This window comes from Shewanella sp. (genome assembly GCF_047975355.1).
Lineage (GTDB): Bacteria > Pseudomonadota > Gammaproteobacteria > Enterobacterales > Shewanellaceae > Shewanella.
Genome location: NZ_JBKEDJ010000017.1, coordinates 1 through 104,118 on the forward strand (window position 1 = coordinate 1; position 104,118 = coordinate 104,118).

Sequence of the window (104,118 nt, forward strand, 5' to 3'; positions counted from 1 at the left end):
AATTAAGCGATGACTTGATGGTAAGTTTCCACATGAAAAGACTCGACTAAATCCGGCATCACCTGATGGAAATAATGCTGAATGGCATTCTTAGCGCAGTGCTCATCGAACGCGGCGATATCGACAAACTTCTCCACAAAGGTCACACGGCGCGGTTCATCACGGCTAACGTTAAGTTCATAACGGATGCAGCCCGCTTCGCGGCGTGTATCGGGAATAAGAGAAGCAAGCGCCGCGATAAGCGCCTCAGTTTTGCCTTCCTTAGCTAAAAAGCTTGCGACACAAACGATTTGTTGTTGATTGATTTTATAGTCCGTAACTGTAGCCATTTAATTTCCTTAATATGATGTAAATTCAAACATTAAAAAACTGTTCACTCAGGTTGGTAGCGCATATCAATATGGGGAATGCCATCTTCCAAATACATTTCGGAACAGGCGTTAAACCCGAGTTTTTGGTAGAAGCTTTTCAGATAATCCTGAGCACCGATTTGGATCCCCGCTGTGGGCCAAGTACTGAGTGCAGCTTCAATCGAGCGTTGCATCAAAGGCGTTGCCAATCCCTTACCTCGTCCAGCAGATGACACCACCACTCTGCCAATGCTGGCCTCGGGATAACTGAGTCCCGGAGGCAAAATGCGGGCATAGGTGAGTAACTCCCCCGTTGGCGATAGGCCAATTAAATGCTGAGTTTCAGGGTGTCTATCTTTATCATCTAACTCTGGATAAGCACAGGCCTGCTCGACCACAAACACATCGACTCGCAGTTTGAGAACTTCATACAAAGTGTTGGCAGTTAATTGATTAAATTTGAGATTTTGCCACTCAACTGAATTTTGTATCGACATTAAAAGGCCTGCTTACGACTGAAAAGAGCTCGAGTCTATCACAGCGTTCAGCGCATAAAAAAGCGCCTAAATTCTGGGAGGATTAAGGCGCAAGGGTTACGCATTGCGAAAACGAAATGAGTCAGTCTTATTCGATCGCCGCATCGTGGGCGACTGGCCCTTGTGGTTTACGGATAAGCAGCACAGCCACCACGGCAATTAACAACAAGGCACCCATAATCAAAAATACATCGTTATAGGCTTGAATATAGGCCTGCTGACTCATGGTTTGCCCTAACAGAGCCTTGGCCTGCATGGAGGCGGTATAGGGATCCGAGCCGCCCTGTTGCAACATACTGGCACTCTGATTCAAATAGTCCTGCGCCTGTGTGCTGACCGCAGGTAAAGACTCCTTCACATGGGCCAAATGGCTGCGGGCCAAGTTATCGGTTAAGGTCGCCACCAGCGCGATACCAAAGGCGCCGCCTAAGTTACGCATGACGTTCAATACGGTCGAAGCCGAAGGATTCTCATGGGGCTTTAAATGGGCCGTCGCCAACATACCAATGGGCACTAGGATAAATGGCTGGCCTAAGGCGCGCACCACTTGAGAGGCAATCATCTGCGGCCCGGCGTAATCGGCGGTCATTTGGCTATTCATGTAATAACTTAGGGCAAACATAAAAAAGCCGAAGGCGGCTAAGTAACGCCCGTCGAAACGTTGCATTAAACGCGGCACTAATGGCAATACCAAGAGCTGCGGGAAACCCATCCACATAATAACTTCGCCGATTTCCAGCGGCGTATAATCATGCACTTGGGACAAATAAAGTGGGATCAAATAGATAGCGCCAAAGAGTGCCATCCCCAGCAAAAAGTAAGCGATTGTCGAAAGCACAAAATCGCGTTTACCGAGCAGACGTAAATTCACTAAAGGGTCTTTGCGTTTAAGCTGGATCCACACAAACAGCACTAAATTCACTGCGGCAATGATGGCGAGATTACGGATCAAATCCGAGCCAAACCAATCCTTGCGGTTACCTTCCTCTAGCACCACTTCGAGGCAGCCCATACCCAGCGCCATGGTGACAATGCCCGCTAAGTCGGCATTTTTCAGTTTGTCCCACACCACAGGGCGCTTTTCGAGACCATAGGCCAACATCGCCATTACCAGCAATCCGGGCGGCACGTTGATATAAAACAGGTAATGCCAACTAAAATGCTCAGTTAACCAACCACCTAAGGTTGGGCCAATCGAGGGAGCAAATGTCGCAGTCACCCCGAATAACGCCATCCCCACAGCACGTTTATTCTCGGGTAAAAATTCTAAGATCAGCCGAAAAGCTAGCGGGATCAACGCGCCACCAAAGAAGCCCTGCAACGCCCGAAAGGCGATCATGGCCTCGAGGTTCCACGAAATAGAACACAGGATAGAAGCAAAGATAAAGGCAGCTGTGGTCCACAGCAGATAACGCCTGACCGAAAGCCCTGTGCTTAACCAGCCCGAGAGCGGAATCGCAATCATCTCGGCAACAAGATAAGCCGTTGAAATCCAACTGCCTTCTTCCAGCGTTGCGCCTAGGCTGCCTTGGATTTCCTTCATCGAGGCATTGGTGATTTGAATATCGAGGATCGCCATAAAGGCGCCAATCAAACCACCAAAAACGGCAATCCAGGAACGGCGGCTACCGCGCCCATAATCGCTCGGTGCACTGGCTGTTCCCGCAGCCATGGCCGCGGGCAGCGCTTCTGTCCTGCTCATCTTAACGACCGATGTTTGCGGCGATAGCCGTTGCCGGATGAGACGCAGTATCGACCTTCACCACCGCACTTAAACCGGGGACGACACGCGCCACCTCTTCTGAGAGATCTAAACGGATCCGCACCGGGATACGTTGCACAATTTTCGTGAAGTTACCCGTGGCATTTTCGGCTGGCAGCAGACTAAATTTGGCTCCGGACGCCGGTGACAGACTATCGATAACACCTGTAAAGGTTTTGTCGGGAAACGCATCGAGACTGACCTGTACCGACTGTCCGGGTTGCATATGTTGGATTTGGGTTTCTTTAAAGTTCGCCGTGATCCATACAGCCCCATCCGGAACCAAACTGTAGAGTGCTTGGCCGGGCTGAACGTATTGCCCCACCATAGCGCCGCGTTTACCAATCACCCCAGAGAAAGGTGCGGTCACACGGGTATCATTGAGCTGAATTTTAGCCAGCTCCAATGCCGCATTTGACTGTTCAACGACTGAGCTTGCTTGGTTGAGCTGGGCATTAAACACAGCTAATTCACGCTCTTTGGCAATTAACAGCGCCTTGGCCTCATCGAGATGAGCAGTGGCAGAATCAAACCCAGCCTGCAATTGGTCAACATCGTCCTGTGAGCTGTAATTGCTGACTTTTAACTTTTTAGACCGGCTCAACTGTTGCTCGGCACGAAGTTTGTCGGCCTGCGCCGCAACCACGCCCGCACTCGCTTGGCTGATGAGCGCACGCTGCAATTCCACCTTAGCGGCTAAGGTTTGCAGATCGGCCTTAGCACTGGCGAGTGACGCCTCGGCTTGGCTGACTTTAGCGCTAAACTGGTTATCTTCAAGCTGCGCCAATAACTCCCCCTTACGCACATGTTGGTTATCGGTCACATCGGATAACACCACATAGCCCGGGACTTTCACGCTCACATGGGAGATATCGGCCTCAACATAAGCATTATCAGTAGATTCAATAAAACGTACTTGCGTCCACCAGTAATAACCGCCACCCGCAACGGCGGCGAGTAATAGTGGAACGGCGATGATGAGTTTACTTTTGGACATGAATGACTCCTTGATTAGTGGGTGCTAGTGTACTACTGTCTCATCAGGTTTATTAGATAGTTAAAAATCAACCCACTGTTTCACAGGTGTAACAATCATGGATCTCAATCGCGTGCAAATATTTGCTCAAGTGGTCGAGCAAGGCAGCTTCACCGGCGCCGCCAAGGCGCTTGGCTTAACTAAGGCCACTGTCAGTCGCAAGATTGCCGAACTGGAGTCAGATACTGGCACCCAGTTGTTATTCCGAACAACCCGAGCCCTTAAACTCACCGAGGCGGGTTCGAGTTACTACAATCGAATCAATAAGATCTTGAGCGATCTGCAGAGCGCCGAAAATCAACTCAGCGCTCACCAACAATTGATTAAAGGCAACCTAAAAATAGTGTGCCCCATCGAATTAGGCCAATTGTTCCTAGGGCCAATCTTCGCCCAGTTTTTAACCCTTTATCCCGATATCACCATTGAGGCAGAACTCACTAACCGCAAAGTGGATGTGATAGAAGAAGGTATCGATTTGTTATTTCAGATCGCCGACTCCCATGACAACCGATTGCAGAGTTATTCCTTGGTTAATGCCTACAAATCATTAATGGCCAGCCCCAGTTATTTAGCCGAACACGGCACCCCAAAAGTGCCACAGGACTTAGCCAAGCATAAAGCCATTCGCTTACAATCGGCCCATATTGAAGGTGCCTGGAAACTGTTTGATGGCAAGTCTTGGGTAGTGATAGAACCAGTAACACAACTGACAGTAAACAATGTCACCATTGCCCGCGAAGCCGCCATTGCAGGGCTTGGCATTACGGCTGTGCCATCGATTATTGCCCATGAGGCGATAGAAAAAGGCTATTTAGTCCCCCTGCTCGACGAATACCCTATGGTGCAAACCAAAGTGGTGCTCAGTTATCCCAAGCGGGCTTATTTGCCGCGCAAGTATCGTGTGTTTATCGAATTTATCTACTCAGCCCTGTTTAAACGCTGGGGTTCACAGGTATTAGAAGTGCCAGAATTTATCGATCAGCAAGAACCAAGCAACTCTCGCCCGACTTAACAAATGTAACCTTTGCGCGGTAAAATTGAACAACACAGGATAAATCCTGAATGACAGAATTGCCTTAATCCTTAAGCCCCTATAAGCTGGGCAAGGTAACAGGCAGCAAAAGACCCTTAGGTTCCCTGATACACTTCACACAATAAAATTTAACATTTAATTTTTAATTTCGGAGGAAACCTGATGAGCTTAATTAAAGAGTTCAAGGCTTTTGCATCCCGTGGCAATGTGATCGATATGGCGGTGGGTATTATCATCGGTGCCGCCTTTGGCAAGATAGTTTCATCCTTTGTGGCTGATATTATTATGCCGCCGATTGGGATCATCTTAGGGGGCGTGAATTTCAGCGATCTGAGCATAGTGTTGCAAGCCGCCCAAGGCGACGCACCTGCGGTGGTGATTGCTTACGGTAAATTCATCCAAACCGTTATCGACTTTACCATTATTGCCTTTGCGATTTTTATGGGCTTAAAAGCCATTAACAGCCTAAAACGTAAACAGGAAGAAGCGCCTAAAGCACCACCAGCGCCAACCAAAGATCAAGAGCTGTTATCTGAGATCCGCGATCTGCTTAAAACACAGCAAGAAAAATAAGTTAACTTAGCTTTCTTATCTTTACTGATTGATATTAAAAACCCATCGATATTGATGGGTTTTGTTTTTATACAAGCACTTAGATTACTCGGGTACGTCGTGCACTGTTTCGCTATAGTCTTGCACCACTTCGGCGACGCGGATGCGATAGGAATTAAACAAACAGGGTACAATACCCGTCTGTTCAGCAATGCTGTGGGCCATTTGATTACGCCACTGGGTAATCGAGGCCATATCTTCCCAAAACGACAGGCTCAACACCTTGCCATCGTCGGTTAAGCTCTGAAACCGTTCAATTGAAATCAGCCCTTGGCGTCCTTCCAAATATTGGCGCATTTCGGCGGCCACGTGCAAATATTCTTCCTTGCCTTCTTTCGTGGGAACGACTTCAAAAATGACTGCGATCATAATGCTCTCCAGAGATAGTAATCCTTAATACCAGAGCTAAGCCTAGCCTATATCGCGCACTATAGCTCACTGATTTTTAACTTTAACATTGAACCTTGCCACAAAATGAGGTCAAGGCTCTGAACCCCACTAGTCGGGCGACTTATCGTGGCGATATAACCAGCGATATAGGGTCGGCAATACCAATAACGTCAGTGCCGTAGAACTAAACAGCCCACCGATAATCACCACCGCCAGCGGCTTTTGGATTTCACTGCCCACACCCGATGAAACCAAGATTGGGATCAAGCCTAATGCCGAGGTCAAGGCAGTCATCAATACAGGGCGCAGACGCCCAACCGTGCCTTCGTAAACCGAGTCATAGAGCGACTCGCCACTCTGCCGGCGCTGGTTGATCGAATCCACTAACACCACGCCATTGAGCACCGCCACCCCAAACAAAGTAATAAAGCCAATGGAGCTTGGCACAGACAGATAGGTACCGCTGACATAAAGCGCCACAATACCGCCGATAAGTGCCAGAGGGACGTTCGCCATGATCAGAAAGACCTGTTTCATCGCGCCAAAGGAAAAGTACAACAGCAAGGCAATCAAGGCGATGGAGACTGGCACCACCAACATCAGCTTTTGTTGTGCCCTTTGCTGATTCTCGTACTGACCGCCCACCATCACAGTGTATCCTGCGGGCAAATCGGCCTGAGGCACTAGCGCATAGATATCTTTAACCACTGAGCCCATGTCACGCCCCGCCACGTTGGCTTGCACCACCACGCGGCGCTGCACATCATCACGGCGAATATTCGGCGGCGCCATTTCAACTTCTACACTCGCCACCTCGCCTAAACGCACGGTTGCGCCATTGCTGCCACTGAGGAGTAAATCTTTAATCACATCTGGGCTGCGACGAAACTGCCCCGCAAGACGCAGATTAATATCGTATCTCGCGTTACCGTCGATCACTTGTCCGGCGCTCGCACCACCAATCCCTTGACTAACTAGCGACATCACTTGATCGACACTGATGCCATAACGGGCAAGCTGTGCGCGGTCAGGCCGCACCACCAGCTGCGCCTCACCACTCACCTGTTCGAGGGACACATCCACGGCACCGGGGATTTTCGCCACCAGATCGCTAAGTACTTGCCCCTTTTGTGATAACACATCTAAATCGGGGCCAAAAAGCTTAATCGCTAATTGTGCCTTCACTCCCGAGAGTAACTCGTCTACCCGAGTCGCAATAGGTTGGGAGAAGGTGAGCAGCAGCCCGGGGAAAACACTGAGTTTTTCTTCCATCAGCCGTTGCAGCTCCAAACGCGAGCTGGCCGATTGCCATTCTTCGATAGGTTTAAGGCCGATGTAGACCTCGATATTGCTCACAGGCTCAGGATCGCCGCCTAATTCGGGCGCACCGATACGGCTTAAGGCATATTCCACCTCGGGGAACTCCAGCAGCAAGGCCTCAAGTTTAGGCGCCACATCCAAGGAAGTACCAAGGCTCGCGGTTGGTGCCAGCGTCACCCTCAAGTTGATTGTGCCTTCTTCAAGTTCAGGCACAAACTCAGTACCCAGCCTTGGCAGCAGCACCATACTCATCGCAAACATCAGTACCGCGCTAATCATCACCAGTTTTGGTCGCGCTAGGGTTGCACTCAGCAGTTTGCGATAGGCTGCATCCAAAGGTGCTAACACCACGCTTTCCTTCAGTACCACCCCACGTTTAAACAGATAAACCGCTAGCGCAGGCACGGCAATCAAGGCCACCAACAAGGCAGAAATCATCGCTAAGATAATGCTGATCGCCATAGGTTGGAACAGCTTGCCCTCAACCCCTTCCAGCGCAAATAGCGGCGCAAACACCACAATGATGATGGCGGTCGCGAAGAAAATAGGACTACAGACTTCTTTCGCCGCCAGCATAATGCGCACGGCCATGCTGTTATCCGCTTCAACGCCGCCAGCACTGCCATCCTCATCGCCATGGTAAGGGTCGGCTTCGCCATCGGCGCGCGTTCTCGCTTGGGCTAAGTGGCGGCGATCTGGCTGAGTTAAATGTTTGAAAATATTCTCAACCATCACCACAGAGCCATCGACTAACATACCAATGGCCACCGCCAATCCGCCAAGGGACATCAAATTGGCGGAAAGCCCATAGTAAGACATCACCATCAACGCCAAACCAATGGACACAGGAATAGACAACAGCACCAACAAAGTTGCGCGGATATTAACGAGGAACAGCGCCAAGATAACCACGATAAACACAAAGGCCATCAACAGTGCATCGCGCACAGTGGCAACGGCTTTATCCACTAAATCCGCTTGGTCGTAAAACACCTCGAAAGACACGCCTTTGGGCAGTGCCTGCTCAATCAGATTAATCCGCGCATCGATATCATCGATCGTCGCCTTAGTGTTGGCGCCCATGCGTTTAAGCACTACGCCAGCCACAACTTCACCCAAGGCTTGCGCCTGACCCGCCTCATCGCGGCGCGTCATAGTCACGGCCCCAACGCGGATCTCACTGCCAAAATCGACCTTAGCAATATCCCCCACTCGCACCGGTGTGCCACGTACTTCGGTAAGCGGAATTTGAGCGATAGCAGCAAGCCCTGCCTCACCTGCGGGTAACATGCCATAACCCCGCACCACCAATTGCTCCTGGCCTTGGTCCATAAACCAACCTCCAGCGTTGCGGTTATTGCTCTCAAGCGCCTCACTCACCTGCGCCATCGACAAGCCATAGGCTCGCAACTTGTTAGGGTCGACCTGCACTTGATACTGACGCACCTCGCCGCCAAAAGATAAAACATCGGTCACGCCGCCAACGGGCATCATGATCAGTTTAACAAGATAATCGTTAAGGCTACGCAGCTCGGCGGCATTGATGCCCGAGCTAGGGTCAGCCCGCAGAATATACTGATAAATCTGCCCCAAACCTGAAGTGTTAGGGCCAATTTCTGGCACGCCCACCCCGCTTGGGATCATCTCCCGCGCCGCCTGTAACTGCTCAAACACTTGCTGTCGGGCAAAGTAAATATCTGTGCCCTCGGCAAATACCACGGTCACGATAGACAAGCCAGTGCGCGAAAGTGAGCGCACCTCGGTCACCGCCGGCAAGGCATACATGGCCGACTCGACCGGATAACTGATGAGTTTTTCCACTTCTTCGGCGGCCAGTCCTTCGGCTGCGGTATTGATAGTCACCTGCACATTGGTGACATCGGGAAAGGCATCTAGATTCAGTTTGGGCAACATAGCCACACTGGCGGCCACCACCGCAAGCAGTGCCAGCACCACTAATAGCCGATTTTTAATCGCGGCTTCGATTGCTTTTTGCAACATAATAATTCCTCGCGCGTTAGCCCTAAACCTTTAAAAAAGCTATCAAAATAGGGCTTGAGAAGGGTTAGCTAAACAGCTTACATATCAGCACAGCCATTAGTGGGCATGAATATCAAAGCCGGCTTTAGCCTGCTCCGACGCTAAGAAAAACGCGCCCTCTATCACCACTTTCTGTTGTGCCTGCCGCGCCTTATCTAACTCGTCTCCACGCACTAGGCTTAAGCCGCGTTGACGCTGAACCACTTCTACCTCAATGGCCTCAAAACCATCTTCGTCTTGAATAAAGATCTGCCAATCGCCGTCACCGCTGCGTGTTAGCGCTGCATCGGGTAGGACGATCCCTGATGAGAAGCCTGATGAAACGCCCGATGAGGAAGCACTTCCATCTGCACTGGCTGGCGTATCGGCAAAGTAAAGTTCGGCAAATTGCCCCGCGTGCAACAGCTGCTCCGGGTTTGGCATGCTGACTAAGACCTGCTCGGTGCGCGTCACGCTATCCAACTCATGGGAGCGGCCGATAATCTTGCCTGCCAAGGTTTTATCACCCACTTGTACTAACGCCGGACCGCCGACATTCAAATTGGCCGCCTGTGCTGGCGTTAATTGCGCCTCCACCCAAAGGTGCGACTCATCGGTGAGTTGCATCAATGGCGTTCCCGCAATAAATATTTGCCCTAACATAGCGATGTCCTGTTGCACTCGGCCATCGATAGGCGCCAATAATTGATAACTGCCGATGGCTTCGGGGGTCGACTCTAAGGTACGAATTTGTTCCGGCGTCATTTTGATCGCCTCCAGAATTGCCCGCTTAAGTTCGGCATCAACTTGCGCCTGCATTCTGCGACTCACGCTCACGGCGCCCTCACCCATACGACGGACTCGGCTCCATTCGGCGGCGGCATTGATATATTCCGCCTGCGCTTTCGCGACTTCTGCACCACCTAAGGTCAGTAAGGGCTCACCTTTTTTTACTTCTTGCCCCGGCACCACATGGCGAGCCTTTACGCGTACATCGAGCTGTGGCGCTAAGGTTGCGGTTCTATCACGGTCCACTACTAAGCTCGCCGTCGCCATAGTATTGAGATTGATATTGCTAAAACTTAAGCTGTCGCTGTTAAGGGGTAATAGACGGATCCCTGCGAGTTCCAACTGCACAGGCGTCAGAGTGAGTGCCTGCTCACCATGGTCATCTTCTGTAGCGTTTGCACTCTTTTCAGCTGTATTTGCCACCTTTTCGGCGCCGTGGTCATCACCTTCACCGGCGAATGTTGGCGCAGTCATAGTTAAGGAAGTGAGCATCAGCGCCAGCGCTAAACGAGAAGGAGTAAACAATGATCTTAAGCCCGTGGCAGGCGCAGTAGAGAAAGAATGGAAAAAAGATTTTTGAGTAATTGAATTCATTAGTATTACCTCACGATTTACTTTGCTGGCACGGCGTTTGTGATAGTAGTGGGCGTTGATTTGTCGGCTAACTTATCGGTCATGGGCAGCAGTTGACCGCTGTCGCCCATCCAAGTTAACCAACTCTGATAAATTGCCGTTTCGAGGGTTAAACCGACCAAATAACTGGCCGCGAGTTGTCGCCGACTCTGCAAATACTCGCTGGTACTCACATCGCCCGAACGCCACAGCTCACTTAAGGATTTAGCGGCTTTCCCCCCCGAGGCTTCGACTCGCTCACGCCAGTCTTGGTAGCGCGCCAGTAAACGGGGTAAGGCACTGTTGAATTGCGCCTGTTTCGCCGTAAGCACTCGCTCACGGGCTAAGTAGTTCTGCTCCGCGATTGCGATGCCCTTGTCAGCAACCGACTGTAACTCACTGTAGTTATTACGAACCTGCAAAGGGATCGCTACGCCGATGCCAACCTTGTTGTCATCACCTTCTTTTTCAACACCTAGGTTGATGGTGGGATCAGCCGCCGTATCCGCCTTAACCTTCATGGCATTAGCCTTAGCCAGCAACACCTGTTGACGGGCACTGGTCAAGGCGGGTAAATCTGCTTTCAGGGACATCTTCGACACAAATTGGCCAATCTCGGGGATAAACTCCTTAAACTTGAGCTTGTCGACGCCGAGTAACTCGATCACTTTGCCATCGGCCACTAAGGCAGCTTGCTCGGCCATAGCATAGTCAGCGGTGTTACTCGCCAGTTCGAGTTTCAGCAGTTGTAACTCAACATCGGATAAATCCCCTGCCTCAAAACGCTGCTCGGCAATATTCAGTTGTGCCTGAGTAAACCTTAATTGCTGCTCGGCAAAGGTGAGCGCCTTATTGCTTTGCGCCTGCTCGGCCAGAGCCAATAGGCGCTCGGCCAACATTTGACTGCGCTCTAAGCTAATGTCCGCTAACAGAATTTGCGCTTCGAGCTGGGCAAGTTGCGTAGCGACACCACGCTTATCACCCCAATCTAATGTCTGGCTCAGCTCCAAACTGTATACATCGGTATCGGCATTTTGATAATTCAGCCCAAGCTCGGGGTTATAAACGGCGCGATCCGCCGCGGCTATAGCCAGCTCCGCCTGTTGCTGCCGAGCAATTTGTGCCTGTACCTCTGGCAACTGATTAATTTTCTTGAGTAATTCAGGCAACCATTGATTGAGTGTGGCCTGGGTCTCTGGGATTAATAGGTCGTCTTGCGCCAACGAAGGGCCATCGGCCGATGAGGAGAGTGAATCGGCCTTAAGCGCTTTGGCTTCTAGTTCTGGGGTAGCTGCAACAGCATAGTTGACCTGTCCGCCGACCAGCACAAGCGTGCTAAACAGACCGAACAAGGTCTGGGCGATAATGGTTTTCTTCATCGCAATTCCTAACAATATCTAAATAGGATTGGCACCACGCAATGGGCGTATGGATACCAATCGAATACTCCCCACAGGCTAAATATCGATTAAGCTCAAAGCGCTAGCGCGAGCCATGGCAGTTCGAGGCCAATAAAACCGATACTTTGGGGATAAATTAAGGGCTTATAGCGGTACGCGCTAACAAAGCGATACGTGATCAGCGATAAGCAGATATTGAAAGTTAAACGATGGGAGGGCGATATTCAGGTAATTGTTCTGGTGGAAAATAGGCTAAATCCGTTGGCACATAAGCAGTTTCAAAGGCCGTCAGAGTTTCAGTCTCAGAATGGGATAACAAGGCCACGTGACCGCCGTGACATTTGCAATCGAGGCATAAATCAAAATCTTGAATTTCAGTGGTTTGCACTAAGTGTGAATGACCTGTAGCACTAGCAGCCGAAACGCTCACATTGAATGCGGCTTCGCCAAACGCCTCGGCACTGAATCCAAGTGTCTGCTCATTTGGGCACACACAATCCAAGCATTGAGCTAAGGTGGTCACGGGAGCACTAAATTGTAGATGGGGATGATGTTCAGCTTCTTCGGCGCCATTACCCGCGTGTAACTGATGCGCACCCAAATTCGCGCCCGCAAATTGCAGCACGATAATGGCTATCAGTAGGGTGACCATTCGGCTAAAGAATGGCTTGGCGGTCGAAATCAAATATCACCTTTGGACAATTCAGTCAGTAATTTAGCAATAGCTGGTGCAAACATCAGACAGGGATTTTAAGCATAAGTTCACAGCTTGCAAGTAAAAAATAAACCAAGCTGTGACACTATTCGCTTGAAAAGTTTACTTAAACACGCAGTGTTTAGCGTAATCGGCCGCTTCGTTCGCCGTCCAATCACCCGAAGGTTTATCCTTCATTTGCTTACACCAAGCTTCACTGCCCACCTCTGGCGCACAGGCACTTAAGCCAGCGGTAAAGGCCAACACTAAGGCGATAGCGCCTAATTTAGCGGTCGGTTTGACAGTCATAGATTTCAACAAAGACATAGTTAATTCCTTATAAGTAATACCCACCATGGGTCGTTAAAAAGTTGAACGTTTCGCAATCCAGTCGATGGCTTTGGCTTTTTGCTCTAAGGGGAACCAAGCCACTTCGCCCTGCATAAAGGGGCCGAGTAAACGCACCGCATTACCCACCCAATCTGGGCCACCGACAAATACTAGGGCTTCAAAGTTCGGGAGTTGGACTTCACCGCTGCCCGTTAGCGACTCAAACTCCCAGCCTTCGAGTAAGACGTCCGCCTCGATATACAGGCAAACCTGTCCCCAATCCTTGCGGTAACTCTTAATGGCCGGCTGTAAACGGGTACGATAATCGGTTGAAGAGAGTCGACCACTGGCGAAAAGACTGATAACACCCTTAGCAATATCGGGGATTTGGCATAACATAAAGGCACTCCGAAACGAGAACACTATTTTGCAAACGGGCAAACACGCCTGTCCAGCAAGAATGCGCCGATGATAACAAATCTATTGAAAAGCCATAAGCAGTTATTGCTCGCTTTTCAAAGCAATTGGACAAAACCCTAAGTCTGCCATGATAAAAATCTCAAACCGTGTGGAACTTCCGGAAAATGAAATCGAGTGGCAATTTATCCGCTCAAGCGGGGCTGGCGGACAGAATGTCAATAAAGTCTCCACCGCCGCCCAATTGATTTTTGATATCAGAAACTCATCTTTACCCGAGTTTTATCAGCAGCGCCTGCTACAAAAAGCCGATCATCGCATCACTGCTAGCGGCAAAATTATTATCAAATGTCAGGCGAGCCGCAGCCAAGAGGCGAATAGGCAAACCGCGTTGGATCAATTTATCGCCCTAGTTGCCAGCGTGGCCGAAGTACACAAAAAACGCATTCCGACCCGAGCGACCAAAAGCAGCCAAACCAAGCGCTTAGATGCGAAAAAACAACGCGGCGCCACTAAGACCATGCGACAGATTAAGTTTGATTAAACCCGCCGACAGCGCGGCGACATTCATAATGCAAAATCTGTCCGAACAGGTTAAGTTAATGGCATTCAACCCGTTAAGGTATGCCGTAAAAGGAAAGCGTAATGAATCATAAAGTTCTGCTCATCAATGGCCCCAATTTAAATCTCCTTGGCCGCCGCGAGCCCAGTGTTTACGGTCATCAAACCTTAGCCGATATTGTTGCCCTGTTAACTGAACAAGCGCAGGCAGCGGGCGTACAACTTGAGCATATTCAATCCAATGCCGAATTTGAGCTGATCAACGCTATCCATGCCACCGATGCACAGATGATCATTATCAACCCAGCGGCCTTTACCCACACCAGCGTCGCCCTGCGTGACGCACTGCTTGGGGTGGATATTCCCTTCTTTGAAGTGCATTTATCCAATGTTCACGCCCGCGAGCCCTTCCGCCACCATTCCTATTTGTCCGATAAGGCCATTGGGGTGATTTGTGGTTTCGGCGCCCAAGGTTATGAGTTTGCCCTCGCGGCGGCGATAAAGAGAATGAAGGCATAAACGCGCTTGAGCGTGAGTGCAGGGAGTCACAAGAGATGGCCGTTGACCTTCGAAAAATCAAAAAACTGATTGAATTAGTGCAGGAATCTGGGATTGCAGAGCTGGCTATTACCGAAGGGGAAGAGTCGATTCGTATCACCCGGTACAGCCCGCACACCGCAAGCGCACTTGAGGGCGCGCACAATCCTGTGCCCTCTCCTGCACTGACGCCAAAGCCAGCGAAATCCCGTAAGGCCCCGCCTGTGATTGAAGGCTTTGTACAGGTTTCTCCTATGGTCGGTACCTTCCATGTATCACAAGCTCAAGCCGAGGCGCCGCTGGTGCGAGTCGGCCAAAAAGTGACTCGCGGCGACACACTTTGCATTATCGAAGCCATGCGGATGCAAAATCCCATTGAGGCCGAGCGTGACGGCATAGTCGGTGCCATTTGGGTGAAAGAGGGAGAAGAAGTCGCCTTCGACCAGCCCTTATTTACCCTGATCGAAGCTGAGACTTCAACATAGAATTAAGAGGTAAAAATGATACTGATAACTGGCGCAAGCAGTGGCTTAGGCGCGGCATTAGCCGCCCTTTATGCCAAGGATAACCAAGCACTTACGCTTACCGGACGCGATGCCAACCGCCTGCACACTGTGGCCAATGCCCTCAGTCCATTTTCGAACCAAAGCATTAGCGCCATCAGTGCCGATTTAGCGGACGAAGCGAGTGTCGAAGCGCTATTCGATGGCCTCACCGATGCTCCCGACACTGTTATCCACTGCGCTGGCAGTGGTTACTTTGGCGCGCTTGAAACCCAAGGTGCGAATGAGATCCGAGCGCTGCTGAATAACAATGTTACCTCGACGATTCTGCTAGTGCGCGAGCTGGTGAAACGCTACAAGCAGCAAGCGGTAAAAGTAGTGCTCGTCATGTCCACCGCCGCCCTTGCGGCCAAAGCGGGTGAATCGACCTATTGCGCCGCAAAATGGGCGGTGCGGGGCTTTATCGAATCGGTACGTTTGGAGCTCAAGCAGAGTCCGATGAAGTTGATTGCCGTTTATCCCGGCGGTATGGATACCGGCTTTTGGCCAAGTAGCGGTAAGACGCTCGATACTTCCAGCTTTATGTCAGCCGATGAGGCCGCAGGCATGCTAAAACAAGCGCTGCTCGCCACTGAACATGGTTATATCGCCGATATAACCATTCAAAGAGGTTAAAAGAATAACGATAGGCGGCGCAGAGATGGATCTGCGCCGTAATTGTTGGCTTAATCAATACAGTTTGCAGTGCAAAGATTATCAGCGCGGCGACTCTCCCTATGGGTTAACCACCACATAACTAATCCACCTAAAGATAACAGCGCTGCGGCATAACCCGTTGCGGCGATACCTTGACCGGATAAAATCACTAAACTCCCCACCCAAGGGCCAATCGCATTGGCAAGATTAAAGGCGCATTGCACTAAGGCACCCGTCATGGCCTGCCCATCGGGAGCCACATCCATTAATCGCGCCTGCACTATGGTTGCCAGACCAATCCCCGATCCCACAAAGAACACAATCGGCATCAATGCCCAGTAAGATCCCGTTAAACTCGGATATAGCGCCAGCACTAAGGTACTTAATACCAGTGACCAAAATGCCGCCACCAGCGCCGACTTATCCGCCGCCCAGCCACAGACTAAAGTGCCTAAGGTGGCGCCAATGCCAAAGACCGCCATCATCACCGGGATTTTAAAGGACTCGACCTGGGTGACTTGGATCAGCGTCTCGGCCAGATAGGTATACACACAGAAAATTCCGCCAAAGCCGATAGCTGCAATGCCGAGGGTGAGCCAAACTTCACGGTTTTTCAGGGTTTGCAGCTCTTTTTTCGGGCTGGCATTTTGCGGCACGGCAACATTCGGCGCGAGAAAATACAGCATAACCGCAGTAACGGCGGCAATTATCGCCACTATGCCAATGCCAGAGCGCCAACCTACCGTTTGCCCCATCCAAGTGGCAAAGGGTACACCAACGATAGTGGCTAAGGTTAAGCCGATAATCACCCGAGAAACCGCCCGCGCCTTCATCTCCGGGGGCACTAAGGACGCCGCCAGTAACATAGCCACCCCAAAGTAAGCTCCATGGGGCAAGCCACTTAAAAAGCGGAAAAAGACTAACCAATTCAAACTGGGCGCAAGGGCGCTTAAGCCATTGGCAACCGCCATCATGGCGGCCAAGGCGATTAACAGCGTGCGCCGCTTAATCCTCACCCCCAACACCATAATAATGGGCGACCCCACCACTACCCCAAGGGCATAGGCGCTGATGGCATAGCTAACATGGGCGACATCGACACTTAAATCGCTAGCGATATAAGGCACTAAGGTCATGGCGGCAAATTCTGTGGTGCCGAGGGCAAAGGTGCCTAATGCCAAGGCGAGTAACACCCAAAGCGCGCGACTTTGAGCTTGAGGGTGGGGTTGAACTGCTTGCAAACGATTTCTCCGCGATTCTATAAAACGACAACTGGCTAAGAAAAAACTGGAGCCCACTCGGGGCTCCAGTTGTTAACGCTTCGGTAAAAACGAACTATTTAACTAACTGTTCTTGATAGGTTTGGCTATTCCAGTCAAAGGCATACAGCGTGCCTTGCCACTCATATAAGGTACGACCATCCTGTTGCACTATTCTGGCATTGCTCGGCAGACTCGACACACTTCGCGCCGCCCGTGCACGGGGAACTGCTAGCGTTTGCTCCGTCGCCGAGGCAGTGGATGGTCTCGCCGTCGAAGCCGCCGATATCACAGTCGCACTATTCGATGGCATATTCGACACCATACGGCCTTCGCTCGGGGAATATTGCATGCTGGTGGTAACCCGCACTGTCGGCGAAACTGCCACAGGTTCATCGTCATAAGCCATAGGAATCGACAAACCTATGCCCGAATAAGGTGAATTCCAATAGCGCCCGCTATTCCAGCCCCAGTCGTTCCAACCGTTATTATTCCAACCATAGCCTAGATTCCAGCCCGAGCCCCAGCCCGTCGCTAAGCCAACGCCTAGACCCAATCCCCAAGGATAATAAGGACGGTAATAGGGGCGATAGTGGCGGTGGCTATCACCATGTTTATGGTGATTATTATAATGATTGTCGTGGCGGCCATGACTCTCGCTATGGCGATCCCGTGCCGCGGCCAGATTCGGCACTGCTAAGGTGCAAATCAGTAAGGCGCCCAGTAAAGACAAGGCGAAGCCTGTTTTATGCCAAGACTCAGCCGGCTTATTTAAGCAAACTGATTGAAGTTGAAGGCATTTATCTTTAACAAGGAACGGAGAGAGTGTCATATAAACCTCGAAATACCAGGCACTGGTCAAATAAACATCGACCTAGGACAAGCATTTTACGCTTCCAAAGCTGGAAGATCACTGAATAGGTTAACCCTAAAACAGAAAAATGCTATAGTGCGCGCCACACGGATTTCCACTGCAGAGGCTATTTCCACATGAGTTTTAAGGATTTACGCAGCTTTATTGATCATCTGGAAGCCAATGGCGAACTCAAACGCATTAGCTACCCCGTTGATCCTCATTTAGAAATGACAGAGATCGCCGATCGCGTTCTACGCGCCAAAGGCCCTGCACTCCTATTCGAAAATCCAACGAATCATTCAATGCCAGTGCTGGCCAACCTCTTTGGTACCCCAAAACGCGTCGCCATGGCGCTGGGTAAAGAAGATCCACTCGCGCTGCGCGATGTGGGTGAACTGCTGGCGTTTTTAAAAGAACCCGAGCCACCACGCGGCTTTAAAGACGCGATTTCAAAAATCCCCATGTTCAAGCAAGCCTTGAATATGCCGCCTAAGACTGTGCGCAATCCTGCCTGTCAACAAGTGGTCAAGACTGGCGATGAAGTCGACTTAACCCAGCTACCCATCCAGCATTGCTGGCCGGGCGATGTCGCGCCGCTGGTCACTTGGGGCTTAACCATCACCAAAGGGCCGCGTAAGAGTCGCCAAAACCTTGGTATCTATCGCCAGCAGTTGCTCGGCAAAAATAAGCTCATTATGCGCTGGCTGTCCCACCGTGGTGGCGCCCTCGACTTTGCCGATTTTAAAGAGCAATTCCCCGGCGAGCGTTACCCTGTTGTCGTGGCTTTAGGTTCAGATCCTGTGACCATTTTAGGCGCTGTTACCCCTGTGCCCGATGCCATGAGCGAATACGCCTTCGCAGGACTGCTGCGCGGTGAGCGCACCGAAGTATGCAAAGCCTTAAGCTGTGATTTAGAGGTACCCGCCAGCAGCGAGATCATCCTCGAAGGTTATATCGACCCAGAGGAAATGGCCGAAGAAGGCCCCTACGGCGACCACACGGGTTACTACAACGAGACGGATAAATTCCCTGTCTTTACCGTGACCCATATTACCCACCGTAAGGATCCGATTTTCCACAGCACATACACCGGCCGTCCACCGGATGAACCCGCCATGTTAGGTGTGGCACTTAACGAAGTATTCGTGCCGATTCTGCGCAAGCAATATCCTGAAATTATTGATTTTTATCTGCCACCCGAAGGTTGTTCTTATCGGATGGCGGTGATCTCCATTCGTAAACAATATCCAGGCCATGCTAAACGGGTGATGATGGGCGCTTGGTCCTTCCTGCGTCAGTTTATGTATACCAAGTTTATTGTGGTGGTCGATGACGATGTGAATTGCCGCGACTGGAACGATGTGATTTGGGCTATTACCACTCGTATGGATCCTAAACGCGACACAGTCATGATAGATAACACCCCTATCGATTACCTCGACTTTGCTTCTCCTGTGGCGGGCCTCGGCTCCAAAATGGGTCTCGATGCCACTAATAAGTGGGAAGGCGAAACCAACCGTGAATGGGGCACGCCGATAGTGATGGACCCTAAGGTTAAGCAAAAGATCGACTCAATCTGGGATGAGTTAGGCATAGACGACAGCCCAACCCTATAATTCAGCTTAAGCACGAAGTACCCACTTAAGCCAAGAGAATAGGCCGCTAACGGCCCTAATGTGACACCTAACGACAATAGACAAGAAAGGTGCAAAGGAAGTTTGATGAAAACCATACGTTGCAAGATAGAGAAAGTAACCCCCTTTAACGACGCCGTGTATCAGGTGTGGTTAAAGCCCGAAACCCCCTTTGAGTTTCAAGCGGGACAATACCTATGTGTTGTGATGGGTGAAAAAGACAAACGTCCCTTCTCTATCGCGTCCGCCCCTAATGCCGAAGTCATTGAACTTCATATTGGCGCGGCCGTCAGCGAAAGCTATCCAATGCAAGTGGTTGAAAGATTGCGTAATAGCACGCATATCGATATCGAAGCACCCGGTGGCGAAGCCCATTTACGCCACGACAGCATTCGCCCACGTTTATTGATCGCAGGTGGCACAGGCTTCTCTTACATCAAGAGTATTGTCGAGCAACAAATCGCCCTCGGCCAACAGGTTGAAACTACCCTGTATTGGGGTTGCCGCACCCAAGATGCCATGTACTACGAAAGCATCGCCCGCCAATGGCACGACGCCCACCCCTGGCTGCACTTTGTGCCCGTGGTGGAAGAAGCTCCAGCCAACTGGCAGGGTAAAACCGCCAATCTGCTCGCCCAAATCAAGCAAGATTTCATTAGCCTCAATGGCTATGACATCTATATCGCAGGTCGTTTCGATATGGTCGGCGCCGCCCGCGAAATCTTCCGCGAAATGGGTGTCGATGAAGCCCATCTCTACGGCGATGCCTTCGCGTTTATCAAATAACGCGTTGATTTGTAGCTTGGCTGACCAACCTTTGCCAACCTAGATTCAAAACAATAACCCCCAGTTTTTACTGGGGTTTTGTTTTTAAGGGCGATTTGATTAAGTGTAAGGATTAAGCACTGTCATTCCAGTGACACGCAGCGAGTACATCCATGTATGCTCGACGGCGGCATCCATGCCGCCAACGGTCACTTTCATACCAATGCTTAATCTCTCAAGCCCAACGAAATCTTAAACTCTTCAGTTAAATCAGATATCTAAAGGGTTTCACTAAGGAAAAAAGATGATGTGACTGCCTCTGCTTACAACTTTTCAATTCCATTAAATGAAGCGGCTAATTGTTGGAGCTCACCAGTTTCATGAAGCCACAAATACACAGTGTCCAAAAACCGGCCTGATTCTTTGATAAAAACCATTTGGTCGCCTAACCCATTGCCCGCAATCGCGACCACATTATCGGGGAAATGGTGAAACCCTTTGCACGACTGAGTTTCATAAAGGATATGATTGCAAGTACGGGAAATTCGTTTTCTATCGGAAGTATCTTTAATCGGATACAACTCCCAATCATCTTCTGCTGTAGCGGCTTCGCCACCATTATCTAATTTCATCGCTTCACGGTACTCTCGAGGCAGTGTCGCCCCCAACTCTTGTTCCGTTAGCGCTAACTGTTCTTCCGATAAATCAAAAGGCACCAGTATCTCCTTAGCTATCTCACTATCCTGAAATCGATCTCTCAAGTAAAAACAATAACCTAATGCAAGGGATTTGGCTTTCATTAAAATCAAAATAAAAATCGTGAGGATAGCAACTTCTAAAACCTTATTGTTGGTAATTGCTCATCTAAAAATTATTCAAGTCGTATCTTTTTCCGAGCACAATACTTGTTCTTATTACTTGAGCGAGAATGGGTGACTTTTTAACTGAATTTATTTACCTAAACTCAAAAGGGGGAAAAGTCATTATTTGACCGAACGGCAATTTACTTTTGGATATCATAGGAATGAGGATTTAAAGGAGAATTTACCAGTCCAGCTCACTAAAACTATCAGGCTACTGTCATAACAAATTCAGCTTCGAGATTATGTAAGAGCTCAAAAGTGTTTATGCAATTAACACCAAAAATTTTGCAAATGTTAGGAATTAACACCTTCTTTCTAATGGAATTATTGAATACCTCATGTGTCACGATTGTAGCGCCTGTCACCATAGCTTTTGCTATAAGCCAAGGATCAGCACCAGAAAGAAACTCTTCTTTAGCACCAGGCCGCATACTTTCTAGTGCCATCACACAGTCAACTACAACTCCGAAGGCCGCTTGTGTCTGTGCATCATCCTGAGCATAAAAAATTCTGCAGTGCTCTTTTACCCATTCAGCTAATTCATCATTCCCTCTGACCAGTTCGTCTTTCACAAACTCGATACTAGCAACTCCATGCAGTACATTTGACGATAGAATCCATTCCCAATAGCCAGGGCAAATGGTCATGGAGTAATAACGATTTTTGGCTTCAATAAAGGTATTGGAGTCTAGCAAATACTTCATAACAATATAGCACTCGCATAGTTTTTAAGTTTGTTAGGCTTGATACCGAGTAAACTACCAGCATCTCTCAATAACATTCGACCACTAAGAGCCTCTGAAAGCACGGCATGAGAAAATAACCGACTATTTTTGGCTGCTGCATTAATATTAAAATTACCGCTGCCACCATCTTTTTCGCGAAACGCTTCTAACTCATTATTATAAAAATTCCAATAATCATCTTTAGAAATAACACCTAAGTCGTACGCCTTTCTTGCTACAACAAGTTTACTTACATGCAAACGATAACTTATATTAGCAAGATTCGTCATCAAACTATTTTCTTCATCCCATAGTGCAAAAAAAGTAGCCTTAGGTACAAGAAATTCACCAGCCACCGCATTACAAAATACCTCTTGTTTAGAACCGTGACTCTCAACATTAGATATTCCACTTTCACCTATCCACAAGTGAGCTAACTCATGAACTAACGTAAATAAGCGAGCGGTCGGAGCATCAGAACTATTAATAAAAATAACTGGAGCCAACTTGTCTGAAATTGCAAACCCTCTAAACTCTGATACCTGAAGTTTTCTATGTGTATTATTGCCAACGATCCCTGCTCGCATTACTAGGATCCGAGCAGTTTCTGCTCCTCTAATAATATCACGCATGTAGCTCTCCCAATCACCTTTGGTGGGTATTGGGACTTTAATAGTTTCTCTAATATCGTTCGCAACATCTTCAACTGAATCTTGAATGCTATAACTACCTATAAAGCTCAAGGGTTCTTCATTCTGAGATATTAAATAATCTTTGAACCACTCTTGCTTTATTAGCACTTGCTTTATCACATCTTTCATTTCCAAAGATGGTTCTTCTATGTGCTTATTCCCGATAGTACGTAAATCTGGAATTGGTAATGTATCTTTGGGAGGTACAGATAAGAACAAATACCCAAAAGGAATATGGGTAATCGCAGCAATTTTTTGTGCCTGCTTGAAAGTTGGTTTTTCCACTCCAGACTCCCATAATTCAAGCTTCTCTGGTTTGCTTAATCCCATTTTTTGAGTGAAAGCAAATGCACTCAGGCCAGCACGCTCTCGGGCCCAAGTTAAGATTGCTGGATTGATTAAAGCCTGCGTTACCATTATTCGTATTTTCTAATTTATATTACAAAGACTATAGATTACATATGCTAGCTTATTAATCAAAGTTTTTTCCAGTATTTTTAATAACCATATAAATAATTTAAATCAATCACTTATGTAACATCTAGGTTATGTCTATTTTAAGGTGAGCCACAATAGTCTGGATAATTAACATTTCAGAGTCACAACTAACACCAATACATCAGAAGTTCACCTCCCCTGCGAAGTTGCTGAAGGGCGTTGAAGAAAATCGCGTAACGCAGACAGGATGTCTGCGTAGCTTTCGGGGGGAAGGGATGCCCCATCGGAAGCGTTAGCGATTTTCGAATAAGCACGAAGCCACTAACCAATGCATCTAACTTCGCTAGGGACGCCGGGGGATTTCCAAAAGGGGAACAGGCGCTTTTCCCCTTTTGGTCGGGTGTGGGGTGAAGCCCCACGACTTTGACTTTGATTTAAAAGCTAGAAATTACAACCAACCCACGATGAACAGTAAAAACTCAAACGAAGTTTGAGTACCACCTACACTTGTGGTCTATGCAAATCAAACCTTTGCTCTTCGGATATCCCATAGTAGGCGGATGGGCCGCCGGCGCGCAGCACAGGTTCGGCGAGGGCGGTTTGATACACTCCTTCACTATTGAGTAAATGCTTGACGATATGCACGGCGACGACCTCACCTAAGACAAGCCAAGTATCAATCTTGTCCCCATTGGCGGCAGTTAATTGAATACATTGAGAAAGCTTACATTCAAAGTTCACTGGGCTTTCGGCCACCAGCTCGGCTTGGACGATAGTGCCCGCCTTAGGGGTGAGTCCGGCAAAGGCAAACTCATCCTCCCCTCGGGGCAAGATGGCGGAAGTTTGATTCATTTTCTCGGCAAGGCTGCGGGTGGTAAGGTTCCAGACAAACTCGCCGGTGTCGACGATATTGGCGACACTGTCCTTCCAGCCCGTGCTGGCAAAACCGATGATCGGCGGTTTGTAATTGAAACAATTGAAAAAACTATAGGGCGCGAGATTGCGTTGCCCCAGGGCATTGCGCGAGGAGATCCAACCTATGGGTCTGGGAGCGACAATCGCATTTAAGGGGTCGTGCGATAGTCCATGTCCCTTGCTCGGCTCGTAAAAATAGCGTTCTGTAGTCATCTTCTTCCCCTGTCGATTTGTGCCCAATAAAGCTTAGCATTCGCGAATGGGATTCATATTAACCCGTGAACGGTTCGAATAATACTGGATATTAATCCAATAAAAAGAGGGACATGCGTCCCTCTTTTTGACTAGCACTATAAACTAATTAAGCTCGAGGGGCTTTTTTAGTGCGGCGAATAAACGCCATTGAAAGCAAGCTTAATAAGCTCCAACCTAAGGCACCACCTGAGCTAGACTCGGGCTCAGGCTCGGGTGTCACAGGGGTGACTGGCGTAGGTTCAACACCATCAGACTCCACCGTCAGCATAAAGCTTGTGCTAGCGGCATCAGAGCTGATTTCGTTATCACGTACCGTCACTGTAACGAGTGTGTCGCCATGGAAGTTAGCTTCTGGGATCAGGGTAAAGTTATTACCGTTGATCTCTGCGCTAATGTGCTCACCAGAAACTTCAACCGTATTCGGGACCTTGTTTGCATCAACATAGGACACGCTCAGCCCTTCAAGACGGGTGTTTTCAGCCACGACTTGGTTGGCGATTGGCGCTAACTTGATATTGCCATTCACATTTACCGTATGTACTAAAGTGGTTGGTGTTGCACCTTCAAGATCGTAGTTCAGCTCGAGATCGAGCGTTTTACCTGTCGCTTCGGGTTGTACTGCCACTTTAAAGCTGACTTCCATACGGCTCTGCTCTGGACCGACATAGTCGTAACACACGACTAAATCGTTTTGCAGTACTTGGTCTAAGTTATCGTAACCTAAGACTTCATACAGGCTGCCATTTTTCGGCCCAACAGCACTTGACCAAGGAGAGTCGAAACCTTCAACAAAAACGGCCCCTTTAGCCACATTTGCACCTAAGTTGTTATAGGCATAGATGATCTCAAACTTGCCTGGACGATCGTCGATTCCACTGCGTAAAATCGCTTCAAAGTCAAACTCTTCACCGGTTTTGGTGTCTGTCACATTATCAAACTCTAAGAACAGCAGATCACCAAGATCTGGGCGATCTTCAGAGTATTGGCTCGCAATAGTCAGACCCCAAGGGTCGGTTGGATTACGACGGTACTTGCTAGTGAAAGTCCCACGCCAGAATGGTGCTAACGCTTCGTTCAGGAACCCTGGGCCACGATGCATAGACATGTACCAGTAGCCAGTGTTGAACTGCAACGCTCCCACGGTGTGCATGCGCATGTAACCCGCGTTAGGTTGATTGTAAACCTCAAACTTAGCGCCTTCTTTATAGAACAACCAATCGATAGGCACATCAAATGCGTTGTTAAAGTCACCTACAAGCCAATCTGCGTTAGGCTGGATTCTGAACTCACCGAATAAATCGATATAGCCACCTTTCGAGTATTCATCGATGATTGGGGTATGACACATCTTATCGGTTAAGTTAGTGCTGACCTTGTACTCACGTTGAACATCACGGGTCGATAACTGCAGTCCGCTGAGCGTTAAATTATGCTCATCGACCACAACGGCCTTAGTAACATCGTCGTTATTGGTCTTGACTGTCCCAGTCGCTATACGCATACCTTCGGGTAGCTTGACCTCAAACTTATAGTTACGATCCTGTGTCTCTAAGTTAGGCGCAATATTGAGCTTAACATCGATGACATCCATGCTACGGGCTTTATCTTGGCTTACAAACCAGGTAACCGCATCGTCTGCACGACGAATATCCAAGGCGGTAAAGCCTAAGGTGCCTTCGGCGCCTGGCATATTGCCTAAGTCAAAACCACCATAGTAGATATCGCCCGCTTTGGTTTCTGGAATATTCCAGTTCAGACCAATCTCATAGTTACCATTACCATCGTGTGAGGCAGGGCCTGAAATACTCAGATAACCTTTATCATCGTTTTCCATGACGAGGGCGTAATTGGTTTCAACCGCGACATCACCCTGACCTTGACCATAGGCCATGGCGGTTGCAATCCAGTAAGTGCCTGCTGCTGGGCTTTCGATGCTACAGTAGTTGTGCTCAGATTGGCTGCTTGAAATACACACTAACTCATCGGTGTATTCGGCTTTAATCTCAGTTGAAGTCGGGTTTTCACCTTCAGGCATAAAGGTGTTATTACCGTTTTCATCACGACCCACCATAATGAATGGGTGCAACTGAGTATAACGAGGGTTTAGGTCCTCCAGCGTAGAAACACGCGCTGCCTTTTGCACTTCAACCACTAAGCGTTTAGTCCCTTCAGGAACAGTCAGCGGACGAATATCCCAGCCTTTTTCAATATCAGCTTTTCTTAAAAAAGGGCCGACCGCGGTTAAGGTACTAGAAGACATCTCTGGCTTCACTGGGCCATAGAAGCGCGGCGTCAGCTGGCTATATGAATCAGTGTTAACCGTAATAGATTCAGTACCTTGGTCACGACTAATCTCAAAGCGATGTGACACAGGCAACTGATCGGCAACACTCGCCACAACCACAGGCATGTGGACTTCAGGAGAGTTACCATTCACTTCTTTCAGCAATACTTGACCGTTAAAGAATGTGTCCTTATTGAGAACGGCATCCCATGGTGCTGTGCCATCTTCAGGCTCAACTTTCATCTCGATCAGGTTTGGCGTTGTAGCAGTGATAATAATGCTTTGCGACTCACCCGCTTTTAGGCTGAATTCCGCAGGCGATACCGAAACCTCAAAACCTTCTTCCTTGCCGATGCCTTCGACTGTCCAAGTACCATCACGGGTAGCCTTAACGGTACGCATCCAGCTACAGGTTTTCTCGCACTCCATTTCAACCATCGAAGGTAAGTTCAACCAGTTAACTACACCGCCATTGGTAGGATCGGCATTACGGTAGTTTTCGATGGTTTCATCCATCACTAATCCCGTATCCGCTGCACGCGCCACGTTAATCGCGCCCGCACCCGCCATAAAGTTGTAGAAAGGTTCAACCAACTCATAACCAGTATTTAATACTACTGGGCCTGCGGTGAGCATGAGTGCTGACTGGATTTCTGCTGGCGTCCAATCGGGATGCAACTGAGTTAACAGCGTCATCGCACCCGTCACATGCGGCGCGGCCATTGAGGTACCGCTCATAAAGGTCCAGTCAGATGCGGTAGGATTATTGGTAAAAGGCTGATCGTCGGCGTTGGCCGCGTAGATATCCACACCCGGTGCAGTTAAATCAGGCACTAAGGTGTTGTTAGTCCGACTTGGCCCTAACGAACTGAAGGTGGCGAGGTTATTACCCGCAGTAGCATCGAAACTATACTCGTTAGTAAAGTCGGTAATAGTTGCACGCGCAGCCCCCGGATTACGGTTAACCCAGTTACGGATTTTGAAGCGATCGGCATACTTCACCTGGATCCCCGGGATCACATACATATCCGCTTCGAGGTTATCTACTGAAGAGCTCATATTTTGCAGGATCACGCCACCCGCACCACCCGCAGCCACGTTTTTCGCCTTATCAATACGGGCAATATCGCCGCGTTCACAGACGACAATTTGGTCGGACTTGAAGGTTCCCGCAGGGAAAGGCACATTACAGCTGGCCGCTGTGTAGCTGTCTTTGGTGTTTGGATCGGCAAATTTTTCCGCCAGCACCACTTCACCCGTGATAGAACCAGAGAAACTGGTACCTTGGATCGGTGCCGTTGGCGCTCCTGCGCCTTCAAAATTACTAATGCTCTTGATACCAGCCTTCAGTTTACGGTCATGGGTAGTTGCGCCCACTGTCGTAACCCAAGGAGAAGAGTGGTCAGCAGTCCAATAGGCGCCGCTGTTACCCGCTGCTGCAGCAACTGAAATACCCGCTTCACGGGCAGACAGGAAGGCCAGCTCCATTGGATCGGCCCAAGGCAGAGACTCAGCGCCACCGATAGAGAAGTTGATTGCATCTACGCCATCGGCAATCGCATCTTCGAATGCCGATAAAATGGCTGTCTCAGGGCAGCCCGCATAAGGATCGCCACTGCTGCCAGGCCAACATACTTGATATGCAATAATATGAGCACGGGGTGCCACACCACTGGTTTGTGGGAAATTAAACGGCACATCCACACCATCGCTGACTTTATCGCCGGTAAAACCTTGCAGAGGCGTATCTTTAAGCGTGTTACCTGCAACTGTACTTGCTGTGTGTGAACCATGGCCCGCATAGTCCTCAGCGTTTGCAGGACGGATCATGACCGCCTTGCTCGACGTTTGGAACTCAGGCGCAGCATACACATCGGTGATTTCAGGGTAAGAATGCAGACCCACTAACTTGTTGTTACAGAGTTCAGGGAAGGCGCCACAATCGCCGATCGCCTGCCCCTTGTATGGGTTTAAGCGTGCATATTCTTCATCGTCGGCAAAAGCGACATGGTCGGTGTTGATACCGGTATCGATAATACCGACTACCATGCCCTCACCCTTCACCGGCAAACCGCCTTGCGTCGCTGTACCTTGCCACATTTGATCGGCACCAATGAACTCGGGGCCGCGGTCGGTACGCAGTTCAAAAATACGGTTAGGGGAAATACGCTTCACGCCAGGTTGGTGCGACATACGAATCGCATCTTCCTGCGTCATCTCAACGACTAAGGCGTTGCTGGCGATAGTGAATTGCTTGTTGATTTTAAGGTTAACACCCGCCTGACGCACGCGAGAAACAAACTTGTCCTGCTTGCCTAACAAGTAACTCTTATAGGATTGAGCCGCAGCCGTGTTTACGCTGACACGCCCCTTAGCGATGATAGAGCGGTTAACAGGTGCTTTAGTAGCAGCAAAACCTGGAATATCACCCTCGTAGGTCGCAAGGGGTTCGGCATCTAACTGAACGATATAGGTTTGCACACCCTTAGAATTGGCTTCGGGTTGAAAAATCTCTTCGGGGGTACGGGCTTTCTTAATGCGGTTGATTTGTCCTGGCGTGCCGACATAAATATCTCCGCTGAGCTCAGCCTTGCGCTCATTGGTCACTTTTAGTACATCTTCGGCGGTGAATGTAGGCGTATAAAAACTGCTCCCTGCAACCTTCTCCATCCCGGGCTCTGCCAATGCAAACGTGCAAGCACCACTCACATAGAGCGCGGTCAAGCTCGCGATAGCGGTACGTTTGAACTGCTGATTATTCATAGCATTTCCTTCAGAATTATATTGTTATTTTTTTGCGCACAGAGGTGCACGACTAGATATAACAAAATCCTGTAAAAAAATGCGTACCATTATGTAACCTGCAAATAACTAAAACTAAACAACCAGCAACATTTAAACCCTGTGAGAGGGGTGAATTCACAGCGCAGATAATTTTAGAAAAATCATAAAAATATACAGTCATTTCAACTTGTTCAGACTATTCTGCTAGAGTGTTGCAGATTAGGCATGGATAAAGCTCATCAGTCGGGCAAAGGAGTGGATATGAATCCGATAAATGCAGTCTGGAAACGTTGGCTATTAGCCCTAGTGTTAGCCGTCACGGGTTGCGCCAGCGTTGCTCAGGTAGATTTTGATAATCTATATGGTAAAAGCTCGCCACAGACGCGGGCCGACAATCAGCTTCATCTGCGTGAACTCACAGCACAAACAAACACTTATCACTCATCGGTTGAGCCCATCATCAACAGTCGCTGCGTGGTCTGCCATGCCTGTTACGATGCACCCTGCCAACTTAAAATGACCTCCAGTGAAGGCATTGAGCGGGGAGCCAATAAGGAAAAAGTCTATCAGGGTACCCGCTTAGTGGCGGCAACGCCGAATCGGTTATTTGTCGATGCCCTCACCCCTGAGGCGTGGCGCGAACGCGGTTTTTATCCCGTTCTTAATGAGCGCGTTCAAACTCCACAAGCCAATACCCAGGCCTCAGTGTTGGCGCGGATGCTGACGCTAAAACAAGCGCATCCCCTGCCGGAGACTAAGCTACTCGATAAAAGCTTCGACTTTAGCCTCGATCGAGTTCAGCAATGCGCAAGCATTGAGGAAATGGACAAATACGAGCAATACCAACCGCTTGCGGGTATGCCCTACGGCTTGCCTTCGCTCAATCAGCAGGAACATAAGGTATTAATGCAATGGCTCGAACAGGGCGCAGTGTTGCCAACGCCGCCCACCCTCAGCGCCGAATTCAATAACGAAATAGCCCGCTGGGAGCAGTTCTTAAATGCCGACAGCCTTAAGGCGCAACTGAGCGCCCGCTATATTTACGAGCACTTGTTTGCCTTCCACCTGTATTTTGAGTCCTTAACCGCGGCCAATGCCCCTGCGGCTTACTTCGAGTTAGTGCGCTCACGCACGCCGCCGGGCAAACCGATTGATCTTATTGCCAGCCGCCGCCCCTTCGATGATCCGCAGGTATCGCGGGTGTATTACCGCTTTAAGCCCTATCACGCCACGATCGTCGATAAGACCCATATTCCCTACGCCTTAAATAACACTGTGCTGCAAAACTGGCAGCAGTGGTTTATCGATGCCAAGTACCAAGTCAGCTCGCTGCCCAGCTATAAACCGAGCGTGTCGGCCAATCCCTTCGAGGCCTTTATTCAACTGCCCGCAGGCTCGCGCTATCGCTTTATGCTCACCCGCGCCCAAGATACGATTATGGGCTTTATCAAGGGGCCGGTTTGCCGTGGTCAGGTCGCACTCAATGTGATCAACGATAGATTCTGGGTTTACTTTGTCACCCCAGAATATATGGATGACAGCGATTTTACCGACTTCTATCAGGGCCAAATCGAGAACCTACGCATGCCCGCCGAGGAAGAAAGTACCGCCCTTGCAGTGACCTGGGTGAAATACGCCGCCAAACAGGGCGAGTATATGCGGGCCAGAAATCAGTTTTTAAATCAAAAATTTAAAAACGGTCGCCACCTCACCATCGACGGTCTATGGGACGGTGAAGGTAAGAATGATAATGCCAGCCTGACGGTATTTAGGCATTTCGATAATGCCACTGTGGTCAAAGGGTTAGTGGGAGAATCCCCCAAGACGGCTTGGGTGATCGATTATGCCCTACTTGAGCGCATTCACTACCTCTTGGTCGCGGGTTTCGATGTTTATGGCAACTATGGCCACCAACTGCTCACCCGCCTGTATATGGATTTTTTACGCATGGAGGGCGAGTCTAACTTCTTGACCTTGTTGCCCCAAGAGGAAAGGCGTAAGCAGTTTAAAGATTGGTATCAGGATGCGGGCACCCAACTGACCGCCTTTATCGCGGGGGACATTAACACCTTCAATCAGCCCACTGGCGTGCTCTATTATACGGACGATCTTAAGGCCGAACTCTACCAAAAGTTGGCCGCTAAGGTCGGCGAGGTTCAGCCCCAACGTTATCAGATAGCACTCAGTCAGCTACACCCCAACAGCAAGGCGCTTTTGCAGGCTCTGGCGAGAGTCAAAGGCACGCAAGCCACCCTATTGCCCGAGCTGACGATGATTATGATAGAGCCTGAAAAAACGGGTAAATCAGAGATCTTCACCTTAGTGCGTAACAGTGCCCATCGAAATATTTCGAGCCTATTCAATGAGGAAAGCAACCGCGAACCCGCCAAGGACGATGTCACTCTGGTACGCGGGCTATTGGGCAGTTATCCCGAAGCCTTCTGGCATATCAAGGAGCAAGACTTAGCCAAAGTCGTGGCTAAGGTCGAAGGCATGCAAACCGAAAAGGACTATGAAGCGTTATTGGATTTTGTGGCGGTGCGCCGCACCGATCCTCGTTTCTGGGCCTTTAGCGATAAACTCAATCAAGCCTTTTTCGACAGCCATCCGATTGAAAGTGGTTGGCTAGACTACAATCGACTGCAAAATCGCTAATAAAAAGGGAACCCTAGGGTTCCCTTTTTATCGCCTTAAGCTTACCAGATCTTCACGCGATCCTCTGGTGCTAAGTAGAGCTTATCACCGGGCTTCACATCGAACGCAGTGTACCAAGCATCTAAGTTACGCACGGTCAGCGCGCGATACATGCCTGGGGCATGGCCATCGGTCGCCACGCGGGCACGCAGGGCTTCGTCACGCATCTTAGTCTCCCAGGTTTGCGCAAAGCCGATAAAGAAGCGTTGATCGCCAGTAAAGCCATCGATCACTGGCGCAGGTTTACCGTTTAGCGAAGCATGGTAGGCATCGAGCGCGGCCGCTAAACCCGCCACATCGGCAATGTTTTCACCTAAGGTCAGCTTGCCGTTTACATGCAAATCTGGGAATGGCGCATAAGAATCAAACTGTTTCGCCAATGCCTCACCCTGCTTAGCAAACTGAGCAAAGTCCGCTGGTGTCCACCAGTTACGCATAGCGCCAGTCGAGTCGAACGCCGCACCATTGTTATCGAAGCTATGGCTGATCTCATGGCCAATCACAGCGCCAATCGCGCCATAGTTATAGGCGGCATCGGCCTTAGCATCGAAGAATGGCGGCTGCAAAATCCCCGCAGGGAAGTTAAGCGCGTTCTGCACCGGCAGGTTAACCGCGTTAACCACCTGCGGCGTCATCCACCACTCGCCCTTATCCATTGGCATACCGATTTTGGCGAGTTGATGGGCGTATTCCACCTTTTCACCATTGATAGCATTGGCATAGGCATTGGTTGGCGATACGGCATAGGCATCGTAATTGCGCCACTTATCGGGATAACCCACGCCCACGGCGATGGTCGCAACCTTAGCCAAGGCTTCCTTCTTGGTTGAAGGGTCCATCCACTCGAGTTTTTCGACACGCTTGCCAAAGGCAGTGACAATATTATCCACCATAGTGCTGACTTCGGCCTTGGCCGAAGCAGGGAAATAATGCTCGGCGTAGGCGCGGCCCACGGCATCACCAAGGTATTCATCCAAGGCACTCAATGCGCGTTTATCACGGCTGCGCTGCTCAGGTGTACCCGACAGCTTAGTGCCGTTAAAGGCAAAAGAAGCGTTATCAATAGCCGATGGCAGTACATCGGCGTGGCTGTTGATATGGTGGAACACCAACCAGTCTTTCCAAGCATCCAGCGGCTCAGAGGCCACCAGCGCCGACAGACCAGTAATAGCACTGGCGTGGTAGGCGGCAAATCTGTCTTGCTTACCAAGCTGCGCGGCATCTAAGAAGGCCGTCCAGTCGATACCTGGGGCTTTAGCGTCGAAGTCGGCGCGGCTCCACACACCCGATGCCTTAGTGAAATCTTCACTGTCTTCACGGCTGGCGTGGGCGACGGCAATCTTATGTTCGAGGGCAAAAATACGATCGGCACGGGCGGCGGCATCGCTAATGCCCGCATCCGTCAGCAGGGTCTCGATATAGGCACGGTAAGCGGTGCGAAGCTCCACCATCTTAGGATCGTCCGATAGATAATATTCGCGCTCGGGTAAGCCTAAACCGCCTTGCAGCAGGTAAGGCAGCACTTCACCCGGTGTCGCTAGACCTTGAGTCACGAACACCCCGAAGAGGTTTTCGGTGAAAAAGTCGGTGGCATTGAGTGGGTCGACATCGGCACGCAGGTTAGCCCCGAGCGCCGCCGATAAGGCCTGTTTATCCGCTATCGCTTGATAACGGGCCAAGTCGGCTTCCATTGGCTTCATCCCCGCCGCATCGATCGCCGCGGTGTTAGTGTAAGCCTTGTAGTAATCGGCAATGCGCGCATCATCACTGCCAGCGGCATGTTCGGCCTTGACTAAGTCGGCGATCAGGCTTGTCTTATGCTTTTCCGTCTCTTGGAAAGCCACTAAGAAGGCACCCGTGCTCGAGCGATCGGCAGGGATCATCGTCGTTTTCATCCACTCGCCATTGGCGTAGGTATAAAAATCATCGCCGGGCTTCACCGTGGGCGACATGGCCGCGAGGTTAATGCCGATTGGCATGGCAGGTTGGCTAGCAGCAGGCGCTGCGCTGGTTTGTACTTTTGCAGCATTGTCGCTGGCGGCAGCAGCGGTTTCCTTGGTGTTATCACCACAGGCAGTGAGTCCCGTCAGTACTGTCGTCGACAGTAATAAGGCGGGGATCAGGCGGTCCGACATAAAAGACTCCTTCCGTTGTTATTCTTGTATTTTTGGTATTTTGGCTATTTGAATGCTTTCCAGCATGGCGAGGCAGTGTAACTGGCGATATGGTGGGATGTAAAAGAAACTCACACTTTATGATAGAAAGTTAATGCAAACATTTTGAGCCATTCGGTTTATGGCTGTACGGCTTTGTATTCTGCGCCACCTTTCTTTAGAATTGCCGCTGTTATCCCATCAATGGATTTCGCAGTTCTCTTTATCAAACCGATTGATTATATCTAAGGCTTCCCGATGAAACTCACTTGTTTAACTCAACCCATTTATGACCACTTATACCGTGATATCAGTGAGTTTCGCAGCACCTTCGACCTCGCCGTTAACGAGGCTAGCTCCTTGGATGAAAAGGCCGACACGCTACATACTTCACTGATTATTGAAGAATTAACCGAACTTGCCGAAGCCGATAGCCGTATCGAGCAGGCCGATGCCATTGTCGATTCAGTGTATGTATTGATGGGGCGCTTAGTGCATTTAGGCGCGGCCCAAATGAGTGACCGCCTAGAGATCAGCTACCTAATCGACTTGCTGCTGTGTGTGGCTAAAAACCGTGAAATCGACTTTATCGCCTGCTGGGATGAAGTGCATTCGAGCAACATGAGCAAAGTTTGCCGCAATGAGCAGGAACTGACAGAGACTATCGTCTTCTATGCCGAGCAAGGCGTTGAAATCGTTGGCAGCAAAAAGGGCGAGTTTATCATCGCCAAGTGCGCTAAGGATGTGGAAATGGCAGGTAAAGTGGTACGCCAAGGCAAGGTATTAAAGTCGGTGTATTATCGCCCTGCAGATTTAACTCAGTTAGTAAAAGCTTAAACCGCTAGCCTAGGCTGCAGAGTATGTAGCCTAGGCTTTGTCCCCTAATCCGACGCGTCTTGCCCTATTTCCTTGCGATATTCCCAACTAACCTATAGCAGACTTAGATGGTCGCTGCTGAGCCATTTTGCGCTTATCCCTCGGCGACGACCGCATCGATAGCCGCGGGTAAGCGGATCTCAATTCGAGTCAGTAACTTAGCGTCATCCACCACGAGATTAGCCTCACCCTTTTGCGCTCGGGCGAATAAGCGCGCCGCATAGGTACCAATACCTAAGCCTTCGCTCTTGCCTTGAGTCACGTATTTTTCCCAAAAGCGCTCCCGAATATCGGCGGGCACGGCGCCAGTGTTTTCGATAGCGATCAACACGTCTCCTTCCTGGCGCGACAGCGAAATCGCCACTTTTGTCTTAGCTCGCGCCGCCTCAAACGCATTTTTTATCAGGTTAAATAACATAGGATGACACAATTTAGGATCACCCATCACATCGAAGCTACTACAGGGGTCTTCATCGGGTAACAAATACGCCACTAACTGTTTGCTGTGAAAGTTAACCTGCGCCGCCTGTAGCAATTGCTTAAGCATCTCATGCACCGAAAACCACTCGGCATCTAAGGCATATTGCCCCGCCTCGATACGCAGGATATCCGAGGTTAAATTCACAGTATTAATCGACTGCAGTGCCAGTTCATCGACCAAATTAATCTTGGACAGCCAATCCTTAGGGCAACTTTTATCCTGCGCGAGTTTTTGCGCAAGAGCGCTAATCGTCACCAGCGGATTTTTAAGATCATGGCTCATGATGCCATCGGCATTGTCTTTTAGTTGTGCCAAACGCTGCATCTCGTTGCACTCTTGCTGTAATGCCCGCTGGCGCTGCTGTTGCGCCAGCACATTCGCGAGTTTGAGCTTTAAGATCTCCGGCGGTACTGGCTTAGTGAGATAGTCGATAGCGCCGCCTCTTAACCCCTGTAGGTGATGCTCAACCTCCCCAAGGGCGCTAATAAAGATCACTGGGAGCTGAGCCGTCTTGGGCTCAGCTCTTAAGGCTTGCAGCACTTGATGTCCGTCCATTTCGGGCATCATTACATCTAACAACACTACATCGGGCGGCGTTGCCGAGTGGCAAATTTTTAGCGCTGCCTTACCGTCCTTCGCAAACAGCACTTTATATTCGTCGTTTAACAGCCCCGACATAAAGGCGAGATTATCTGGCATATCATCGACCACCAGCACCACATTCATTTCTGATGAGGTATCAGGCATGGGCGTTTCTACAGCATTAGCAACGATGGACAAAGGTGGAACAGACTTAGCCCGCTTATGCCGGCGGGTAAACGCCTGTAACACTCTGGCCTGTAAGGTTTTGGAGTTAAAGGGCTTAGCGATAATATCCGAGACTCTGTATTTCATCGCCGCGTCCACTAAACCTCGATGAGCATTGGCCGTCACTAAGATAATCGGCAAATCCTGCCATTTCTCCTGTTGGCGCAGGTACTCAAGTAACTCTTGGCCATCACCATCCGGCATGCTCCAATCTAACAACAAGAGATCGAAATGAGTACGCTGCAACATATCCAAAGCTTGGCGGCCACTATCAGCCTGTAACACTTGACCGAATCCGAGTTGGCGCAGTTGTTCCGCCATAATTTTACGTAGGGCATCCATATCCTCGACAATCAAGCACTGCATCTGACCTAATTGCATACTTCCTCCCTCGTCTGTTGTGCCTGTTTAAGTACCTGCAGTCGCGCTAATGCCTGTTCAAAATCAAACAGTTCAACATCCATTTTTAACTGTTTGAGTACACTGGCCTCCGCCTGTAACTGCGGCGCATGGAAAAGCTTATTCACCCATTCCAATGCATTGGTGTTGTATTCCATCAGGCTGTTTTCTAATTGTTCAACAACCCCAATTAGGGCGTCATCATCCAGCGTCGTTTCATCCTTAGTGCCGAGCTGTTGATGCCAAAGCTCCAAGCCATTGACTAAACACTGTAATTCGGTTTGTAACGCCAACAGTTGCTCGTGTAACTCCACGGTGAAACTCTGCTGCTCCGTCTGGCATTGCTGCTCAAGTTCACCAGCTTGGCGACTGATATCCACCGCCCCCACATTGGCTGCAACGCCTCTTAAGGTGTGCAGGCTTAGGCGTAGCTCATCGGCATTTTCATCCTGCCAGGCACGCTGTTGTTGTCCGAGCAGTGTCTTGCTGGTGTTGATAAACAGCCCTAACAAATGGCTGTAGAGCGACTCATTGTGGTCGCAAAGCGCCAAGCCATTGTGAGTCTGTAAACCATCAAGCTGTGGCAGGCTGTGAGCTGTGCTCGTTCGTTTTAACATTAAGGGCACAGGTTTACGCTGCTTGGGCGTGATCCATCGCGCCATCACAGTGTAAAGATCCTTCACATGCACAGGCTTAGTGATTTGATCGTTCATCCCCACCGCCAGTGCCTTTTCAATATCACCGGACATAGCATTGGCCGTCATGGCTAAAATCGGCAGATTGGCAAATTCAGGTAATTCGCGGATACGGCGAGTCGCCTCGTAACCATCGAGCACTGGCATCTGGCAATCCATTAACACGCAATCGAAGAACTGCTGTTCGACCTGTTCAATAGCCTCAAGCCCATGGTTAGCCACAGTAACATTCACGCCCGCTTGGCGTAATAACTCCACCGCCAGCTCCTGATTAAGCTGATTATCCTCAACCAGTAACACCTCTGCCCCCGCTAATTGGGTCTTAAGTGCGTGTAAGGAATGGTCCTGCTGCACCTGTCTGCCATTCTCGTTGTTGAGTCCCAGCAGGGATAACAGGGCGTTGCCGATCGCGATGGGAGTCAGTGGTTTCGTTTCAGAAAGCACTCTCTGATTATTTTCAATCAGCGGCCTGAGGGCATCCTGATCAGTGAGATTACCAATCAACAGCATCCGCGAATGATCATTTACCGTTAATGCTTCGAGTAAAGCAGGCTCAAATACACTGAAGTCACAAATTATCAGGTGCCTTGCTTCGCTGTGGTTAAGTTCGTTAATGACACTTGCCACGTCGACAGTTTCAACCTGCATATCGACCGAGAGACTATGTTCAGTGATTAATTTCTCTAGCCTTGGGTGCAAACCGACGAGCTTTGCACTTTCTCCTTCTAAGGCGCCAAATAGAGCCTTAGGTTCATAAGCATTCGTCATATTCAACGTCAACCGGAGGTAAAAACGGCTACCCACTCCGAATTCACTCTCGCACCACACCTCACCGCCCATCAGATGAGCGAGACGCTTACAGATAGCTAGACCTAAGCCTGTGCCGCCATATTCCCGAGAAGTAGAGGCATCCACCTGCTCGAATGAGCCAAAAAGAACACCTTGTTTTTGTTCGGGAATACCTATACCAAAATCTTCCACACAGAAGGTCAGCTCAACCTGCTCGCCATTCTCCTTACTGCCGCAACTCAACACCACACTGCTGTTGTTATGGGAAAACTTAACCGCGTTATTGCAGTAGTTGATCAGGATTTGCCCCAAGCGCAGACCATCACCATGGTAATAACGGGGTAATTCGGGCGGGAGATCGAAGATAAAAGCGATGTTCTTCTCTTCAACCTTGTAACTCACCACATTGGCTAAGTTAGACAGCACATCATCAAGATCGAATACCGTGCATTCGATATCCATCTTCTCGGCTTCGATTTTGGAAAAATCCAAAATATCGTTGAGTATGCCCAGCAGTGAGCCAGCTGCCTGATGCACCTTGCCCACATAATCCCGCTGCTTGCTACTCAACTCTGTCTGCAACACCAGATACGACATACCGAGAATGGCATTCATGGGCGTGCGGATCTCGTGTGACATATTCGCTAAAAAGTCTGACTTAGCGCGGTTGGCCGCCTCGGCCGCATCTTTGGCTACGGCTAACTCATCCTGAATCGACTTAGTGTCGGTAATATCTAAGGCCCAACAGAGATTGGCATTTTGCCCGTCCTGCACTGTGTGATAAGAGGTCAGCAGTACATCGCGGGGGTGGCCATGACAATCAAACACTTGGGTCTCAAATACCGTACTATCTTGGCTTAAATCCAATTCGCGAATGTAACAAAGGTAATCATCGGGCTGCACAAAAATCTGGTAGACGGATTGACCCACTTGCAGCCCTGTCATCTCAGTTATTTGCTCATTCGCGTAGCGGCAGACCCCTTCGATACAGATCCAAACTCCAATCGGGCTCCTGCCCAACACGTTTTTCAGCAGATCCCGCTCGCGCTCAAGCAAAGCATTCATCAACTTTCGTTCGGATAAATCGTGGTATGACCCCAGCACAAACAGCTCGCCATTTAGCTCGATGCGCTTGAGTGTAACCTCGACGTGAATGACTTCGGCGGCAGTGGTAATAAAGTCAGCTTCAAACTTAAGCTGCCCTTGATCTAACACCGTTTGGAGACGCTGCTCAAACACACTCTGCTTTTCAGCATTACCGTCCTGTTCAGCGTAATAAGCCAAAGTTCGCTGACCAATAAGCTGGTCTTTACTCTGATACTTAAGTAATGACAGCAAGGCACTATTACATTCAATGATCACTCCTTGGCTATCGGTAATCACGCAGGCATCAACCGCTGAATCGAACAGGGCCTGGAACTTGTGCATACTCAGGCTTAGCTGTTCCTCAGTGTGGATCCGCCGCACAATGTCCTTATTTAACCTTCTGTTTCGCAAGCTGAATAGAAACAGCACCAGCAATACCGCCACGGCAATGCGTACCGCCCAGTCAAACACGTACTGCTTCTTGATCCCCAATTCGTATTGCACATTCACCCAACGGTGTTGGATTTCGCGCACCTTATCCTGCGGGATTTGAGCAAATGCCTTGTTTAAGATGCTCTGTAGTTCGGGCCAGTCCTTGCGTACCCCCATAGCAATGCCAAAGCGGTAATCACTGGCGGCCACTATCTGTAGGCGACTAAAAGGTGGCGACTGGAGTATATGCGCCGTACTCGGAAAATTAACAAATGCCGCATCGACCTGACGCTTATCGACCGCCATTAAGGCTTGTTCCAAATTATTGAAGGGGGTAAGCGAAATATCAGGATAGTCTTCAAGCAGTTGCATTTGAGTAATATCACCAGCAACCACACTGACCGACTTCCCCTTGAGGCCTTCTAGACTGTTAGGATGCTCGCCCTCGACATGGGCCACTATCACAGGAGGATACTGATTTAAGGCATCAGTAAATAACATCCACTGTTCACGCTCAGTGTCCGCCGATGCTAGAGATAACATATCCACTTTACGGCGCTTAAACTCCTCGACAGCTTGCTGCCAAGACCCTTCGTTATAGGTTTGAAAAATCAGCGGCACCACACGACTGATTTCGGCGAGATAATCCGCCATCATGCCGCGGTGAATACCGTTTTCATCAATAAAATCAATCGGAGCGGAATGGGGGTCCACCCCCACCCTCACTATGGGGTTGTTGTTAATAAAGGCCCTTTCCTCTACGGTTAACATGCTCATAAAGCGATGCACATCCATATTCGGGACCAGTGCTCCTAAACGAAAATCGACCAAAAACAGATTTTTATTGAGCGCCAACGAGACACGAGCAAAATCTGGCTGCAGTGAGTCAAAATCGAGTAACTCATAGTAATCGTTATAGTTATTAGAGCTGATGATCAGTGGCGCAATCAGAAACTCCGTCCCCTTGGCGCGAATATCCACCCCGTTTAAGTAGTCGAACAGCAGCACGAGACCAAACGCCCCCTGAAACTCCACACCACCGACACCCGCGGCAATAGTGCCCTGTTGGATCCCTTGCGCGAGCGGATGGTCCCAACTTAACGAGGCAATATGGGGGATTGGCCGTAGCGGATTGGCTTCGGCCTCACGACTCACCGCCAAGGCCATTGTGGTATCCATGGCAATAACGGTATTAATTTTGGGGTCTTGTTCAATGGCGTTAAGATAAGCCTCACGCGCCGCCGAGGCCGTCCAATCGGTATTCACCACTTTGAGCTTGGCATTGGCAAATTGCTTGTTCACCGCGCTTTTAAGCTCAGCAGTACGCTTCTGCACATCAAGGTGATCTTTGCTTCCCGCGAGTAACAGCACATTCATGCGCTCGGTAGCGCTTTTATGCTCAAATACCTTTTCAAGCAGACTTTGTCCAAGATTGCTGTTATTCAGCGCCACTCGGCCAATCCAGTTCGGGTTTTGAGTTCTTAGGGATAATGAGCTCTGTTTAAATTCAGAATGAATGGTAACAACAGGTATATGCTGCTGATTTGCCTCAATTAAGAGTTCCTGCCCCATACCCGCAACGGGGACAAAAATAATCCCAGAAACATCGTTATCTATCGCATCATGGCCCAGCTTGAGTAAGGTTTCAGGCGTGCCGTCGCCGTAAACGACGTCGAGCTGGATATTGAGATCCAACGCCGCGATCTTGGCGAACTTCGCGATCTGATGCCAAAAGGGTCTGTCCGCCTCCAAAATCATACTCACCCTATGACTATGGGCGAGTTTTTGCGCAGGAGTTAGCTGGGATAAGGCCTGGCGATGCTGCAGTTTCGACGACTCATTTGCCAGCGCAGCATTGGGCCATCCCCACACCAGCACGACAAATAAACTCATTAGGCAGGCAAGATATCCCAATGAAGCGGTACGCTTACCAAGATACGCTTTTTGTTTATGCCAGCCGATGGCAGCCAAGACTTGCCGAATGGCCCTGTGTAAACGACCCGATGAAATGCCAAAAACGGCCATAACTTTTCCTCTTAGGTTAAGTTTCTTACCGTCCCGTTGGTATGAATGGTGTGATCAAGAATGAGAGCAGACGAAATGCGAACAGCTAAAACACGTTGGATGCTATTGAACCCGAGGTAGGAGGAACATATCTGGCCAGCTTATCCACCCAGCCAATGGTGCTTTCGCTCATAAAACGGACAACAATTGTAAGAAAAACTCTACCCACTAAAAAGCATCAATCACTAAAAGTGTGAACAAAATAGGCCAAAAGATACAACATGATACATTTTTTTGGGGTATCATCCTAACAGTACAAGATTTAACCAGCCGTTAAATCCGCGATTTTATTTTTCCGTCAAGCTAACAGCTATCGCCATCATATAACCTGAACAATGAAAACTTATTCATAATACTCTTATGATAATTTTCAAATTGTTATATTAAATTTTCATGGAATTAAGCAGCATTAACCGCCTAGTTTGGCACTGGCATTAACGGGGACGAATTGGGGTTAACTCAGTATCGCCGCCGGATTAATACGGGAAACCAACCGACTCAGTTGAGGCGAAACCATGACACCATTTGTCACAAAACCCACCCTATTAGTAGTGGATGACACCCCAGATAATATTCAGATCATTCATGGGATCCTGTCAGCGCAATATACGATCCGTGCGGCGACATCGGGTGAAAAAGCATTAAAACTAGCCAGTACCCATCCATTACCAGAGTTAATCTTACTCGATGTGATGATGCCTGGGATGGATGGTTTCGAGACCTGCCGCAGGCTCAAACGCGATCCAGTAACCAGCAAGATCCCAGTGGTATTTGTAACTGCCAAGACAGATACCATAGACGAGCAGACTGGGTTTGAGCTCGGCGCTGTGGACTATATTTCCAAACCTATTAGCCCTCCCGTGCTTAAGGTGCGCACTCAAACCCATTTAGCCTTGAGCAATCAGGCCAGACAGCTGGAGGCACTGGTTCAGCAGAGGACGCGGGAGCTTGAATTAACTCGTCATAAGATTATTCAAAAGCTTGGGCTGGCGGCAGAATATCGGGACAACGAAACCGGATTGCATATCACCAGAATGAGCCACTACGGCCGCATTTTGGCTCAGCATGTCTGTGAGTCCCAAGCTTGGTGTGAGATGTACTTTACCGCATTACCTATGCACGATATTGGCAAAATAGGCATTCCAGATTCAATTCTGTCGAAACCGGGGAAACTCACCGATGATGAACGCCGGCAAATACAACAGCATACTACCGTTGGCGCCCAGATCCTCGGCGACGAGGATGATCCGCTACTATCCCTCGCGAAGGAAATCGCCCTTTATCACCATGAACGCTGGGATGGAGCTGGCTATCCCCATGGCTTAGCAGGAGAGCAAATTCCATTAAGTGCTCGTATTGCCGCCGTTGCCGATGTCTTCGATGCACTCACCTCAGACCGTCCCTATAAAGTGGCGTGGAGTACAGAGCAGGCCTTTAATTACATTGAAGAAAACTCTGGTACTCAGTTTGATCCTAAGCTTGCGCTCGCATTTATCGCCTGCAAGGAGCAAATACTGCAAGTACAGCAACGTTTTGCAGAACCTGCTGCCACATCAGATCCTTGAAAGCCTGACGAAAAAACGGCAACGAGGTAGACTCATAGGACATAGGGTAAAACGGATAGGGACGAAAGATGAATCCAGCAAAAGTGGTGCGTGCCGAGGTAAAGCAATTAACGGACTTACCCAATATCGGTAAAGCCTGCGCAGCGGATCTACGTCTGCTTGGCATAGAGACACCTGCGCAATTGCTCGGGCGTAATCCCTACGAAATGTATATCACACTGTGTGATAAAACAGGTCTAAGGCACGACCCCTGTGTGCTCGATGTATTCCTGTCTATCACCCGCTTTATGGCGGGTGATGACCCTAAACCTTGGTGGTTTTACACCGAAGAACGCAAACAAACATACGGCCGCATTTAATCTGAGCTATTTTGCTGCGACAGCCTCTCTAGGGATGTTGACGTGGGGGATTCTGGTGCCAGCGAATCAGATTCAGTCGTGGGATCATCCCTTAACCACTCGCGCCAGATGGCAATCAATAACGCCATCAATACAGGGCCGACAAACAGGCCAACAAATCCCATGGTTTTTACCCCACCGATCAAGCCAAAGAAGGTCGGTAGAAAAGGGAGTTTGATAGGCCCGCCCACCAAATTGGGCCGCAGGGTTTTATCGACAATAAATAGCTCAATACTGCCCCAGAGGAATAAACCCACCCCCGCTGTCATATCGCCAGTGCCAACTAGATAGAATGAAATCAAGGTGAACATGGTTGGTGCACCGCCGGGCACTAAGGCCATAAAGGCTGTCAGCACACCAAAAGCCACAGCCGAAGGCACGCCGGCAATCCAGTAAGCAATCCCCAGCACTATACCCTCGCCGATAGCGATAAGTGTCATGCCGATGACGGTCGAACTCACAGTCGCAGGCACCACGCGGGAAAAGCGATGCCAACGGGCGGGAAGAATTCGCTCGCCGACAATATCCAACTGCTTAGCCACCGACTCGCCATCTTTATATAAGAAAAACAGCGTGATCAGCATAAACAGTAAGGTCAGCAGCAAGCCTAAGGTATTCCACCCCAATTGCAGTACCCAACGGGAAATACCACTCAGATTCTGACCGCTAATCGCGCTGACTATTTTACCCAACTCATGAGGCTCGCCGATAAACTGTTGCCATTGCAGGGTGAGCCACTCACCAATCCAGGGTAGATCCTTAATCCACAGCGGCACAGGAGCACCATGCTGGTTGGCATACACCAGCCACTCAACCCAAGCTCTAATCTCTTGCAAAGCATAGGAAAAGACAAAGATCAGCGGCGTGATTAGCCCAACAATAATCAAAACTAACGCGATACTGGCAGACAGTGCCGAACGGTCACCGCATTTAGCCATTAATTTTTGATACAAAGGCCAACTGGAGAAGCATACGATCAGGGCGGCTAAGGCGGGCACTAAAAAGTCGATAAAGAAGAAAACACCAGCACACAGCAATAAAATCAATAGGGTACGACCCACCGCAGCATTGCTGATAATCTGTGCCATAGTCAAACTGACTCCTCGACTAAAAAAGATTGTACAACCTAGGTAAAGCCGCCATAAATATAGCGCCGATTTTCCTGTGCAGACTATCTTATATAAGCCGATAAATCATCTCATTATCCTAAGAAGCTTGAGGTAATTTTGAAGGATGACTAAGTGCATTTGCGAATGTTTGAGGTTCATCCACAATCAAGTTAAGCACTTTAATCGACTCCGGTAATTGCCCCATAGCACCATAATAAACTTGAGGTTGGTTAAATATCAGCTGCACATTGGCGGTATCACCACGACCTATAGTCAATATTTCTGATGCATCGCCAATTACGCTGCGATCTATTGCCGAAGACGGCAGCAGACTCGTCAAGCATCCTACTTTCAGGTCACTTATCTGGTTGAGATCGACCGCCATAAAACCCCACATACCGTTATTGATGATGAGCGTATCCCCCCTTTGATAGAGAGAGTAATAACGACTAATCCGATAATTCGCCGCCATTAATAAGATGGAATACAAAAGCAAACCTGAAACAAATAGCGCAGCAACATGGCTTATCCCATCGAGTAAACTGTAGCTCACCACTGAGGCGGCCATTAACCCCGCGATGATAACCAAGGCATGCCAAGGCTTAGCACTAAGCAAGCAGAGTGAGCCAATGGATGCTGCGTGGCGACGGGAAAAATAAGGAATGGCGTAATACCAACTGGCGGGTTCAGTGGCGAGGATTAAGCCTAATGTTAGCTTTTTCTCATCGGAGATGGGCGCCTTGGACAAGTCAGACGCTGACGATTTGTTAAGGTTATCTGACGCCATTTTTACCGCAGTTGAATCCAGCCGAATAGCAGCATATTGCTCGACGATAGTTAATCTTGGATCCCCCGAAGCCTTTCTCGCCTGCCATAACCCCTTAATAATACTCACCATCAAGTACAGCTCGATAAGGAGTAATACCGCAATAATGGGGTAACGTAGCCAAGCGATAAACTCGAAATACTCAGCCACTTCATGCGGATAGCTAAGCCTCGCCATCAGGCTACTCAAACTTAAAATAACCAACATCTTCCAGGGCTTTTGCACACCAATCTTGATGATCCAATACCAATAAAGCAGAGGCAGCAACACAAAATAGAGTGCCGTCACCACGGCTAAGGATAACTCTTCACGCGTGTTTGTAAGTTGCTCAGGCAGCAACTGAAAGCCTAGGACATATACCGCAATCATCAGTACCAGATAGGCAATACGGTATTTAACTTGGCGTCTAAGTCGGTTTTTTAGCATTTAACATCCCTATCAACGTGCATATTCAACTTAAGGATGTGACTCGATAATCCTCATCCCCATGATAATGAACACCAAACTCCTCAATTGGCTTAGCTGTGATATGGGGAGTGACGACCATGGAGACAAGGTTGAGTTAAAAATAATCAGTCAGATGATTAAACTATCAAACCTAAAGCCAATTGCCGTGTCAGTTCGGCGGCGGGTATGGCTCGGCAACCACTGGCATTTTGGCCGCACCATAGCGGGCTAAAATCTCCAAATCCTTGTCGCTCCGCCGCCGTTCTTAAGCCTGCAACTGCCGAGGATGCCAAGGGAAAATCCGGTACAGCCTCATTCATCGGCCCTATCTCGGCCATAAAACGGTTCACTATGCCGCGAGCGGGTCTACCGGAAAATAAATTCGTTAGTGCCGTATGCTGCGCGGCGTCGCTTTGCAGCGCAGCACGATGAATGCTGCTGATATTGCACTCGGGGCAGAGTAAATAGGCCGTCCCCACCTGCACCGCCGAGGCGCCCATTGTCATGGCAGCGCGTACTGTGGCCGCATCGACAATCCCTCCGGCGGCAATAACCGGAATATCCACCGCCGCAATCACCTGTGGTAATAGACTAAAGGTCCCCTGCTGCTCGGTTAAATCCTCGGATAAAAAGTGCCCTCTATGCCCACCCGCTTCTAAGCCTTGGGCAATAATCGCATCGGCGCCACGGGCCTCAAGCCAAAGCGCCTCCTCGACTGTGGTCGCCGTGGAGATAACTTTTGAACCCCAAGATTTGATTTCCAGCAGCAACTCTTCATCGGGCAGACCAAAATGGAAACTCACCACCTCGGGCTTAAATTTGGCTAACACTTCGGCCTGTGCCTTGCTGTAGGGTGTGCGCTGGGCGCCAGCAGGCTGCGCATTCGGGTCGAGATTAAATTCCGTAAAATAAGGCGCCAACTGTTCGAGCCAAGCCGCTTGTTTGGCCGCCTGCGGCATCGGCTCGCTATGGCAAAAGAAGTTCACATTGATAGGTTTAGTGGTATTACTGCGGATTTCGGTTAACTCGGCTTCAAGCGCCTCGAGGGACAACATGGCACAGGGTAATGACCCCAAACCACCGGCCTGCGATACCTCAATCGCCAGCGCACTTCCTTGCACGCCCGCCATCGGCGCTTGAATAATCGGAAACTGGATCCCAAACAATTGTGTTAATCGGCACGGCATATCCTACCTCCCTTAACTTTTAAACTCTAATTTGAAGCCTACTCGTCTCATTAAAATATACAGCGACAAATTTGCGCACAATCATAAGCAACTAGCATGTAAGAGTTAAAAACGCCTACGAATTGAAGGTGACCAGTTCCAATAAGCTACACGTCAAGTCGTTCCTTATTACCTACAATGAAGTAGGACAAAAATCAATTGACAAAGATGCTGTATTAAGTTGATATCAAATTGATTTAATAGACTAAATCAATGAAAAATCATATCACTAGATATACACAATTATTTTTAAACGGAATTACTCGAAGTGAAAAAATACAAGATTGTAAACAACCTTAAATTTGAAGCTATTTTAATTCAAACAATACTATGGATTACGCTATCCGTCATTACGTTTGGTTTAGCCATCCCATTCTTTGCCTATTACTTTATAAAAAGTATTTTAAATACCACTGAAATCCACGAGTTTGAGAAAGATACCTTTGTAAAAAAAGTGGTTCGAAATAATGATGAAAGTCATGTGGATGATAGATACAAGAATAATGACGTCTGGAAGTCGTAAATATCCTTAAATGTGCGCGCTAGGTTATTCTAACGCGCTCAAATAAACTTTAATTTGCTCGAAAATGTTTAAAACAGGTAATCGGCACCTAAGCTAACAAACAAGGCTAATCCCGCCCAGTTATTGTTGAGGAAGGCTTTAAAGCAAGGAGCCCTTTCGCGGCCAAAAATCAGCATTTGCTGGTAAGTGCTAAAGCCAACGAAGGTGAGTAATCCCAAGCCATAAACCAAGCCACGGTCAGCGCTCCAACCGGCGGCGATAAAACACAGCAGCGCGGCAAGTTGGAATAATCCAATGATTTGGCGGTCGTATTTGCCAAAAAGAATGGCGGTCGATTTGATACCGACCTTTAAATCATCATCCCTATCGACCATGGCGTACATAGTATCGTAGGCCACAGTCCAAAACCAATTGGCGGCAAATAACCACCAGGCTTCGATGGGCACTTCACCGGTTTGCGCCGCATAGGCCATGGGAATCGACCAGCTCCACACCACACCCAAAAACATCTGCGGCATGTTCGTTACCCGCTTAGTAAAGGGGTAGATAATGGTGAGAATAATGCCGACAACAGAGAGCTTAACCACTAAGCCATTGAGTAGTAAGACCAATCCAAAGGCTGCTAAACCTAAAATGACAAACAGGAGCAGGGCTTCTTTGGTGCTGATTTCGCCACTGGCGAGGGGACGGGATTTAGTGCGTTCAACGTGGGAGTCGAGGTCGCGGTCGGCATAGTCGTTAATAATGCAGCCGCAGGCACGCATGATCACCACACCGATAATAAAGATAATCAACACTTTAATATCGGGCATTCCACCCGCTGCTAGCACCAACGCCATTAAACAGGGCCAGAGCAATAACAAGGTGCCGATAGGACGGTCGAGTCGAGTCAGGCGGGAATACACGTCCCACTTCTGCTTTAGATTCATTAACTAGCTACTCCCAAACCTAATTTTTTATCTCGGTTGCTAGGGTAAGCATCATATACCCTAGCCACCTTTTAAGCGAATTTGTGCAGGCTGAAGCTGTCACAAAATCATGACATTGGCATCTATCAACGCGCCTCTAAACGCGCGTAGGCCACCACCAGCCACTTACTGCCAAAATCACTAAAATTCACCTGCACCCGCGCCTGCGCGCCACTACCTTCAAAGTTAGTCACTTTACCGTCACCAAACTTTGGATGATGCACCCTTTGCCCGACGCTAAAGCCAGTATCGTTGGCGACCGCCGACTTTTGCGCACTGAAGCGATTATTCGCCATCGGGGTCGACACCTGCGCCTTTAAGCGAATTTCGTCCACATATTGCGGCGGGATTTCCTTAATAAAACGCGATGGACGGGCATAATCTTCGCGTCCATAAATACGGCGGGATTCGGCATAGGTGATATAGAGTTTTTCCATCGCCCGGGTCATGCCCACGTAACAGAGGCGGCGTTCCTCGTCGAGTCTGTCGCCCTCTTCGAGCGCCATTTTGCTTGGGAAAATCCCCTCTTCGACACCCGCCATAAACACCATAGTAAACTCCAGCCCCTTGGCCGAGTGCAGTGTCATTAACTGCACCGCATCGGTAAAGGCGTCGGCCTGACCTTCGCCCGCCTCGAGTGCCGCATGGGATAAGAAGGCGTTAAGCTCGCCCATATCCTCAAGCTCCTCTGGCATTTCGAAGGTGCGCGCCGCGGTGACGAGTTCCTCTAAGTTTTCGATACGGGCGTGGGCCTTTTCACCTTTTTCCGCCTCGTACATGGCCTTAAGCCCAGAGGCTTGGATCACTGTGTCCGTCATCCGGTACAGCGCCATATCCTGAGTTTCTTCCTGCAGGGTGACGATAAGATCCATAAAGCCACGCACCGCAGAGGCGGCGCGGCCTGCGAGCACTTTTTCATCCAGCAGACGTAAACAGGCCTGCCATAGGGTGAGTTCCTGCTGACGGGCGGTCGAACGCAGAATATCTAAAGTGCGATCGCCAATGCCGCGGGGCGGTGTATTGACCACGCGCTCGAAGGCGGCATCGTCATTTTTATTGCTGATAAGACGCATATAACCCATAGCATCTTTAATCTCTTGGCGTTCGAAGAAGCGCAGGCCACCGTAAATACGATAGGCTAAGCCTTTGTGTAATAAGGCCTCTTCGAGCACCCGTGATTGGGCATTCGAGCGATATAAAATCGCGCAATCACTTAAATTGCCGCCTTTTTCGTACCAATCATTGATACGGCCGACAATAAAGCGCGCCTCGTCCATTTCGTTAAAGGCGCAGTAGAGGGAAATCGGCTCACCATCGGCTTCGTCGGTCCACAGCTCTTTGCCTAAACGCTCGGGGTTATTGGCGATAAGGGCGTTCGACGCCTTCAAAATATTGCCCTTGGAACGATAATTTTGCTCGAGGCGAATCGTAGTCGCCGTCGGGAAATCCCGAAGGAAGCGGTGCAGGTTTTCAACCTGAGCGCCGCGCCAACCGTAAATAGATTGGTCGTCATCACCCACTATCATCACGTTGGCCGTTTGGCCAGCCAGCACGCGGATCCACGCATATTGGATGGCGTTGGTATCCTGAAACTCGTCCACCAGAATATGCTTAAAACGCTCCTGATAATGCGCCAGCAGATGCGGTTTATTGAGCCACAGCTCGTGGGCACGCAGCAGGATTTCGGCAAAGTCGACTAAGCCCGCGCGGTCGCAAGACTCTTGATAAACCTGATAAATCTTCAGCAGGTTTTGCTCAATAGGAAAACCACCCGCATCAATATGCTTAGGCCGTAATCCTTGGTCTTTTTTACCATTGATATAGGCCTGCGCCTGACGGGGAGGATATTGTTTTTCATCCAGATTCAAACTTTTAAGGATGCGTTTCAGCAAACGCAGCTGATCGTCCGAATCGAGAATTTGGAAACTTTGTGGCAGACCCGCATCTTGGAAGTGAGTGCGTAATAAACGATGCGCCAGCCCGTGGAAGGTGCCAATCCACATCCGCCCCATATTGGTGCCTGCGACCTTTTCAACCCGCTCGCGCATCTCGGCCGCGGCTTTATTGGTAAACGTCACGGCTAAAATCGAGTAAGGACTCTGCTGTTCAACCTGCATTAACCACGCGATACGGTGGGTTAACACCCGCGTTTTACCACTGCCCGCCCCCGCAAGCACTAACATGCTAGATTGCGGTGCCGCGACAGCCTCGCGCTGTTTATCATTTAGGCCGTCTAGTAAAGAAGATACGTCCATTCTCGCCTCCAAAAAATCGAGGGGGCAGTATAACAGAAGAAATCCCACCTGCGCGCCTGATCCATAAGACAAGAGGTACGAGACAATAGCCATAAGATGATCAGTATGGAACTGTCCACTCTTAAGCACTGCCATTCCAGTGACACGCAGCAAGCACATCCCTGTGTGCTCGACGACGGCATCCATGCCGTCAACGGTCACTTCCATGACAGCGCTTAATCTAATTAACCTTTGCGTATATTTGCCAGCCAGAAAAGAATGATAAAGCTAAAACAATATCAAGTGATTACCCACCAAACCGTATAAAAACCGCTACCGCAAAAAAGCAAATTCCTATAGCATCATTTATACCATTTACACTGATGTTGCGGTAGACAAGTCCAACAAGCGATTTATGTCCTACAAACTGCGCTGCGCATAAATACTAAGAAGTTAAGTTCTCCATCAGTTATGAGTACATTGATAAAGGATTAAAATGAGTAAAGTAGAAGTAAATGCCAAAGGAATTAAAAATAGGCTAAAAAGCATTAAACCTTATAAATCGATTGCGGAGTATATCTGGAATGGTTTTGATGCTGGTGCAAATACGATAGAGATTGATTATCTTGCAACTGAAGTTGGTGATATTTATGAGCTATCTATTTCTGATAATGGTAAAGGAATGCCGCTAAGTCAGGTTCATAATAAATTTAAACCTGTTCTTTCTTCAGAGAAACGTGATAGTGAAATTCAGCATACACTAGTTCATGGTAAAAATGGTTTAGGCAGGCTTACATTTTATCACTTTGCACAAACGGCTCTTTGGAGAACTTGCTATAAAAAAGATAATGGTTTTTATGAATATACTATTACTGCCGACGAATCACATATCGATCAATATGACCCATCAGAAGAAGAAAGATGTGAAAATAACAAAACTGGTACAACTGTAAGTTTTAATAACATTTTTGATCTTTCAGATTTTTATTTTAAAAATACTATTATTGAATTTTTAAAAAAGAATTTGCTTGGTTGTTAGAATTAAAAAGAGATCTAGGATTTTCGATAATTATAAATGGGGAACCGCTCAATGTAGGTTCTTTGATTAAAGATGAAGATAGAATAACCATTGATATTGATGGCCATTCATTTGAAGTAAAGTATATTCAATGGAAAAGTAAGCTTAATCACCATTTCTCTAGGTATTACTGCGTCAGCAATCAATCAGAATTTAAATACTCAAAACCTACTACGCTAAATAATAAAGGTGATGATTTTTATCATAGTGTTCTCATTTTAAGTTCTTACTTTGATCAATTTAAGTGTGAGAGTAATGAGGGGCAAGCAGATCTTTTAAATTGGAATAATGACAAATCTCCTGAATTTAAAGAACTCATTCATAAAGTAAATGCTTCTTTAAGAGAAAAAAGGAAACCTTTCATAATAGATTATGCGAAGTCTCTAGTGGAAGAATATGAAGCCAAAGGTATCTTCCCAAAATATAATGCTAAAAATCGTTGGGAGATGATGCGAGCTAACGATATTAAAATGATGGTAATCCAGTTATATCAAGTTGAGCCGTGCATATTTTCAAATCTCAATACGACCCAGAAAAAAACGTTAGTTAGCTTTATGTCTTTTATCATAGATGGTGGTGAAATAGATGACCTATTTAAGATACTAGAAAATATTGTTGAATTAACTTCGCCTGAAAGAGAAAAGTTCGCAAAACAGTTACAGACAACAAAGCTTTCATCAATTATAAATACTATTGAATTAATTAGTGATCGTTATAAGTCTGTCGCGGAATTCAAAAAACTTGTTTTTGACCCTCAAATGTATGCAGGTGAAGTGCCTCATTTACAAAGGATGATGGAAAAGAACTATTGGTTAATAGGTGAAGAGTATCAACTGCTTACTGCGGCAGAGCCGAAGTTTGAAGAAGCCTTAAGAAGATTTACTTACATTCTAAATAATGATGGTGATAAGAAATCTATAGATCATAAAGATAAAAATAGAGAAATGGATTTATTCCTTGTAAGGCAAGGAAAAAGACAAAATAAAATTGAAAATGTAGTTTTAGAACTAAAGCACCCCACGAATATTAGGCTTGGTAAAAAAGAGTTCGATCAAATTTATAACTATTACCAAATAATCAAATCCGAACCTCAATTTAATGCTTCAAATATGGAGTGGAAATTTTATTTAATTGGAAATAAATTTGATTCAACAGATTACATTGCTGATCAACTTAGGAGCCATAAAAGTCACGGAGAACCAGGGTTAGCTTTTACCGGTAAATACAAAATATATGTATTTACATGGAGCGAAGTGTTTACTGAGTTTGAATTGAAGCATGACTTTTTAAATGAGAAGTTAAAACTTGAATTAGATCGATTGTCTGAAGGGCAGCATGACTCTGCCGATGATATTGTGTCTAAAACTAGAACTTCAGATGCGCCTGAAGAATTTGTAATTAAAGAATTTAACGAGACACCCACTGTTAAATTTTGCGGGTGAAACAGAACATCCACAACTCTTTGATGCTTTAAGTGACCAACAGACAACTCAACAATCACAGGGATACACCATCCCCTCGGAGTTGCCGCAGGGCGAATAGACAAATTGCGTGAGTCTCGCCATGGATGGCGAGCTAGCTTTCGCAGGTGCATGGACGCATCCTTCGGAAGCGATAGCAAATTTGGCTATGAGCACAAGGAGCTTTCAACTCCGTTGGGGGCGGCAAGGGAGATCCAAGAGGGAATTGCTGTTGATCCCCTCTTGGTCGGGTGTGGGGTGAAGCCCCACGACTTTGACTTTGCTTTTAAAAGCAATCAACCCAAGCTTGCCGACAAATCCTTAAAACTTCCCACTTATCACAACACCGTTGAAATGAAGACAATCTCTAACTCTTTGCTGCTGAACCGCGCTAAGGGTGTCGATATCATGGAAGGCAAACTCTGAGTGTTCATGGCTTAAGCGAATCACCGCATCGGCAGATGCAAACTCACAACGAAAGATAAAGGCTTGGGATTGAAAGGCGCTGTGATAATACACACCGCTCAGGTAGTGGACGTTCACCGCCAGCCCCAGCTCCTCTTGGCATTCGCGCAGCAGGGCTTCGTGAATCGTTTCGCCGGGCTCTAGGGCGCCGCCGGGTAAGCCCCAGGCGCAATTGCCGTAATTTGCCTTAAGGAGTAACACTTGGCCCGCATCGTTAATGATTACTGCATGGCTACTGAGCCGAAATCTATCTTCAAATGCCATGTCTCAATCCCACACTAAGGCTCTGTATCACTAGTTGCGATTAAAGGTATTGCAGCTGGCAAGCTTGCCTGAGGCAAAACCCGTCTTAAACCATTTTACCCTGTCAGCCGAACTGCCATGGGTAAAGGCTTCGGGTTGCACGGCGCGTCCGGCGAGTTTTTGCAGGCGATCATCCCCCACGGCACTTGCTGCGGCAATACCTTCTTCTACATCTCCGGCTTCGAGCAGATTGAGCTGCCTGTCGACATAATGCCCCCACACGCCAGCATAACAGTCGGCTTGCAATTCGAGGGCAACACTCAGTTGATTGGCCTGCGCCTTGCCAGCAGCTTGTTGTGCCTGACGCACTTTAGTGCTGGTGCCGAGTAGGTTCTGCACATGGTGACCGACCTCGTGGGCAATCACATAGGCGAAGGCAAAATCCCCCGGTGCTCCGAGTTTTTTCAGCTCCTCGAGAAAACTTAAATCGATATAAACTTTGCTATCGGCGGGACAATAGAAAGGCCCAGATTGCGCCTGTCCCATACCGCATCCCGTTGAGGTCATATTGCGATAAAGCACCAGTTTGGGCTCGACATATCGACCCTGTAGCAATTGATTCCAGACGGTTTCAGTTGTGCCGAGAATCGCCGCCACAAACTGGGCATTTTCATCTTGAGCCGCGATATTGCTGGCCGATTGTGATTGGCTAAACCCCGCTTGATTACTCGGTTCGAGGAATAATCCGCCGGTAACGTATTGAAACGCAAAATATAACCCGCCTAGTAACAATACCACTCGGCCGATTTTAGTTTGCAGCAGAAAAGGCAATAACCTAAGCAGGAGCGCACTGGGCACGCCCGCCGACGCCATCTGTTGGTCTCGTCTATCTTCGATATTGGAGCTGCGATCACTGTCACGCCAACGCATTGGATTTCCTAGGCTATAGGTATGGGAGCTAGCTTTCAGTGTAGCCGTTATTTGGGATCATTCTGCTCGGCGGGGGCCGCTTTTAACGAGCGCAAAAACAGCCCGAGTCCACCAAAGGCTAACACTAAAATCACGATCAAATCGAAGGCCGACATGGCCCTAAAGTGAAACTGAATCGAGCTGTTCACCCCGACAATTAAGGCGACTAAGGAGCCTAAGGTGAGCAGCCAACCGAGCTTGGTCTTGGCATCAAAAAACACCATCACTATCCCAAAGATAAACGGCAGCGTCACCATGCCTGTGGTGATAGAGAATCTCTGTCCAAAGGCATTCATGCGGTAGAGGCCATAGCCCAAGCCAAAACTGGAACTGACCTGTATCGCATTGAATAACAGATAAAATCCTGCACACATCATGGCAAGCCCAATAAAAAATTGGCCAATACCGCCCTGTGTTCCTCCCGCTCCCTTCATACCAATCCTTTCTATTGACGTTGTTGAATCGCTCTGTCGACAGCTTCTTTAAGCTGTTGGTCCTCTGCAGCCTTTTTGGCTTTTTCGTGGGCTGCCAACTGTTTATCCGCCTCGGCCACGCAGCGCTGTTTATCTAGCATGGGCTCGTAGGGGTCGACATCTGTCCGGGCGGAACAGGCCAGCTCCGCGCAGGCAGAGGTCAACAATGATGCGGACAAGACTAACATAATCAAAGGGGTTTTCATCTTCGGCTCCTCAACAAAATAGCTACACTTAATCAAGCTAACATTGGCAAGCTTTACTTGAGCTGTATCGATTATGTGCTCAACCATGTTGACACAGATCCACGAAAGGCAAACACTGAGTGATGTTTTTTTATCCACCCATGACCAACGCCCCATTGGTTCATCACGGGGCTAATTAAGACAAGGACTGCGCTTGAATACTCTACTCTTAGGTAAAGGTGAGCAACAGGTTCACTTAAATCTTAAATATGCCAACCGCCACGGACTGATCGCCGGCGCCACAGGGACGGGGAAAACCGTTTCGCTGATGACTCTTGCCGAAGGCTTTTCCCGCCAAGGTGTGCCGGTATTTATCACCGACATTAAAGGCGATATCTCTGGCCTTGGCGTTGCGGGCACACCAAACGACAAGCTATTGCAGCGGGCGGCCGAAATTGGCATTGAAGATTATCAAACGGAGGCTAATCCCTTGGTTTGCTGGGATCTCGCAGGAGAGCAAGGGCACCCCTTACGCACAACCGTGAGTGAGATGGGGCCGACTTTACTCGGGCGCATTCTCGAACTCAATGACACCCAAAGCAGTATTCTAGATATCGTCTTTCAACTGGCCGATGACCAAGGTTTATTGTTACTCGATCTCGACGATCTTCGCGCCATGCTCAACTTAGTCGCCGATGAGCGCAAAGAGGTCTCCGCCAAATACGGGCTTATCAGCGCCCAGTCCCTCGCCGCGATTCAACGCTCTGTCCTCGGCTTAGAACGCGATGGTGGCAAAGACTTTTTCGGCGAGCCTGCGCTACAACTCGAAGACTTGATGCGCACTAACTTGCAAGGGCGCGGCATTATCAACCTGTTAGCCGCCAATAAGTTAATCCTGACCCCTAGCCTCTACTCCAGCTTCTTGCTCTGGCTGCTATCAGAACTGTTTGAAAACCTGCCCGAAGTCGGCGATCTCGATAAACCCAAGTTAGTCTTCTTTATCGATGAGGCGCACTTATTGTTTGAAGGCTGCCCAACAAGTTTGCTTAAACGCATAGAGCAGATTATGCGGCTTATCCGCTCCAAGGGCGTCGGGGTGTATTTTTGCTCGCAATTCCCAGACGATATTCCCAATGAGATCTTAGGTCAGCTCGGTAATCGCATTCAGCATGCCCTTCGGGCGTATACCCCAAGGGATCAAAAAGCCGTTAAAACCGCGGCAGAGACCTTTGTGCCCAACCCTAAATTGGTGGTCAGCGAGGTGATCTCACAACTCGCCGTGGGCGAAGCTTTAGTCTCGACACTTGCCGAGAAAGGCGTGCCCACTATGGTGGAACGCGCCCTGATTGCGCCGCCCCGCTGTCGTATGGGGCCCGCAAGCCCAGAGGAGTTAAGCGCCATTCGTACCAAGAGCCCCATTGGCGGCAAGTACGATACCTTAATCAACCGAGAGTCCGCCTACGAGCGACTCAATCAGCGGCACGCCGAAATGGCCAATGGCGCCAGTAGCACCAAAACGGCGAATACGCCCGCCGCCCAAGAGGCGGAGCAAGGCTGGTTTAGTGAACTGATTTTTGGCAATAAACGCCGTCAAGGGTTAGCCGAGACACTCTCTAAACAAGCGGCGCGAACCGTGGGTAATCAACTCGGTAAACAAATATTGCGCGGACTACTCGGCGGCATACTAGGCAAGTCGACACGCAGATAACGGCGCTGGGCTAAAACCGTGCGCCAAACCGCATATTTTATATACACATTGGCACTACCATTAGCGTGAATTATTCTAAGTAGTGAGTGGATCTTAGTTAGGATTTAGGTGATAAGATTATTTTGCGAGTACCGCTCAGAGAGGCAAATAAATTCAAGTAATTTACCAATAGTTTTAAATAGTTGTGATTTAAAAATGGTGTAATTCGAGTTTAATCGTTTCGTTTTAATCAGGACATCATGGAACAGGTTTTACGCAAATGGCTTACATGATTAGCCTGATGAACAACCACTGAAAGTACATGGAGTTAGCTATGAGTAAAGAGCAAAAAAATCGCAAAGAGGCCAAGAAAAAGCCGTTAATGACGATGAAGGAAAAACGTGCCGCAAAACACGCCAAAAATGCGTCTAAAGGTCTCCTCGATAACGTTAAATAATATTGTGGCACTTTAGGGTGCGCCTCCAATATCGACAATTAAGGGTTAACTGCGGTTAGCCCTTTTTATTGGCTCGCTCTCGGTTATTGGTTATTTATCCCGCAAACAACCCAGATTAAGTTATCAATAAGGTGATGATTTAATTAGCCTAAGCCCTTAACTGAAAATGTCACCTAGACTAAAGCAACATGCACATTGCTTGAGTCTTTTGCTAAGGTTTTATTTACCTAGATCACCCTGAACCACAATCGCAGCTAAGTTACCGATTTATCAGCTTATTCCATTTTAGCCATCACAGCACCCGACGCTCGCTAGCCCTAGTGGAATATTGACGATAAGCCTCATAAGTCACGATTTAGACTGCATATAAACTCGTGTCAAAGCCTGTATTTTGAGCAGATTTGGGTATATAAGTAGTGATACTAAAGTAGCAATCAAACAGTCCGATTTACCTTACCCTATATAACACAATAAAAAATAAGGATATTTCAGCATGAAAATCAACAAACGTTTTATCGCCGTTGGCGCAGCATTAACACTCTCGCTCAGCGCAGCCTCAATGGCGGCCGCACCTGCCTTTATCAATATCTTAACTGGCGGCACCAGTGGCGTGTATTACCCCATTGGTGTGGCACTGTCGCAGCTCTACGGCTCAGGCATTGAAGGCGCTAAAACCTCAGTGCAAGCCACTAAAGCCTCGGTTGAAAACCTCAACTTGCTGCAAGCGGGTCGTGGTGAATTGGCCTTAGCATTAGGCGATTCGGTGGCTGCGGCCTATCAAGGCGATGCCGATGCTGGCTTTAAAAAACCATTAGATAAGGTGCGCGTGCTCGCAGCCGCGTACCCTAACTACATTCAAATTGTGGCCAATAAGGAATCTGGCATCAAAACCTTAGCCGATTTGAAAGGTAAACGTATTTCTGTCGGTGCGCCTAAGTCAGGTACTGAACTCAACGCGCGCGCCATTTTTAAAGCCGCGGGTTTAAGCTACGAAGACATGGGCAAAGTGGAATTTTTACCCTATGCCGAATCGGTCGAGCTGATTAAAAACCGTCAGTTAGATGCGACTCTACAATCTTCAGGCTTAGGTATGGCGGCGATCCGCGATTTAGCCGCGACTATGCCAATCAACTTTGTGGAAATTCCCGAAGATGTGATCGGCAAAATCAATAACCCAGCCTATCAACATGGGGTGATCCCAGCAGCCACCTACGAAGGCCAAACCGCCGATGTTTCTACGGTTGCGATTCAAAACCTGTTTGTGACTCAAGCGGGTGTGTCTGACGATTTAGCCTATCAGATGACTAAACTGATGTTTGAGCATTTAGACCGCCTCGGCAACGCCCACTCAGCGGCGAAAGCCATTCAATTAGACAAGGCAACCAAAAACTTACCTGCGCCACTGCACCCAGGTGCTGAGCGTTATTTCAAAGAAGTTGGCGCACTCTAAGGGTGTAACCTCAATCTGTGCGACCCGTTTTTCACCTAAGCACTTGAGTGATAGCGTCACTCAAGTGCTTGCGTCGCCCTCTGTAGTCTAATGCTGTGAGGCATAAATATGAGCGATTCCGAACAAGGACTAGGCGCAAAGACCAGTGACTGGCCCAAGGCGCTGTTTTATACGGCACTGGTTTTCTCCATTTTTCAAATCATTACCGCCGCCTTTCATCCCGTATCGACCCAAGTATTGCGGGCAACCCATGTGGGCTTTTTACTGTTAATCGTATTTTTAAGTTATCCAGCGGTGGGTAAGTCTCGCCCTTGGCAACCCTTAGGCTGGGTGCTTGGCCTTGCGGGCATGGCAACGGCCGCCTATCAATGGTTTTTTGAGGCCGATTTGATCCAACGCTCGGGTGAACTCACCGATGCCGATATGGTGATAGGCGTAGTGTTGATTGTCTTAGTGTTTGAAGCCGCGCGGCGGGTGATGGGCTGGGCACTGCCGATTATCTGCTGTATTTTCTTGGCCTACGGCTTATTCGGCCAATATCTCCCCGGTGACTTAATGCACCGCGGCTACGGCGTTGACCAAATTATCAATCAATTATCCTTCGGCACCGAAGGCCTCTACGGCACACCAACCTATGTGTCGGCCACCTATATCTTTCTGTTTATCTTGTTTGGCGCCTTTTTAGAACAAGCAGGGATGATCCGTCTGTTTACCGATTTTGCCATGGGATTATTCGGCCATAAACTCGGCGGCCCGGCGAAAGTGGCCGTAGTTTCTTCGGCTATGATGGGCACAATCACAGGCTCAGGAGTAGCCAACGTGGTGACCACGGGGCAATTTACCATTCCCTTGATGAAACGCTTTGGCTACCGCCCCGCCTTTGCTGGCGGTGTAGAAGCCACCTCCAGTATGGGTAGCCAGATTATGCCGCCCATCATGGGCGCGGTGGCCTTTATCATGGCCGAAACCATTAACGTGCCGTTTATTGAAATCGCCAAAGCAGCGTTAATCCCCGCATTATTGTATTTCAGCTCAGTGTTCTGGATGGTACATCTGGAGGCAAAACGCGCCAATCTCTGCGGTTTACCCAAAGATCAATGTCCCGATCCCTGGGCGGCAGTGAAGGAGCGCTGGTATCTGCTGATCCCGCTGTTTATTTTAATTTACTTGTTGTTTTCGGGTCGTACGCCGCTGTTCTCTGGCATGGTCGGTTTAGCACTGACCTCGATTGTGATCTTAGGCTCTGCGATTGTGCTACGCCTGCCTTCTAATGCCATGCGCTTCGCCTTTTGGATTGCCCTTGGGGTGTTGTGTGCCGGCTTTTTCCAGATGGGTATCGCCGTCGTCTTTGGGGTTATCGCCTTACTTGTCGCTGTCTGCTGGTTTATCAAAGGGGGCAAAGATACCCTGACCATCTGCCTGCACGCCTTAGTCGATGGCGCTCGCCATGCGGTGCCTGTAGGGATAGCCTGCGCCCTAGTTGGGGTGATTATCGGTATCGTCTCGTTGACGGGCATTGCCTCAACCTTCGCCAGTTACATCCTCGCAGTGGGTCAAGATAACCTCTTCCTCTCACTGGTGTTAACTATGCTGACTTGTATGGTGTTAGGTATGGGTATCCCGAGTATTCCTAACTACATTATCACCAGCTCGATTGCCGCACCTGCCCTGCTGGACTTAGGTGTGCCGCTGATCGTCTCCCATATGTTTGTGTTTTACTTTGGGATTATGGCCGACCTCACCCCTCCAGTCGCCTTAGCCTGCTTTGCCGCCGCGCCAATCGCAAAGGAATCGGGGCTTAAGATCAGTCTGTGGGCGATTCGCATCGCTATCGCAGGCTTTGTGATCCCTTTTATGGCGGTTTACGATCCGGCGCTTATGCTACAAAGCGATAGCTGGCTTGCCATCGGCTTTGTGATGTTAAAAGCCACAGTAGGCATAGGTATCTGGGGCGTGATCTTCACAGGTTTCTTGCTGCAAAAACTCTATTGGTGGGAACGCGTTATCGGCTTCCTCGCCGGAGCCAGTTTAATCCTTGCAACACCGCTCAGTGATGAAATCGGTTTTGGACTGGCGCTACTCTTTATCGTGCAGCACAGCCTTAGAGCGCGCAAACTGAAACGTCTTGCCGAGCAGGGGTAAGGTTTTGAGCGAATGCAAAGGTAAGGCAATAAGATGCTAGGTCTATGTTTAGGCCTGGCGGGCACACTGTGGGCACAAGTGCCCACAGTGCAGTTCACCCTAGCATGGAACCACAGCATAGAAAAAATCCGCTGGGAAGAAGACTATCGAGTCACCTCTCAAGGATTACGGCTCACAGAAGCCAGAGTCAAAGGCACGGGCGCGGGAATGGAAATCCCCGATGATGCGATGTTTAGTAATGGCAGTTGGCATTATCAACCTAAGCTGCCCGTGCTGCCGAGATTACGCTTAGGGCGCACACCCGAGGCGGGGGATTTTGAGCTGTGCTTCACTCAGGCTTCAGGAGAGGCGCAATGCCAAGCCATGAGTCATTGGATTGGTCCACCGAACAAACAAGATGCTGCCGTTGAGGTGTGGGGCTGTCAGCTGTAAATATCACTGTAGGAGGACGCGCAAGCACGGCACGTCCGCCGCCCATTAGCGGTCAATACTGCTCTCATTCCGTGAGAAGCTGTAGCCGTTTTTCCCTTGGTGTTTAATGCGATACATAGCCGCATCGGCGCGATCGCAGCTTTGGGTAAAACGCTCACCGTACTCAAAAATATCGATACCGATACTCAGGCTAATCGCCACTTCACAGCCATCGAGCAAGAAACACTGTTGATAAACATCCAGTAAGGATTGCGCGAGCATGCCTAGGGCTTCGATATCCGAAGTGGGCAGGACAATCACAAACTCGTCCCCGCCGAGCCGCGCGATCTTCGCCTGTGCGCCCGAATGTTCCACTAAGGAATGCGCCACATGCACCAATAAGTTATCGCCAAACTTGTGGCCATGGTGATCATTTAAGGCTTTAAAACCATCAAGATCGATAAAGAATAACGCCCCGCGCTGGCCGGGTTGCAATAGCTCATCGAAGGCCGTGGTGATGGCTTGGCGGTTCATCAAGTTGGTGAGCGGATCGCTATGGGCTAGCCTTGCTAAATCCAGCTCGTAGCGCTTTTCTTGAGTGATATCGATATGGCTGTCCATCATCCGCAGCGGCGTGCCATCGGGTAGACGTTCAACAATGCGGCCACGATCCGACACCCAAGTGATGCTGCCATCTTTGTGCAGCATGCGATGTACGACCTGATAATAATCGGCCTTGCCATTCACATGGTCTTCAAAGGCTTTGATTACCCAGTCTTTATCCTCTGGATGAAGTTTGCTTTTCCAGCTGTCGACATGGGCGCGAAGCTCCTCGCGGCTAAAGCCAAGCAGTTCGCCCCACTTCACATTGAACAGGGTGAGATTGCCACTGGGAACATGCTGCTCCCACAAACACAAGCCATTGCCATCGAGGGCGGCAAAGAGTTTTTCTTCGGCGCGATTATTGAGCGCCGTTAACCGCGCATTTTCACGTTTGAGCTCGGCGATTTCGGCCTGAAGTTGCTTTATTTGTGCTGCAGAATCCGCTACCACGAAAAGTCTCTGTTGTTAGGTTGGGGGATTTTCGTCCAGTGTAAAACAGTTCATGCTGAAGGGACATAGTCAAAAGGATAAAGCCAAAGGGACATAGCAAAAGGGAGATCACAAGCAGTTCAAAAGGAGTCAGCCAAATGCAGACCCCATCTTCAACGCGTTACGCTTAATCGCGGGTTAGCACTTCAAGCAATTCAATCTCAAAGGTGAGGTCCGAATTCGGCTTGATATGGGCACCAATTTGGCGCTCGCCGTAGGCTAAGTGCGCGGGAACGAATAACTTACGTTTACCGCCAACCTTCATGCCCATCAGTCCTTGATCCCAGCCTTTAATCACACGGCCAGTACCGATCACGCATTGAAATGCCTGACCACGGTCATAGGAGGAATCGAACTGAGTGCCATCCTGCAAAAAACCACGGTATTGAGTAGTGATCAACGCGCCTTTTACGGCCTCTTTTCCTTCGCCGATTACCAGATCGACAACTTCTAATTCAGTCATTTAATTAATCTCTTCGCCGTCACTTACATTCAAGTGATTCATCAAAGTGCCTATTCTAACATCGCAAGCCGGGCTTGTCGGTGTGCGTCATCCATTTTGTGGCGCAGGTTTCGATGCGCTTTACCGCCCTTTAAATTCACCGCACCGCCCCCATATCTACACCATGCATTAAGCTAAGGAGCCATTCCATGATTATCGCGTGCCCCCACTGTGACACCTTAAACCGTGTCCCCCAAGAGCGGTTAACTGAGCAGCCGACCTGCGGCAAATGTAAACAGAGTCTGTTTGCGGCGGCGCCTATTGAGCTCACGAGCGACAATTTTATCAATCATGCTCACAAGTCAGAGTTACCACTCGTTGTCGATTTTTGGGCAAGCTGGTGCGGCCCCTGTAAAAGCTTTGCGCCAACCTTTTCGGCGGCGGCAAAAGCATGGGAACCACAATTTCGCTTCGGCAAGATTAATACCGAGGAGCAGCAAGCACTGACGGCGCAATTTGGGATCCGCTCTATCCCTACGCTGATGATTTTCAAGCAGGGGCATGTTATCGCACAGCAGGCGGGCGCCTTGCCCAAGTCGGCGTTCGACCAATGGCTGCAGAGTTATTGTTAGAGTCTGTGAGTTTCGCCCATAAAAATACCCAGCTAAGCTGGGTATTTTTATCAGACTGCTTGAGCCGCGTTTACACTTCCCAGAAGGTGTGAGCAATAATCCCCAGCACTATCATGCTGAGGAAGTTGACTATCATCCCCACTCGCACCATTTCCGACTGCTTAATATGGCCTGAGCCATAAACAATGGCGTTAGGCGGCGTCGCCACTGGCAGCATAAAGGCGCAGGAAGCCGCAATACCAATCAGCACGGATAGCATGACGGGTGATACCCCTAATGCTTCGGCAATCGCCGCAAATACAGGCACTAACAGCGCCGCGCTCGCGGTATTACTGGCAAACTCGGTCAGCATCACCACAAAGGCAATCACCGCAAACACGAACAGCGACATATGGGTGCTGCCAAAAATATCCGTCATCCAGTGCGCGAGGAACACACTGGTACCAGTGCTTTTCAACACGGCACTCAAGGTCAAACCGCCACCGAATAGGATCAACACACCCCAATCTGTGGTTGATTCAATCTTCTTCCAACCAACAAGTCCTAAACCCGCCAGCAGAACGACCGCACCTAGTGCAACTACGGTATCAAATTGCGTAATTCCGCCGAGTGCCTTCGCCAATGGCACACTGAAAATCCAGCAGCAGACTGTCGCGAGGAAGATAACTAAGGTCAGTTTGCCTTGGAAAGTCAACTTTTGTTCTTCGACATCCAGCTTACATTCTGCCGATAAATCCGGCTTAAAGTACCAATAGAGCGCCAGCAGCATCATAGGCAACATTAAGATCACGGTTGGGATGCCAAACTTCAGCCAATCGCTAAAACTCAGTCCCACCTGCGCCGCCGCAATCGCATTTGGCGGACTGCCGACTAAAGTACCAATACCGCCGATGTTGGCAGAATAGGCAATACCCAATAACAGGAATACATAAGTGCTGTGGTACAGCTTACGATCGAGTTGCTGCAAAATCCCCAGCGCCAATGGCAACATCATTGCCGTGGTGGCAGTGTTACTGATCCACATAGACAACAGCGCCGTTACCCCAAATAGCATTAAACAGGCAATGCTGAGTTTGCCTTTGGATGCCAGCAGGAGTTTTTGCGCGATCAAAGTATCGATCTTTTGATGATGCAGCGCCGCAGCAAGTACAAAGCCACCGAAAAACAAATAGATAATCGGATTGGCAAAGTTACTCATGGCTTCCTTGGTTTCAAACACCCCAAAGAATACCGCCAAAATAGGCACTAAAATCGCCGTGATACTGATGTGAATCGCTTCGGTTAACCACAAAACGGCGGCGAACACTAAGATTGCAAGCCCGGTATTGACCCCTTGATCAAATGGCAAACCGTAATACAGCGCAAATAGCAGCAAAATATCCGCGACTAAGATCAGCATTTTTTTCTTTTCAAGCCCGGCATTCGCGGGCGAATGATTAGGGGGTACAGACTTTGATTGCTCTAAGGACATGGTGACAACCTTCATACCATTATTTTTTTAGGCAAATTTAGGGCATAGGTCACACTTGGCAAAGCAGTTTATTTTGTCATTTTGCTACTCAGCAACCACAAATACTGCTGACAAAAGGCGCATAAACACCATTTTCGAGATGAAAATCACCTGTTTTTGATCTGAACTTATGTACATAATTTTCAAACGAATAAAATTCAAGCAAAAGACAGATAAAGCTGTAACTAAATAAATGTTTAAAACTGTGACTCATGTCAAACTTCAGTTTTACACCAAGTGATTAAGACTGAATTTAACATTAATAACAGTAATTAAAACCACAATCACGAAACCATTGAGGATATTACAGATGAATATGTCGACAACCCATTAACATCACCATCGCTTGTTTATTTACATTAAAACAACATGAATCACTTGTCGTGCATGTTATCCTATCAACACCACCACTTTGCTACCACGCCGATGGTTAGCGAATCGTCCATAGATACCTTCAACTCACACTTGAATACGCCGTATAGCACCCGGCCAAGATTTAACTAAAACCCAATAAAGATTGCAGAGGTTACAAACTCCACTTATATTTCAGCTAGAACCTCAATTGGGTATTTAAAATATCTCTTTAAATAGCCAAGTGCATTTAGGGGCATAAGTATGGAAAGAAGATTCAACCCTTTAGACTTATCTGATCACGCTCAAGGGCATCAGATTTCCCTACCTGTCGAATTTGTGCAAGCGCTCACGGTGGCTAATTCACTCCAAGAAGTACTCGATACCGTTTCCCAATGGATCTACCAACTATTTGATGCCGAAAGGGCCAGCATTACCCTAAAAGAAGATGCAGACTATTTAAAAATTTATTCCATCAGTGGCAATAAAGCGATCCCACTCGATTTTAGAGTACCTATCGCCAACACCCTTGTCGGTCGTGCCTTTTCAGAAAAGACTGTGCTTATTTGCGACGACCTCACTAAATCAACCAAGCTGGATGGCATTATGCTAGCGCAGAGCGGTATGAATACCAGCATGAATGCCCCGCTGCTTTATGGTGATATTTGTTTAGGCACCCTTAATGTAGCCCACAACAAACCTTCTCATTACAAAGAGTTACACGCATTAGAATTACAATGTTTGGCTCATTGGATTGGCCTTAACATCAGCCTGAGACTACAGCTTAAGGAACTCGAATACCTTGCCTCAACAGACCATCTGACAGGGGCTGCCAATCGTCGGGTGTTTACCCAAAAAATCCTACAAGCCATAGATGCGTTCCATGAAAATGGACAATCCTTTTTCTTTGCTTTGATGGATATAGACCATTTTAAGAGGCTTAATGACCAATTTGGGCACACTGCAGGCGACTATGTGCTACAGCGAATCGTCGCCATTTCCGAAACCATGATGATGAGTCCAGGAAAATTTTTTCGCATCGGCGGTGAGGAGTTTGCCATTATCTTTCCTGAGCAAACCGAGTATGAGCCAATGCAATTTTTTAACGATATTAGGGAAACCATTGCTAAGGCTACCATGGACTTCGACGGCATACCGATCAGCGTCAGTGTGAGTATCGGCTTTACCACTATGAGCACTGCGGATTATGCCCCAGAACCCTTGCTGAGGCGCTCGGACAAGGCGCTCTATCAAGCCAAACTCGCTGGCAGAAATCGAGTAGTCATGTTTAACGGTACGCAAGCATGAAGGTAAATAACAGGGAAGTGATGAAACCTTCGTCGAAAAAACAAACAACAACACTGCAAGCTAGCAACATTTAAATCCCATTATCTCTATGAATAATAAACACAAATTTTATTCACCATCTCAGTCAATCTAACTCACTTTACCCCGCACTAGATCCGGCATAAAGTCGCGCCCGTAATCTCGCCTCCTGTTTATTTTTTACCTGTTTGGTACCGCCAGTGGAAAATGTAGCGTTAACTCAATCGACTCAAAAGCCAGGACTTTTTGTGCCTGTTGCGGGCTTAAGCCTATTTGCCCTGGCGTCGGGCTATTTGATGAGTTTAATCCCGCTCTCGCTCAGTTATTTCGAACTCAGCCCCGATCTCGCGCCATGGCTCGCGAGTATTTTCTACCTCGGCTTATTACTGGGGGCACCTTGTATCGCGCCAATCGTGGCACGCATCGGCCACAGTAAAGCCTTTATTTTGTTTCTCAATATCTTACTATGCAGCGTTGTGCTGATGGTTTTACTACCGCAGAGTAACGTTTGGTTAGCTGCACGTTTGGTCGCAGGTGTCGCGGTGGCAGGGATTTTTGTGGTCGTCGAATCTTGGTTACTGATGGCCGATACCCCAAAACAACGGGCCAAACGCCTAGGTCTCTACATGACCGCCCTTTACGGCGGCACCGCAATAGGACAACTCGCCGTCGATTACTTAGGTACCACGGGCAACCTGCCCTATTTAGTGGTAATAGGTTTACTGGCCGCCGCCAGTCTGCCAGCGCTGTTAGTCAAACGTGGCCAACCCCAATCGAGCGAGCAACACTCGATCGCCCTCTCGGATCTCAAAACTCTGAGTAAACCCGCCGTTGTCGGTTGTTTAGTATCGGGATTATTGCTCGGTCCCATTTACGGCCTATTGCCTGTTTATGTGTCACAGGACATGGGATTTGCCCAGCAGACAGGGCAATTTATGGCGCTGATCATTATGGGCGGCATGATAGTCCAGCCCTTAGTGAGCTATTTATCTCCACGCTTTCAGAAGAGTGCCTTAATGGCCGCCTTCTGCTTAATTGGCGCTGCGGCACTCTTTTTACTGACACAGAAATCCCTTGTTGGACTCTGGTTAGGCTTTGTGTTGCTGGGCGCCTGCGCCTTTGCCCTCTACCCTATCGCCATCAGTCTGGCCTGCGATCATCTGCCCAGCAGCCAAATTGTGTCAGCAACTCAGATTATGCTGCTCAGTTATTCCGTAGGTTCGGTTATCGGCCCGGTTGCTGCGAGTCGCTTTAATCATATCGAACATGGCTTGTTACTCTACTTAGCCGCAAGTTTTGTACTCACCTCTTGTTACCTTGGCGCGCACTTACTGGTACAGAACAAACCCCGCTTGCCGACGGCAAAAGCTTAAGGCATGGAAAATTGGGCGCCGATTAAGGCGCCCATTTTTCAAACTGTTTTTAACCTGGTTTCTTCGACCACAGTCTCCTTACTGGGAATCGCCCAGACACTGTCCTGCGGGCCATTCAAAACGCGATGGCGCGTGAGTCGATATCCATAGAAGAACAGTCCGCTAAAGCCGAGCGCTACCAGATCGACCCCAAGAGTTACCGCCGAATCGGGAGCCCATAATCCTAAACTCGGTACTAACAACCCAATCAAAGAAGTGATAGGCATTGCCAGAGTAGCCAAGGCGCACAAAGGTAAAATCAGCAATGCCGCCCTCGCCGCGCCGCGCCAAAAGGCATAGGCTACCAAGGCTGCGAACACGACATAATATAGCCAGAGGTAAATGTGATTAATATTACTCACATGCGCGTAAAGCCACTTCCCCAGCAGCATGCTCACTGCCAAGGCAGCAACCGACCCTAAGCAAATTCCCACGGTAGCGCTCGCCATTAAGCGGCAGGCTCTCGTTTGTTTTTTACGTCGCTTTTCCAGCCACAGCAAGTTACCGCTGTAAAATAACAAGGCACCGCTCAAACCAAGAAAGAAGTATACCCAACGACCAAGATCTCCCCCGTAACTGCCAAAATGCAGCCCAAAGAATACCGCGACCGTTCTGGCCCAAATGCCCTTGTCACTTTGGTCGATCGTGCTGTTGGACACCTTGAGGCTATAGGGATGTAGATATAAGTAATCAGTGACCGGCCCACGCATAAAACCCTTGGGGTTATATAGCCCTAAACGCAAGGTCGCACGGGGATTATTCAAGCTCATAAAGGTCATTTCATGCACTTGATACTCGGGGGCGAGATCCTGCACCTTAGCCAGAACAGTGCTTATCTTAGGCAAATCGGCGAGCGTATAGGGAGTTCTGTCGGGTGCGGGCTGGGCAAAGAGCGGTTTTTCACCGTAAACCGCATGCTTAAGCCCATCGTAAAGCTGATCATGGAAGGCAAATACAATCACGGTCAGGCTAATCACCAGATGAAATGGCAGACTGGTAATGCCGACTAAGTTATGGGCATCGAGCCAGAAACGACTCTCGCCCTTATCTTTACGCAGGGCGAAAAAGCTTTTGGTTAAGGTGGGTAGTAAGAAAATCACTCCAGAAATCAGTGCCAGGAAGTATAGGACGGCGGCGACGCCGAGCACATAGACGCCCGCTTGATCGTGGCCCACTTCACCAGCAATACCCGCAGTGCGGTGTAATTGGTCAATCAGCTCGGCCAGCTCGCTTGGCGTGCTTAGTTGGGTGACTAATTGTCCTAGCTCGTCGAGGCTAGCATGCCAAAGCTGGTTACTCATGTTGAGTTCACGTTCCGAGCCCTGTTGATACCAAGTCATCGGCGACTGATGATGATCATTCAAGTGCAAGCTAAAGCCGTTTTTCGCCTTATCGTCCCGCGCTAACACCTGCGATACTAACTCATCGAGCCTATCGGTTGAGACTTGCGGCAAAGTCACAGAAGGCGGCATTGACCAAGCGTCAATCGCCCCCTTAAACATAGTGAGCGAACCAGCATAAAAGCCGATAAACAATACGATTCCGGCGATGATTCCAGTCCAAATATGGATAGACTGATACACCCGTAACACATCACTGCGAACTTTCATCCCTTATCACCTAAAGGTATATAAAACTATATAAGTCAGAATGTTAAACAGGCCTAAATAGCCGATGGCCCTAAGCCCAGTTTTAAATAGAAAGCTAAAACTTAAGATCGATAACCAAATGGGTGTAATCATCCACATATTGAACTGCACCTTAGTGTCGGCATCGATTCCACCCGGGCCAAACCAGGCAAATAATCCCACTAGGCCCAAAGCTAAGGTAAAGCCTAACACCAACCCCGCCAGTGACTTAGTCCACCAGTCGGGTTGTAACTTGTCATTTTCAGCTAAACGCGCCATGGCTTATTTCCGCCCGATAAGTGAGATAAAAGGCACTAAGCCCGAAAGCAACATCAGCAGGGCTATCCAAATAAAAATGGCGGCGCTAAGGGTAAAAAGGCTGAGCCAGCCAATAAGGCTAGCGACAGTCATGCCGTAGGCGAGTAAACGCCAAGGCCGCTTAGGAAGGGAGCTTGCCAAGAGTTTTTGCTGCTTGTTAGTCAAATAAAATAACAAGCAGGCTACAAGCGTCGACAACAAAAAGACGAGTTGCAACACGGGATCGTATCCTCTCACCACAAAGTGTTAGCGTATTAGCTGTCATGTTTCTTGGTCACACCCTGCAACCAGTGCCAAATAACACAATGAAAGCCATAGAAAAACTGAGTAAATTTGCGGGACTCTAACTTTGATGAGAACAGTTCGCAATAAGATTTACACTGTAAGTATGGAGAATAGGATCAGAGTCACGTGACAACGACTTTGCTTAGGGATGATTGCTATGCATTAACCATTAAGTTACATTTTGCGGCAAAATGTAATCTAAATGGTTAAAAAACAAACCGTATTCTACCCGATAAGTTTAAATTCCACCTATCGCAACATATCAGCAAAGGAAGCGACATGATAAAAAGTGAACTCAATCTGCCAAGCTCTATTGGCCTCTCTAAAATCATCCCCCTGGTGATTTTACTAATTCTCTTCATCTCGCTTTTTGGCAGTTGGTACACGGTCGACCAAGGTGAGCGCGGGGTGATTCTGCGTAACGGCAAGATCATTGGCACCGCCGAACCTGGGCTCGGCTTTAAAATGCCACTGTTTGATACAGTCGTGAAAATATCCACTCAAACCCACACCACCAGCTACAGCTCATTGCAAGCCTATAGCCGCGACCAACAACCCGCGACCCTCAACGCCTCGGTAACTTTTAATGTGCCGCCGGATCGTGTCGAAGAGGTCTATGCCAACTTTAAGAGTATCGATGCCATGGTAGCTCGCCTGCTCGACCGCCAAGTACCTACGCAAGTTGAGAACATTTTTGGTAAATACACTGCGATTTCGGTCGTGCAGGAGCGGATCAAATTCGGTATCGATGTCACCAGTGCCATCACTAACTCGGTCAAAGGCCCCATCGAAATAACCTCAGTGCAGATTGAAAATATCGACTTCTCCAATGCCTATGAAAAATCTGTCGAAGACAGAATGCGCGCCGAAGTTGAGGTACAGACTCAACTACAAAACCTAGAGAAAGAAAGAGTCAGCGCACAAATCGCCGTGACCCAAGCTCAGGCAGAAGCCGACTCGCAACTCGCCCGCGCTAAGGCCGAGGCTGAGAGTATTAGGATCAAGGGGGATGCGGAAGCGTCAGCCATTAAGAGCCGCGCCGAGGCACTGGCACAAAACCAAAATCTAGTGGAATTAACTAAGGCCGAAAAGTGGGATGGCAAACTGCCAACCACAGTCTTACCAACAGGCACCCTGCCCTTTATCGATGCCAAGAAGACCAACTAATACATGACTTGGTATCGCAAGTAAGCTATTCGCTGCTAGTAGTGCTTTACCATAAAAAATCCCCAGTCATTGCTGGGGATTTTTATTTATCGCTATTGCTATGAACAGCAATCGCTGCGGCGTAACCAACTGCGAGGGATCTTCTCAAACACCACTTTTGCCATCAGCAACGCGAGTACTATGCCTGAGGTTGCCACTAACCATTCGGGCAACATTTGGTGCTGCTCACCAATCTGCGGCATCACCTCAAAACCAAAGGTGGCAACCAGATAGTTCACCAAAGCGCCAGCCGCGAGGGCAACACCTAACACACCGCCAAGGTAGCCATAGAGTGCACGCTTCCCCAGCTCCTTAGTCACTACGCCTAAGGTGGCGATATTGGTCGCAGGACCTGCCATCATAAACACCAGCACGGCACCGGGAGAAACACCCGCGAGTAACAATCCCGCAGCAATCGGCGTCGATGCTGTTGCGCAGATATACATAGGCACAGATACAAGTACCATCACCAGCATGGCCAGCAATCCATCGCCCCACTTGGCTAAAAAGTCCTCTGGAACATAGGTTTGCACTAAAGCTGCGAAGAATAAGCCCACCAGCAACCACAGCGTGGTATCACGCACCAGATCCGTCGCCGCATATTTAAGCCCAATGCCGACCCGCGCAATCACTGACTCAGACTTCAGCTCAGTCGCCATATCCTGAGTAGATGCGCAGCAGCTTTCGCCTTCAGCTTGATGAACATCAACCGCCTTCGAGCTAGTGCTGCTACAGCAAGCTCCCTTCTTCACTACTACAATTTTTTCAGGCGTCGCGGTTTGAGTGCCACAACATGAACCAGTATTTTCAACCTTAACCGCACTGACTTTAGCCGCATTAACCATACCGACAGAACCCATGATTGGGCCGCCAGCCGCCATTAAACTTGGTGCTGCCATAGGCGTCATTTTGATTTTCGGCTCGGTTGAAGGCGTTTGAGTTTTATCACCACAACAGGATGATTTCACAGGTGTAATTGCAGACGTTTTAGTCGATGAACAGCAGCTTTTTACCGCTTCGGCTTTTACCACAGTCGCTTTCGCCGAAGATTTAGAAGCGCAGCAAGAGGCTACTGGCGTCTCACTGGCTAACGCCTTACCTGACTGAACCTCAGTTTTAGCCGCAGGTTTGCCATCATCATCACGTCCCACTAAAAGGCCCGCGACAATAGCGCTAGTGATCGCCGCAATCGGCCGCACTATCGCCATAAAAGGGCCGAGTAAGACATAGGAAACGGTTACAGAGTCGACCCCAGTCTCAGGGGTTGAAACCAAAAAGGAGGTGGTTGCCGCTTTCGATGCCCCAGAGCGGCGCAGCCCCACGGCCGCGGGGATCACACCACAGGAACACAGCGGTAGCGGCGCGCCCAATAACGCCGCCTTAACCACGGTTTTAAAACCATGTCCGCCGAGCTGTTTTTGCATCCACGCCATAGGCACAAACACTTTAAGTAAGCCCGCCAGAATCAAGCCGAGCAATAGCCAAGGGGCGGAATCTAAAAACAGATCAATAAAATTCTTCAATAACATAATTAATTCCCTGACTTATCTAGGGTTGTGGTGCAATCTGCGGCGCCATGGTCATGCTCAACGCGTACTCGTTCGGTACTCGACTCTAGCGCCTCTAAAATCGAGCAATGTTCGGCGCTACGCGGCCCGCCGCAGCAGGCATCCGACAGACTCTGTAAGCTGGTTTGAAAATGCAATAACTCGGCAATTTTGGCTTGCACCTGCGCCAGCTTAAGATCGACCATGCCCTTAACATCGGCACAGGCCCAGTTGGATTTGTCGAGGTCGATAGACAACAACTCACTGATTTCACTTAAGGTAAAACCCACCGCCTTCGCCCGCAGAATAAAACGCAGCCGCGCCGCGTCGGCATCGGTATAGACCCGATAGCCAGAGTCGGTACGGCTCGAAGGCGAAAGCAGGCCATGTTTCTCATAGAATCTGAGGGTGTCGGCCTTAACCTCGCATAAATCGGCTAACTCACCAATTCGGTACATAGTTAATCCTTTGCAGCATCACTCGAATCACCTCAAGCAACACTGACAATCAATATGATGGAGCGAGTATAAACCTTAGAGCCTACTCTAAGGTCAAGGGCTATTTTGAAATTTACACTTCACCCTAAAGTCATTCCACTTTGTTCTGATATCAATATTGTGAAATCGCGCAGAAAAAACACCCGTAAATCCAGTTTTACGGTAGAATACGCGCGCCTGACGCTGGGACAAAAAATATAAGTAGGACCAAGGGGCTTTTGGAAAGCAGAACCGATTGAAGGTGTTCTGTTTTCCGAAAGATCCTTGAAACTAAAATAACTGGACCCTGTACCCAAATGACTGTTGCAAATAATGCCAGACCCATTCGTCGCGCGCTGTTAAGCGTTTCAGATAAAACCGGAATTCTCGAATTCGCCAAAGCATTACACGCCCAAGGCGTTGAACTGCTGTCAACGGGCGGCACCGCTCGCTTGTTAGCGGATAACGGCGTGCCTGTTATCGAAGTATCTGACTATACAGGACACCCTGAGATCATGGATGGTCGCGTTAAGACCCTGCACCCTAAAGTGCATGGTGGCATTTTGGCGCGTCGCGGTCTTGATGAAAATGTCATGGCTGCCAACAACATCAATGCAATCGATCTGGTTGCGGTTAACCTCTACCCCTTTGCCGATACCGTCGCTAAAGCCGGTTGCACCTTAGAAGATGCGATTGAAAACATCGACATCGGTGGTCCAACTATGGTGCGCGCTGCGGCGAAAAACCATAAAGACGTGACTATCGTGGTAAATGCGGCCGACTATAACCGCGTATTAGCCGAAATGGCCGCCAACAATGGCAGCACGACTCACGCAACCCGTTTCGATTTAGCGATTGCCGCCTTCGAACACACTGCCGGTTACGATGGTATGATCGCTAACTACTTCGGCACTATGGTTCCTGCACACAGCACTGACGAGTGCTTCGAAGACTCAAAGTTCACACGCACCTTCAACACCCAATTAGTGAAGAAGCAAGATCTGCGTTACGGCGAAAACAGCCATCAAACCGCAGCCTTCTATGTCGACACTAAGATCGATGAAGCTTCAGTCGCGACTGCGATACAACTGCAAGGTAAGGCACTGTCTTACAACAATATCGCCGATACCGATGCAGCCCTAGAGTGCGTAAAAGAGTTCAGCGAGCCAGCTTGCGTTATCGTTAAACACGCTAACCCATGTGGTGTCGCTTTAGGTAAAGATCTGCTCGATGCCTATAACCGTGCCTACCAAACTGACCCAACTTCAGCCTTCGGCGGCATTATCGCCTTTAACGGTGAGTTAGATGCAGCTACCGCTAGCGCTATCGTTGAGCGTCAATTCGTTGAAGTGATTATTGCGCCAGTTGTGAGCCAAGGCGCACGCGATGTGGTGGCCAAGAAAACCAACGTGCGTCTGTTAGAGTGTGGTCAATGGGATACTAAGACCAAGACCTTAGACTACAAGCGCGTGAACGGTGGTCTGCTGGTGCAAGACCGCGACCAAGGCATGGTTGGTTTAGATGACATTAAAGTCGTGACTAAACGTCAACCGACCGAGAGTGAGCTGAAGGACTTAATGTTCTGCTGGAAAGTAGCTAAGTTCGTTAAATCTAACGCGATTGTTTACGCTAAAGACGGTATGACAATCGGTGTCGGCGCCGGCCAAATGAGCCGCGTCTACAGCGCTAAGATTGCGGGTATCAAGGCCGCCGATGAAGGCTTAGAAGTGGTTAACTCTGTGATGGCGTCCGATGCCTTCTTCCCATTCCGCGACGGTATCGATGCCGCAGCGGCGGCGGGCATCAGCTGCATCATCCAGCCTGGTGGCTCAATGCGCGATGCTGAAATCATCGCCGCAGCCGACGAGCACGGCATGGCCATGGTGATGACTGGCATGCGCCACTTCCGTCACTAATGCCGCCTACAGCCAGCACGCCATGTGCTGGCTGTTTCGTTTATCGCACTCTGTAGCGCTAAGAATCTAACCACAAGAATTTAAAACTCAAAGGGATGACTTAACATGAAAGTATTAGTTATTGGTGGCGGCGGCCGCGAACATGCCCTAGCTTGGAAAGCGGCACAATCACCTCAGGTCGAACTGGTTTATGTTGCACCGGGTAACGCGGGCACGGCTCTCGAGCCAAAGCTTGAAAACTTAAATATCAGTGCAACTGACATTCCTGCCCTGCTCGATTTTGCTCAAACCAATCAGATCGAACTCACCATCGTTGGCCCAGAAGCGCCGCTGGTATTAGGTGTGGTCGACGCCTTTAACGCTGCGGGTCTGCCCATTTTTGGCCCAACCAAAGCGGCTGCACAGTTAGAAGGTTCTAAGGCCTTCACTAAGGACTTTTTGGCACGCCACAATATCCCAACCGCGGGTTATAAAAACTGTACCGAAATCCAAGACGCTAAAGCCTTCGTGCGTGAACTGACAGGCAAGACGGGTTACCCAGTCGTAATCAAGGCCGATGGTTTAGCCGCAGGTAAAGGCGTGATCATCGCCCAAGACCAAGCCGAAGCGGATGCCGCCATCGAAGATATGCTCGCAGGCAACAAGTTTGGTGATGCCGGTTCTCGTGTGGTTATCGAAGAATTCTTAAAAGGCGAAGAAGCCAGCTTTATCGTCATGGTCGATGGTAAAAATATCCTCGCCATGGCAACCAGCCAAGACCATAAAGCCCGTGATAACGCCGACCACGGTCCAAACACTGGCGGCATGGGCGCTTACTCACCAGCACCTGTGGTCACCCAAAGCGTACACGATTGGACAATCGCTAACGTTATCCGCCCAACGGTGGATGGCATGGCCGCCGAAGGCAATGTGTACACAGGCTTCCTGTATGCGGGTCTGATGATTGCACCAGACGGCAGCGCCAAAGTACTGGAATACAACTGCCGCTTTGGCGATCCAGAAACCCAACCTATTATGATGCGCTTAAAATCTGATCTGGTTGAGCTGTGTTTAGCCGCCACCCGTGGCGAGCTGGATAAAGTCACCGCAGAGTACGATGCTCGCGCCGCAGTCGGTGTTGTATTAGCCGCCGGCGGTTACCCAGACGACTACCGCAAGGGCGATGTGATCCAAGGTTTAAGCCTAGGTAATCACGATGCCAAAGTCTTCCACGCAGGCACTGAGATGAAAGACGGTCATGTAGTTACTAACGGCGGCCGCGTACTATGCGCCACAGCCCTAGGACACACTGTGACCGAAGCACAAAAAGCTGCTTATCTGCTGGTTGATGAAATCCACTGGGATGACGTGTATTTCCGCACCGATATCGGCTATCGCGCCATTGCCCGCGAACAACAGGGCTAAGCTTTAATTCATTTAAAAAAACCGGCTATGCGCCGGTTTTTTTATGCCTTAAATTTGACGAACGTCAATTTTAAGTTAATGATTCATATCAATTTTAAGCAATTAAAACCTACTTCCACCCGCATTATTCCTATACAATGCTACGCAAATGTTAACTACCTACAAATGCTAAGGACTCTCCATGGAGATTAGACTCATTTCTGCCGCCATCGCCTTGATACTCGCGGGCTGTGGCGGAGGCTCAGAGGACTCGGGTAGCACAACCCCTCCGCCGGAGCCGCCAGTCCAACCTCCTGCGGTGACTCAATATACGGCGAGTACCAGTTCAGTCTTAGGCGGCAAGCTCATCCCTAGCAGCCAAAAGGTCGATGCGGGTAAAAGTGCCAGCTTTAGCGTTCAAGCCGAAAACGGTTTCGTGCTGGATAGCATTAGCGGCTGTGGCGGCGCGCTGACCGAACAGACCTACACTACTGCGACGATAAGCGCCGATTGCACAATTACCCCAAGCTTTATCAGCAATGCTGAAAATGCTATTCGCCATCAAGACCATACCCTTGCCAGCGCTAACGAACTGATTGATTTCAGCACTGCTAAACTTGCCAAAGTGGACGCAGCCCGCAAAGCGCAAATCACCGAACTCTATCAAGGTGTGGGTAACAGCATCAGTTGGCATCCGACCCACGATTCCATCACCTTTTCGAGCTTTATGCCGGAAAACACTTTTACCTTACTGCCATCCAATGTTGATGGCAGCGGCGCCAGCGCCATACGCGGCTTAGTGATGGCGGGTGAACAACAAGGCCAGCGTTATGCAGCCATGGGTGGTAACCTGTTTGCGGTTAATAATTCGGATCAGAGTGATAAGCTGCTGAAAAACCTCATTGGATGGCTGACCAAAGGCGGCGATCAGCAGAATGGCCTGAGCATAGTCACGGCACAGATGCCAAGTCGCGCCGATAGTTGGTATTTTCCCCATAACGAAGGGATCCGCACTTGGCTAAGCAAGTACTACCCCGACGCCCACAGCATCAACGACGCCAATAGCTGTGATTACAGCGCCCTTGCCAGCTGTATCGATACCTTAAAACCCGATTTAATCGTTATCAGCGATATTGACCGCGATAACCTAGGTTACGCGGGCATTCAAACGGCCATCACTAAAGCCAAGGCAGCGGGAATTCCGCTGCTAGTTTCAAACTACTGGCGTAATCAAAGCCCTATGCTCTCGCCACTCTATCTTGAGATGGGGCTCTCTACCGCGGGAAACTATTGGTCCAAACTCAATGCCGATAATCTGAGTGTGAGCACTATTCTGGCGGAAGATAAGGCGCTGACAGAAGTTGAAAAACTACTTGCCAATCTGCGGGAACAACGCTTCGACACGCAAGTACTCAATGACTGCAGCGGCAACTATTTAAGCTGTAATAGCAGCGCCTTTGTCGAGGCCTTCAAGGCGGGCGCGGATTGGTATCGCAGCAATGCCGAAACCTTAGATAACAATGATATAGATGCTTTTAACAGCCATAATTTTAGCTTGATGAAAGCGGGGTTACTGCTCGCCGACAAGTATCGCAGTGAAATCGATTACCCTATCGCCTACACTGAATCCGCCCAGTGGCAGCAAGCCCTGTTTGCCGATTGGACAGTCAGCTACGCACGTGCTCACAACCTCGCCCAGTCGGACTTAGGTGAGTATGTCACCGACAGAGCCAATCTGAGCAAGGGCAGCAATGCCCATTACGCCTACCCTGCCACAGTGTCGGAACGTAAGAGCATCACAGTGCCTTACTCTGGCCAGTGGACAACCACGGGCTGGTACGCCTTACCCGGACAGACCATCACCCTCACCCGCTTAGATAACACAAATGCGAATGTCGAAATTAAGTTGAATTATCATAGACGTAATACTAACCGCGCCTATGAACAAAAGGTTTATCGCGCGCCATTGGAACTCGCCCAGCAGCGTCTCAAGCTCGCCAAAGGGCAAAGCATTGAGTTTTCAACCCCCTATGGCGGCCCCATTTACCTCTATATCAGTGGTGGCGAAGGAGCGCTCAGTGTCGATGTGCAAGCCAAGAATGTGGCTAAGCACCCCAGCATTATGGATTTTTCCAATCCAGCGGAAATCACGGCCTTCAATGACAAGATCCAAAATACTGAGTTGCCCCATGTGGATCTTCGTACCGATGGCGCCGAGCAACATTTGCGCCGCGACCGTTTTATGAACGCGATTGGCGGCAAGATCCCGGATGTCAATACGCTGCTTAAGAGCATTGTCGAGGATCATATCAACAGTGTGTATACCCTCGCAGGGCTGAAAATCCAAGGTAAGAGCTTAAGTGAGTCACTTCCCACGGATGTGCTTGCAAGCTGTCAGGCAATGTTTGGCGCCGATTGCACCGATGCCAGTCTGCATACCCGCAGCATCATCCAACACGCTAACTATGACCAAAACGCCCACTGCGGCTCAGGTTGTAGTGGTAATCCCTGGGATGCGGCTTGGAATATTTCGCCCACTGGTTGGGGAGATAACCACGAACTCGGCCACAATCTGCAAACCAACCGTCTAAACGTGCAATATGCCACTGCTGCCAATCGAGACAATTGGACAGGCTATGGCAGCCGCGCGGGGGAAAACTCCAACAATATCTTCCCCTATGTGGTGCTATGGAAGACCCATTATCTGCGTGACGGCAACACAAGCAGCATCACCGATGGTCATATGAATCACAAAGATCTCTTCTATGTGTTTATGTCCGATGCCGCTGGCACTACGGATACCAGTGGCAAACGCGTGGTCTTCGGGGGCAACTGCAAAGTGCTCGATGCGGGCGAAGACAGATACACCGCCCCTTGGGCCAGCAATGCCTACGCGGTACACAACGGCTATCGCATGGCGTTTTACATCCAAATGGCGCTAAAAGCCCATGGCATGACACTCAGCGACGGCACTAGCTTAAGCAATGGCTTCAATATCTTCACCCTGCTATACCAACACAGCCGCATCTTTGGTAAATATGCCAATAATGCCAGCAACTGGGAGGCTAACCGCAGCAAGCTCGGCTTTGAACTGTTCCCGTACGAGGGCCATGGCGTTTATGGCGGCAAAACGGTGAGGGATATTCCGGGCAATGACTTTATGCTGGTTTCTTTAAGTAAACTCACCGGCAAAGATTGGCGCAGCCATTTTGATATGTTGGGCCTACGTTACTCTAGCCTCGCCGCGGCGCAAGTGACGGCAAACGCCAGCCAAGGTGTGGTGCCTATGGGCATGTATGAGCTCGAAACCGACCTGCCACCCGCCAATATGAGCCAAGGACTGAATTTTATTCCTATGTCACTTAGTGATGGCACGCCCCTATGGAAGGGCTCCAGCTCGCCGACACAATGTGCTAAGCCTTAAAACATGAGTACTAATGCTTAATTCCTAAATCTTTGGAATTAAGCTCCCAAAAAAGGCTAATGATTAATGCCCCGATGCAATCGCCTTGCGGGCAATTTTATCGATTAAGCCCGGTGCAATCAGCTTTAGCCAACGCCCGAGTCTGCCGCGTAAAGAAGTAATCAGCAGTCGACCTCGGGTCGCTATTACGGGGAGCATCATGTTCGCGCATTGCTCGGCGGTGATAATTTTTGCTTCCTGCATTGGAGACTTACCGAGAGGCTTGCCCTCACCGTCGAGGGCACGTTTATGAATTTGTGAAACGACAAAGTCGGGGCAAATCACTGTCACGGCCACGTTATCATCCGCGAGTTCAATCCGTAGCGAATCAAAAAAGCCGATAACAGCATGTTTCGAGGCGGCATAGCCACTGCGCGTCGGCACGCCCGTTAGCCCTGCTACAGAGGCCACCACCACAACTTGGCCTTCGCTCGACTTTAAATAGGGCAAGGCGGCGTGAGTTAAATACGCAGGACCTAAATAGTTGACTCGCATGATATCTTCGAGCACAGACAACTGGTTTAACTCATCGAAACGTGACCACATGGTCATACCCGCATTATTCACTAAAATATCGAGATGACCATAATGGGCAATAGTGGCTTGGATTAATGCTTCACATTGGGAGGCGCTACTGACATCGGCGGCAAATACAAAGGGAGTTGGGCCATAGTTTGCGATTTCAAGGGCAAGGGATGCCAAACGAGTTTCATTGCGGGCACTCAGTACCAGTTGGCAACCGACCCGCGCCATGGCAATGGCTAACGCGCGGCCAATGCCTTCCGAAGCCCCCGTTATAATCACCACTTTACCCGTCAGTCCATCCATAACTATTCCCTTGTTACCAATGTGTTAATTATGCTTCAAGGTAAATTGGCATAATCATCTTAAAAGCGCAATCCCTTATGCGCGTTGTGCTTGTGGCACTGCAAATGGTTCGCAATAACTGGTCAAAGGTTGCGGTCGTCCTATCGCATAGCCTTGAGCGTAGTTAATACCAATAACTTGTAATCTATCGATAATCTCTTGGTTTTCCACAAACTCGGCAACGGTCTCAATCCCCATTACTCGGCACACGTCTTGAATGGATTTAACAATGGCATAATCCTTGGCATTGACCGCGAGGTTCTTCACGAAGCAGCCGTCAATTTTGACATAGTCCACCGGCAGTTCACGCAGATAACCGTAGGACGCAAAGCCACTGCCAAAATCATCCAATGCGAAGGAAAACCCGAGTTTACGCAGCTGCCTTAACATTTCCATGCCGCGCTGGCGGTTTTGAATCGCCGTAGTTTCGGTAATTTCAAAGCAGACACATTGGCTCGGAATATCGAAAATATGTTGCTGCTGGGCTATGTATTCCACCATGCCTTCGGCGCCTAAGCTATTGCCAGAAAGGTTGATTGAAATACAGTGATCAGGCCACAGCTGCGGATTTAACGACAGCCATAAAAAGGCTTTACGTATCACTTCTTTATCGATTTCTGGCATCAGCTTAAAGCGCTCGGCAGCGGCAATAAACTGCGCTGGGGCTAAAATACGGCCACAGGGTTCTTGGATCCTGAGCAGGATTTCCATCCGATGCCGTTTGGAGCTTGCCCCTAAACCTCGAATGGGTTGGTAATAGAGCAGCAGTTCGTTTTCCTCAATGGCTTGAGCGATACGCACCGCCCATTTAGGGGCGTTGCGCTGATAAGTCAGCTCTTTATCTTTATCATCGTAAAAATGGATTTGGTTTGTGCCCTTGGCTTTGGCGGCGATACAGGCAATATCCGCATCCTTGAGTAGCTCTAAAGCATTGATATAAGGCGCTCGACCAAAGGCGACACCGATACTTAAACCGACTTTATAGTTGCAGTTTTTATCGTGCAGCACTTGCAGCGAAACCTGCGTAATAATCTGCTTTAACTGCTGCGCCACGGCCAAGGCTGTACTATCGCAAATGACCAAGCCAAATTCATCTCCACCTAAGCGGGCTAATAATGCCTGCGGCCCAAGGCAAGATTGAATCGCCCGCGCCACCATTGCCAACATGCGATCGCCCGCAGTATGACCACAGCTGTCGTTAATTAGCTTAAACTGCTCTAAATCCAGATAACATACAGCAAGGCGCTTAGCCTGACTGGCGAACTGCGGTAACTGCTCTTCAAAGGCTTGCCGATTAAGCAAGCCGGTAATGCCATCGAAGTTAGCGCGCTTGTGTAGCTGACGTTTCAGCAGTTCTTCTTGGGTAATATCTCGCAGCACCACCACAGTGCCGGTAATCTCTTTATCATGGTTCCACACGTTACTAATGCTGCGCTCGATAATCCGTGGTGTTGCGGTTAATAACTTAATTTTAGCGACTTGAGGCGTGGCTTCACCTAGGCGCATGCACTGGAATACCGCTTGATTTAATTGCTCACCCGCTTTTAATAACGATGCAAGGCTCTGACCAACGGCGTAACAGCTGGCAACATCGAGTAAGGATTCGGCCTTGGGATTCATGTAGATCACCTTGGCATCGATATCGGTTAGGATCACCGCCTCGGCAATTGATTCCAGAGTGGTTTTACCGCGTTCTTTCTGATGATATATGCGAGCAAGCAAGCTGTTGACGCGGCTGGCCAACACTTCTAACTCGGCGTTGCCTTCGCCGCTCACAGGCCGATACACGCTGGCCATAGGATCGACCAATGCCAACTGTTGCATCATGCTCTGAAACGGCTTTAGCAGGCCGGTTCTTAGCCAAATGTAACCAAGTGCCACAATCAAGACACCGAGTAAAATAATACCGACTGAAATCCAATCGAGGTCGAAGTTTACCTCCCGCAAGGGGTCAGCAGAAAACTGCACCTGCAGATATATTGGCGCGTTATTCAATAAACTCGGGATTGGCACAAAGCTGAGGTAATCTTTGGCATCCGTGGTGTTGCTGCGGCTCATCTGCACCTGAGTGACTAATGGTGCTTGGGCATATTCCAATAAATCCTGCGCCGATAACTGGCGCACCAGCAGCACGTATTCTTCAGGCGCAACGGCAACCGCGGTGACAACTAACCCTGCATCTCCTGCAAGATACGCCCCTGCAATTTTCAGTTTACTGGCGGCGAGCACCGCATCGGCAATCTCTTTTTGTGTCGATAATGCAAGGCTGGAGGTATTGGCGAGGACACTTTGCAACTGCCCACCTTGCAGAATAAACCAATGTAGATTGGCGGACATGGCACTCTCAAGCCATGATGACTCTATCGATTGCAGCAATTCGCCATCGACTCGAGACAGCGGGGAGGCATAGATCTGGGTGAGAAAACTTAAACGGTCAATATCGGTGAGGAACTGCTGTTGAACATTTGTGAGTTCATGCTGGATATTATCCTGCCGTAGCAACTCGACCCTATGGTCGAACCAATAGCCAAGGCAATAGCACACAAGCACAACTGCTGGTAAACAGAATCCTGCAATAAATACCAATATTTTGTTGCCAATGTGCATCTCATACCACGGCTTTCGTAATTGAATAGATTAACGGCTTTACATAGTCCCTTATAGCGCTATGAAACATATCTCATTTGCAAATAGTATTAAATATCACTTTGCTTTATCCGTTGCTAAAATAAGCAATAGCATGCATTTAATTGTGTTAAACGCCTTTGATTTAGCGCAGCTATTCGATAAATAATTTTTTAAAAGTTAGATGTTAATCAATATCCTATGTTCTAAATCTGCTTGTTAATACTTAGCGACGCGGCTGATTGAACGTTGAGCATAGTTTATTGCGCTGGGTCCACTTTACATTTACCGCGTACTTGATTGCGCCAACTGACACCATAAAAAAACGGACCCTCAGGTCCGTTTATTCTTCAATATCGCTTACTTATGATACTGCTTAGATTGAGCGTGAACCGCCTTGATAAAGGCGCCTGCATGTTCTGGGTCAACGTGCTGATGAATACCATGGCCTAAGTTAAACACATGGCCTGTACCTTCACCGTATCCTGCCAGAATTTGAGCCACTTCTTCTTCGATACGTGGAATTGGCGCGTACAGCATAGAAGGATCCATATTGCCCTGTAGCGCGACTTTGTGACCCACACGGCGACGAGCATCGGCAATGTCGACAGTCCAGTCTAAACCTAACGCATCACAGCCAGTTTCTGCCATGGCTTCTAACCATAAACCACCGCCCTTAGTGAATAAGGTCACTGGCACTTGGCGGCCATCGGCAAAGCGAGTCAAGCCATCGACAATCTTCTGCATATAACGCAGTGAGAACTCACGGTAAGCCGTGTGCGATAAGGCGCCGCCCCACGAGTCGAAGATCATCAGCGATTGCGCGCCGTTAGCAACCTGCGCATTCAGGTATAAAGTCACAGAATCCGCTAACTTGTCGAGCAGCATATGCAGCGCCGCAGGCTCTGCGTAGGCCATCTTCTTAATTTTTTCGAAGGTTTTGCTCGAACCACCTTCAACCATGTAAGTCGCGAGTGTCCAAGGAGAACCCGAGAAACCAATCAGTGGCACTTGGCCGTTCAGTTCACGACGAATAGTGCTAACCGCTTTCATCACATAACCCAGATCATGTTCTGGATCGGGAACGGCTAATTTTTTAATGGCGTCGATAGTGTCTGTTGGGCGCTCAAAACGTGGGCCTTCGCCCGCCTCAAAATACAGACCTAAACCCATAGCATCGGGAACAGTCAGAATATCGGAAAACAGAATTGCTGCATCCAGCTCATAACGACGCAGCGGTTGTAGCGTTACTTCACAGGCCAATTCATGGTTTTTGCATAAAGACATGAAGTCACCCGCTTGAGCGCGAGTCGCTTTATATTCAGGGAGATAACGGCCTGCTTGACGCATCATCCACACTGGGGTCATATCAACAGGCTGTTTTAGTAGGGCGCGTAAATAACGATCATTCTTTAATTCTGCCATTTGGCTTGATTCCTAGACTTATTGAGATCCGCTGGGTCGGTAGTTTAGCATTTACGCGGATAATGTAACCTTTAAGTGCAAATTTATGTGAGCTATTCCCCATCATTGCTGTCCATTTAAGCGCTTATCGTCAAAATGCTAGCCAGATAACATACTGTTTACTAATCGAACTCGAAGTCACACTGAGACAGAAAAAAGTTGCGCTGGTTTCCTGCCTTTGGTATAAAAAGTTTGCGCTAGCAAGAACAATCAAGAAGCTCGTCGCATCGAGCCTGCTATATACATTACTCGCCCAACGATAGGTTTCTATCGTTGGGCTTTTTATTTCCGCATTTTTTTATACAAAACAGCTGGTTTGTCCATCTGCTAATTCTCGCAAATCCCGATAAAAAGGGTTGATCCAAGAGCTGTTTCTCCCCTACATTAGAGTCATGTCCTGGCACTTAAATGGAATGCATCATGCTGAGAGAACTCGAAAAAGCAGAACAAAAGTGGGGCGGTTCAAATAAGCTTATAGATCAATGGCTAGAAAATCGTCGTAAACTCTTGGTGCATTACTGCCAGATAGCTGGACTTCCCCCTTACGGGAAAGCCGAAAAATCCCTTCCCTCCTTCGATAATGTAAAATCCTTTTGTGATTTATTAGTGGATTACGTCTCCGAAGGCCATTTCGAAGTCTATGACCAAGTGGTCAATGCCTGTGAAAAATTTGGCGCCACGAGTAAAACCTTAGCCCAGCAAGTGTTGCCGAAGATCACCCCCACCACCAACGCGGCACTAGATTTTAATGATAAGTACGCCGAAGCGCAGGACGACCAAGTGCTGTATCAGCTCGATAAGGATCTCTCCGAACTGGCCCATACCATGGAAACCCGTTTCGAGTTAGAGGATAAATTGCTCGAAGTGTTACATAACCAATATTCAGAGCACGCCCAGCAAGCTTAATTAATGATGGGAGTTATGCGCCGCGAGTCATATCCTTGATAGCGCAAAGTGCAAGTCACTTCGGTCTGCAAATGAGGTCTTAGTTCGGTGCGATTGTCTTAATAAGCACAATTGCGACAGGTAAAATAGAGAAACAAAAAAGCCAGCTTACGCTGGCTTTTTCATTTTCATATCAAGCGATTATACAGCTGATTGAAAGATCACTTGTGATGCTTTCTTAGTGTAAGAATCGATTTGATCGAAGTTCAAGTAACGGTAAGTGTCAGCTGCAGTCGCATCTAACTCTTTCGCGTATTCTTGGTATTCTTCAACCGTTGGCAGACGACCTAACAGGGCTGCAACTGCCGCTAATTCCGCAGAGGCTAAGTAAACGTTAGCGCCTGTACCTAAACGGTTCGGGAAGTTACGGGTAGAAGTTGATACAACAGTTGCACCTTCAGCCACACGTGCTTGGTTACCCATACACAGTGAACAGCCAGGGATCTCGATACGCGCACCCACGCGACCGAAAATACCGTAGTAACCTTCTTCGGTCAGCTGGTCTTTGTCCATCTTAGTCGGTGGCGCGATCCACAGACGAGTTGGCAGCGTCTTAGCGAACTTGTCTAACATCTTACCGGTCGCACGGAAGTGACCGATGTTAGTCATACAAGAACCGACGAATACCTCGTCGATTTGCGTTTGCGCAACAGAAGACAGTAATACGGCATCGTCTGGATCGTTAGGCGCACACAGGATTGGCTCTTTGATCTCGTTCAGATCGATTTCGATCACTGCAGCGTACTCAGCATCTTTATCGGCGCTCATCAGCTCAGGATTCGCTAACCACTCTTCCATGCCTTTGATACGACGCTCGATAGTACGACGGTCACCGTAACCTTCGGCGATCATCCACTTCAGCATAGTGATGTTCGAGTTCAGGTACTCGATGATTGGCTCTTTGTCTAACTTGATAGTACAACCCGCTGCAGAGCGTTCTGCAGAAGCATCAGACAGTTCGAATGCCTGTTCCACTTTCAGGGTTTCTAAGCCTTCGATTTCCAGTACGCGGCCAGAGAAGATGTTGATCTTACCTTTCTTCTCAACCGTCAGCAGACCCATTTCAATCGCTTTTAATGGAATCGCATGTACTAGGTCACGTAGGGTGATGCCAGGTTGCATCTTGCCCTTGAAGCGAACTAATACTGATTCTGGCATATCCAGAGGCATAACACCGGTCGCCGCTGCGAAGGCAACGAGACCAGAACCCGCAGGGAATGAAATACCGATTGGGAAACGCGTATGTGAGTCACCACCAGTACCAACTGTGTCTGGTAATAACATACGGTTTAACCAAGAGTGGATAACACCGTCACCTGGACGCAGAGACACACCGCCACGGTTCATGATGAAGTCTGGCAGAGTGTGGTGAGTGTTAACGTCAACGGGTTTTGGATAAGCGGCAGTGTGGCAGAATGACTGCATAGTCAGGTCAGCACTGAAGCCTAAACAGGCTAAGTCTTTCAGCTCGTCACGGGTCATAGGGCCGGTAGTGTCCTGAGAACCCACAGAAGTCATCTTAGGCTCGCAGTATTGGCCTGGACGCACGCCAGCAACGCCACAGGCTTTACCGACCATCTTCTGCGCTAAAGTGTAACCTTTGCCAGAGTCAGCGATGTCTTGAGGACGTACGAATACGTCAGAGGCTGGTAAACCTAACACTGCGCGCGCTTTGTCAGTTAAACCACGACCGATGATCAATGGAATACGACCACCCGCACGCACTTCGTCTAACAGTACGTCAGTTTTCAGGCTGAACTCAGAAATCACTTCCTCAGAGCCATGACGCTTAACCACACCAGCGTATGGATAAATGTCGATCACATCGCCCATTTCCATTTTGCTGACGTCAAGCTCGATTGGTAGTGCGCCCGCATCTTCCATAGTATTGAAGAAAATCGGTGCAATTTTGCCACCTAAGCAGAAACCACCAGCACGTTTGTTAGGTACGAATGGGATATCATCGCCCATGAACCACAGTACAGAGTTAGTCGCTGACTTACGTGATGAACCTGTACCCACAACGTCACCCACGTAAACTAATGGGAAACCTTTGGTTTTCAGTTGTTCTAATTTCTTGATTGGACCCACGCTGCCCGCTACGTCTGGCTCGATGCCATCACGCGCGTTTTTCAGCATCGCTAATGCGTGCAGTGGGATATCAGGACGTGACCAAGCATCGGGTGCTGGTGACAGGTCGTCGGTGTTGGTTTCGCCAGACACTTTGAATACTGTCAGAGTCACTTTGTCCGCTAATTTTGGACGGCTTAAGTACCAGTCTGCATTTGCCCAAGCTTCAACCACTTGTTTAGCATAGGCATTACCCGCTTGCATCTTCTCAACCACATCGTGGAAAGAATCAAACATCAGCAGCGTGTGGGCAAGTGCCTTAGCGGCTAATGGAGCTAAAGCTGGGTTATCTAACTGAGCAATTAAAGGCTCGATGTTATAGCCACCTTGCATGGTGCCTAATAACTCAGTCGCGCGCTCGGCAGACAGGATAGGTGAAGTTGCAGTGCCTTTTGCGACCGCATCTAAGAAAGCGGCTTTCACGTAAGCAGCTTCGTCAACACCTGGGGGAATTCGATTTTCAAGCAGGTCAAGAATAAACGCTTCTTCACCAGCAGGTGGATTTTGAACTAATTTAACCAGTTCAGCCACTTGATGTGCATCTAATGGCTTAGGGACAACGCCCTCTGCAGCACGTTCTGCGACGTGTTTACGATATGCTTCTAGCACGGCAACATTCCTCTTTGTTTGGCGCTCTAACAACGAAACTGCACGTCTTCTCAATTGAAGCTGACAGTCCGACATGATCGACCCGTATTTCCGGCCAGCAGTATACTACAGCTTTGCAAAAGTATGAATCAGGTCACACTCCGTGAAAGGCGAAATAAGGGCTAAATCCGGAGATGCAGCTCAACTTACGGAAAGAATCCATTGAGGGAAATTAGACAATAGTTTGAAAACAGAGAAAAAACTTTAAATGACAGATAGTTAATATAGTTTCATAAATTTGTTTTGGAACTTGGGATTTTAAACCACAAAGGTAAATCCTAGACAAAAATCCCTATCCCAGCGCATTTAGGCTTTAAAGTTACCGCCGCAGATCTTACACTCAATGCCAATTTTTTTACGATTCCCACTTCAGACGCCCTTAGGAGTAGCCATGACGTCCCTCAACATTCAAGCTGTGATTTTTGATATGGATGGCGTGTTAATCGATTCAGAACCCCTATGGCAACAGGTTGAATATGAAGTCTTATCGGCGCTTGGCGTGCCTGTGACCATAGCGAGTATTCAACAAACCACCGGCCTGCGGATCGACCAATGCGTCGACTATTGGTATCACAAGGCGCCGTGGGCTAATTACGATAATGCCAAGGTCAGCCACGAGATTGTTGAGCGAGTAGCCGCAGAAATCCTGAACAGTGGCGAGGCCATGTTAGGGGTTAAAGCAGCGATTGAATTTTGCCAAAGCAAGGGATTCAAAATCGGCTTAGCCACATCTTCCCCTCGCCTGTTAATCGATGCGGTGCTGACAAAACTTGCGCTGTCTAGCCAATTTATGGCGATTGAATCGGCAGAGGCGCTCACCTACGGCAAACCTCACCCTGAAGTTTATTTAAATTGCGCCGCCGCTTTAGGCATCGATCCCCGCTATTGTCTTGCGATTGAAGATTCCTTCAACGGCCTTATCGCCGCCCGCGCCGCCAATATGCAAACTATCGCCATTCCTGCGCCTGAACAACGAGGCGAAACAAAATGGGTGATTGCCCACCATCAGGCGCAAAGCCTGTTGGAACTCCCAACTATCTTGGGCTAATCCCGATATAAAGAGGTTCTTGAGGGATCTCCACCAATAAAAAAGCCAGACAAATGTCTGGCTTTTTGGTGTTTAGAGTGGATGCATTACCAGATTTTTACCCGATCGGCTGGTTTCAAATACATCTTATCGCCCTCTTTCATATCAAAGGCTTTATAGAAAGCTTCGACGTTACGTGGCGTACCCATAGCGCGGTAATGGCTTGGTGAGTGGTTATCGGTCAACAGACGGCGGCCCAGCTCTTCATCACGGTAGTTACGGCGCCATACCTGCGACCAACCTACGAAGAAGCGTTGCTCACCAGTTAATCCATCGATCACAGGCGCAGGCTTGCCGTTTAAGCTCATCTCATAGGCACGCGCCGCGACGGTTAAACCACCTAAGTCACCAATGTTTTCCCCGAGGGTTAAATCGCCGTTTACAAACTTACCAGGCAGCGCTTCAAACTTAGAGTACTGGGCTGACAACTGCTTACCGCGTTTTTGGAACTCTTCGCGGTCTTTATCCGACCACCAGTCACGCAGGTTGCCATCGCCATCGTATTTAGCGCCTTGATCATCGAAGCCATGGCTGATTTCATGACCAATGACTGCACCGATACCACCGTAGTTTACGGCATCATCGGCATCCATATTGAAGAATGGCGGTTGCAGAATCGCTGCTGGGAACACGATTTCATTACTTACAGGACTGTAATAGGCGTTCACCGTTTGCGGCGTCATATGCCACTCGGTGCGATCGATTGGCTTACCTAGCTTGTTGATCATGTCTTGATATTCGAAGTTAGCGTAACGCATATAGTTACCCACCAGCTCATCAGGCTTGATCTCTAACGCTGTGTAGTCTTTCCACTTGTCTGGATAGCCAATTTTATAGGTAAACTTAGACAGTTTTTCCTGCGCTGCTACTTTAGTTTCAGGCGTCATCCACTCGAGTTCATTGATGCTGACTTCAAAGCCCATGATCAGATTTTTGATCATGGTTTCCATGCGCGCCTTAGCTTCTGGTTTGAAGTATTGCTTCACATACTCCTCACCCACCAACTCACCAATTACTTGGTCGGCGCCATCCACGGCTTTTTTCCAGCGCGGTTGCTGCTCTTCGATACCCATTAAAGTTTTGCTCTTAAAGGCAAAGTTAAGGTCAACGAAGTTTTTGCTTAACAGTTCTGCATAGCTATCCACTAAGTGGAAAGTTAAATAGTCCTGCCAAGCAGAAACGGGGAAGGCATCAAAATTAGCGCCTAATTTTTCGAAATAAGATGGCTGACGTACGATCACTTCAGTCACTTTATCACCAAGACCTGCAGTGGTCGCAAAGGCATTGATATCAAACTTGCCGGTCAGCTTTTCAAGCGCTGCGCGGTCTAACTTGTTGTAGGCCTTGTTAGCATCACGGGATTCAACGCGGCTCCACTGGCTTTTGGCGATCATCATTTCGATGTCGGCGACGTTTTTCGCCGCGCGCTTGGCATTCTTGTAGCCCGCTTCGGTCAGGATATCGGTCACATACTTCGCCATCGCTTGGCGGTTAGCGACAAACTTAGCGTCATCTTTTAAATAATAATCGCGGTCAGGCAGAGTTAAACCTGACTGGCTTAAATACACGGCATATTGGGTAGAGTTTTTAGCGTCGTTATTCACGTAAAAACCAAAGGGTATGCCTGAGCCGTTGGTGAGTAATTTGCCCATCACAGCCGGTAACTCACCGTGGGTTTTCACGGCAGCGATATCCGCCAGCAGAGGATTAAGCGGTGTAATCCCTAAGGTCTCAAGCAGATCGGTATTCATAAAGCTCGCGTTAAAATCACCGATTTTTTGATTATTAGAGCCAGGAGCTGCATCTTTTTGGGCAGCAGCGGCATCGATGATTTTCTTCAATGCATCTTGGCTTTGATCGTACAGCACAGAAAACGCACCGTAGTTAGATTTGTCAGCAGGGATAGGCGTATTCGCCAACCATTTGCCGTTCACGCTGTAGTAAAAATCGTCTTGATGGCGAACTGAGGCATCAAAGTTTTGTAATTCAATGCCAGAAACCGCGGCGACTTCAGTTTTAGGCTCGCTGCTGCAAGCGGCTAAACCTAGGCTCAAGGCTATTCCCAGCGCCAATGTGCTAATCTTCTTCATTGTTTTCCTCAGCTTCCGTTTAAAGTTGTTATTTTATCCCACAAAACCTTAGCATTTTGCCTAGGCTGGCTGTAGTAAGATTTTGTAAAAGGTTATGACACTTAGTGATATTTCAGCAAACGAGTAGAAAGGCGATTTTTAAGCTATACGGGAATAATGTGCTGAACATAAAAGCAAAGGGCATAACCTCAGTTATGCCCTTAGAGTAATTAGAACGCCTTACCGACAAATAAATACAAGGACTTATCGCCCATATCGGTCACACCAAAGCCCAGTGCCGCCGGCCCCATAGAAGTATCTGTGCCTATGTATAGGCTTGAGGCGTAAATCAGATCAGAGAGCGAGACTTGGTCCCTTTCAAACCAGACGTTACCCGCCTCTAAACTTAAGCCTAAATAGAGCGGATAATCTGTCATTCCTAGGGCATCGCGACCTAAATCATACTGATAAACAAATGCGCCAAAGAGTTTATGGGCGCCAGTCAGCGAGTCCTTGTGATAGCCAGACAGATTTAAGAAACCGCCTAAATCCGACAAGTGTAAGGTGTTGAGCCCATCGTTATTGTTGGTAGCAACTGAGGCTTTCCCCACAAAGGCATGATTACCTACGCTGAGCGCCCCCTTCCAATCGGCCTCAATCTGCACGCTATATTCGTTCTCATTGTTATCGACGATATCGTCAAAATCTTCGTTACGCACATAGACGTTCAAGGTGATACGGTTACCCGATGTCGGGAAGCTGATACTGTCTAAGCTGTCATAACCCGCTCTTAAGTAGGCGCCGTAGGATTTAAAATCGAAATCCTTAATCAACCAAGCATCATTGACGATAACGCCCTTTTCCGCCACTAGCCCTAACTCTATAAACCCTTGTAAAACATAATTATAACCAATACCCAATTCAACCGTGTGAGTCTTCTTGTCAAAGATAAGGGCGCGGTTGTTGTTATCGTATAGATCCCAATTGTGGATATCGTATTGATAACGGGCTCGACTATAAAACTCTTGGTCCCTGTCCAATGGCTGATAAAACTCGGTCGCAAATAGCTTTTCGAACCCAAGCTTCACTTCGTTGCGCCACTCGCCGCCATTGAAAGTTAAGTCTGTCATGGTATAGGCCATATCGAAACTAATGGCCGATTCGGTGCTAAAATCGTCCTCCCAGTTAAAACCGAGTTGGAAGTAATTGGGTCCCCAAGATTTCGCCCGAGTGGTCACAGTCAACACCCGACCATCTTCCCCTTCCACAAACTCGGCATCCACACGCTCAAATTTGTTTAAGGCATAAATCCGTTTTAACGCATTGTTTAGCTCATCTTTAGTGACGGCCTGGCCCGGTTTGAGCTCTAAGGTTTCCTTTAATAAGTTAAGGCTCACCTTAGACTGGTTATCGAATACGATTTCTTTAATTGGATGCGCCACATCCGCCATTAATAACTTGCCCTTGGCTTTCTTGGCTTCGACATAGGCCGCATATTCTTCGGTGCTGACACTCATGCTCTGTAATTTATCCAACTGACCATTAGCGGCTTCTTTCCCGAGCGTAAGAGCTAAAGGCATGATGGTAAAATCAGTCGTGCTTAAGGCATCGATAGCCGGACGGATCAGTACGTCTCTATCTGTCAGTAGCTGCTTTTGCCTTTCGGTACTGGCGTTGGTCAAGAAGTTAGATAACTGGTCCAGCACTGCAATCGTGCTATCTAGCTTGTCCTTAGTCACCAGCGGAGAGCCAATATCCACGGCAATAATGATATCTGCGCCCATGGCCTTGACTACATCCACAGGCATGTTGTTGGCAATTCCACCATCGACTAACAACTTGCCATCGATCTGAGTCGGTTGCAGCGCCCCAGGCACAGTCGCAGACGCCTGCATCGCTTTGACTAAACTGCCATGGTCAATGACTACGGGTAAACTGGTTTCTAAATCCGTCGCGACCGCACGATAAGGAATGGCTAAGGCGTCAAAATCGCCAAATTGTTGTACTAAATCGGTAGATTGACGTAATAACTGCGACATGGTTTGCCCACGTAACAAACCACTCGGTGCACGCACTTCACCCTCGTTGTAGCCGATATTGAGGGGAATATTGTAACGATCACGTAACTGTTTATCTCGATAGCTCAATACATTACGCGGGATGGTATCCGAATAACCACTATCCCAATCGACGCCCATCATAATGGCTTCGACTTCGCTGGCACTGTATCCCAATGAATACATGCCAGCAACATAAGCGCCTATACTGGTGCCTGCAATATAGTCCACGGGGATTTGATGTTCTTCTAGGATTTTAAGTACGCCAACATGGGCGGCACCTTTAGCGCCACCACCACTGAGCACCAGCCCGACCTTAGGCCGTTCTGCCGCATATAAGGGCGTTAACAATAAACATAAAAAGACAGAAGCGAATATTCGACGCATCATAGTGGGCTACTTTTTATTGGATAAAAAATTCAACTTATCTTAACAAATTTATTGATTTAACCGTCAGTGATATTTTATCTGAACCGATGAGTGATTAAGCGATACCAAATAAACACCATCATCTTTTCCCTAAGTCAAATAACTAGCTTAAATGCCGCAAAACCAGCTCAAAATAACAGCAAAAAAGCCGCAAATAAACGTATCTGCGGCTTGTTCAATTACACAAAGTCTTAAGAACTCAGCGCATTTTTATGCAGTAAATACCGCTCAAAGTCAGTGACCGACATGGGTTTTGCAAAGTAATAGCCTTGCACAATATAACAACCGCGGCTAAAGACTTGCTCCAGCTGCTCAACGGTTTCCACTCCTTCAGCTACCACGGTTAATTTCAAATTACGCGCCAGCTCGATAATACTGCTAACAATGGCCTGATCCGCTGAGTTTGTGGCGATATCAATTAAGAATGAACGGTCGATCTTTAAGGTATTCACATCAAAATGACGTAAATACGCCAAAGAAGAATAGCCAGTGCCAAAGTCATCGATGGCGACTTCAATCCCCAACGCCTTAAGCTGGGTCAGATGACTTTTCGCAGCTTGTACTTCTTTCATCAACACCCCTTCGGTAATTTCTAACCCAAGGGATGAAGTGGGCATTTGCGTATCTGCCAAGATTTTCTTTATACCGTCAATAAAATCTGGCTGGCGGAAGTGCACCGCCGAAATATTCACCGACAATTTAAACGGTGTGGCACAACTTTTTACCCATTTAGCACCATCTAAACAGGCCCGACGAAATACCCAACGGTCGATTTCAACGACTAAACCACAGGCTTCGGCGACCTTAATAAAAATATCAGGACGGATGTACCCTTCCTTTGGGTGGCGCCAACGAATTAAGGCTTCCATTCCAATAAATTTATCGCCCCGTAAGATATCAATCTGCGGCTGGTAATGGAGTTCAAACTCTTCCCGTTCGATGGCCTTACGTAAGTCTGCCTCCAAGCGTAAATGGTATAAGGCCTGGGCATTACGCTCAGAGGAATAATATTTAAAGTTACCTCGCCCTTCTTCCTTGGCGTGGTACATCGCAAGATCGGCATTTTTAATAAAGGCTTCAGGCTGCACCGCATCATCGGGCCAAATACTGATGCCGATACTGGTTGAGATATAAAACTCCCGGCCAAACAATTTAAATGGCGCCACAATTTGCGCCAGTAATCGCTCGGCAATGTGGTTAATTTCATTAAGGTTGTTAGCATTTCTCAGCAGAATAACAAACTCATCACCGCCGAAACGACAGAGCAAATGCTCACTGCCGATACAAGACTGTAAGCGATTAGAGGCCTCCACCAGCAAGGCATCGCCCATGCTGTGGCCGTAGGAATCATTAACATGCTTAAAACGGTCGAGATCGAGAAATAATAACGCCAGCTTTTCACCGCTCTGCTGCGCCATCTGTATCGATTGTAATAACCTAGAGGAAAATAAAGATCGGTTCGGCAACCCAGTTAACACATCGTAATTAGCCAGTCGCCTTAAGTCCGCCTCAGTCCGCTTTCGCTCGGTGATATCTGAAAATACAATCACATAATGCAGCGAGCTATCGCTAGCAGATTGCATCACAGAGACGTTGAGCCATACGGGGCAAATCACCCCATTCTGCCCCACTAATTCACGTTCCCCCGTCCATGAACTATCGTGACCGAGCAACTGATGTACTTCAGTTGATAGGCCATCCTTCATTTGCACAAATTGGGAAAACGATTGGCCGACGAGATTATTCTGCTCCGATCCTATGATTTGCTGCGCCGCATGATTCGCCACCCGGATATTTTCATCTACGTCTAAGATCAACACCCCCTCGGAGGTATTCTCAAAGGCTTGAGCAAGGAGATTGATTTCATCCTCAAGCTGACGCTGCAAGGTAATATCACTATAAATACCCGCTACCCGCTCAATCTCATGGGTAGTGCGATTACGCGACACAGGACGCCCTCTAACCCTTAACCAGCCCCAATTACCACTGCGACGCTGGTAACGATATTCCGACTCAAATCTGTCAATTTCCCCCGCCAACATACTGTTCCACTGGGCTAATGCTTTCCCCCTATCCTCAGGATGGACAGGGAGCGTCTCTAGGGTCGCGACTATCTCATTGGCATGGTCACCAAGAACGGCACCACGGTTATCGAGGTAAAAACTCTGGGTATCTCGATGCCATTCCCAGAGATCGGAATCACTTCCACGCAACGACTGGCGCAAGCGATCATCACTCTCGGTCAGCGCTTGGTTCATCGCCATAAAAGTGCGCACTTGTCGCTGACGATACCATGCTAGGCTCAGAGCAATGATCGAAAATATCAGCAGCAATATGCCCTTAAAGCCTTGAGTCAACCACCAATGTTGCTCAACATTGAAGGGATAAACGAAGGGTTTATCCGACCAAATCCCATTCACTTGGCTTAAGATTTCTAGCCCATACTCACCCGCAGCGAGCCCGGCGAGATTTATCTGCGACTCGCCTTGGAGCAACACATAGTTATCTTCCTCCCCTTGATAGCGCAGCCGATATTTAAATTGAATCGGCGAGTCGTCGAGATAATCGAGGTTTGTGATCTGCAAACTCACCATGTTGGCATCAGGCTTAATCACCATCATGGGCTGAGGCAATAGGGAAACTTCCGTACTGTTATCGTAATAGACAGACACAGACTCTAACATCACATGATCGTCGGTAATACGGTTGGTCAGCTTATCCACATCGAGGTGCATGACGCCATCCGGTGTACCAAGATACAAGCCCAATTCGGGAGAATAAAAGTAAGCCCCTTCGTTCATCTCATCGGAAATCAGCCCATCGAGCTGATTGAACATAGCAATCTGCCCGGTCGCAATATCTTGGCGGATCAGTGAATCGGCGCAGGCTACCAGATTCGCTTTAGGGGTCTTTTGGATAAAAAACACTGAGCTACAACTCACTTGCCACAGGGCAGTAAGCGAAACAAGTTCACTGCTATTAAGGTGATACTCGAATAATCCTTTTTCGTAGGAGCCAAACCACATTACCCCCGGAGACATCTCCTCAATATGGCTCACTGTCGGCATGGCACTCAAGCCATTAAATAGGCTGCGCTGATCATGGAAGTCATTCGCCTCGTCCAGATAACCAAAAACCCGTTTGCCGCCAATCCAAAGTTTGCCATCGGAGGCGCGATGCAAGGTTCGAATCGCCGGGCGTTTAGGCTCAGCATCCTCCTTGGAGAGTTTATCGATATCAAAAGCTTGTGGCGACTTTAAGCCTAGTTCCCAGAAATACAACCCATTGGAACTCGCTATCCACACACGCCCCTTTAACAAAGGATCGATATAGGTTCGGTACACTAGCTTGTTTTTAAATTCATCTTGTCCATTTATCCACTGTGCAAAGCTCTGCCCCTTGAAGGTTGTCCTATCAACCACAAATAAGCCCGTAGTGGTAGAAACCAGTAATTCATTCTCGGAAAATGCTCTAATATCGTAAATACTTTCGTGTGGCAGCAAGCCTTCAATCGGGATATCAATGGTTTGCTGCGTATCCTTGGCAATAAACATCACATTGGATGAGCCAAACCAGAGCCCCTCTGGCGCCGCGAACACCGACCAAATCATGGCATCACCCAGAGCGTAGGGTTTATCTGCGGTATAGGTCTCTAAGATAAAATCGGGCTGCGATGCCAGTAGCGCTAAACCATCGCCGGAGCCGCCCACCCACATCAGGCCTGAGTCATCGAAAAGCATGGCCTTGAGCATTTCCATATTGGCCTGCTTTTTCAGCTCTTCTTGATAGTTTTCTATCTGGTGTGTCTCTGGCGTCCATTTTAAGAGGCCAAAACGGCTGGCAAACCACAGTGCGCCCTTTGGACCTTCGGCAATCACAGTGCTCCAATCGGGTAATTCAGGTATCGCCTCAAGTTGCTGTGAGCTGGGTTCAAACCGATAAACTCCGCGGCTTGTCGCCAGCCAAACTCTATTTTTAGAGTCCTCAAGCATATCGAGAATGCTTCCCATAGACTCAGTCCAAGGATATTTGCTTAGTGTTTTACCAGCCTTATCGAGTAACAGTAAATCAAATTGCCCCGCCAGTAGCATTTGCTCATTAGGCAAAGCCAGCAGTTTTCGCCAAGGAAGGTCACGGTTCACTGTAAACTGAGTCACTAATCTGAGTTCAGAAGTCGTGGAGGAATATTGATAAATCTGGCCATTATCAATCAGCAATAACCAGTTTTGCGCATTCATCCGCGCAGCAGAAACTAAAGCGCCACCGGAAAAGTGCGGAAATAAATCGGGGGAGCCAAACAGAATAAATTGGTTACGCCTGATATCGTAGAGATAAAGGGCTGCGTTAGTGCTCACCAACAGCTTATCTTGCCCAATATTAACCACAGAGTTGAGAAAATCATCAGCAATACGGGACTCAGTACCCGTTTTATCTATACGTCTGACCTTAGAATTGCTAACCCGATATAAGCCTTGCTCAGTCGCAGCCCAGATAAAACCATGGTCATCTAAGGTCAAGCCACGGATACTGGTGGCGGCTAATCCATCTCTGTCGGTGAAAACACGTTGCACAAAGCCGCTAGCCCAAACCATGTTCAGACCAGAGCAAAAAAGGATGAAACATGCCAGAAGAGTTTTAGTTATTCTTGTTTGCATTTGATGACTTACTTCATACCATAGTTTTACTGTAGCAGTTCAAAAGCCTCAATTCATCCGCTTATTCACATTAAAGTTACAATTTAATCAAGGCAATAAAAAAGCGTCCTAATGGACGCTTTTTACAAAAGAAGTCAGCTTACTTTTTCTTTGCCTTTGGATTTGGCAGGTCAGTAATAGAACCTTCGTACATTTCAGCTGCTAAACCAACAGACTCATGCAGAGTTGGGTGAGCATGGATAGTTAATGCTAGATCTTCGGCATCACAACCCATTTCGATCGCCAGACCGATTTCGCCTAACAGTTCGCCACCGTTAACGCCCACGATAGCACCACCGATTACGCGGTGAGTGTCTTTATCGAAAATCAGCTTAGTCATACCTTCGCTGCAATCAGAAGCAATCGCACGGCCACTTGCAGCCCATGGGAAAGTCGCTGTTTCGTAAGCAATACCTTGCTCTTTCGCTTCTTTCTCAGTCAGACCAACCCAGGCCACTTCAGGGTCTGTGTAAGCGATTGATGGGATTACTTTTGGATCGAAGTAGTGCTTCATACCAGCGATAACTTCGGCCGCTACGTGGCCTTCGTGGACGCCTTTGTGAGCCAACATTGGTTGACCAACGATGTCACCGATAGCGTAGATGTGCGGTACGTTAGTACGTAATTGCTTGTCTACATTGATGAAACCACGCTCGTCGATCTTAACGCCTGCTTTTTCAGCGTCGATCAGCTTGCCATTTGGTGTACGGCCGATTGCCACTAACACTGCATCGTAACGTACTGGCTCTGCTGGTGCGCTCTTACCTTCCATAGAAACGTAAATACCGTCTTCACGGGCTTCAACCGCTGTGACTTTAGTTTCGAGGATCAGGTTGAATTTCTTCTTGATTTGCTTAGTGAATACGCGAACAACGTCTTTATCAGCCGCAGGGATCACTTGGTCGAACATTTCAACCACATCGATTTCACTGCCCAGAGAAGAGTACACAGTACCCATTTCTAAACCGATGATACCGCCGCCCATAACGAGTAACTAGCCTGGAACTTCTTTCAGCTCTAAAGCGTCAGTCGAATCCCAAATACGTGGGTCTTCATGGGGAATAAATGGCAGTTTGATTGGGCGAGAACCGGCTGCGATGATCGCTTGGTCGAATTTAACCACGGTCACAGTGCCGTCTTCAGCAGTCACTTCAAGGCTGTTAGGGCCAGTGAATTTACCGAAGCCGTTAACTACGTTCACTTTACGCATTTTGGACATGCCGCCCAAACCACCAGTCAATTGGCTGATTACTTTTTGCTTGAAGCTGCGTAACTTATCTAAATCGATTGTTGGTTCGCCGAAAACTACACCGTGTGCAGCAACCGCTTTCGCTTCTTCGATGACTTTAGCAACGTGTAACAGGGCTTTAGATGGGATACAACCCACGTTCAGACACACGCCACCTAAAGTGCTAAAACGTTCAACGATAACGGTTTCCAGACCTAAGTCAGCCGCACGGAAAGCTGCAGAATATCCAGCAGGACCAGCACCTAATACCACTACCTGAGTTTTGATTTCGTTACTCATGTTTTCCTCTAATTCTCATTCAATCCGTTGGAGGAGAGCAATCCTGCCAACCGAAAATGCGCCAGCGCGTAAGGTGGGCGCATTTTAACCTGTGTTTGATACTGATCACAATAAACAAAAGGCCACTCAAGATGAGCAGCCTTATTTGTTTACAGAATCAAAGTACGAATATCGGACAGAATTCCTGACAGTGTCACGCTAAAGCGTGCAGCCATTGCACCATCGATCACGCGGTGATCGTATGATAGCGACAGTGGCAACATCAATTTAGGCTCGAACTCTTTACCATTCCATTTAGGCTTAATTTCAGATTTAGACACACCTAAAATCGCCACGTCTGGGTAGTTAACGATTGGGGTAAACGCAGTACCACCAATGCCACCTAGGCTTGAAATAGTGAAGCAGCTGCCCTGCATATCGGCAGACTTCAGCTTACCGTCACGGGCACGGACAGAAATATCGGCCAGCTCACGAGATAACTCGATGATGCCTTTCTTATCCACGTCACGTACCACTGGTACCACTAGACCGTTTGGCGTATCAACCGCCACACCGATGTGGTAGTACTTCTTCTGGATCAGTGATTCGCCGTCACTGCTTAAGCTTGAGTTGAACACAGGGAACTGTTGCAGCGTTTTCGCCACAGCTTTCATCATAAAGACCAGCGGCGTGATCTTATAATCGGCTTTCTTCTTCGCCGCCGCATCGTTCTGCTGCTTACGGAACTCTTCCATCTCGGTGATATCAGCTTCATCGAACTGAGTCACGTGGGGAATAGTTACCCAGTTGCGGTGCAGGTTTGGACCAGAGATCTTCTGGATACGGCTTAATGGAATTTCTTCCACTTCACCAAACTTGCTGAAATCCACTTTCGGTGCGGCAATCACTTGCAAACCACCACCGTTACCCGCTGCAACTGAAGTTGCCGCAGTCGCTTTCGGACGAGACAGTTCGTACTTCACATACGCCTGTACGTCTTCCTTCATGATGCGACCTTTACGGCCAGAACCCGTCACTTGAGTGAGATCCACACCAAACTCACGGGCCAAACGGCGAACCGCAGGAGACGCATGAACCACACCGGTCGCCACTGGCGCACCCGCACTTGGGTGATGTGGCACAGGTGGACGGCTAGGCGCTGCAGCAGGAGCTGGTGCCGCTTCTTGGGCGACAGGTGCGGGCGCTGCGGCTTGAGCTACTGGCGCTGGTGCACTACCTGCAGTTACAGTCTCAACCGTCGCGATCACGCTACCTTGAGAAACTTTGTCACCCACTTTAACGGTTAACGACAACAGTTTACCGGCGAATGGCGCAGGTACTTCCATGGTCGCTTTATCGGTTTCAAGGGTAATTAAGCCTTGATCAACTGTGATGTCATCGCCCACAGAAACGAGCACTTCGATCACATCGACATTGCTCGCATCGCCAATATCTGGCACTTGGATTTCTTTAACCGCAACCACTGGTGCCGCAGCTGCGACTGGAGCAACTGGCGCTGCAGGAGCCGCTTGAGCGACAGGTGCAGAGGCTGTTGGCGCGCTCGCTTGTGGCGCTGCGGCAGGTGCCGCGCCGCCCACTTCGAGCATGATCACTAATGAGCCTTGAGAAACCTTTTCACCCACAGCCACTTTCACTTCTTTTACCACACCCGCGAATGGCGATGGTACGTCCATGGTCGCTTTGTCGGTTTCAAGCGTGATAAGACCAGCGTCAACATCAATCTTATCGCCAGCGGCGACTAAGACTTCGATAACAGACACATCGGTGTCACCACCGATATCCGGCACAGTGACTTCAACCACTTGGGTTGCGCCCGTCGCTGGCACAGCAGCCACAGGAGCTGGCGCCGCTTGTACTGGAGCTGGAGCAGGTGCTGCTGGCGCAGGTGCGGCAGCTTGAGCAACAGGCGCACTGGCGCCCGCTGCTTGCATCATCGCAATTAAAGTACCTTCGCTGACTTTGTCACCGACGGCCACTTTCAATTCGGCTAACACACCTGCGAAAGGCGCAGGAATATCCATTGTCGCCTTGTCGCTTTCAACGGTCAGAATCGACTCTTCCGCTGCTAAGGTATCGCCCACAGAAGCACAGATTTCGATAACCTGTACTTCATCGCCGCCGATATCAGGAACAAAAACTTCTTTTAATTCAGCCATTTTTATTGCCTCTTACGCGTACTGTGGATTGATCTTGTCAGCGTCGATGCCGTATTCCTTGATGGCATTCGCTAACACATCAACAGGCAGCTCTTTACGATCAACCAGTGACTTCAGTGCCGCGATAACGATGAACTTAGCGTCCACTTCGAAGTGGTGACGTAGATTATCACGGCTGTCTGAGCGACCGAAACCGTCAGTACCTAACACTTTGTAATCGGTTGGCATGTAAGCACGTAACTGCTCGCCGTAGATCTTCATGTAGTCAGTTGCTGCGATTGCAGGCGCATCACTGGAGATCACTTGGCTGATATACGCTTGTTTTGGCGTTTCAGTTGGGTGCAGCATGTTCCAACGCTCAACCGCTTGACCATCGCGAGTCAGTTCGTTGAAGCTGGTTACGCTGAATACGTCGGCAGTGATACCGAAGTCTTTTGCCAGTGCTTGAGCCGCTTTGCGGGTTTGCTCAAGAATGGTGCCACAGCTCATTAACTGAACTTTGCCTTTACCCGAGCCGGCAACGGTTTCTAACTTGTAGATACCTTTAACGATGCCAACTTCTGCGCCTTCTGG

The 104,118-nt window shown here is 48.7% G+C and carries 76 protein-coding genes and 1 pseudogene; 29 read left to right on the plus strand and 48 right to left on the minus strand.

The genetic code is table 11. The features are described 5' to 3' along the window. Window positions 1-2: 2 nt before the first annotated feature. From ACK5NH_RS06510 to ACK5NH_RS06525, 4 genes are all read right to left on the minus strand, one after another. Window positions 3-329 carry a putative quinol monooxygenase gene (locus ACK5NH_RS06510; RefSeq protein ID WP_416918500.1) on the minus strand — a complete coding sequence of 109 codons (327 nt, stop codon included), beginning with the start codon at window positions 327-329 and terminating at the stop codon, window positions 3-5. A 44-nt stretch (window positions 330-373) separates the two neighbouring features. Then, the gene (locus ACK5NH_RS06515) at window positions 374-847 is read right to left on the minus strand and encodes a GNAT family N-acetyltransferase (RefSeq protein ID WP_416918502.1); all 474 of its coding nucleotides are present in this window, start codon (window positions 845-847) and stop codon (window positions 374-376) included. Window positions 848-974: 127 nt separating this feature from the next. Then, the gene (locus ACK5NH_RS06520) at window positions 975-2,588 is read right to left on the minus strand and encodes a DHA2 family efflux MFS transporter permease subunit (protein WP_416918504.1); all 1,614 of its coding nucleotides are present in this window, start codon (window positions 2,586-2,588) and stop codon (window positions 975-977) included. 1 nt (window position 2,589) lies between these two features. Next, on the minus strand, window positions 2,590-3,645 hold the full coding sequence (locus ACK5NH_RS06525) for an HlyD family secretion protein (protein ID WP_416918506.1): 1,056 nt from the start codon (window positions 3,643-3,645) through the stop codon (window positions 2,590-2,592). Between the two features lie 97 nt (window positions 3,646-3,742). Between ACK5NH_RS06525 and ACK5NH_RS06530 the strand changes: the two genes are divergently transcribed. After that, on the plus strand, window positions 3,743-4,696 hold the full coding sequence (locus ACK5NH_RS06530) for a LysR substrate-binding domain-containing protein (RefSeq protein ID WP_416918508.1): 954 nt from the start codon (window positions 3,743-3,745) through the stop codon (window positions 4,694-4,696). Window positions 4,697-4,879: 183 nt separating this feature from the next. Continuing rightward, window positions 4,880-5,290, plus strand: a complete 411-nt coding sequence (mscL, locus tag ACK5NH_RS06535; RefSeq protein WP_416918510.1) for a large-conductance mechanosensitive channel protein MscL — start codon at window positions 4,880-4,882, stop codon at window positions 5,288-5,290. A gap of 84 nt (window positions 5,291-5,374) precedes the next feature. Here the strand turns inward: mscL and ACK5NH_RS06540 are convergent, their stop codons facing one another. From ACK5NH_RS06540 to ACK5NH_RS06570, 7 genes are all read right to left on the minus strand, one after another. Further along, entirely contained in the window at window positions 5,375-5,698 is a 324-nt protein-coding gene (locus ACK5NH_RS06540; RefSeq protein WP_416918512.1) for an antibiotic biosynthesis monooxygenase family protein, read from the minus strand. A 129-nt stretch (window positions 5,699-5,827) separates the two neighbouring features. Then, window positions 5,828-9,040 (minus strand): efflux RND transporter permease subunit, encoded by a 3,213-nt coding sequence (locus ACK5NH_RS06545; protein WP_416918514.1) that lies wholly within the window; start codon window positions 9,038-9,040, stop codon window positions 5,828-5,830. A gap of 96 nt (window positions 9,041-9,136) precedes the next feature. Beyond that, window positions 9,137-10,441 (minus strand): efflux RND transporter periplasmic adaptor subunit, encoded by a 1,305-nt coding sequence (locus ACK5NH_RS06550; RefSeq protein ID WP_416918516.1) that lies wholly within the window; start codon window positions 10,439-10,441, stop codon window positions 9,137-9,139. 17 nt (window positions 10,442-10,458) lie between these two features. Then, the gene (locus tag ACK5NH_RS06555; RefSeq protein ID WP_416918518.1) at window positions 10,459-11,838 is read right to left on the minus strand and encodes a TolC family protein; all 1,380 of its coding nucleotides are present in this window, start codon (window positions 11,836-11,838) and stop codon (window positions 10,459-10,461) included. A 223-nt stretch (window positions 11,839-12,061) separates the two neighbouring features. Then, complete coding sequence (locus ACK5NH_RS06560) at window positions 12,062-12,511, minus strand: hypothetical protein (protein ID WP_416918632.1); 450 nt, start codon at window positions 12,509-12,511, stop codon at window positions 12,062-12,064. 165 nt (window positions 12,512-12,676) lie between these two features. After that, window positions 12,677-12,880, minus strand: coding sequence for a DUF3012 domain-containing protein (locus tag ACK5NH_RS06565; RefSeq protein ID WP_416918519.1), 204 nt, complete (start codon window positions 12,878-12,880; stop codon window positions 12,677-12,679). 36 nt (window positions 12,881-12,916) lie between these two features. Next, window positions 12,917-13,282: an STAS/SEC14 domain-containing protein gene (locus ACK5NH_RS06570; protein ID WP_011621315.1), complete on the minus strand. Its 366-nt coding sequence runs from the start codon at window positions 13,280-13,282 to the stop codon at window positions 12,917-12,919. 148 nt (window positions 13,283-13,430) lie between these two features. On the opposite strand from ACK5NH_RS06570, the gene arfB reads away from it, so the two are divergent. The 4 genes from arfB (at window position 13,431) to ACK5NH_RS06590 (ending at window position 15,576) form a co-directional block, all read left to right on the plus strand. Next, a complete protein-coding gene (gene arfB, locus ACK5NH_RS06575; protein ID WP_416918521.1) occupies window positions 13,431-13,844 on the plus strand; it encodes an alternative ribosome rescue aminoacyl-tRNA hydrolase ArfB in 414 nt (137 codons plus the stop codon). A gap of 101 nt (window positions 13,845-13,945) precedes the next feature. Further along, window positions 13,946-14,380 carry a type II 3-dehydroquinate dehydratase gene (aroQ, locus tag ACK5NH_RS06580; RefSeq protein ID WP_416918523.1) on the plus strand — a complete coding sequence of 145 codons (435 nt, stop codon included), beginning with the start codon at window positions 13,946-13,948 and terminating at the stop codon, window positions 14,378-14,380. A 35-nt stretch (window positions 14,381-14,415) separates the two neighbouring features. Next, complete coding sequence (accB, locus tag ACK5NH_RS06585; RefSeq protein WP_416918525.1) at window positions 14,416-14,883, plus strand: acetyl-CoA carboxylase biotin carboxyl carrier protein; 468 nt, start codon at window positions 14,416-14,418, stop codon at window positions 14,881-14,883. A gap of 15 nt (window positions 14,884-14,898) precedes the next feature. Continuing rightward, on the plus strand, window positions 14,899-15,576 hold the full coding sequence (locus ACK5NH_RS06590) for an SDR family NAD(P)-dependent oxidoreductase (RefSeq protein WP_416918527.1): 678 nt from the start codon (window positions 14,899-14,901) through the stop codon (window positions 15,574-15,576). Between the two features lie 50 nt (window positions 15,577-15,626). Here ACK5NH_RS06590 and ACK5NH_RS06595 read toward each other — a convergent pair whose 3' ends face one another. Together ACK5NH_RS06595 and ACK5NH_RS06600 are read right to left on the minus strand one after the other, a co-directional pair. Next, complete coding sequence (locus ACK5NH_RS06595) at window positions 15,627-16,838, minus strand: MFS transporter (RefSeq protein WP_416918529.1); 1,212 nt, start codon at window positions 16,836-16,838, stop codon at window positions 15,627-15,629. Between the two features lie 94 nt (window positions 16,839-16,932). Next, complete coding sequence (locus ACK5NH_RS06600) at window positions 16,933-17,688, minus strand: hypothetical protein (RefSeq protein WP_416918531.1); 756 nt, start codon at window positions 17,686-17,688, stop codon at window positions 16,933-16,935. A 158-nt stretch (window positions 17,689-17,846) separates the two neighbouring features. Between ACK5NH_RS06600 and ubiD the strand changes: the two genes are divergently transcribed. Then, window positions 17,847-19,328, plus strand: coding sequence for a 4-hydroxy-3-polyprenylbenzoate decarboxylase (gene ubiD / locus ACK5NH_RS06605; protein WP_416918533.1), 1,482 nt, complete (start codon window positions 17,847-17,849; stop codon window positions 19,326-19,328). A 105-nt stretch (window positions 19,329-19,433) separates the two neighbouring features. Next, a complete protein-coding gene (gene fre / locus ACK5NH_RS06610; RefSeq protein WP_416918535.1) occupies window positions 19,434-20,132 on the plus strand; it encodes an NAD(P)H-flavin reductase in 699 nt (232 codons plus the stop codon). Window positions 20,133-20,434: 302 nt separating this feature from the next. Here the strand turns inward: fre and ACK5NH_RS06615 are convergent, their stop codons facing one another. The 5 genes from ACK5NH_RS06615 to ACK5NH_RS06635 all read right to left on the minus strand — a co-directional run bounded on the left by ACK5NH_RS06615 (window position 20,435) and on the right by ACK5NH_RS06635 (window position 29,046). Further along, entirely contained in the window at window positions 20,435-20,911 is a 477-nt protein-coding gene (locus ACK5NH_RS06615; RefSeq protein ID WP_416918537.1) for an SMI1/KNR4 family protein, read from the minus strand. A 269-nt stretch (window positions 20,912-21,180) separates the two neighbouring features. Next, the gene (locus ACK5NH_RS06620) at window positions 21,181-21,678 is read right to left on the minus strand and encodes a DUF4411 family protein (RefSeq protein ID WP_416918539.1); all 498 of its coding nucleotides are present in this window, start codon (window positions 21,676-21,678) and stop codon (window positions 21,181-21,183) included. Then, window positions 21,675-22,808 (minus strand): helix-turn-helix domain-containing protein, encoded by a 1,134-nt coding sequence (locus tag ACK5NH_RS06625; RefSeq protein WP_416918541.1) that lies wholly within the window; start codon window positions 22,806-22,808, stop codon window positions 21,675-21,677. The genes ACK5NH_RS06620 and ACK5NH_RS06625 overlap by 4 nt, the downstream gene beginning before the upstream one ends. 522 nt (window positions 22,809-23,330) lie before the next feature. Continuing rightward, complete coding sequence (locus ACK5NH_RS06630; RefSeq protein WP_416918543.1) at window positions 23,331-23,957, minus strand: flavin reductase family protein; 627 nt, start codon at window positions 23,955-23,957, stop codon at window positions 23,331-23,333. A 148-nt stretch (window positions 23,958-24,105) separates the two neighbouring features. Further along, the gene (locus ACK5NH_RS06635; RefSeq protein WP_416918545.1) at window positions 24,106-29,046 is read right to left on the minus strand and encodes a S8 family serine peptidase; all 4,941 of its coding nucleotides are present in this window, start codon (window positions 29,044-29,046) and stop codon (window positions 24,106-24,108) included. Window positions 29,047-29,328: 282 nt separating this feature from the next. On the opposite strand from ACK5NH_RS06635, the gene ACK5NH_RS06640 reads away from it, so the two are divergent. Then, window positions 29,329-31,722 (plus strand): fatty acid cis/trans isomerase, encoded by a 2,394-nt coding sequence (locus tag ACK5NH_RS06640; RefSeq protein WP_416918547.1) that lies wholly within the window; start codon window positions 29,329-29,331, stop codon window positions 31,720-31,722. Between the two features lie 41 nt (window positions 31,723-31,763). Here ACK5NH_RS06640 and ACK5NH_RS06645 read toward each other — a convergent pair whose 3' ends face one another. Then, window positions 31,764-33,896, minus strand: coding sequence for a M13 family metallopeptidase (locus ACK5NH_RS06645; RefSeq protein WP_416918549.1), 2,133 nt, complete (start codon window positions 33,894-33,896; stop codon window positions 31,764-31,766). A 276-nt stretch (window positions 33,897-34,172) separates the two neighbouring features. Here ACK5NH_RS06645 and ACK5NH_RS06650 point away from each other — a divergent pair, with 276 nt between their 5' ends. Then, window positions 34,173-34,751 carry a nucleoside triphosphate pyrophosphohydrolase family protein gene (locus ACK5NH_RS06650; protein WP_416918551.1) on the plus strand — a complete coding sequence of 193 codons (579 nt, stop codon included), beginning with the start codon at window positions 34,173-34,175 and terminating at the stop codon, window positions 34,749-34,751. 133 nt (window positions 34,752-34,884) lie between these two features. Here ACK5NH_RS06650 and ACK5NH_RS06655 read toward each other — a convergent pair whose 3' ends face one another. Beyond that, window positions 34,885-36,459: a response regulator gene (locus ACK5NH_RS06655; RefSeq protein WP_416918553.1), complete on the minus strand. Its 1,575-nt coding sequence runs from the start codon at window positions 36,457-36,459 to the stop codon at window positions 34,885-34,887. Beyond that, window positions 36,450-41,504, minus strand: a complete 5,055-nt coding sequence (locus tag ACK5NH_RS06660; RefSeq protein WP_416918555.1) for a response regulator — start codon at window positions 41,502-41,504, stop codon at window positions 36,450-36,452. Before ACK5NH_RS06660 ends, ACK5NH_RS06655 begins: the two co-directional genes overlap by 10 nt. A gap of 554 nt (window positions 41,505-42,058) precedes the next feature. On the opposite strand from ACK5NH_RS06660, the gene ACK5NH_RS06665 reads away from it, so the two are divergent. Together ACK5NH_RS06665 and ACK5NH_RS06670 are read left to right on the plus strand one after the other, a co-directional pair. After that, a complete protein-coding gene (locus tag ACK5NH_RS06665) occupies window positions 42,059-43,108 on the plus strand; it encodes an HD-GYP domain-containing protein (protein WP_416918557.1) in 1,050 nt (349 codons plus the stop codon). 68 nt (window positions 43,109-43,176) lie between these two features. Next, the gene (locus tag ACK5NH_RS06670; protein WP_416918559.1) at window positions 43,177-43,467 is read left to right on the plus strand and encodes a helix-hairpin-helix domain-containing protein; all 291 of its coding nucleotides are present in this window, start codon (window positions 43,177-43,179) and stop codon (window positions 43,465-43,467) included. Here ACK5NH_RS06670 and ACK5NH_RS06675 read toward each other — a convergent pair. The 3 genes from ACK5NH_RS06675 to ACK5NH_RS06685 form a co-directional block, all read right to left on the minus strand. After that, a complete protein-coding gene (locus ACK5NH_RS06675) occupies window positions 43,464-44,594 on the minus strand; it encodes an AI-2E family transporter (protein ID WP_416918561.1) in 1,131 nt (376 codons plus the stop codon). The genes ACK5NH_RS06670 and ACK5NH_RS06675 overlap by 4 nt on opposite strands. 118 nt (window positions 44,595-44,712) lie before the next feature. After that, window positions 44,713-45,867, minus strand: coding sequence for a hypothetical protein (locus tag ACK5NH_RS06680; protein WP_416918563.1), 1,155 nt, complete (start codon window positions 45,865-45,867; stop codon window positions 44,713-44,715). Window positions 45,868-46,025: 158 nt separating this feature from the next. Continuing rightward, a complete protein-coding gene (locus tag ACK5NH_RS06685) occupies window positions 46,026-47,075 on the minus strand; it encodes an NAD(P)H-dependent flavin oxidoreductase (protein WP_416918565.1) in 1,050 nt (349 codons plus the stop codon). A 307-nt stretch (window positions 47,076-47,382) separates the two neighbouring features. Between ACK5NH_RS06685 and ACK5NH_RS06690 the strand changes: the two genes are divergently transcribed. After that, window positions 47,383-47,637, plus strand: coding sequence for a DUF6693 family protein (locus tag ACK5NH_RS06690; RefSeq protein WP_416918567.1), 255 nt, complete (start codon window positions 47,383-47,385; stop codon window positions 47,635-47,637). 68 nt (window positions 47,638-47,705) lie between these two features. On the opposite strand, the gene ubiA is transcribed toward ACK5NH_RS06690, so the two are convergent. Continuing rightward, on the minus strand, window positions 47,706-48,566 hold the full coding sequence (gene ubiA / locus ACK5NH_RS06695) for a 4-hydroxybenzoate octaprenyltransferase (RefSeq protein ID WP_088211875.1): 861 nt from the start codon (window positions 48,564-48,566) through the stop codon (window positions 47,706-47,708). 125 nt (window positions 48,567-48,691) lie between these two features. Continuing rightward, window positions 48,692-50,860: a DNA helicase II gene (gene uvrD / locus ACK5NH_RS06700; protein WP_220057186.1), complete on the minus strand. Its 2,169-nt coding sequence runs from the start codon at window positions 50,858-50,860 to the stop codon at window positions 48,692-48,694. Between the two features lie 475 nt (window positions 50,861-51,335). Between uvrD and ACK5NH_RS06705 the strand changes: the two genes are divergently transcribed. Then, window positions 51,336-51,878, plus strand: coding sequence for an ATP-binding protein (locus ACK5NH_RS06705; protein WP_416918570.1), 543 nt, complete (start codon window positions 51,336-51,338; stop codon window positions 51,876-51,878). Beyond that, on the plus strand, window positions 51,872-53,359 hold the full coding sequence (locus ACK5NH_RS06710) for a hypothetical protein (protein WP_416918572.1): 1,488 nt from the start codon (window positions 51,872-51,874) through the stop codon (window positions 53,357-53,359). Before ACK5NH_RS06705 ends, ACK5NH_RS06710 begins: the two co-directional genes overlap by 7 nt. A 339-nt stretch (window positions 53,360-53,698) precedes the next feature. Here ACK5NH_RS06710 and ACK5NH_RS06715 read toward each other — a convergent pair whose 3' ends face one another. Genes ACK5NH_RS06715 through ACK5NH_RS06730 form a run of 4 tightly spaced genes read right to left on the minus strand, consistent with a single transcriptional unit; the run spans window position 53,699 to window position 55,733 of the window. Then, complete coding sequence (locus tag ACK5NH_RS06715) at window positions 53,699-54,106, minus strand: NUDIX hydrolase (protein ID WP_416918574.1); 408 nt, start codon at window positions 54,104-54,106, stop codon at window positions 53,699-53,701. Between the two features lie 30 nt (window positions 54,107-54,136). After that, window positions 54,137-55,015, minus strand: a complete 879-nt coding sequence (locus ACK5NH_RS06720; RefSeq protein WP_416918576.1) for a neutral zinc metallopeptidase — start codon at window positions 55,013-55,015, stop codon at window positions 54,137-54,139. Between the two features lie 47 nt (window positions 55,016-55,062). Continuing rightward, window positions 55,063-55,488 carry a hypothetical protein gene (locus tag ACK5NH_RS06725; protein WP_416918578.1) on the minus strand — a complete coding sequence of 142 codons (426 nt, stop codon included), beginning with the start codon at window positions 55,486-55,488 and terminating at the stop codon, window positions 55,063-55,065. Window positions 55,489-55,499: 11 nt separating this feature from the next. Further along, window positions 55,500-55,733, minus strand: coding sequence for a hypothetical protein (locus ACK5NH_RS06730; protein ID WP_109286837.1), 234 nt, complete (start codon window positions 55,731-55,733; stop codon window positions 55,500-55,502). A 193-nt stretch (window positions 55,734-55,926) separates the two neighbouring features. Between ACK5NH_RS06730 and ACK5NH_RS06735 the strand changes: the two genes are divergently transcribed. The 5 genes from ACK5NH_RS06735 to ACK5NH_RS06755 all read left to right on the plus strand — a co-directional run bounded on the left by ACK5NH_RS06735 (window position 55,927) and on the right by ACK5NH_RS06755 (window position 61,880). Next, complete coding sequence (locus ACK5NH_RS06735; RefSeq protein ID WP_416918580.1) at window positions 55,927-57,420, plus strand: helicase HerA-like domain-containing protein; 1,494 nt, start codon at window positions 55,927-55,929, stop codon at window positions 57,418-57,420. A gap of 313 nt (window positions 57,421-57,733) precedes the next feature. Further along, window positions 57,734-57,856: a hypothetical protein gene (locus tag ACK5NH_RS06740; protein ID WP_039978852.1), complete on the plus strand. Its 123-nt coding sequence runs from the start codon at window positions 57,734-57,736 to the stop codon at window positions 57,854-57,856. Window positions 57,857-58,349: 493 nt separating this feature from the next. Next, window positions 58,350-59,306 (plus strand): TAXI family TRAP transporter solute-binding subunit, encoded by a 957-nt coding sequence (locus ACK5NH_RS06745; protein ID WP_011627359.1) that lies wholly within the window; start codon window positions 58,350-58,352, stop codon window positions 59,304-59,306. A 108-nt stretch (window positions 59,307-59,414) separates the two neighbouring features. Next, the gene (locus tag ACK5NH_RS06750; protein WP_342202351.1) at window positions 59,415-61,448 is read left to right on the plus strand and encodes a TRAP transporter permease; all 2,034 of its coding nucleotides are present in this window, start codon (window positions 59,415-59,417) and stop codon (window positions 61,446-61,448) included. A 33-nt stretch (window positions 61,449-61,481) separates the two neighbouring features. Next, window positions 61,482-61,880, plus strand: coding sequence for a DUF1850 domain-containing protein (locus tag ACK5NH_RS06755; protein ID WP_416918583.1), 399 nt, complete (start codon window positions 61,482-61,484; stop codon window positions 61,878-61,880). A 45-nt stretch (window positions 61,881-61,925) separates the two neighbouring features. On the opposite strand, the gene ACK5NH_RS06760 is transcribed toward ACK5NH_RS06755, so the two are convergent. Further along, a complete protein-coding gene (locus ACK5NH_RS06760) occupies window positions 61,926-62,912 on the minus strand; it encodes a diguanylate cyclase domain-containing protein (protein WP_416918585.1) in 987 nt (328 codons plus the stop codon). A 166-nt stretch (window positions 62,913-63,078) separates the two neighbouring features. Continuing rightward, a complete protein-coding gene (locus ACK5NH_RS06765; protein ID WP_011621259.1) occupies window positions 63,079-63,414 on the minus strand; it encodes an FKBP-type peptidyl-prolyl cis-trans isomerase in 336 nt (111 codons plus the stop codon). Window positions 63,415-63,602: 188 nt separating this feature from the next. On the opposite strand from ACK5NH_RS06765, the gene trxC reads away from it, so the two are divergent. Further along, window positions 63,603-64,025 carry a thioredoxin TrxC gene (gene trxC, locus ACK5NH_RS06770; RefSeq protein ID WP_416918587.1) on the plus strand — a complete coding sequence of 141 codons (423 nt, stop codon included), beginning with the start codon at window positions 63,603-63,605 and terminating at the stop codon, window positions 64,023-64,025. 70 nt (window positions 64,026-64,095) lie between these two features. On the opposite strand, the gene ACK5NH_RS06775 is transcribed toward trxC, so the two are convergent. After that, window positions 64,096-65,496: a DASS family sodium-coupled anion symporter gene (locus tag ACK5NH_RS06775; protein WP_416918589.1), complete on the minus strand. Its 1,401-nt coding sequence runs from the start codon at window positions 65,494-65,496 to the stop codon at window positions 64,096-64,098. Window positions 65,497-66,150: 654 nt separating this feature from the next. Between ACK5NH_RS06775 and ACK5NH_RS06780 the strand changes: the two genes are divergently transcribed. Both ACK5NH_RS06780 and ACK5NH_RS06785 read left to right on the plus strand, forming a co-directional pair. Beyond that, window positions 66,151-67,194, plus strand: a complete 1,044-nt coding sequence (locus ACK5NH_RS06780) for a diguanylate cyclase (RefSeq protein ID WP_416918591.1) — start codon at window positions 66,151-66,153, stop codon at window positions 67,192-67,194. 218 nt (window positions 67,195-67,412) lie between these two features. Beyond that, window positions 67,413-68,585, plus strand: coding sequence for an MFS transporter (locus ACK5NH_RS06785; protein ID WP_416918593.1), 1,173 nt, complete (start codon window positions 67,413-67,415; stop codon window positions 68,583-68,585). A 38-nt stretch (window positions 68,586-68,623) separates the two neighbouring features. On the opposite strand, the gene ACK5NH_RS06790 is transcribed toward ACK5NH_RS06785, so the two are convergent. The 3 genes from ACK5NH_RS06790 to ACK5NH_RS06800 are packed head-to-tail and all read right to left on the minus strand — an operon-like array spanning window position 68,624 to window position 70,789. After that, the gene (locus tag ACK5NH_RS06790) at window positions 68,624-70,234 is read right to left on the minus strand and encodes a PepSY-associated TM helix domain-containing protein (protein ID WP_416918595.1); all 1,611 of its coding nucleotides are present in this window, start codon (window positions 70,232-70,234) and stop codon (window positions 68,624-68,626) included. Window positions 70,235-70,240: 6 nt separating this feature from the next. Beyond that, window positions 70,241-70,531 (minus strand): hypothetical protein, encoded by a 291-nt coding sequence (locus ACK5NH_RS06795; RefSeq protein ID WP_416918597.1) that lies wholly within the window; start codon window positions 70,529-70,531, stop codon window positions 70,241-70,243. A gap of 3 nt (window positions 70,532-70,534) precedes the next feature. Further along, the gene (locus ACK5NH_RS06800; RefSeq protein ID WP_416918599.1) at window positions 70,535-70,789 is read right to left on the minus strand and encodes a hypothetical protein; all 255 of its coding nucleotides are present in this window, start codon (window positions 70,787-70,789) and stop codon (window positions 70,535-70,537) included. A gap of 345 nt (window positions 70,790-71,134) precedes the next feature. Here ACK5NH_RS06800 and ACK5NH_RS06805 point away from each other — a divergent pair, with 345 nt between their 5' ends. Continuing rightward, window positions 71,135-72,022 (plus strand): SPFH domain-containing protein, encoded by an 888-nt coding sequence (locus ACK5NH_RS06805; RefSeq protein WP_416918601.1) that lies wholly within the window; start codon window positions 71,135-71,137, stop codon window positions 72,020-72,022. Window positions 72,023-72,120: 98 nt separating this feature from the next. Here the strand turns inward: ACK5NH_RS06805 and ACK5NH_RS06810 are convergent, their stop codons facing one another. Both ACK5NH_RS06810 and zntR read right to left on the minus strand, forming a co-directional pair. After that, a complete protein-coding gene (locus ACK5NH_RS06810; RefSeq protein ID WP_416918603.1) occupies window positions 72,121-73,590 on the minus strand; it encodes a permease in 1,470 nt (489 codons plus the stop codon). Window positions 73,591-73,592: 2 nt separating this feature from the next. Beyond that, window positions 73,593-74,066, minus strand: coding sequence for a Zn(2+)-responsive transcriptional regulator (gene zntR / locus ACK5NH_RS06815; protein WP_220054528.1), 474 nt, complete (start codon window positions 74,064-74,066; stop codon window positions 73,593-73,595). A 335-nt stretch (window positions 74,067-74,401) separates the two neighbouring features. Here zntR and purH point away from each other — a divergent pair, with 335 nt between their 5' ends. The 3 genes from purH (at window position 74,402) to ACK5NH_RS06830 (ending at window position 80,807) form a co-directional block, all read left to right on the plus strand. After that, window positions 74,402-76,000, plus strand: coding sequence for a bifunctional phosphoribosylaminoimidazolecarboxamide formyltransferase/IMP cyclohydrolase (gene purH, locus ACK5NH_RS06820; protein WP_416918606.1), 1,599 nt, complete (start codon window positions 74,402-74,404; stop codon window positions 75,998-76,000). Window positions 76,001-76,105: 105 nt separating this feature from the next. Further along, window positions 76,106-77,404, plus strand: coding sequence for a phosphoribosylamine--glycine ligase (gene purD, locus ACK5NH_RS06825; protein WP_249553398.1), 1,299 nt, complete (start codon window positions 76,106-76,108; stop codon window positions 77,402-77,404). Between the two features lie 181 nt (window positions 77,405-77,585). Continuing rightward, window positions 77,586-80,807: an ImpA family metalloprotease gene (locus ACK5NH_RS06830; RefSeq protein ID WP_416918608.1), complete on the plus strand. Its 3,222-nt coding sequence runs from the start codon at window positions 77,586-77,588 to the stop codon at window positions 80,805-80,807. Between the two features lie 63 nt (window positions 80,808-80,870). Here ACK5NH_RS06830 and ACK5NH_RS06835 read toward each other — a convergent pair whose 3' ends face one another. From ACK5NH_RS06835 to hemE, 3 genes are all read right to left on the minus strand, one after another. Further along, window positions 80,871-81,674 (minus strand): SDR family oxidoreductase, encoded by an 804-nt coding sequence (locus ACK5NH_RS06835; protein WP_416918610.1) that lies wholly within the window; start codon window positions 81,672-81,674, stop codon window positions 80,871-80,873. Window positions 81,675-81,749: 75 nt separating this feature from the next. Beyond that, the gene (locus tag ACK5NH_RS06840; protein ID WP_416918612.1) at window positions 81,750-84,320 is read right to left on the minus strand and encodes a putative bifunctional diguanylate cyclase/phosphodiesterase; all 2,571 of its coding nucleotides are present in this window, start codon (window positions 84,318-84,320) and stop codon (window positions 81,750-81,752) included. A gap of 378 nt (window positions 84,321-84,698) precedes the next feature. Beyond that, window positions 84,699-85,763 (minus strand): uroporphyrinogen decarboxylase, encoded by a 1,065-nt coding sequence (gene hemE, locus ACK5NH_RS06845; RefSeq protein ID WP_416918614.1) that lies wholly within the window; start codon window positions 85,761-85,763, stop codon window positions 84,699-84,701. Window positions 85,764-86,222: 459 nt separating this feature from the next. Here hemE and rsd point away from each other — a divergent pair, with 459 nt between their 5' ends. Continuing rightward, entirely contained in the window at window positions 86,223-86,708 is a 486-nt protein-coding gene (gene rsd / locus ACK5NH_RS06850; protein WP_416918616.1) for a sigma D regulator, read from the plus strand. Between the two features lie 180 nt (window positions 86,709-86,888). Here rsd and acnB read toward each other — a convergent pair whose 3' ends face one another. Then, on the minus strand, window positions 86,889-89,486 hold the full coding sequence (acnB, locus tag ACK5NH_RS06855) for a bifunctional aconitate hydratase 2/2-methylisocitrate dehydratase (RefSeq protein WP_416918618.1): 2,598 nt from the start codon (window positions 89,484-89,486) through the stop codon (window positions 86,889-86,891). A 430-nt stretch (window positions 89,487-89,916) separates the two neighbouring features. On the opposite strand from acnB, the gene hxpB reads away from it, so the two are divergent. Continuing rightward, on the plus strand, window positions 89,917-90,573 hold the full coding sequence (hxpB, locus tag ACK5NH_RS06860; protein WP_416918620.1) for a hexitol phosphatase HxpB: 657 nt from the start codon (window positions 89,917-89,919) through the stop codon (window positions 90,571-90,573). A gap of 86 nt (window positions 90,574-90,659) precedes the next feature. Here the strand turns inward: hxpB and ACK5NH_RS06865 are convergent, their stop codons facing one another. The 6 genes and pseudogenes from ACK5NH_RS06865 to ACK5NH_RS06890 form a co-directional block, all read right to left on the minus strand. Next, window positions 90,660-92,702 carry a M13 family metallopeptidase gene (locus ACK5NH_RS06865; RefSeq protein ID WP_416918622.1) on the minus strand — a complete coding sequence of 681 codons (2,043 nt, stop codon included), beginning with the start codon at window positions 92,700-92,702 and terminating at the stop codon, window positions 90,660-90,662. A gap of 209 nt (window positions 92,703-92,911) precedes the next feature. Further along, window positions 92,912-95,128 carry a patatin-like phospholipase family protein gene (locus tag ACK5NH_RS06870; protein WP_416918624.1) on the minus strand — a complete coding sequence of 739 codons (2,217 nt, stop codon included), beginning with the start codon at window positions 95,126-95,128 and terminating at the stop codon, window positions 92,912-92,914. Window positions 95,129-95,358: 230 nt separating this feature from the next. Next, the gene (locus ACK5NH_RS06875; RefSeq protein ID WP_416918626.1) at window positions 95,359-99,822 is read right to left on the minus strand and encodes an EAL domain-containing protein; all 4,464 of its coding nucleotides are present in this window, start codon (window positions 99,820-99,822) and stop codon (window positions 95,359-95,361) included. A 139-nt stretch (window positions 99,823-99,961) separates the two neighbouring features. Next, window positions 99,962-101,389: pseudogene (gene lpdA / locus ACK5NH_RS06880) on the minus strand (dihydrolipoyl dehydrogenase). 149 nt (window positions 101,390-101,538) lie between these two features. Continuing rightward, a complete protein-coding gene (aceF, locus tag ACK5NH_RS06885; protein ID WP_416918628.1) occupies window positions 101,539-103,545 on the minus strand; it encodes a dihydrolipoyllysine-residue acetyltransferase in 2,007 nt (668 codons plus the stop codon). Window positions 103,546-103,557: 12 nt separating this feature from the next. Then, a partial coding sequence (locus tag ACK5NH_RS06890) for a transketolase-like TK C-terminal-containing protein (protein ID WP_416918630.1) occupies window positions 103,558-104,118 on the minus strand: 561 nt, incomplete at its 5' end.

What these genes read in the sequence shown, in the direction of transcription:
- ACK5NH_RS06600 (WP_416918531.1), bottom strand. Translation starts at nt 17,688, where the DNA reads ATGACACTCTCTCCGTTCCTTGTTAAAGATAAATGCCTTCAACTTCAA.
- ACK5NH_RS06525 (WP_416918506.1), bottom strand. Translation starts at nt 3,645, where the DNA reads ATGTCCAAAAGTAAACTCATCATCGCCGTTCCACTATTACTCGCCGCC.
- ACK5NH_RS06755 (WP_416918583.1), top strand. Translation starts at nt 61,482, where the DNA reads ATGCTAGGTCTATGTTTAGGCCTGGCGGGCACACTGTGGGCACAAGTG.
- ACK5NH_RS06685 (WP_416918565.1), bottom strand. Translation starts at nt 47,075, where the DNA reads ATGCCGTGCCGATTAACACAATTGTTTGGGATCCAGTTTCCGATTATT.
- ACK5NH_RS06875 (WP_416918626.1), bottom strand. Translation starts at nt 99,822, where the DNA reads ATGCAAACAAGAATAACTAAAACTCTTCTGGCATGTTTCATCCTTTTT.
- ACK5NH_RS06675 (WP_416918561.1), bottom strand. Translation starts at nt 44,594, where the DNA reads ATGGCACAGATTATCAGCAATGCTGCGGTGGGTCGTACCCTATTGATT.
- ACK5NH_RS06630 (WP_416918543.1), bottom strand. Translation starts at nt 23,957, where the DNA reads ATGACTACAGAACGCTATTTTTACGAGCCGAGCAAGGGACATGGACTA.
- purH (WP_416918606.1), top strand. Translation starts at nt 74,402, where the DNA reads ATGACTGTTGCAAATAATGCCAGACCCATTCGTCGCGCGCTGTTAAGC.
- ACK5NH_RS06665 (WP_416918557.1), top strand. Translation starts at nt 42,059, where the DNA reads ATGACACCATTTGTCACAAAACCCACCCTATTAGTAGTGGATGACACC.
- accB (WP_416918525.1), top strand. Translation starts at nt 14,416, where the DNA reads ATGGCCGTTGACCTTCGAAAAATCAAAAAACTGATTGAATTAGTGCAG.
- ACK5NH_RS06615 (WP_416918537.1), bottom strand. Translation starts at nt 20,911, where the DNA reads ATGAAAGCCAAATCCCTTGCATTAGGTTATTGTTTTTACTTGAGAGAT.
- ACK5NH_RS06655 (WP_416918553.1), bottom strand. Translation starts at nt 36,459, where the DNA reads ATGCAATTAGGTCAGATGCAGTGCTTGATTGTCGAGGATATGGATGCC.
- ACK5NH_RS06810 (WP_416918603.1), bottom strand. Translation starts at nt 73,590, where the DNA reads ATGTTATTGAAGAATTTTATTGATCTGTTTTTAGATTCCGCCCCTTGG.
- ACK5NH_RS06705 (WP_416918570.1), top strand. Translation starts at nt 51,336, where the DNA reads ATGAGTAAAGTAGAAGTAAATGCCAAAGGAATTAAAAATAGGCTAAAA.
- ACK5NH_RS06645 (WP_416918549.1), bottom strand. Translation starts at nt 33,896, where the DNA reads ATGTCGGACCGCCTGATCCCCGCCTTATTACTGTCGACGACAGTACTG.
- zntR (WP_220054528.1), bottom strand. Translation starts at nt 74,066, where the DNA reads ATGTACCGAATTGGTGAGTTAGCCGATTTATGCGAGGTTAAGGCCGAC.
- ACK5NH_RS06565 (WP_416918519.1), bottom strand. Translation starts at nt 12,880, where the DNA reads ATGTCTTTGTTGAAATCTATGACTGTCAAACCGACCGCTAAATTAGGC.
- hemE (WP_416918614.1), bottom strand. Translation starts at nt 85,763, where the DNA reads ATGGCAGAATTAAAGAATGATCGTTATTTACGCGCCCTACTAAAACAG.
- ACK5NH_RS06740 (WP_039978852.1), top strand. Translation starts at nt 57,734, where the DNA reads ATGAGTAAAGAGCAAAAAAATCGCAAAGAGGCCAAGAAAAAGCCGTTA.
- ACK5NH_RS06570 (WP_011621315.1), bottom strand. Translation starts at nt 13,282, where the DNA reads ATGTTATGCCAAATCCCCGATATTGCTAAGGGTGTTATCAGTCTTTTC.
- ACK5NH_RS06640 (WP_416918547.1), top strand. Translation starts at nt 29,329, where the DNA reads ATGAATCCGATAAATGCAGTCTGGAAACGTTGGCTATTAGCCCTAGTG.
- ACK5NH_RS06745 (WP_011627359.1), top strand. Translation starts at nt 58,350, where the DNA reads ATGAAAATCAACAAACGTTTTATCGCCGTTGGCGCAGCATTAACACTC.
- aceF (WP_416918628.1), bottom strand. Translation starts at nt 103,545, where the DNA reads ATGGCTGAATTAAAAGAAGTTTTTGTTCCTGATATCGGCGGCGATGAA.
- ACK5NH_RS06775 (WP_416918589.1), bottom strand. Translation starts at nt 65,496, where the DNA reads ATGTCCTTAGAGCAATCAAAGTCTGTACCCCCTAATCATTCGCCCGCG.
- uvrD (WP_220057186.1), bottom strand. Translation starts at nt 50,860, where the DNA reads ATGGACGTATCTTCTTTACTAGACGGCCTAAATGATAAACAGCGCGAG.
- ACK5NH_RS06725 (WP_416918578.1), bottom strand. Translation starts at nt 55,488, where the DNA reads ATGAAGGGAGCGGGAGGAACACAGGGCGGTATTGGCCAATTTTTTATT.
- ACK5NH_RS06540 (WP_416918512.1), bottom strand. Translation starts at nt 5,698, where the DNA reads ATGATCGCAGTCATTTTTGAAGTCGTTCCCACGAAAGAAGGCAAGGAA.
- ACK5NH_RS06620 (WP_416918539.1), bottom strand. Translation starts at nt 21,678, where the DNA reads ATGAAGTATTTGCTAGACTCCAATACCTTTATTGAAGCCAAAAATCGT.
- ACK5NH_RS06840 (WP_416918612.1), bottom strand. Translation starts at nt 84,320, where the DNA reads ATGCACATTGGCAACAAAATATTGGTATTTATTGCAGGATTCTGTTTA.
- ACK5NH_RS06555 (WP_416918518.1), bottom strand. Translation starts at nt 11,838, where the DNA reads ATGAAGAAAACCATTATCGCCCAGACCTTGTTCGGTCTGTTTAGCACG.
- ACK5NH_RS06670 (WP_416918559.1), top strand. Translation starts at nt 43,177, where the DNA reads ATGAATCCAGCAAAAGTGGTGCGTGCCGAGGTAAAGCAATTAACGGAC.
- ACK5NH_RS06520 (WP_416918504.1), bottom strand. Translation starts at nt 2,588, where the DNA reads ATGAGCAGGACAGAAGCGCTGCCCGCGGCCATGGCTGCGGGAACAGCC.
- fre (WP_416918535.1), top strand. Translation starts at nt 19,434, where the DNA reads ATGAAAACCATACGTTGCAAGATAGAGAAAGTAACCCCCTTTAACGAC.
- ACK5NH_RS06625 (WP_416918541.1), bottom strand. Translation starts at nt 22,808, where the DNA reads ATGGTAACGCAGGCTTTAATCAATCCAGCAATCTTAACTTGGGCCCGA.
- ACK5NH_RS06865 (WP_416918622.1), bottom strand. Translation starts at nt 92,702, where the DNA reads ATGAAGAAGATTAGCACATTGGCGCTGGGAATAGCCTTGAGCCTAGGT.
- ACK5NH_RS06750 (WP_342202351.1), top strand. Translation starts at nt 59,415, where the DNA reads ATGAGCGATTCCGAACAAGGACTAGGCGCAAAGACCAGTGACTGGCCC.
- ACK5NH_RS06515 (WP_416918502.1), bottom strand. Translation starts at nt 847, where the DNA reads ATGTCGATACAAAATTCAGTTGAGTGGCAAAATCTCAAATTTAATCAA.
- ACK5NH_RS06795 (WP_416918597.1), bottom strand. Translation starts at nt 70,531, where the DNA reads ATGGCGCGTTTAGCTGAAAATGACAAGTTACAACCCGACTGGTGGACT.
- ACK5NH_RS06635 (WP_416918545.1), bottom strand. Translation starts at nt 29,046, where the DNA reads ATGAATAATCAGCAGTTCAAACGTACCGCTATCGCGAGCTTGACCGCG.
- ACK5NH_RS06530 (WP_416918508.1), top strand. Translation starts at nt 3,743, where the DNA reads ATGGATCTCAATCGCGTGCAAATATTTGCTCAAGTGGTCGAGCAAGGC.
- ACK5NH_RS06680 (WP_416918563.1), bottom strand. Translation starts at nt 45,867, where the DNA reads ATGCTAAAAAACCGACTTAGACGCCAAGTTAAATACCGTATTGCCTAT.
- rsd (WP_416918616.1), top strand. Translation starts at nt 86,223, where the DNA reads ATGCTGAGAGAACTCGAAAAAGCAGAACAAAAGTGGGGCGGTTCAAAT.
- ACK5NH_RS06830 (WP_416918608.1), top strand. Translation starts at nt 77,586, where the DNA reads ATGGAGATTAGACTCATTTCTGCCGCCATCGCCTTGATACTCGCGGGC.
- purD (WP_249553398.1), top strand. Translation starts at nt 76,106, where the DNA reads ATGAAAGTATTAGTTATTGGTGGCGGCGGCCGCGAACATGCCCTAGCT.
- ACK5NH_RS06560 (WP_416918632.1), bottom strand. Translation starts at nt 12,511, where the DNA reads ATGGTCACCCTACTGATAGCCATTATCGTGCTGCAATTTGCGGGCGCG.
- ubiD (WP_416918533.1), top strand. Translation starts at nt 17,847, where the DNA reads ATGAGTTTTAAGGATTTACGCAGCTTTATTGATCATCTGGAAGCCAAT.
- ACK5NH_RS06835 (WP_416918610.1), bottom strand. Translation starts at nt 81,674, where the DNA reads ATGGATGGACTGACGGGTAAAGTGGTGATTATAACGGGGGCTTCGGAA.
- ACK5NH_RS06870 (WP_416918624.1), bottom strand. Translation starts at nt 95,128, where the DNA reads ATGATGCGTCGAATATTCGCTTCTGTCTTTTTATGTTTATTGTTAACG.
- ACK5NH_RS06545 (WP_416918514.1), bottom strand. Translation starts at nt 9,040, where the DNA reads ATGTTGCAAAAAGCAATCGAAGCCGCGATTAAAAATCGGCTATTAGTG.
- ACK5NH_RS06510 (WP_416918500.1), bottom strand. Translation starts at nt 329, where the DNA reads ATGGCTACAGTTACGGACTATAAAATCAATCAACAACAAATCGTTTGT.
- mscL (WP_416918510.1), top strand. Translation starts at nt 4,880, where the DNA reads ATGAGCTTAATTAAAGAGTTCAAGGCTTTTGCATCCCGTGGCAATGTG.
- hxpB (WP_416918620.1), top strand. Translation starts at nt 89,917, where the DNA reads ATGACGTCCCTCAACATTCAAGCTGTGATTTTTGATATGGATGGCGTG.
- ACK5NH_RS06780 (WP_416918591.1), top strand. Translation starts at nt 66,151, where the DNA reads ATGGAAAGAAGATTCAACCCTTTAGACTTATCTGATCACGCTCAAGGG.
- ubiA (WP_088211875.1), bottom strand. Translation starts at nt 48,566, where the DNA reads ATGAATCTAAAGCAGAAGTGGGACGTGTATTCCCGCCTGACTCGACTC.
- ACK5NH_RS06720 (WP_416918576.1), bottom strand. Translation starts at nt 55,015, where the DNA reads ATGCGTTGGCGTGACAGTGATCGCAGCTCCAATATCGAAGATAGACGA.
- trxC (WP_416918587.1), top strand. Translation starts at nt 63,603, where the DNA reads ATGATTATCGCGTGCCCCCACTGTGACACCTTAAACCGTGTCCCCCAA.
- ACK5NH_RS06730 (WP_109286837.1), bottom strand. Translation starts at nt 55,733, where the DNA reads ATGAAAACCCCTTTGATTATGTTAGTCTTGTCCGCATCATTGTTGACC.
- arfB (WP_416918521.1), top strand. Translation starts at nt 13,431, where the DNA reads ATGATAAAAATCTCAAACCGTGTGGAACTTCCGGAAAATGAAATCGAG.
- ACK5NH_RS06660 (WP_416918555.1), bottom strand. Translation starts at nt 41,504, where the DNA reads ATGGCCGTTTTTGGCATTTCATCGGGTCGTTTACACAGGGCCATTCGG.
- ACK5NH_RS06650 (WP_416918551.1), top strand. Translation starts at nt 34,173, where the DNA reads ATGAAACTCACTTGTTTAACTCAACCCATTTATGACCACTTATACCGT.
- ACK5NH_RS06765 (WP_011621259.1), bottom strand. Translation starts at nt 63,414, where the DNA reads ATGACTGAATTAGAAGTTGTCGATCTGGTAATCGGCGAAGGAAAAGAG.
- ACK5NH_RS06550 (WP_416918516.1), bottom strand. Translation starts at nt 10,441, where the DNA reads ATGAATTCAATTACTCAAAAATCTTTTTTCCATTCTTTCTCTACTGCG.
- ACK5NH_RS06805 (WP_416918601.1), top strand. Translation starts at nt 71,135, where the DNA reads ATGATAAAAAGTGAACTCAATCTGCCAAGCTCTATTGGCCTCTCTAAA.
- aroQ (WP_416918523.1), top strand. Translation starts at nt 13,946, where the DNA reads ATGAATCATAAAGTTCTGCTCATCAATGGCCCCAATTTAAATCTCCTT.
- ACK5NH_RS06590 (WP_416918527.1), top strand. Translation starts at nt 14,899, where the DNA reads ATGATACTGATAACTGGCGCAAGCAGTGGCTTAGGCGCGGCATTAGCC.
- ACK5NH_RS06715 (WP_416918574.1), bottom strand. Translation starts at nt 54,106, where the DNA reads ATGGCATTTGAAGATAGATTTCGGCTCAGTAGCCATGCAGTAATCATT.
- ACK5NH_RS06790 (WP_416918595.1), bottom strand. Translation starts at nt 70,234, where the DNA reads ATGAAAGTTCGCAGTGATGTGTTACGGGTGTATCAGTCTATCCATATT.